Below are 115,343 nucleotides of genomic sequence, written 5' to 3' on the forward strand. Positions count from 1 at the left end.
CGGCAACATTGAAAGTCGATTTGAATTCCACCATCAATCCTTCACCATTTGAAATAATAGCATTCAGATCATATCGCATAATGCAGGATTTATTTACTATTATTACTTAGAAATTTTCATCAATGAGCATTTTTCATGACTCCATATTTTCACCATTCTTATCAAAATTAACACATTTTGAATGCAAAACAAACAATACAATATCTTTTTAATATAAAATTACGACACAACACAAACCCGAGTGGGAAAAGTTTTAAATACGATTAAAACTTTCAGTGAAATTCCACAAAGTTTTAAGTATACTTCAAACTTTTAAGCCGATCGCTGGCGTTTGATCAGGATGTTGTTCCAGATTTTCCAAAAATAGTTCCAGTCCGTCAAAAAAGAGTGTTGCAAATAGGCTTCCAAATAACGGCGTTCGCTGGCCTCTATCTCTTCCAAATTTTTAGGCATATCCGCGTAAAAAGGAGGCAAAAGTCCCGGCTTGGTACGGATACGCAATTGCTGCAACTCCGGGGAGTAAAGACTGTAATAATGCTGGCTCAACGGACGTACCCCGATCAGCTTCATGTCGCCTTTCAAAATATTGATCAGCATCGGCAATTCATCCAACCAACATTTACGCATGAACCGGCCGAAAACGGAAATCCGGTAATCATCCGCAAATTTTCCGCCTTCCTGTAAACGGTTATGCTGGTAGATATAAGGTTGGAGGTATTCGGCATAGGCATGCATAGTCCGGAATTTGTATACCCCGATCAATTTTCCGTCTTTTCCTACCCGTTTCAACCGTACCAAAGGCCCGTAGCTGGGTGAAGGATCATCGAAAGGCGGTTTGGTTTTGACCGCAATCACGTAAAGCAGACCGTGAATATACTCTTCCTGTTTTACCTCGAAACCGCAACAATACAATCGTCCTAATATCTCCGGACGGGGAAATACCCGATAACGACCTCCCGTGAGAGCAAAATAGATTTTTTTAAGACAAGGTAGTTTCGGACAAATCCGGTTCCAAACATAATCCGTCGTATAGATCAAATAGTTTAATCCCCAGGGATAGATACCTAATATTTGAGATTTGCGTATTTCACTCGTCTGACAACAGCAAACAAAAACATCTCCTACATTCAGTAATTTATTTACATGAATAAAAAACTTATTCACCCGACGAATCTTATTCACCCGGGACAGGTTCACGAACATATCGAAACAGCCGCGGGAGTAACCCTCCAACTCCTCCCGCTCTTTAATGGCCATTAATTTCGTCTCCCGGGCAAAACGAGCCTCGTAAGTATTCCTCCATCTCACGGGATTACTCATGGGATGACACCGGAGCAATTCCAACAATTTTTTTAAATCGGGACTTTGTTCTCCCGTCAACATCCGGGCCGCATATTTTGCCGACAACCGATGATAACGTTTTATTGCCTCATCTTCCTGTTGGAAAGGAATTTTGCGCATGACCAACAGCCGGACGACAAGATAAAAACAACACTCCAACACAATCAATATCCCGACAGCAACGATATAGTTCCAACCGAAACAAAGGGTCAGATCCACTAACTCATAAAGTGCATAGATTATAAAGGCAGATAATACATCCACTAATCCGATCGTAATAAAAGCATAACGGATCCGTTGAAATTTCGTGAAATTAAGTTTTTGCGAAATCAATCCTAACAAAACCCAGAGGCACGCGGCACTTCCCGATATCCACCATCCGGGAAGCTTCCCCACCCAACCGGAAGCGCCAAAAGCCAAGGTAACCAGTAAAAGATCGAAAAGGGTTAATATTCCCCAACGCCGGGTCGTTTTCATGCTAATATTCAGAGATAAATAAACCGTAAATTTTTCTTCTATACCTGTTCTTACAAACTCCAGTATTTCAACGAATGTATTTTCTCTCGCAAAATTCCTTTAATATCTACTAAAAGAGCGTTCTCATAAGTCAACGACTTAAAATAGGTCTCGTCTAACATTTCGTATTCTTTATGGGAGACAGCCACTACGACCGCATCGTAATTATCGCGGGGTTTTTCCACCAATTTAAAACCATATTCCTCCTGCACGGCTTCCGAATCGGCATGAGGGTCGACAACATCCACATCCACGCCGAAATCTCGTAACTCCCGAATGATATCGGCCACTTTCGAATTCCGAATATCCGAAACATCCTCTTTGAAGGTTACTCCCATAACCAAAACCCGGGCTCCCAATACACTTTTACCCATGGCAATCAATTTCTTTACCATCTTCTTGGCGATATAGGCCCCCATCGAGTCGTTGATAAAACGCCCCGCGTTTATGATCTGGGGATGGTATTTCAGCTCTTTCGCCTTATGTACCAAGTAATAGGGATCGACACCTATACAATGTCCCCCGACTAATCCGGGATAAAACTTCAGAAAATTCCACTTTGTCCCGGCTGCTTCCAACACATCGAAGGTATTGATGCCGATCCGGGAAAAGATAATAGACAGTTCATTCATCAAAGCGATGTTGACATCCCGCTGGGTATTTTCGATTATCTTCGCCGCTTCCGCCACCTTAATACAGGGAGCGGGATGAACACCCGGTTCCACCACCAATTCATATACCTTGGCAATCGTCTCCAATGCCTCGGCATCGCACCCCGAAACGATTTTTATCGTATTACTCAGTATATGTTTCGAATCCCCCGGATTAATCCGCTCGGGAGAGTAACCGATTTTAAAGTCCCGACCTACTTTCAGACCGGAAATCTCCTCCAACAAAGGCAGACAGTCCTCCTCCGTGCATCCGGGGTAAACGGTGGATTCGAAAACCACGTAATCACCCTTTTTCAATACTTTCGCCACCGTCCGTGTAGCCGCCAACAAGGGCTTTAAATCCGGCTGATTGTACTCGTCTATGGGAGTTGGAACCGCCACAATAAAAAAAGAGGCAGCCCGTAATTGATCCACGGAAGAGGTAAATTCGATATCGCTATGGTCGAACGCCTCAGGCGACAACTCTTCGGAAGGATCGATTCTATTCCGCATTTTCTCCAGACGATCCTCTTTAATATCAAAACCGACCACGGAGATCTTTTTGGCAAACGCCAAGGCAATGGGCAACCCCACATACCCCAAACCCACCAAGGCTAACTTCGCCTTCTTAGAAACCAATCGAGTATACATAAGCGTATTATTTATTAAAATTACCAACCAAAGGGATGTTCTACCAATGCCAATTCAGCCAAAGGGTGATAATCCCCGCAAAGTCCGATAGGTTTCGCGTGACGGATATCGTGCACGATTTGAATGGAGGTACGGGCGTCTTCCAAACCGTATCCTTCGCCGGCAAGAATATGCCGGTAACTCTCCGTGTGCAAATCGGTAAAACCGTCGCTAAACTCCACTTCCTCTCCCTCTATGCGAAACGAACGAAATGTTCTTTTTCCCGCTTCCTTTACTTCCGGCGGAAGAGTATCGTAATTGATGCTTAAAAAGTAACGGACATGAGCCCTGTCAAAACGCAATAACCCGGCCACCCGGTCGTGGCTGCTCACGTACACGATATTATCCCGGACGGGACCGAATACCCAAGAGAGCATATCGTAAAAATGAACCCCGATATTGGTGGCTACCCCACCGCTTTTTCGGCTATCACCTTTCCAACTCGTATAATACCAATTGCCCCGGGAGGTTATATAGGTAAGATCGACATCGTATATCTTCTCTCTCGGTCCCTCTTCTATTTTTTTCTTTAAAGCCAGAATCGCCGGATGATGCCTCAATTGCAAGATCGTGAATACCCGGTGTCCCGTTTCCTCTTCCACTTTTTGCAGGGCATCGATATTCCAGGGATTCAATACCAACGGTTTCTCGCAGATAACATCCACCCCCAAGCGTAAAGCGTAACGCACGTGGGCGTCATGCAGATAATTCGGCGTACAAACGGATATCATATCCACCTCCTTGTCCGTTCCTTTATTTTTCGAAAGGTGACGGTCGAAAAGCTCGAATTCCGTAAAAAACGATGCTTGCGGGAAGAAACTATCCATGATTCCCACGCTATCGAACACATCGTAAGCGGCTACCAACCGATTTCCGGTCTCTTTTATGGCACGCAAATGCCGAGGGGCGATATAGCCTGCAGCCCCGATCAATGCAAAATTTTTCATTATACTTTATAATAAATCTTAGTTTATTTTTTCTATATAGGACCCCGGTATATAAGACGTCGCGATAGAAACTACCCCTTCCAACCGGACCACCACCCGCTTATGCCCCTTTACCCGGACCAACTCTCCCTCTAAACCGACAAATGGGCCCTTGATCACACGCACCTTATCCCCCCGCCGTAACTCCTTGTTCACGACCTCTATCACTTCATCCGAAAAATCGAGTAGAAACATAAAATCTTTCATCTGCTTATCGGGAATAATCAACGAACGACGAGTCTCCCGATCCCTGATATAAACAATGTTAAGAGAGTAATCATTCAGCAACACAAAACTCGTACGCCGATCCGTCCGTAGAAAAATCAACCCTCGGACAAGAAGCTCACGAACCTTTTTCCGTCCCTCCGGTTCCTGTCGTACGACCTCCTGAAGGGGCAGATAGTTCTCTACATTCAAGGCATCCAATCTCTTTTTTATACTCATCTCCTGATTCACCCTCGTGTAAGCCGCATACCAGTATTTTTCGTCGTCCCGTATTACCATATTAACCATAACGATGTTACTCCTTACCCATCTATTTTCACGAACCCACCGGACACGCTTCGCGCACAAACCCTGTTCCGGCTTATTCTGTCGTTAACCACGCATCAATATTTCAGTTTCTTAAACAGAAACCAAATACCGAACTTTATACTTTCTTATCTGCACTTCAAATACGGTACGTGAATACCGTCTTATCCTTTAAAAAACGCTTCGATCCTCGATATCACCCGATCCTGTTGTTCCCACGTAAGCTCCGTGTGCATCGGCAACGAAAGAACGGAATTCGCTAATTTTTCCGACACCTCCAATGTCCCCGAAATTTTCGCTATCCCCGTGAAAGCCTTTTGCCGCTGCAAGGGAAGCGGGTAATAAACCATGGAAGGGATCTCCCCTTCTGCCAAAAACGCTTTCAGGCGATCCCGCTGCCCATCCTTCACTTTCAACGTGTATTGATGATAAACATGAGTGGAATAAGGCATCTCGCGCGGCGGTACAATTCCCTCCACTTCTTTTAAACGAGAAGTGTAGTACCGGGCTGCTTCCCGCCTGGCCCGGTTATATTCATCTATATGTTTTAACTTCACTTTCAATATCGCGGCTTGAATCGTATCCAAGCGAGAATTACATCCCAACATTTCGTGGTGGTATTTCACCATCTGACCGTGATTTGCAATACAACGAGCCCGCTCGGCCAATTCCTTATCCCGAATCATTAAGGCTCCTCCATCCCCGTAACAGCCTAAATTTTTGGAAGGGAAAAAAGAGGTACACCCGATATCTCCCATGGTTCCCGTCTTGAAAGAGTTTCCGGAGGAAAAAGTATAGACAGCTCCGATCGCCTGTGCATTATCCTCTACTACATACAAGTCGTGCTCCCGGGCAAATGTCAGAATAGACTCCATATCACAACTCTGCCCGAAAAGATGTACCGGCACGATCGCTTTCGTTCGGGGAGAGAAGGCTCGTTCCAATTCTTTTACCTCTATATTGAATGAAACAGGGTCGACATCGACCATAACCGGAATAAACCCTAATAAACCTATGACTTCCGCTGTTGCCACATACGTAAAAGCCGGCACGATCACCTCGTCTCCCTTTTCTAATTCCAAAGACATCAAAGCGACCTGTAACGCATCCGTACCGTTGGCACAAGGGACCACATACTCCGTTCCGATATAACGGGCAAGCTCTTCACTAAACTCCGTAACCTCCCGCCCGTTTATAAAAGCCGCACGATCCAATACCCCTCGTATCCCGGCATCTATCTCGTTTTTAATCTTGTTGTATTGACCCTTTAGGTCGACCATTTGCAACTTCATACGACATTCATTTTCCACGCCGATCAATTAAAACCCTGATATCCGCACGCAAAGTAATAGTATCAGAAAATGATCGTTTTTTAGTACATCCAACATTAAAATATTATTATAATTTAACATTTTTAAACTACACGAAAATATCTGATAATGACCACTTATTTTATTGGTTAAATTTTATTGTTATTATTTATTTAGTTATATTTGCACTCGAATTAAACGATCATTTATTGATCGTTTTTTTATATGATCTTTCACTTTTCCCATGACTTCATTTTATAAATAACCCTTCACGAAATACCCATATANGATCGTTTTTTTATATGATCTTTCACTTTTCCCATGACTTCATTTTATAAATAACCCTTCACGAAATACCCATATAACACATTGATTATATATGTATTATATAATAAATAAACAAATTCGCCAGACTCAAAACCCATCCACGCTATCCATTCGCATCGGTAATCACAAAACCAAGAATTATCCGGAAACATCCCACTATATGCATAGTTAAATTTAACCTTTCAATTAACATATTTTATATCAACAAATATATACATACAACAAGAAAATATATTTTATTTTAAATACAATAGAACTATCTATTTCATTATTGTACAAAACACGTAATATAAAACTATCCGAATGAAAAATGTTAATGAGCCGAATATAACCCTGCTAATTGTAAGATTTAGGGATTAGAGGATTAAGAGATTCTGCGATTAAGGGATTAAAGAGATTAAGGGATTAAAGAGATTTACGATTTCGGATTTTTGATTGCCGATTTTAGATTTAAAGATGGCAAGATCAGAATTGAATCATAAATCGTAAATCTTAAACCAAAAATTAATTTACAATCTACAATTTAAAATTTACAATTGATTAAAGGGAGAAGGGAGAAAAACGGAGGGGCATAAATAGAGAACGGCGAGCGTCGTGTTCGATTTACGGAACGGCCACCCGACGGTTTGTTTGAACGAAGTGAGTCCCGGAGGTTAGTGAACGAAAAGCGTTTACACGACCGACGGGAACGTCTCGGCCCCGGAGGAGTTATCCCTTCCAATTGTAAATTTACGATTTCGGATTTTAGATTTATGATTTAAAAAACCAAGGGATTCTGGGATTAAAGGATTCAGGGATTGGGGGATTAAGAGATTCTGCGATTAGGAGATTAAAAGATTCTGTGATTAGGGGATTAAAAGATTCTGTGATTAGGGGATTAAAGAGATTGACGATTGTAGATTGTAAATTACAAAAACAGCTTCTTGATTTAAAATTTACAATAAAAAAATCGTTTGCTTTCGGAAGCAAACGATTCTTTTTATCCGGTAGATGAATGTTATTTTTTATACATCCCCATATCTTTCAGTTCGAAATCATTGATAAAAGCTGCATATCCGGCAACTTTAGCCTGTCCGTACTTCACGAATACTTCCGTAGATTTATAGAAGCGTGCGTCTCTCTGCGAATCCAACAACAACAAGTATCCGATGATCACATACCCGGCCATCTCTACTAAACGGCGCGCATGAAAATCAACATATTCGGGATCTCCTACTGCCGTCACGTTCGTCACAGCAGCCTCAAAAGCAGCCGTCATACCCTTCAATATCTCACGAATATACTCCTGCTCCGGACATATAGGCGCTTTCTCATACTCCTCGCGAATATACTTGGCATATTGTCCGGTAGTCACCCCGCGTATAGCCGCCACAACCTGCAACTGAGATGTTCCTTCGTATATATTGGTAATACGGGCATCACGAACCAAGCGTTGAATAGGGTAATCCTTCATATAACCCGATCCCCCGTGAATCTGCAAAGCATCGTAAGCGATCTCGTTGGCGTATTCACTCGAAAACAATTTCAACATGGGAGTATAGATATCGGCCAATTTCTGGTATTTCTTCATCTCTTCCCGTTCGGCTTTATCCAAGGTACGTTCATTGGAAATATGGGTATAAGCCTTATACATATCCACGAAACGGCTGGTCTCGTACAGGATGGCACGGGCACCCTGAAGTTTGGCTTCCATATTGGTCAACATTTCGTACACCGCGGGAAAATCAATAATGGCTTTACCGAACTGACGTCTCTCCCGAGCATACTTCAACCCCTCGCGATAAGCAGCTTCCGCTATACCTACCGATTGAGCGCCTACTCCCAAACGAGCGCCGTTCATCAGCGACATAACGTACTTAATCAATCCCAATTTGCGTTCTCCGACCAATTCCGCCGGGGCATCTTTAAATACCAATTCACAAGTAGGAGAACCTTTGATACCCAACTTATTTTCGATACGGCGAACGGTCATACCTCCATTGGCCTTATCATATATAAACATGGAAAGCCCGCGGCCATCATGCGTTCCCTCTTCCGAGCGAGCCAACACCAGAGCAATTTGAGCATCCCCGTTCGTGATAAAACGCTTCACCCCGTTCAGATACCACTTCCCGCTCTTTTCGCAATAAGTAGCCTTTAACTGTACCGCCTGCAAATCCGATCCGGCATCCGGCTCCGTCAAATCCATCGCGTAAGTTTCCCCTTTAGCCCCGCGCGGCAGGTAATGTTTCTTCTGTTCCTCGCTTGCAAACTCATGAATCGTTTCGGCGCAATCCTGCAAGCCCCAGATATTTCCGAAACCGGCATCTGCACGAGAAACCAACTCTGCCGCCATCACATAGGGAACAATCGGGAAATTCAACCCGTCATACTCTCTCGGTAAAGACATATTATACAAACCCGCTTGAGTCAACACATCGTGATTCTGTTGAGTTCCAGCCGCGTATTTTACTCTCCCGTCAATCACCTCCGGTCCTTCGGCGTCTACCCCTTCTGCATTTTCAGCTAACACGTCGCCGCAAATTTCCCCCAAAATCTCCAACACTTTATCGTAATTGTCCAACGCATCTTCAAAATCTCTCGGAGCAGTATCACATTTTCCGGCATCCGCAAAATTACGCTCTTTCAACGCAACAATTTTTTTCATGAGAGGATGTTCCAGATGGAACTTCAAATCCTCGTTATCTATATAGAAATTCGCCATAATACTTTTAAAATTTTAAATTTTAGATTGTAAATTGAAAATTACTGATTGCAAATTCAGGTGAAAACATTCAATTCGCAATTTACAATTACCTATTTGCTGTTCTTCTTGTAATACTGAATCATCTTCGGAATTACAACGTTCAGGTCTCCCGTGATCACATAGTCCGCAAATTTATTGATCGGAGCATTCGAATCCGTATTAATGGCAATAACCATGGAGGACTCTTCCATTCCGGCCGTATGCTGTATCTGTCCGGAAATACCACAAGCTATATACAACTTAGGACGAACAGTCGTTCCGGTTTGACCGATCTGACGTTCATGTTCGCAAAAGCCCGCATCCACGGCCGCACGAGAAGCGCCTACTTCTCCTCCCAGCACGGAAGCCAGTTCATACAACAAATTAAAATTCTCTTTCGAACCTACTCCATAACCTCCGGCCACGATAATCGGAGCTCCCTTAATATTGACTTTGGATTTCTCCATCTGACGTTCAATCACTTTCACTACCAAATCCGTGTCATCGAGGAATTCATCCGCGTTCAACTTCTTAACCTCTCCTTTATAGGCGGCATCGACGACCTCCTTTTTCATCACGCCCTCGCGGACGGTAGCCATTTGCGGGCGACATTCCGGGTTGACGATCGTTGCAACAATATTACCACCAAAAGCCGGCCGAATCTGATACAACAGGTTCTCGTATTTTTTGCCGCTCTTGGCATCCGAGTACTCCCCTATCTCCAAGCTGGTACAGTCAGCCGTCAATCCGCTATGCAGGAAAGAAGAGACACGAGGTCCCAAATCGCGCCCCACGCTGGTAGCTCCCATCAAAGCGATCTGCGGTTTTTCCTGCTCGAACAAACGTACCAACATCTTCGTGTGAGGCAACGTCGTGTAAGGAGCCAAACGAGCATCATCGCCAACCCATACCACATCTGCTCCATAAGGAAATATCTGTTTCTCTATATCTTTTAACCCGTGTCCTAAAGCAATAGCTTCCAGCTTTACACCTAATTTATTGGCAAGAGTCCGTCCCTTCGTCAGCAACTCCAAGCTGACATCGGCAACCGTACTCTCCTCTATCTCGCAATATACAAATACACTATTCATATCTTAGATTTTAGATTTTCAATCTCTTCACTTATCCGATTGTATGGTTGGTAATCAATTCCTTCATCATCTCATCGATTTCTGCATCGCTTCCGGCCAGTACCTTAGCTTCTTTTGCCTGGAACACAACATTTTCGATAGTCTTTACTTTCGTCGGAGATCCGCTCAATCCCAAATCCTCCGCGTTACTGGTAATATCATTAACGCTCCATTCCGTTAACTTCAAGTAAGGACGTTCGTTAACCAACGTGATATAATCCTCTCCGGCCTCCTGGGCCTCCTGAGTAGCTTTCGCGTATTTATATTTCATCACGAATCGAGCATTTCTCGGACGGCAAGGGGCAGCAGAACCGTTCACCGTAACCACGCAAGGCAGCGGACACTCGACCACCTCTATACCTCTTTCCAAACGACGTTTGATTGTCAATTTCCTGCCATCGCATTTTTGAATTTCCTCCGCGTAAGTCACCTGCGGCAACTCTAATTTTTCCGCAACCTGAGGGCCAACCTGAGCCGTATCTCCATCGATAGCCTGACGACCGCAAATAATCAGATCGTACTCCAAATTGTGCAGAGCACAAGACAGAGCATAAGAAGTAGCCAGCGTATCCGAACCGGCAAAAGCCCGATCCGATAACAAATATCCACCATCAGCACCCCTGTACATCGCCTCGCGAATGATCTCCGCGGCACGTCCCGGTCCCATGGTCAATACATGAACAGTAGTCCCCTCAATTGTATCTTTTAAACGTAAAGCCTGCTCCAAAGCATTCAAATCCTCCGGATTGAAGATGGCAGGTAAAGCTGCCCTGTTTACAGTTCCGTCTGCTTTCATCGCATCTTTTCCCACATTTCTCGTGTCGGGAACCTGCTTAGCAAGAACAACAATTTTTAGTCCTTTCATATAAATCCAATTTTATGTTTAAAGCGACATGAAATATCCTAATCATCTTTTTACCAATAAATTCATACCAATACTATTGATAGAATACTCCATATACAGTTGTATTAACACTATTTCTTTCAAGTGCGTAAAGATAGTATTTCAAGTTATAAATACAAAATTTTAACTCGTTCGCCTCCTGTCCCCGTTACCAAAGAATAAAAACAAAGACAAGAGCGCCGGACACCTCGACCGAAACTCATTTTCCCTTTCCGCGTTCATCTATTTTTTTGCATTTTTCAGAAAACGAAGTCGTTTATTTTCCGATTTTAAACTATTCCTCTAAATTTGTAGCGCAAATGATTGCGTCAAAAATTATTTACACTATAAACAAACTAAAATATGAAATACGACTTACTCGTAATAGGCAGCGGTCCCGGAGGATACGTGGCTGCCATTCGCGCTTCCCAACTCGGGATGAAAGTGGCCGTTGTCGAACGTGCCGAATTAGGTGGAATCTGTTTGAATTGGGGATGTATCCCGACCAAATCCCTATTGAAATCGGCACAAGTATTGGAATACGCTCGCCATGCCGCCGATTACGGTATAAAGATCGAACAGGCCGAACCGGATTTTGAAGCCATCATCGCCAGAAGCCGGGGAGTTGCCGACAAAATGAGTAAAGGAATCCAATACCTATTCAAAAAGAATAACATTACCGTTATCGAGGGACACGGTAAACTGACTCCGGATAAAAAGGTGGAAGTAACTCCCCGCGAAGGAGAAAAAAGTATCGTGGAGGCAAACCACATCCTGTTAGCAACAGGAGCCCGCTCCCGTCAGCTTCCCAACATTCCGCAAGACGGCAAACGTATCATCGGTTACCGTCAAGCTTTGACTCTCGACCACAAACCGGCATCGATGATCGTCGTGGGATCCGGAGCGATCGGTTCCGAATTAGCCTTCTTCTACAACGCCATGGGAACCAAAGTAACGTTAGTAGAATTTTTACCTAACATTCTCCCGTTAGAAGATGAAGAGGTATCCAAACAAGTAGGACGTTCGTTTAAAAAAGCAGGTATTGAAGTTATGGTAAAATCTTCAGTAGAAAGCGTCGACACAACCGGCGAACTTTTAAAAGCGAACATCAAAAATAAAAAAGGCGAGATAGAGGTACACGAAGCAGAGATCGTACTTTCGGCTGTCGGCATCTCCCCCAACGTGGAAAATATCGGTTTGGAAGAACTCGGTATCGAAATGGATCGGGGAAAAATAAAAGTAGACGAATATTACCGCACGAATGTCGAAGGGATCTACGCCATCGGCGATATCGTACCGGGACCCGCCTTGGCTCACGTATCTTCAGCCGAAGCCATTTGCTGTGTCGAACACATAGCGGGAGTCCATACCGAACCCATCGATTATTCCAATATTCCCGGCTGTACCTACACGACACCGGAAGTTGCCTCGGTAGGATTGAACGAAGCCAAAGCCGTTGAAGCGGGGTATGAAATCAAAATCGGGAAATTCCCATTCAGTGCTTCAGGCAAGGCAAGTGCCGCCGGAGCCAATGAAGGATTCATCAAATTAATATTCAACGCTGCCGACAACACCTTGTTAGGAGCTCATATGGTAGGAATGAACGTAACCGAGATGATTGCCGAAATGGTACTGGCCCGGAAACTAAAAGCCTCCGGACACGATATCATCAAAACGATCCACCCGCATCCGACGATGAGCGAGGCCGTTATGGAAGCTGCTGCTGCTGCTTATGATGAGGTGATACATATCTAAAGGATTGTAGATTAGGCGATTAAGAGATTGGGTGATTAGATGATTAAAAAGATTTATGATTTCGGATTTTTGATTAACGATTTAGAGAGGACAAGATCAGAACCCTAATTATAAATCATAAATCAAAAATTACTTTCAGACTTTATGGACCTGATGACTTTATGGACTTTATTAAATTATTAGTTGGATGAAAATAACACTATTAACAGGAATTTTATTGATGGTCGGGGCCTCATTGTGTGCCCAAACGATCACGGAGAAAGAACTTAAAGAGATTCAAGGAAGTTTCAAAAAAGATCCTTCCACGAAGGCGATTCAAAATATCTTGACAAACGACAAGAATATCCGGGATAATGCCCTTAACCGGGAACTTCAGGGCAAAATAGACCACTATTTCAAGTATCGGGTAGCTGTCAAAGGGATCACCGATCAACACAGTTCAGGACGTTGCTGGATGTTTACCTCCATGAATGTATTACGTCCCGACATCATCAAGAAATACCACTTAAATGATTTTGACTTCTCTCATAACTACCTCTATTTCTGGGATATGTTTGAGAAATCCAACCTTTTTTTAGAGAATATCATTGCCACGGCAGGCAAACCGATGGACGACCGGGAAGTGACCTTCTTTTTCTCGGCACCCGTTAACGATGGTGGCGTATGGAACCTGTATTACAATTTAGGAGAAAAATACGGGGTCGTGCCCAAGTCCGTCATGCCGGAGACGGCTCATTCCGATAATACGGCAGCCATGGGGTCTCTTATCAATGAAAGACTTCGCAAAGGGGGCTATACCTTACGGGAAATGGCCGCTCAAGGCAAAAAAGCAAAAGCCCTGGAAACAGAGAAAATCTCTATCTTAAAAGATATATATCGTATTCTGGCCCTTTGTCTCGGGGAACCTCCTACCCAATTTACCTGGCGGTACACGGATAAAGACGGGAACATCAAAGAACTGGCCAATTACACGCCGAAGCAGTTCTACGAGGAGATCACCCCGGAAGATTACGATCCGAAAAATTACATTATGATCATGAATGATCCGACTCGGGAATATTACAAACTTTACGAGATTAAAAACTACCGGAACACCGTCGAAGGAATCAACTGGGTATACCTGAATCTCCCGAACGAGGAGATTAAAAAAGCAGCCGTTGCTTCCATTAAAAACAATGAAGCCATGTACTCTTCCTGTGATGTGGGCAAGTTTCTCAACCGGGAAACAGGAATCATGGACCCGGATATGTATGACTACAACTCGTTGATGGGTGTTGACTTCAAAATGGACAAAAAAGCACGGATTCTTACCCGCCAAAGCGGTTCTTCTCACGCAATGACTTTAGTGGGAGTTGATACGGATGCCAACGACCAACCGTTAAAATGGGAATTTGAAAATAGCTGGGGGCCCTCTACAGGACACAACGGTTACTTGACATTCACGGACAAATGGTTCGACGAGTATATTTTCCGTATTGTTATCCATAAAAAATACTTAAGTGCCAAAGCAATCAATAGCTTAGACCAGAAACCCGCGCAATTGCCGGTTTGGGATTATATGTTCTGATAACAGTCCGATAAAGAAGACACAAATGCAGCCTGGTCTTATATTTTCCAGGCTGCATTTTTCTTTTTGTCGCTTATTTCAATCGATTTTTGAAATTACAATATCAAAAAACAACCATCTTTCGGCAGAGAGATTTATATTTTTATAAATTTGTATTTTGGTAAAGACAAACAAGCATGGATACAATTGCAACTGTGTACGAAGCGTTCAGTAAAGGCGGACGAATAGTTACCGACTCCCGGGAAGTGAAGGAAGGAGATATTTTTATCGCGTTAAAAGGAGAAAATCATAATGGCAATGCCTTTGCAGCAACGGCGATCAGGCAAGGAGCCGCTTTCGCGGTAACGGATGAAGCAAAGTACGCCACCGACGAGAAATGTTTATCGGTTCCCGACACGCTTCTGTTTCTTCAGGAATTGGCCCGGCACCACCGCCGGAAACTGCATGTACCGATTCTCGGTATTACCGGTACCAACGGAAAAACGACCACGAAGGAACTTTGTTATGCCGTCCTTTCTAAAAAATTTAAGACGGTGGCCACACGAGGTAATTTCAACAATCACATCGGAGTTCCGTTAACCTTGTTAAGCATGGACACATCCACGGAATTGGGAATTGTCGAAATGGGCGCCAACCACCCGGGAGAGATCAAAACCTTATGCGACATTGCAGAACCGGATTACGGTATCATTACCAATATCGGATACGCACATTTGGAAGGCTTCGGATCATACGAGAATATCATACGCACGAAAAACGAATTATACGAGGCGATCGGAGCCCGAAAAGGGACTCTCTTCGTGAATGGCTCCGACAAGCTGCTGATGGGATTGGCCGCTAACCAATCGAAAATCACTTACGGCACGTCCGATTGTTTTGCCAACGGAGAGATTTTACAAACCATCCCTTACTTAGTCTACTCCCTAAAGACCCGAAAGGGGCATCTCTACGTGAAAACCAAGTTGATCGGCGGATACAATTTCGACAATGCCATGGCAGCCTCCGCCGTCGGCCTCTATTTCGATATCGATCCGCTACGGATCAAAGAAGCCATTGAAAACTATTCACCATCCAACATGCGCTCTCAGCTCGTAAAAACTAAAGACAATACGCTTATCCTCGATGCTTACAACGCCAACCCCAGCAGCATGAAGGTCTCTGTTTCCAATTTCGCGGAAATGACAGGAGAACATAAACTGGTAATTATCGGACAAATGAGAGAGTTAGGAGACATGTCGGACGGAGCTCACGAAGAAGTTCTCGATTTATTGGCGGCAAAACAGCTTCATCATGCATTTATAGTCGGCGAAAATTTTGAACCGTTCATAAATAAATATACTTTTATGAATTATTTCCCCAACACGGAAACATTAATAGAATATCTCAAAAAGAATAAAGTCACCGCTTCATTCATTTTAATTAAGGGCTCCCGAGGAAATAAATTAGAGAAAATTGTCGAATACCTGTAAAAAGCAACACATGAACGACAGACTTGTCATCATACCCACCTATAACGAAAAAGAGAATATTGAAAATATCCTCCGTTATGTATTTAAACTCGAACCTTCGTTCGATGTCCTGGTGATCGAGGATAACTCTCCGGATGGAACCGCCCTGATTATCAAAAATCTGCAAAAAGAATTTCCTCAACTTTTCATGATCGAAAGAAAAGGGAAATTAGGTCTGGGTACCGCTTACATTACAGGTTTCAAATGGGCATTGGAACACAACTACAACTATATCTTCGAAATGGATGCCGATTTTTCTCATAATCCCGATGACCTGATTAAACTTTACAAAGCCTGTCAAAGCGGAGAAGGGGATATGGCCATCGGTTCCCGTTACGTTACCGGAGTAAACGTGGTCAACTGGCCCATGGGACGAGTTTTAATGTCCTATTTCGCTTCCAAATACGTGAAATTCATTACCGGCATGAGAATAAACGATGCCACGGCCGGTTTCGTATGTTACACTCGTAAAGTATTGGAATCCATCGATCTGGACAATATCCGTTTCAAAGGATACGCCTTTCAGATTGAAATGAAATTCACCGCCTGGACCATGGGGTTCAAACTGAAAGAGGTTCCTATTATATTTACCGACCGTACAGAGGGAACATCCAAGATGAACGGTGGAATTTTTAACGAAGCCTTTTGGGGGGTCATCACCATGAAACTCCGCAGTTTAGGAAAAAAGAAAAACGCCAATCGAAACGAAGCACACTAAAATTCCGTAACTTCATAATCTATGAAAACACTTATTCAAAACGGAACATTGGTCAATGAAGGAAGAGTATTCCGGGCCGATATCCTCATCGACAACGATACCATTGAAACCATCGAGGAAGAAGGGATCGCGTCCCTTTCCGATGAGGTTCAAATCATAGATGCAGAAGGGAAATACGTCATTCCGGGAGTTATCGACGATCAGGTGCATTTTCGCGAACCGGGACTTACCCGGAAAGGAGACATCGGTGAAGGAAGCCGGGCTGCCGCCGCGGGAGGAGTCACCTCCTTCATGGACATGCCCAATGTTATTCCACCCACGACGACAAACGAGTTACTGAAGGAGAAACAACATATTGCCCGTCAAAATTCATTAGTTAACTACTCTTTTTACATAGGAGCGACCTTAGATAACATAGAAGAGATTAAAAAAGTCGATCCGAAAACAACCTGCGGAATAAAAATATTCATGGGTTCCTCTACCGGCAACATGCTCGTGGACAACATAGAAATTCTCGAGAAAATTTTTGCAGAATCTCCCCTTCTAATTGCCACACACTGCGAAGATACCCCCACGATCAACCGGAACCTGGAACTCTATAAGCAACGTTACGGGGAAGATATTCCTCCGGCCTGCCATCCGCTGATCAGAAGTCGGGAATGTTGCTACATCAGCTCTTCCTTAGCCGCGCGTTTGGCCCGGAAACACCATAGCAGACTGCATATCCTTCACTTAAGCACGAAAGAAGAATTGGAGCTGTTAGATCAAGGCTCACGAAAAGAAAAACGTGTCACGGGAGAAGTTTGCATCCATCATCTCTGGTTCAACGACGAAGCCTATTCGAGCAAGGGGAACCGGGTAAAATGGAACCCCGCCATCAAGACAGAAGCGGATAGACAGGCTTTGTTACGGGCTCTTAATTCCAATCGGTTAGACATCATTGCTACCGACCACGCACCTCACCTTCCGGAAGAAAAAAACAGAGTATATACGAAAGCCGCCAGCGGAGGCCCGATGGTTCAGCACTCTTTGCCCGTTATGTTACAACTGATGGAAAACGGAGAAATAACCATAGAAAATATCGTGGATAAAATGTGCCACGCACCAGCGGATATTTTTCGTATACAACAACGCGGATACCTTCGCGAAGGATACAAAGCCGATATCGTGATCGTAGAAAAAAATCCATGGACCGTGACGAAAGAGAACCTATTGTATAAATGCGGATGGTCGCCTCTCGAGGGAACGACACTCTCTTACCGGGTAAACACGACCATCGTCAACGGGCATACGGTCTACCAAGAAGGAAAATTCGACGAAACCCATCGGGGAGAACTATTAACCTTCGAGGGTTAACCGAAAATCAACCATCCACAGGCAACCAGCAGCAGAAGGAATAGCATATTTCCCGCCCACTTGGTACGATGAGAAATAAAGTATTGTGAAAACAAATAGACTAAAGGGATTGCCAATATATACATTCCCCCGTAACATGAACAGGGAATAATAAACATGGAACCTCCCAAAAAGAAAAGCATGGACAACATGGACAACAACCCTCGCCGCTGAGCCACGATTACCGTGGGATAATTGATCAACACGTTACCGAAAGAAGCAAAAATCAATATGCCTATAATAATAAACACGATCGGTTTTGCCAATACGATCTGCACAAAAGAATCTCCTTCCCATATTTTATCCCAAAAACGGGTGAATAATCCATCCGAATCCCCGGACAAGAAATAATACCCCCAAACTAAAAAAAACATAGTTCCAAATCCCAACAAGAGGGCAACCATATCTTTCAATGTAGCCCTCCCCGAAAAAGGCAATACGACCACGGCCCACGGGACGAGAGCGAACAAATCGGGACAAAGCAATACAGACAGGGCAATAAAAAAACCGAAATTGAATACCGGAGCATTCGTCTTAAAATGCACGATAGCCGATTGCAGGTAGGCCACGGCCAAAGCAACAAAAAATGCCGCAAATAAATAGGCATTTACCCCGTAATGACATAAAACGCCAACGGTCAATAAAGAGTAGAGAAAAGAAGGCAGGACGGAAACATGGGATAAAAATTTATAACGGTCGGCAATGAAAAAGAGCAAAAAAGCAAGAGATAAAAGCAATAACAAACCGACCTTATCAAGCCAGAAACTCTCCTCGTACGCTTCCAAAAAAGATAACGATATCAACCCGTCGATGCCACACGGCGTATACTCTCCTCCCAACCAATAACGAAAAAATGCTATACCTATCACTAAAAACGGTAACAGGTACAGCATATATATACTTTTCGACTTTATTATGGCATTCAGTCTCATGCTTTATGGTTTACTGTTTAAAGATCCGCCCCTATGTCCCGTCTGAAACTTTTTCCCGCGAAACGAATCTTTTCAACATTCTTATAGGACAATGCCAATGCCTCCTTTTTCGTATGACCGAAAGAGCTGACAGCAATTACCCGCCCTCCGTTCGTCACGATGTTTCCTTCCGACACTTTCGTCCCGGCATGAAAAACCAGACTATCATCCGCGGTCTCTATTCCGGTAATTACCTCACCTTTTTTATAAGCTCCCGGATAACCTTCGGAGACTAACATCACCGCGGTACAAAACCGGGGATCCAATTCTAAAGCGATGTCCCGTATTCCTCCCTTGGCCGTAGCTTCAAACAGAGTCAATACATCCGTTTTTACCCGGGGCATAACCACTTCCGTTTCAGGATCTCCCATACGTACATTATACTCTATCACGTGGGGCTCACCCCCGACATTCATCAGCCCGAAAAAGATAAACCCGCGATAATCGATTCCGTCCGCCTGCAAACCCTCCACCGTCGGACGAATTATTCTTTCCTCCACTTTACGGTTAAAAGCATCGTCGGCAAAAGGCACCGGAGAGACAGCTCCCATTCCACCCGTGTTCAAACCGGTATCACCCTCTCCTATTCTCTTGTAATCCTTAGCGGATCCCAATATTTTATAATCCTTTCCGTCAGTCAAAACGAAAACCGAAAGCTCGATACCCTTCAAAAACTCCTCGATAACCACCCGGTTTCCCGCTTTCCCAAATTTCCCGCCTAATATCAAATTCAACTCCCGCACAGCTTCATCCAAATCTTCCAGGATCAATACCCCCTTACCGGCAGCCAGTCCGTCCGCTTTTAAAACATAAGGAGACCTCATCCCTTTCAAGAAAGCAATCCCCTCCTGAAGATTATCCCGAGTCACCGTAAAATAAGCTGCCGTAGGAATGGCGTGCTTTATCATAAATTCCTTCGCAAAATCTTTACTTCCCTCCAGTACCGCCCCGGCTTTACCCGGTCCGACAAGCATCAAACCGGCAAAACGTCCGTCTGCTTCAAAATAGTCCCGAATTCCTTCCACCAAAGGATCTTCCGGCCCTACAACAATCATTTCTATCTCTTTCTCCAATACGAATTCGGCCAACGCGGGAAAATCCGTCACTTGAATATCGACATTTTTAGCCAACTTATCCGTCCCCGCGTTCCCAGGGGCTACATATAATTCGGTCAATCTCGGACTTTGATTTATTTTCCAGGCCAATGCATGTTCACGACCTCCGCTACCTAATAGTAATACCTTCATCTTTTGTCTTATTTAACGGTTTATCCTTTAATAGAAAGCTGTTAAACACATAAACTATTTTAAATTAGCACAAAGATAGTTCTTAATCAGAAACCGTTAAGCATAAATCATAAATAAATTTGGTTTATTACGGCATTTCCCTACCTTTGTTAAAAATCAACGGCCATGACCAGATACACCACCGATGGTAATGAAAGCGAAATTCTGCAAAATTTGCTTGGTCTTACCGATCAAGAGACCATTCACAATGCTGAATTTGAAGGTTTTCTAATGGCTGAAATCATTTTCACGGAACAACTCTCACCCCAGACTCGCTTTACCGTAAAATACATACAAAGTATCCATCGTATGGCATTAAAGCACCTCTACCAGTTTGCCGGAAAATTTCGCAGCGTCAACATGTCCAAGGGAGGCTTTGTCTTCCCGGCTGCCCGCTTTATTGCCGAGAACATGGTCCGTTTCGAACAAGAGGTCTTGTCCGGACTTCCGGATCGCTACCCGAACAAAAAGAGACTGATTAAAGATATAGCCATCGTACACGGGGAGTTGCTTTTTATTCATCCTTTCCGAGAAGGCAATGGCCGTACGGCCCGAATATTGGCCAATCTTATGGCTCGCAAACAAGGCTATCCGGGTTTGGATTTCAATCGCGTCGACTTCGAGCAATACATAATCGCCGTTCAGCAGGTAGCCAAACGGGATTACACTCGGATGGAACAAATTATTTCTTCTGCATTATGAGTTTCAGATCTACCTGTTCCAATATTGTATAGGCTGTTTTTTCCTGAATTTTTATTCCTTCCAAACGAAAGGATGCAATCATGCCTTGTAATATCTCTTCTCTCACGGCAGTTAATGTTTTAACAGGCATCTCTTCTAATCCTTTTTCCATGTAACAAATATACGAATTTTTCTGCTAACGACCAAAGATTTAAACAAAAAAAAATCATCAAAATCCTCATTATCGGCATATTATATAGACACGTACGATTCTGACACGAAGGTCGCTCCGAGACACGTAAACCGACTAATATACCTGGGGAGTATAACCGCCCTGCATGGACTCGTCTACGGTATAATTCAAGAACCGATTGAAGGGCAGAAGTAGCTTTAAACGTTCCGCACACCTTTTCACGAGTCGATCCTCCTCCCAGAATCCGTCGGAAATACGGTTCGTTACCGTGTAGGTTTTGTATTTCAATAATTCGGCTTCCGGAAAATCTTTAGGAAAAGGGACAGGCACTTTCTTTAATTTTTCCCCGTCCATATAATAATACTTCTCGAATTCCGGATTACGGATAATAGCAAGGAATTCTTCCACATTATCATACACATCCCGCCTTAACGCTTTCAGCATCGCCGGCGAAGGACACCAAATTCCTCCCGCAAACAGGGATCCTCCCGGCTCAATATGCACATAATAACCTCCCCTCGGATTCATTTTTCCCCCTTTCACCATAAAAGCACCTATATGCGTCTTATAAGGAGTTTTATCCGTGGCGAAACGCGTATCCCGGTATATTCGAAAAATACAATCCCTTGCCGGCAATCCATCGATCTCCGGATCAAATTCGGCTATCTCCTGTATCAACTCTCGAATAAACTCTTCATGAAAAGCTTTTATTTTCAAGTAACGGGATTTATTCGCCTGAAACCATTCCCGATTATTGTTCTCTTTCAAATCACTCAAAAAACTCAATACCTCTTTCATCGCTTTTCTTATTTTGTCGGCTCCCATTTCATCTCATCGACACGAAGATCGTGTGCCAATTTTCTCGATAAAACAAAAAGATAATCCGATAAACGGTTCATGTAGCGCGTAATCACTTCATCCACCTCTATCGTCTCACTCATATCTAATATCCGACGCTCCACCCGTCGACAAACAGTTCGGGCAATATGACAGGCCGACACCGCCGGATCTCCCCCGGGTAGCACGAAGAATCTCATGGGAGGCAAAACCTCGTCCATCCGGTCTATTGCCTTTTCCAAAAACTCTATATCCTCCGATGTGCAAGGAAGTTGCTGCTGCAAGTCCGAAACCGTCGTATCTGTTGCCAAATTGGCACCCACGACAAACAATACATTCTGAACGCGAACGATCTCCTCTATACTCTCTTCCGGAATAGAATAAGAACGAATCATTCCCAAATGAGCGTTCAGTTCATCCACACCCCCATACGCCTCCAATCTCACGTTATTCTTAGGAACCCTCGTGCCTCCGATCAAAGAAGTGGTTCCCCCGTCCCCGGTTTTCGTGTATACTTTCATCTTATATTAAATTTTAGATTCATAACTCCAGACTAACCCCTACCCGGCATGCAGTCCCCCTTTAAATTATCATATTGTATCTCCCTCTTTGCAACCGTTTATCGAAGAACAACATCCCGTACCACATCATATCAATCGAAACCGTACACTCTTTCCTCCATTGTCTCCACAATTGAGCATTCAACGGTTTCTTGTAAATATCCGTGATAATAACACAAAGCGGTCCTTCCTTTCGTTCTTTCAACAGAGACTCGCATGCCGAACTCCAAACCCCGTCGAGCTCTCGTCCTAAAAACATCATGTCCAACGGAACTTCGCCGATAAAGGCCGGTTCTGCTTTTTCATACCTCTCTCCCTTAAACTCCTTCCCCTTATAAAAAAGACGCATATCCCTGGAAACAGCTTCTAAATAAGAGATCACAAACGGATTCTCCAACCCCAATAACAAAACATTCCGATAAGAGAGATAATCCGACAAGCGGAAAAGCAAACGGCACAATTTCTTTTCGCTGCTTCGTAACTTAGCCCTTGTTTCTATTCGCTCGAAATCATAGTAGAGGTTTCTCTCTTTAATCACATTCGTAATCAAATCGAATACGAAAGGAGAGTGGACACCGAATCCTCTTTTATGCCTGAAGCGTATGGCATGTTTCACTCGTTGTTTCAAATAATTATACATCTCAATTTTTCCTCATAGTCATCGAATACGACCTTGTCGCTCTTGCATTCAAAACTCCGAACAACGAAATTAAAATTTATTCCCGACTTGCTCAACAAAGTCATCTATTTTTTTTATTTTCGTTCGACAAATAAAGTATAAACACATCTTTTCTGTTTTGGAAATAGCCGGATTAAACATTAAATTTTTACCTGGAGTGGGTCCTAAACGGGCCTCTTTACTCGAACAAGAATTAAATATCTGCAGCTACGAGGATATGCTTTATCATATCCCTTACAAATACATCGATCGTACCCGGTTATACACGATAAGAGAGTTGAACGCTCAACTACCCTACATCCAGATTAAAGCAAAAATATCCCGATTAACCGCCGTCGGAATGGGGAAACAAAAACGAATGGTGGCGACGGCAAGCGACGGTACGGGAGAACTGGAGCTCGTCTGGTTTAAAGGATACAAATACTTGGATAGTCAAATTTTACCCGATAAAGAATACCTGATATTCGGGAAGCCGAGTGTATTCAACCAACAGCTAAATATCGTTCATCCGGAAATAGATCTCTATGAAGCGAATGCCAAACAATTGGTAGGATTTCAAGCTGTTTATCCTACCACGGAAAAAATGAAAAAAAGTTTCCTCACGTCGAGAGTCATCAGCAAAATTCAGGCAGGCATATTCAAAAACCTGAACGGACGCATCGCGGAAACTTTACCGGCTTGGTTTATCAAAAAATACAATTTGATCTATCTTCACGATGCCCTTTTCAACATACATTTTCCCGAAAATCCGGAATTACTTCGAAAAGCACAATACCGGTTAAAATTCGAAGAATTATTCTATATCCAACTGAATATTCTTAAACTGAAATTCAACCGCAAGGTTTCATTCAGGGGACATCCGTTCCATGTCGTCGGAGATTACTTCAATAACTTCTACCATAACCTCCTCCCGTTCCCCCTGACGGGCGCCCAAAAGCGAGTGATCAAAGAGATCCGGCAGGATTGCGGCTCTGGCAAGCAGATGAATCGCCTCCTGCAAGGAGACGTGGGAAGCGGCAAAACACTGGTAGCCGTCATGTGCATGTTGATCGCCTTGGATAACGGCTATCAAGCCTGTATCATGGCTCCGACCGAAATCTTAGCCGCACAGCATTACGAAACCATCACACAAATGTTGAAAGACACCCCTATTAGCGTAGCCTTGTTAACAGGCTCCACCAAAAAGAAAGAACGGGACATTATACATGAAGCATTAGCCGACGGTCGTTTGCAGATTCTCGTCGGTACGCACGCCCTTTTGGAGGATGTCGTATGCTTCAACAACGTAGGACTGGTCGTTATCGACGAACAACACCGTTTCGGTGTAGCGCAACGGGCCAAATTATGGCAAAAAAACAATACCCCCCCCCATATGTTAGTGATGACGGCAACCCCCATTCCCCGCACCTTGGCCATGACCCTCTACGGGGACCTGGATGTTTCCGTCATCGATCAACTTCCCCCGGGAAGAAAACCTATTACTACCTACCATACGTTCGAGAGTAAACGAAACGACGTTTACAAATTCATTCTAAAAGAATTAGAAGCCGGCAGACAAGCTTATATCGTGTATCCGCTGATTTCCGAATCCGAAAAAATGGACTATAGAAACTTAGAAGAGGGATACGAACAGGTTCATCAATTTTTCACACCTCGCGGATACCAATCCGTTATCGTTCACGGGAAACTCAAGTCGGCAGAAAAAGAGGCCCAAATGCATTATTTCGTTTCCGGGAAAGCTCAAATACTCGTTGCAACTACCGTAATCGAAGTAGGGGTAAATGTCCCCAATGCTTCCATCATGGTTATCGAAAGTGCAGAACGTTTCGGACTCTCCCAACTACACCAACTCCGGGGACGTGTCGGTAGAGGAGCCGATCAATCCTATTGCATACTGATGACCTCCTATAAACTCTCCAACGACTCTCGAAAACGCATCGAAACCATGACTTCCACGAACGATGGCTTTGAAATAGCCGAAGCAGACTTAAAACTCCGGGGACCGGGAGACATCGAAGGAACCCAACAAAGCGGGCTGAGCTGCAACCTCAGGGTAGCCAATCTCGGAAAAGACGGCATGATACTCCATGAAGCCGCCCAAGCCGCCAATGCCCTCCTCGAAGCCGACCCCAATCTTTTAAAAGAGGAAAACCTGATTTTCGCTTCCCAAGTCAAACGACTTTTCAAAACCAAAATCAATTGGAGATACATAAGTTGATTGTAGATTAAAAAATTTAGGGGATTGAAAGATTAGGAGATTAGATGATTAGGGGATTGGGAGATTCAGGGATTAGGAGATTGGGAGATTTAGGGATTAGGAGATTGGGAGATTTAGGGATTAAATTTGAATTACATAATCATGGAATTCCTCTAATTTACAATTTAACATGACAAAACCGCCGTCTGAAAAATCAGACGGCGGTTTTGTATGATAGAAATTAAAATTTAGTCTGCCTGTTCTACTACTTTGAACATTTTTTTCGCAGATTTCATCACTTTCACTTTATTTTGACCATCCATCAAATACCAAGCTTTTTCTTCCGGGAAATATTGGAATTCAGCTTTGGCATCCGTATTTTGGCTGGCAACAGACATCTTATTCAAAGATTTAGTTACGGTATAAGAATTTCCGGCATACATAACCTGACTCTCCTCTACCTCTCCCTCATTCATTGCCAACGGATCTTCACCACCCCAGAATTCAATGGAATTAAAGATCAAAACGTCACCCAAACAAGCCAATTCGTAAGCCGGCAAGATGCACAATCCCAAAAATACCAACTCATTCACGAACTTCTTTTGAGACACTTGTTTATTCCAACTATGCAATTTTGTTGTCAAACCAAATGATCCGAAACATCCCGTAAAGGCAACTGAAGACACTCCAATCATCAGAATAGCCACCATTCTTGTAAAATTCTTCTTCATAACTTTTTGTTTAAATTTAGACTGTGTTAAAGTATTATATAAAAAAATGTAACAATTATTTCCCTATTACTTCTTCTTATAGAATTTTTTCGGTTTAATCATCAGCTCCGGACGCAACAAATTATCCAGCTCCTCTTTCGTCAACAATCCCTCTTCCAAAACCAGATCGTAAACACTTCTTCTCTCTTGTAAAGCGCGTTTGGCAATGCGGGAAGAATTCTCATAACCCAACGTAGGATTCAAGGCGGTAACGATTCCTATACTATTCATAACCAACTCTTTGCAGTGTTCTGGATTGGCAGTAATACCGTTAACGCACAAAACTCTCAAACGTTCCATAACCTTGGTCAACATCTGAATAGAGTTAAACAAAGAGAACACGATAATCGGCTCCATAACGTTCAACTGCAACTGACCAGCCTCTGCCGCCATCATTACTGTCGTATCGCTACCGACCACGTTAAAACAAACCTGATTTACCACCTCAGGAATAACCGGGTTGACTTTACCGGGCATAATGGAAGAGCCGGGTTGCATAGGCGGTAAGTTGATTTCGCCCAAACCGCATCTCGGACCGCTTGACAACAAACGCAAGTCATTACAAATCTTTGACAATTGAACGGCCAAACGTTTCAATTCGGAAGAATAACTTACACAAGCACCGGTATCCGGAGTAGCAGCAATTAAATTGGGGGCTAAAACAAACTCCTCGCCGCTAATAATACGTAATTCGCGCGTACAAATTTCAGAATATTCCGGCTCTGAATTGATTCCGGTACCGATAGCCGTGGCACCCATATTTTGTTCCAGGAACAATCTGGAAGCATCGTTCAACCTCTCGATATTCTCTTCCAATGTAACGGCGAAAGCTTCGAACTCCTGTCCCAATGTCATAGGTACCGCATCTTGCAACTGAGTACGTCCCATTTTCAATACATCGACAAACTCCCTGCCTTTGGCGCGGAAAGCTTCCACCATCAATTTCAACTCAGCTACCAGCTCTTTATTCATCAGAATAATAGCCAAATGGAATGACGTAGGATAAGCATCATTGGTCGATTGAGACAGATTGACATGATTGTTCGGATGGCAATATTGATATTCACCCTTTTGATGTCCTAACAATTCCAAAGCCCGGTTAGCAACCACTTCATTAATATTCATGTTCGTGGAAGTTCCGGCACCGCCTTGTACCATATCAACCGGGAATTGATCATGCAATTTGCCATCAATGATCTCTTCACAAGCCGCGGTAATCACATTTGCAATCTCCTTCGGGATCAAATCCAACTCCAGATTAGCCTTGGCTGCAGCCCATTTTACCATGGCCAAAGCCTTCACGTAATTCGGAAAATCACCGATATGACGTCCACTGATTCCCGCAAAGTTTTCAATAGCTCTCAAAGTCTGTACCCCATAATAAGCATCCATGGGCACCTCTTTGTTTCCTAACAAATCATGTTCAATTCTTGTTTTCATAATCCTGTTATAATTAATTATTTCCAATACGTTTATTACTTACTTTAGTTTCATTATGAATGGGGACTCTTTTATTATAGAATCGTATTCCCGATTTTCCATTAAAACGAACCGTAAAAAATTAATCCGGCAAAGGTACAAAAGAGAAACGACAAAACGAATTTTTTTGTAGAAATTATCAAAAGAATGTAACTATTGAAGCATCTATATGTCAACAAAATAGACTCAATTTTAACAAAAAAAAGTCCTATGAAGGACTTTTTTGTATCATCGATATAAAGATGGGAATCATTCGAACGAACCGGATTCGGATGCTAAATCATCCAGAGGCTTAAAATGATCGGGAACGGCCTGCCCTTCATCATTCGAAAAATAGGGAAACACATCCATAAAAGTCGTATCCGCAAGAGACGCAATTTCAAAGGGAACCACATAAGTGGACAAGCTCTTTTCCAAATTTTCCAATGCCCGGTCAATGTTCGCTCCCGCTACCAAAAAATACTGGAAAGCTCTCTTTTCCTTACCGGTGAGCTGATCGGCATCGATAATCGCGATCTTTGCCTTATACCACTTGTCGTCGTTCCCATCGTTCGACTCCACCAATTCCGTAATATTTGATTTTTTCAATCCGGCAATATAGAAATCTCCCTGAATCATAGAGGCTAACGCTTCCGTGATACGACTCTCCGCTTCCGTATAAGAGACTGCATCCAAAAGATACATTTCTGAAACTTTCTTCTCTTTTCCGTCTTCCGTTACCTTCGTATACTTAATCTTACATTCAAACCAATTTGCTGTCATATATTCTACTTTTATTTACACAATAATCGACATCAAAGATAACACGAAAAAAAACGAGGAAACCGAAATTTCCTCGTTTTTTTTTATGATTGAATCAATCAATATCTTCTTTCTGATCTCTCGGAATTATATCCTCCGCGACGTTCGCGATTAAATCCCCCGCGATTTCCACCGCGGTTTCCGAAATTCGGTTTATCCGTTCTCGGTTTAGCCACGTTCACGTTGATTACCTTTCCATCATATTCAGCCTGATTCAATTCGTCGATGGCTTTCTGACCTAACGTATCGTCAGCAAGTTCAACAAATCCGAAACCTCTGGATCTTCCGCTTTCGCGATCCATAATTACTTTTGCAGAAACGATTTCGCCATAATCTGCAAACAACTCTCTTAAATCAGCATCATCGATACTGTAACTTAAATTTGAAATGTAAATGTTCATTAAGTAAAACTTTAATAATAAATATTCATTCAATTGAGTGCTTTGGATTGATAAAAAGTCTACTTAACGATACATAATACATGAAAGGCAAGTACTTTAAAAACAACGAACTCAACTCAATCTTGCGACAAAGATACGTCTATATTCCAATAAAACAATGCTTCTCCTAAAATTATTTCCTTAAACAACATTAATTATGATCGACAACCTCTCGACAGGTTACTTGAGGTCATTAAAATAAGTAACAAATTTTTCATGAGGAACCGACACGCATACACGGGAATACGCACTCGCGTACGTTTGCCGCGTCTTGGTAAAGAAATCAAGGGATACGGCTCCTATATAATGACGCAATAACTCCTCTTCACTCCGATTTACAATCACAAAAATTCCCTTGGGAACCGTTCCCCGATAAAATTCATCAGCCAATAGTTTCCTTTGTTTCAGGTAATCGATATTCAACGCGATATCCCGCGTTGTCTTTGCCTTAAAATCCGATACGGCCCTCTTCCCCTCCGGAGTCGTTAATAAACGAAGCACCAACTCCTGCGCAAAACCGTTGATCCCATTGGTATTATACATGACCCGAACTTCCAACTCGTCATGCAACTCTTTATTTTTGGTATAAATAAAACCCAATCGCTGCCCGCTCAATCCCACGGATTTACTAAAACTCTCGGTGATAATCACATTCTCCATATCCATCAATCTCACGTAATAATCATCTCGTCTATCCATAAAAAGACGACGGTAGGGACAATCGTAATACACAACGACACCCGCATCATTCAACTGCCGGATGATGTCAAGTTGTTGTTCATCATCATGCTTATCTCCTAACGGGTTACTCGGATCACTGATCAAAACGGCATTACCCTTCAACTCTTCAAGCATCTCGAGGAGATCGGCCTGGCTATTGTATTCGGCATTTTTCACATTCCGGATCGTCAACATCTTATAGTAACATCCCCAATAATAGGCAGGCAAATACAATTTCCCGATACAAACCGTTTGGGCGACCAGATCCAACGCGTGCATTCCCCCTGCCGTAATCAAAATACGATCGGAAGAGGATTCCCCCATAAAAAATTCTTCATTTATCGCCGCCCTCAACTCCGGGCGACCCGCACCGTGCGGATAGACCTGGATCTCCGGGGAGTTAAAATCGATCCCTTTTACAACTTCCGTCAAATCGATCGGGACAACCTGATTTACCCCCCGGTTCAGGGGTAAATACTCTTTTCCGTTTACCCGCGTTAATTCTTTCAGGTTCTCTCCTATTTGTACAATTTTAGAAAGAACGGCTCCACTTCTATTTATCTTCATAACTAATACTTATTCGTTTCAGCACTCTTTCAACCGCGCATTGATCAAATCCCGATATTCAAAATACAGCTCTTCCAGTAATGGCATCTTCTCGACAAAGAAAGCATATATCTTTTCCCAATCCCCCGCGTTATACAAACTCACTCCCGGCAGCTCGAAAAAAATCGCGCTCACCCGGCGGTCTTTTTCAACCCCTTCATACTCCTCCTCCCACATCAATTCCGAACCGCATATCCCGGCGAACAATTTCCGATAAGCAAGAAAACATTCATAAATTTCAAAACGGCGTAAATCATTTTTATGATCTATTTGAAACATAACCAACGCTTTTCGGTCATCAGCAAAAAATTTCAATTGCACTGATTTTATCTTTACCCCGGTCAACACCCAACGCCGATCGATACGTTTTCTCCGGCAATAGGATTTAAAGCCTTGCCAAAAACTGATTCTTATCGCTTTCGCCTCCTCTTTTGTATACATAACACATTCTACTTTCGGACCGACAAATATACAGGGTTCTCATGAAATACCCAAAGCCTGTTTCATATGCTCGACATCCGTCCCGTGCAACATGTCGATCAATTGATCGAATATCATATGGAATCCGAATTCCCCGTCGACCATCGCATTCACGGCATCTTCCTTGCTGATTCCTAAAAAAAGAATCTGATACATGGCACAAACGGCTCCCGTTCGGTCGGAACCGTGCCAACAATGAATCAAAATCGGTCCTTCCCGGTCCCGAAGGATACGCATGGCTTCCAGAAGATCATCCTGATTCATTTTGGAAGCTTTCATTCTCAAACGATGCAATTTGATGTCGGTTCCTCTCGCTTCATCCTTATCGTTATGACGGTTGCGTAAATTCAGGACCTCCTTGATACCGAATTGCTCAAGAGCCCGGAAATCACGATAAGAAGGTTGGTCCGATCGGTAGACATCCTTATCAATCCGATAACAATTTTTCAGCCGACTCCCGGGAACCGTTATTTTTTCTACCATAACCTTATTTTTATCGAATACAAATTTATGCATTTCCTTATAGCCGAAAAAGAAATATCCTATTAAAGAACAACATTTTTTTATATATTTGCTGGAGATTCAACCACGCGCATATGTTGACATTAAAATATTATTCCGATAAAATTGAAGCCGGTTGCGATGAAGCCGGACGAGGATGCCTGGCGGGGCCCGTTTTCGCTGCTGCCGTAATACTCCCGGACAATTTTTCCAACGAAATGTTGAATGACTCGAAACAGCTTTCCGAAAAAAAAAGAGACGAACTGCGTTTGATTATAGAACGGGAAGCTTTAGCCTGGGCCGTTGCCAGTATAGACAATGAAGAAATCGATAAAATCAACATCTTAAACGCTTCTATCACGGCAATGCAAAAAGCATTAGGAATGCTCTCCATCCGACCGGAACATATCCTTATCGACGGAAATCGTTTTAAACCGTACGAGGAGATCGAATATCACTGTATCGTAAAAGGTGACGGGAAATACATGTCTATCGCGGCGGCATCGATTTTAGCCAAGACCCACCGGGACGAATACATGAAAAACCTACACAAAGAGTATCCGGTTTACGATTGGCAACGTAATAAAGGTTATCCGACCAAAGAGCACAGGGCTCAAATCCGGATACACGGGATCACCCCTTTCCATCGGAAAACATTCAATTTAACAGACCAGCAATTAGAATTGAATTTTAATGATTGAGAGATAAAAATATCGTATCAATTTCCTTTTAACTATAAGCATTATGGCTCTCATTAATTCAATCATATCCCTATTTTCATCCAAACGATTATCGCAAATCGATTATTTCAAGGCAAATCCCATACAAGTCCAGGAAGAAACCTTGCAAAATCTTTTACAAACGGCAAAAGATACGGAATACGGGAAAAAATACGATTTTGCCTCCATTTGGACCTCGGAACAATACCGGGAAAGGCTTCCGATCATTCACTATGAAGAAATCGCACCCTATTCCGAACGCTTAATGAATGGAGAGCAAAACTTGCTATGGCCGGAACCTATTACCTGGTTCGCTAAATCTTCAGGTACCACAGCCGCCAAAAGCAAGTTCATTCCTGTCAGTAAAGAAGCTTTAGAAAACTGTCACTTTCGCGGAGGCAAGGATGTCATCTCGCTTTTTAACCGGAATTATCCAGACGCCCAGGCTTTCGGGGGCAAGACGTTGGCTTTGGGGGGAAGCAGCGAGGTTTCTAACGTAAACTCCAATTGCCAATACGGAGATCTTTCCGCCATCCTGATTTCAAACACCCCGTTCTGGGCTAATCTAATGAAAACCCCCGATCAATCCATCATGCTGATGAGCGAGTGGGAAGAGAAAATCGAAAAGATCTGCGATGTAACCATAAAAGAGGACGTAAGATGTTTAGCCGGTGTTCCCAGTTGGTTTTTAACCCTGATCAACCGCATTCTGGAACGCACAGGTAAAAATAATCTCCACGAGGTATGGCCGAACTTAGAGTTGTTTATCCACGGAGGAGTCAGTTTCTCCCCTTACCGGGAACAATACAAACGGCTTCTCCCCAACCCGAAAATGAAATACATGGAGACCTACAATGCCTCCGAAGGATTTTTCGGGATCCAGGACAATCCGAACGATTCATCCATGTTATTGATGCTCGACTACGGGATATATTACGAATTCATGCCTACTGCCGAGTTAGGAAAAACCAACCCACGGAGTCTTTCGCTGAAAGAGGTAGAAACAGACGTAAACTATGCCCTGATTATTTCGACGAACGGAGGACTGTGGCGTTATATGATCGGAGACACCATCCAGTTTACTTCCCTGAAACCCTACAAATTCCGGATCACGGGACGTACCAAGCTATTTATTAACGCCTTCGGGGAAGAACTAATCATCGACAATGCAACCCAGGCCATAGATGAAGCTTGTCGTCGAATGCAATGCAATATCATCGATTTCACTGCTGCCCCGGTTTTCATGGAGGAAGGAAAAAAAGGAGCGCACGAATGGATTGTCGAATTCGAAACTCCTCCCGGCGACCCGGAAGCTTTTGCCGAGGTATTGGATAACGAACTAAAAAAACTCAATTCCGATTACGAGGCAAAGAGATATAAAAACATCTCCCTTCAACGATTGATCCTTCACGTCGCCCGGCCCAATCTATTTAAAGATTGGCTCAAAGAAAAAGGCAAATTAGGAGGCCAGAATAAAGTTCCCCGGTTGTGGAATGACAGAACTCATATAGACGAACTTTTAAAATTAAATTACGAAAAATTAGGCAGGAATAGTATTTCCTTAGAACAATTATAAACTTTTTGTCTATCATTTTTAACGGAGACACCGTTAATAAGCATAACCTTGTAAAAAAAATTTTAACAATGAGAAAAACAACTATTTTAATGACTATCGCAACAGTACTCGCACTGTTTAGCTGCAAGAGCAACACGGGAAATATGGCTCAGCTGACTGCCAACGAGTGGCAACTGAAAGAGATGAGTGTAGATAATAAAAAGGTGAATTTGTCCGCAAGCGTACCTTTTGTAACCTTTACCGACTCCAGTGCCATGTACGGATTCTCCGGATGTAATCGTTTCTTCGGTAAATACACCACCGAAGGAAATACCATTAAAATCGAACCGGGAGGAAGCACCATGATGGCTTGTCCTGATTTAGAATTCGAAAATCAATTTATGAAAGTATTTGCCCAAATGACCTCCTATTCCATCACGGATAAAGAATTAAAATTAACGGACAAAGCGAAAAAACAGATTTTAATCTTTGTTCCGCGAAAAGAGGAACAACGGATAGGAGTGGCGAACGACGAACACGGATGTAACGCTGCAGCCGGGTATACTTGGTCGGAAGTATCCCAAGAGTGCATCCGTCTATTCGAGTCTGGTATCCGTATGCTTTCCAAACAAAATCCGGAAGCCTCGAGTGCCGCTTTTATCGTTTTCGCACCGGACTCCTCTAAAGTAGAACTATTTTTACCCGGAGAGGAGACTCATCCGATCTTAGACAAAAGAACACTTCCCAAGGGAGGAAGTGCCTGGAACATAGAAGATGACGACACCTACAATGTCAGAAGAACCGACGGCAAATGGATCATCGAGAAGCGGACAGAAACCCTGTTCGTTCAAGACCCGAACGGACCTGTCACCATTACCTACGTGGGTGGTAACGGCAAAAATAAAATGTTGTACCAAATCACGGTAACCTATTTTCCCGATCAGGAAAAAGCAAAGGTTCAATACGATGACCAGACCTTCGAGTTAACCCAGCAAGTCTCAGCTTCCGGAGTCCATTACAAAAACGATCAAGTGGATTTGATCGGTAAAGGCAAAGAGATACAATTCACACTTCCCGACGGAATGATTCTGAAAATGAACGAAAAATAATAAACGAATCCTCCCTTTAAAAAGGGAGGATTCGTTTATAACACTAACGGGAAAACAACAACTCCCGGTACTTAGGCAGAGGCCATATCTCGTCATCTACCAGCAACTCCAATTTATCAATATGATAGCGGATCTTCTCCAAATAAGGACGTACTTCCGCCGTATATACCTCAGCCCGTTTCACCTCATCCGACAGGGCATTAGCTTGTTTCCTGGCTTCGGTCATATCAGAGACCATCGTTTGTATTTCCCTGATATGCAAAGAGATCGTCCGAATCATTTCCAGTTGGATTTCAGCTACCCTTTCATCCGCAAATGCAGCCTTTAAACCGTTCACGTTATCCAAAAGCGTATTTTGGTATTTTATGGCGATCGGGATAATATGATTCAAAGCCAGGTCCCCCAATACTCTCGATTCGATTTGCAGCTTTTTAAGATAAATCTCATTCTTTATCTCGAAACGGGCCTTCAGCTCCCGTTCACTCAACACTCCCGAATTCACAAACAAGCGACGGGCTTTGTCCGACAGATAGGCTTTCAAGGCGGGTATGCAATCCGTATCGGTAGACAAACCTCTCCGGGCAGCCTCCTCTCTCCATTCCTGTCCATAGCCATTTCCCTCGAAACGAATGGATTGCGATTCTATGATGTACTTGCGTAATACCTGAAAAATCGCCTCGTCTTTCTTCACTCCCTTATCGATCAAAGCATCCGTCTCTCTTTTAAACAACACCAACTGTTCCGCCACGGCCGTATTCAAAACAATCATGGGGCCACCACAATTCGCGGAAGAACCGACAGCCCGAAATTCGAACCGATTCCCGGTAAATGCAAAAGGAGACGTCCTGTTCCGGTCCGTATTATCCAACATGATCTCCGGAATTTTTCCCACATTTAACTTTAACTCGGTTTTTTCATCCGGACTCATTTTTTTAGAACTTACTTTCTCTACCAACTCATTCAACATTCCGGACAAATAAGCTCCCAAGAATACGGACATAATCACGGGAGGAGCCTCTTCCCCCCCTAAACGAGCCTCATTTCCCTGCGACACGATACAGGCCTTAAACAAGTCCGAATATTCGTGTACCGCCTTTATGGTCGAAACCAAAAAAATCAAGAATTGCATATTGGACTTCGGATTACGGCCGGGCGACAATAAGTTCACCCCCGTATTGGTCATCAACGACCAATTATTATGTTTTCCGGAACCGTTCACCCCCTTATAGGGCTTTTCATGTAAAAGAACCCGAAAATCATGTCGCCTCGCCACCTTTTTCATGGTAGACATCAACAACTGGTTATGATCAACCGCCAGATTCGCCTCTTCAAATATCGGAGCACATTCGAATTGATTCGGAGCCACCTCATTGTGTCTGGTTTTAATGGGGATTCCCAAACGATGACACTCGTATTCCAGCTCTTCCATAAATGAAGTCACCCTTGCCGGAATAGCGCCGAAATACTGATCCTCCAACTGCTGATCTTTTGCCGATGAATGTCCCATCAACGTCCGCCCGCACAGCTTCAGGTCGGGACGAGCATTATACAAAGCTTCATCCACCAAAAAATATTCCTGCTCCCATCCTAACGTCGCAATCACTCGAGTCACGTCTTTATCAAAATACTGGCAGATATCCACGGCGGCCTTATCAATCAAGGCCAAAGCTTTCAACATCGGAGTCTTAAAATCCAAAGCCTCTCCGGTATAAGCCACAAACACGGTCGGGATACACAAAGTCCGATTATTAATAAAAGCCGGAGAACCCGGATCCCATGCCGTATACCCCCGAGCCTCAAACGTGTTTCGAATCCCCCCGTTCGGAAAACTCGAGGCATCCGGTTCTTGCTGCACCAGAACCCGACCGTCAAAGGACTCGATCACGTTACCGTCAGGCAGTACATCCACGAAAGAGTCATGCTTTTCGGCCGTTGCCCCATTCAACGGATGAAACCAATGCGTGTAATGGGTAACACCGCGCTCTACCGCCCATGCCTTCATCGCAGCAGCCACCTGATCCGCTAACCCGCGGTCGATACTGGTTCCATCAAGCATGATTCGTTCCAATTTTTTAAACGCTTCGATAGAAAGATAATGCCTCATTTTTTCCGAAGAAAAAACATCTTCCCCGAAGATCTCCGAACACCTGGGCCAAGATGTTCCCGTTGCCGGCTTCCGCTCCGCCAATTTTCCCAAAGCCATAAATCTGATTTTTGCCATAATTTATTTTATTTAGATACCACCCCATATTTTCAGGGGTCAAATATATAAAAAAGCATCTATTTCAAATCACACCCCCTAATTTTTTATTACTCTTCCGACAAAAAAAATAATTTTAAGCACAACACCCCCCATTAACAAGTCTATCTTCTTAAAAATATTTTTATAAATTTCAAAAGTACATGCCTGAATATTCCTCTTTTCACGTAACTTTGTTCTTTAAAATTTCAAACATGAAAAAAATTGCGGCCATACACGATTTATCCGGTTACGGAAGAGCCTCCCTGACGGTAGCCATACCTATACTTTCTCACATGGGGTATCAGGTATGTCCACTTCCGACAGCCATATTATCGGCACATAGCGAATACCCGAACTTTCGTTCTCTCGATCTGACCGACTTCATGGAGGAGTACATCGCCCACTGGAAAACATTAAACCTGCATTTCGATGCGATTTATTCCGGTTACCTCGCCTCCGTAAAACAGATGGAAATCGTATCCGATTTTTTCAACCACTTCAAAAACGAACAAAACTTTATATTGGTGGACCCCGTACTCGGGGATCACGGCTCCCTTTATCCGAACATGAATCAAGCCATGATAGAAGGGATGAAACACCTGTGTACCCAAGCTAAAGTGATCACCCCTAACCTGACGGAAGCTGCATTTCTACTCGGGGAAAACAGTATCAAAGGGATCTCGGCGGAACAAACGTTAGCCTGGTGTAAAGCCTTATCACAATTCGGGCCGGAACACGTAATCATCACTTCGGCTCCCGGCAATAACCCGCAAGACATCGTAACCATAGCCTACAACCGAACGGATAATCGCTACTGGGAAGTGGTTTGCGACCATATCCCCGCCTCTTATCCGGGCACGGGAGATGCCTTCGCCAGCGTTATCACCGGTTGCCTATTAAACGGAGACAGTCTTCCCGAGGCCGTAGACCGTGCCGTTCATTTTATCAACATGGGTATCAAAGCCACATTCGGTTACACGCATAATCCTCTCGACGGTATGAATCAGGAGAAAGTGTTGCACTATCTGAACGAACCCCTACCTTATTACAGGTATCAACTGATAGAAGAACCGAAAACGACCGACCGGACATGATAAAAGCTATTATTATTGACTTTGACGGTACAACCCTACCCCGCCAATGGCATTCCGTGAGTAAAGAAAACCGGGAGGCTTTGGAAAAAGCGGGTAAGAAAGGCATCATCCGGATTTTGGCAACCGGACGTTCCTTTTTCTCTTTCAATCACGTTCTTCCCGAAGGATTACCCATAGATTATATGGTATTTTCCTCCGGCGCCGGAATCATGCAATGGGACAACCGTCGAATCATGCAATCCCGGGAATTAACGGTAGAAGAGACCCGGGAGATAGCCTCCTATCTATGGAAATACAATGTCAACTTTACGATCCAGAAACGCATTCCGAACAACCACTTTTTTCTTTACAGACATATCGCCCGACAACATGAAGACTTCAGACGCCGAATAGAAAATTATCCCGGCTTGGGAACCCCTATGCCCCTACCGGAGGATCTGAGCGAAGGAGCGACCCAATTCCTGACCATTTTAGGAGCGGATCAAACCGATCTGCACGAAGAGATACAACAGCAACTCTCTTCCTATTCCGTGATCCGGGCAACCTCTCCCATCGACAACCGCGCCATATGGACCGAAATATTCGCCAAAGACGTGAATAAAGGAAGCAGTTGCGAACTGCTCTTGAATCAACTCGGGATCTCTTTTCCCGAATGCGCGGGGTTAGGAAACGACTACAACGACTTGGATTTTTTGGAACGGTGCGGCATATCCTTCGTCGTGGCCAACGCTCCGGCTCCCCTTGCCAAGCGATTCGAAAAGGTCCCCGCCGACACAGACAACGGTCTCGCCGCCTTTATCCGCCAAACCCTCGATCTGTAACAAATCATTCACCCTTGTATTTCCATTTCACTGCATCGGCAACGATTAAAGCCGGAATCCCCGTCATAATCAGAGAGGAATCTTTAGCTACCCGGTCGTCTAATATCACACTGGATTCTCCTCTCTCCATTTGAAACTTTCCGAGCGAAACCCACCCGAACATACCTTCCCGATAGGTCAAGGCGACCTCCGTCTCTTCTCTCGCGTGCCGAATCGTATAAAAATAGGTCGTACCGGGCTTACGCTGCTTACGAATAACACTCATGCCACCCCTATCAGAAACATACACGAATACCTCATACCTACCGGGCTTATCAATAGACACACGCCATTCCACCCCCTTACCTCCACCGCCCGCCGTTTTACAATACGCACTTCGTATGGAATCACCATAAAAACATTTATCGAGAACCGGGGTCCATCGTTTTGTCACTTCCGCTAATACATATCGATATTTACCTTTAAAATTTCCCCCGCGCAATCCCGATAAACGCCACTTCTTTTGGGGATGAACTACGTGAAAATTCGTATCCAAATCATCCACGATCATCTCGTCGGAAGCCGAGAAAAAATCAGAAATTTCACAGCTGTCTTCCTTCTCCGCAACGCCTTCCTCCTCCTTTGGCAAAGAGAAGGTCAAAGGCAAATTGCGAGAAAGACGAGTTGTAAAATTCTGAAAAGAACGCCCACCCACGGCAGTACATCGAATCGTTTTACACTCCCCGGGTTTTAACAAAAAACTTCGTATCGTTTGTTTAGCCGTATACCTATTTTGAATCCCCCCTGCCGCAACAGAAATAACTCCTTCCGTCCGGCTATCGTTAAAAACGTTAAAACTCAAAAGGCGATCACCTCGTTCCCACTCTTCACGCGGCAAACTCTCCCATTCCACCCCCCTCACTTTAAACAGCGGTAGCCCCTTCCGAGAATATATTTTGGAAATAATAGCCTCGAAGTCTACCATATACCTCTCTTTATACTCTTTACAAAGCAATTCAAAATCAACGGTTTCGAAAGGATGTCGGCGTAAAAAATCTTCCAGAAAAGAATAGAAGGTATCTTCTCCCGTGCAAGCCGCCAGATAAGCCTCCAAATAACCCGCACTCAGATAGAGAATACAATCGATCTCTTCTACCGAAAGTGTTCGATCCCGACAGGCCTCTTCCAAACTCCTCGTGGAGAGATAATCGACACTCAATTCGATCAAAGTCCCCGAAAAGGATTTACACAGAAAAGGACTTTCCATCTGAGCATATTTTAAAAGTATATCCAAAGCGGGATAACGCCTGTCCGAAATAAATCCGGTAAAATCCTGAAAAAGAGAAGCTAAATTATTTATTTCCCCTTGAAACAGACTCTCAACATATCCTTTCACCCGCATGCATAAATCATCGTCCTCCTGAATCTTCTCTGCATTCAAAAACGTCATTAGATCGTTCACCTTAGACATTATCGCAAAACGTTCCGGTAAAAATACCAATCCCGGTTGATTGCTGTTGTTATTGTTATTCCACTTGCGTTGATGCGCAGCAAAGGTAACGGGCACCTCCACCACCTTAAACTCTTTAAAAAGATAAGGCTTTTGATAGCAACGTTCATAAAAATTCAAGCTACTCTCCAAGATCTCTTTTTTCTTTTCGAAAGAGAGCGGTAGTTCCCAATCTCCCCAATTCCTGCCCCGAAAGTAATACCACTCCAACTCCAACGAGTCGATCTCTATGCGCTGCCGTTCAAAATTACCGATACACAAAACAATGCCCGGTAAATTATCTCTGCTTTTAAAAATACTCCACCCATTCTCTTCCTCTCTTTTTCCTTGCGAAACAACCAACCGCCCTTCTTTATTTTCCACGCTCAACGAGTAACGGGAATAATCGAATTGCCTGCTTAAAGGATTATCCGGGTTTTCAGGGGATACGACCACCGGATACCAAAGACACTCGGGGTAAAGCAAAGTGAATCGATCCGATAGAAAAGAGTAAAGATTGCCGTAACGAAAACCGACACCGAACATTTCAACACGAGTATCCAATTCCCGATGATCGTATTCTGTATCCCCCAACTCCAAATAACAAAACGCATCATCGATCTTTCCGGCATAGCTTATCTCCAAAGAGAGAGAGTCTCCCGGCACAAGCATTCGTTTTATCCGAATCACCTGTTTTTCCCGGGAGAATTCGATATCGGTCCCTTTCTCTTTCAGAGAGATAACCGATAAATAAGGATTCAAATACAAGACGAAGCCCGAAACCGCCTCGTCCGTCCGGTTTTGCAACACCACACGACTACTCCCGTATAAACTGTCACGGACCTGCCGACAGGCGATATCATTAGACAACATTCTCACCACAGCGGGAGTAGCGTATTTTCTATATACCTCACGGTATTCCGCCCGCCTCGCATCCCGCACCTGAAATTCCCGGTCATAAAAATTTCCTACCGCAAGAGCACAAACACATAATAAACCTCCTGCCAGCAATAAACAAACAGGCCCCTTTCTGCTATTCGACTTTCTTTTACTACAAACGATGCCTAATACACCCGACCCGGCACCCGCCAACAAATAAGCAAACCGATGCTGTAGATAGCGACACAGAAAAGGATGACCCGTAATATCCGAAAAAAGATTAGGAATCTCTCGTCCCCCGTAATCAAATAACCCATGTCGCACCCCGGGCAGATAAAAACAGGAGACTCCCCAGATCGAAAGCAACACGAGCAACGTTACTCCCCTGCCCTTGCACAGGCTACCTGCAAGCATCGATAACCCCAACCAGAAACAAAGGGTGGGAAATGTCAACGTCATCAGGTAAAAAAGATAGATCCAGCAGCAAAATGGATTTTCACTCCCGAACAAATGCAAAAACATTCCCAGCGACAACACGATCGCATTTAACGTCACCGTCACCACGATCACCCCGAATGCCTTCCCGCCAAAATACACAAAATTGCTCACCGGACGGACATAAATCACATCCAACGTGGTGAATCTCCATTTACCTTTTAACAGATCGTAAGCTACCAAGAGAATAAATAAAGGCTGCACGCTATTAAAAAGAAAAGAGAGCAAAAACGGGTCAGCCGAAGGGAGTCCCTCCGGAGTAAAAAGTAAATAAATCTTACCGAAATAAAAAAACACCGGAATCAGCAACGAAACAAACAGGAATAACCTCACCGACCATTCCCGCCAGAGTAATTTTATCTGATATCTCAAAACAGTTGACATATAGTAAAATACGAGTTATTCGAATTTAATTATTTCCTTTTCATTATTAGGATAAGTCACTTCTCCTGTCATTTCTAACGTTCTTGAATTTATTTTTATCTCCATGTAAGTAGGTCCAGGCCTCAAACTACAAGATCCAGTATAAAATCTTCCAAAATAATATATATCAATTTTAAAATATCCGAAATAAAGAGCTTGTGAAAAAGTTATTTTTTTTACTCCATACAATTCTCCATTATATGAAGTAGTACCATTTACCAACCTGCCATATTCAAGAAGTGAACTCGGATCAATTCTTGAATACAATTCATAAATAACTTTCACTCCAACATGAGCAATAGGGTTACCTATTTCATCTCCTGCAAATAAATGTAAATAAACAGGAAATGTTAAAGACGAACGATAAGCATTCCGCATTGGAATTCCATTGTACTCTGCCTTCTTCTGTGCAAAACCGACATGACAAAAACACAGCATTAAAGTCATACCTAACAAAACTCGGATAATTGATTTTCTTTCCATAACACTAAGTTTTTAGATTTGATAAATCCCCATTTTTAATCCATAAAAGCACAATATACACATATCTTTGATACAAACATAACAATAAAGAATATACCATACACCACGATAATTCATCTTTAACATAATCAAACCCGATCAACACTTTTTTAAGTACAAAAAAAGTCGTCCAAAATTTCGGACGACCTCTATTCGTTCTATTCAATACGTTTTTCAGATAATTCCTCTTCTTTCCAAAAGGTCTTTCATTTGCTGTTCCAATTTAATGGCTTCAACCCGAGCCCGCACGGCAAAATTTTCCGTGTTATCGGCAAAGATAATCCCGCGGGAAGAGTTGACGATCAACCCGCAATGCTCATTCATTCCGTATTTAGCCACCTCTTCCAAACTACCGCCTTGCGCTCCTACACCCGGAACCAATAAAAAATGATTCGGCACGATTTTTCGAATCCCTTCCAACATCTCGGCTTTGGTGGCACCGACCACGTACATCATATTCCGATCGTTTCCCCACTCTTGAGATTTACGTAACACCTTCTCGTATAACTTTTCCCCATTTTCCTCGAAAAACTGAAAATCATAGGCACCCTTATTCGAAGTCAAAGCCAACAAGATCACCCATTTCCCCTCGTATTTTAAAAACGGAGTTACAGAATCCTCTCCCATATACGGAGCCACTGTTATAGAATCGAAATCCATCCTCTCCAAGAAAGCACGCGCATACATTTCCGAGGTATTCCCGATATCTCCTCTTTTAGCATCGGCTATGGTCAGCACCTCCGGATAATTCGTTTTTATATATTCGATCGTCTTTCCCAAGCTCTCCCAACCCTCTACTCCGCGACTCTCGTAAAAGGCTATATTCGGCTTATAAGCAATCGTTATATCCGCCGTAGCATCTATTATTGCTTTATTAAACTCGTATACAGGATCTTCTGCATCCAATAAATGCACCGGGATTTTCTTTATATCGGAATCCAACCCCACGCAAAGGAAGGATTTCTTCCTCTTTATTTGTTCGAACAGTTCTTGATACAACATATTTATTGATTTAGAGATTCTGTGATTTAGAGATTCTGTGATTTAGAGATTCTGTGATTTAGAGATTCAAATCACTTAATCTCCTAATCCTTTAATCCCCTAATCATCGAATCTCACAATCGCTCAATCCATTAGTTTCTTAATTTACAATTAAAACCCGCTTTCCTTCAACTTTTCCGTATTTTCCTCAATTTGCAACTTCTCGATAATCTCGTGTAAATCTCCGTCCATGATAGCGGCCAAATTATACAATGTCAAATTAATCCGATGATCCGTCACCCGTCCCTGAGGATAATTATAGGTACGAATCTTTGCCGAACGGTCCCCGGTAGAAACCATCGTTTTCCGCTTGGAAGCGATCTCGTCCATGTATTTTTGGTGCTCGATGGCATAAATCCGGGAACGTAACTCTTTCATAGCTTTCGCCAGATTTTTAATCTGAGACTTTTCATCCTGACAGGTCACCACGATTCCCGTGGGGATATGCGTCAAACGAATAGCCGAATAAGTGGTATTCACCGATTGCCCTCCGGGACCGGACGAACAATAAGTATCCTTGCGGATATCCGCCGGGTTCAACTCTACATCCACCTCTTCGGCCTCAGGCAAAACAGCTACGGTTGCGGCAGAAGTATGCACCCGTCCCTGTGTTTCGGTAGCCGGCACGCGTTGTACCCGATGTACTCCGGACTCGTATTTCATAATACCGTATACCCCTTCGCCCGAAATATTGGCCACAATCTCTTTATATCCTCCCGAAGTTCCTTCACTTACATTAGTCACCTCCATTTTCCAACGTTTGGTCTCGCAAAATTTCGTGTACATACGGAATAAATCTCCCGCAAAAATGCAGGCTTCGTCTCCCCCCGTTCCCGCGCGTATTTCCAAAATAACGTTCTTGGAATCTTCCGGATCTGCCGGGATCAACAACATCTTCACCCGGTTTTCCATCTCCGGAATTCTTTCCAATAGCTCGTCCAGTTCCAATTGGGCCATTTCCCGTAACTCCTTATCGCTCTCGTGTTCCAGTATCTCCTCTGCCTCTTCACGTAACTTCACTGCATTTTTCAACTCGTTAGCCGCCTCCACAATCTGCTCTAAATCCCGATACTCTTTATTCAACTTTACGAACCGATTGATATCCTGGATCACTTCGGGATCCGTAATCAATTGTCCGATCTCATGGAAACGAATATAAAATGTCTCTAACTTCTCTAAAAGGGCATTATCACTCATATACATTTAATTATAATTCCCGCAAAATTAATAAAAACAAAACAGTTTTCAATCCATTTGATTATAATTCCCCCGTTTATTCCCTGATCCGCAAAACAAAGAAGGCCCCGGAGACGGTTCGAACCACCTCCACACTTTCCGTTATCTTAATAAAATAATAGAAATATCAATAGATCGAACATACATCTATTCTCCCGACGGCTCCTCCAGACTTTTCCCAACCAAGTCACTCAACTCGATTTCCAAAGCACTACAAATCAAACAAAGCGTTTTCACGGTGACATTACTTTTTCCAGCTTCAATCCGGCTCATATTCGAACGCTCGATGTCACATTTATAAGCAAGTTCTTGTATCGTAAGATTTTTACTCATTCTTATTCGTTTGATATTCAATGCTATTCGATGTATTTCCTCGTCGTAATCCATTTTATTACGTATCATATTTGATACGCAAATTTTTTACTTTATATTTGCAACATGCGTATCATAAATGATACGAAGTGATTTATATCAATAACGTTATAGCATGAAAAAAGTTATTCTACTCATTATTACGATCGTGGCTGTATTTATGATTACTCCCATTCGCAGCTCTTCACAAAATATAAAGGATTTTTTCTTTCAGGAAAAACAAATATATACGCTCACGGATGGAAAAAATCAGACAGAAACCTACCAGATACAACGTTACGATAAAAATACGGTTTATCTGGTTTATACCTTGTCGATAAAACACCAGACAATTCGAACAATTTCAATCAAACTCCAATTTCAAAAGAATTGTATTACCTCCGAATTCATTCGAATGACGGGAATCAGCGGAAGTATAAATCAAAAAACCAAAACAACCGTTTTAGCGTTGCCGGGAAAAAAGGGGGACAACTGTTGGACCAACCGAACATCTAAAAAACGTACAGAATACACCTGCAAATACGTCGAATTAACCTTAAACGGACAATATTCGTATAAAGCTTTACAGGTAAACCGGAAGAGTTTCGACCTATCGAGTAATAAAACGGTTGCGCCTGACGAAATCTCATTTTACGTGAAAGAGATGGGACTGATATTAAAAACAGACGGAAAAAATATTTTAAGCTATTCGACCGCATTAAATTATATACCCAATCAAATGGAGGCAAAATGACCACGCGTATACAAAAATGGATGCCTGTTATCCCGGCTTGTACACTATTAATCGTATGTGTTACCTTATTGATTTTACTTCACGCGTATCGTGCCGATACAGCTTCTTACTCCTTTCCTGTTAAAGAGGAAAACAGACCCATCACCCCATCTCAAGACTCTCTGCCTGCAGATTCAGCGACCGAACTAATCTTTAAAGAATGTTGCGGTATCTTCTAAAGAATGGAAACAAAAATCAGGTAATACGCTTAACAATTTAGCACTCGAAAAACAGACCCGATGCTGAGAGGAACGTGCTGTTTCCCGGGTAAAAGCGGGTTTAGTTCCCTGCAATAAAGCAAAAAATGCCATCATCCGCCACAATGCAGAGGTCATCCAAGGATACAAAGCCACCCGAGGAGGCCTCTTTCCCGCAACGCGGGCAATTGTTGAAAACAAATGTTTATAAGAGTAATTTCCACCGCATAATACAAAACGTTCGGAACGAACCGCCGGACGATTTGCCAAAGCAATCATCGCCACGCATACGTCACGAACATCGACATAGCCATTTACCCCGAAGGTATAGACGGGCATTCCCCGTAACGCTCGTTCCATAAGCAGAGCGCTGCTCCTTCCCTTCAGCCCTCCTCCCAATATAATAGCCGGATTTACAATGACGGCATTCAACCCTTTATGAATAAAATTCCATACCGTCTTTTCCGCCCTTCCCTTACTTTCCGAATACAAAGAATGCACGGAACCGGGAATAACCGGCGTCTTCTCATCTATACACTCCCCCTCCTCGGCATCTCCCAACGCCGCAACAGAACTGACAAAACACAAACGCACGCCAAAACGAAGACATAAACGGCAAATGATCTCCGTCCCTTTGATATTTGTTTCCAGCAACTTGTTCCTATCGCTCCCGTGAAAAGAGACTACAGCGGCACAATGATACACGATAGCAGCTTCTTTCACGTAAACAGCCAACGACTCTTCATCCAAAATATCGCCCGTAACCCATCTTACCCGCTTCCCGGCAGATTCGGGCAGATCGGAATAACGAGAAAAGAGAGCCATCGTCTCGTCTGTTCGACTCTCTCTCCTTTTTAAAGCTATAATATCTTCTTCAGCTTTCGCCAGATGACATAACAAATGACTTCCCAGCAGGCCTGTAGCCCCAGTTACAAAAACCATGGTCGAAACCTACTCCGCCCAATCAAAAACAAAGTTCTGTTTTACGTCCGGGTGCAAACTCAGATGCACGGGACAAGTATGAGCAACCCGCTCCAATACCGTTTTATCTTTTTTAGAAAACGCACGAGCCGGCATATGAAAGATAACATCAATCCCGGCTATACGACGCGGTTCAGCCGCCATTGTTTTCGTGATCTCTATTTCCGCCCCCGATAAATCGATTCCATTGTTTTTCGCGTATATTCCCATGATCGTCATAGCGCAAGCCGCCAAGGAGGTTGCACACAAATCCGTAGGAGAAAAAGCCTCTCCCTTACCGTTATTATCCGTCGGAGCATCTGTAATGATCGTTGTTCCGCTCTGTAAATGAGTACATTCCAATCGAAGATCTCCTAAATATTTTGCTTTTACCGTTGTCATAACCTCTATCTTTAATTTTAATTTTCAAAGATAACAAATTATTTATATCCTATACAAATATCATTTGTTTGATTTTTTTACTTCCATAGACAGTTTTAGCATAGTTTTTGATATTTATGAGTATCCCTTTTGACACTTTAGAATGCCGGGGAACTGACTTATCCTTTACATCACACACACTAAAAAACAGAAGATACCCGGCATTCTACTCTTCCTGTTCCGACTAAAACAAATCTATGGCATCGGGAATATGTTCTATTTTCATCTCCCTGCCGATCACTAATATCAGATCAAAACGAATTTCCCGTCGAATATTATTACACGTGAGATAAGCAGCTCCGGCAGCTAATAAATTCTTTTTCTTCTTTAACGACAACAACTCTTCCGGATAAGATTCCGGCATCATCCGGGATTTTACTTCTACCACCACGAGTACGTCACCGTCGAGTGCAACGAAATCCAACTCTCTGCGCCCGATACGCCAGTTCCTTTCTAACACGACATACCCCTGTTCGAGAAGAAAGCGATAAACCTCCTCCTCCCCGACCTTGCCATAATCGTTGTGCCGTGCCATATTGAAAAAATTCAATAAACCGAACCGTCGTTTCCATCCCCTCGAATCATCGGCCTATATATGGATATAAAAGCAATCGTCCCATCTAATGCCCGTATTCTCAGATAAATACATACCACTCCCAATTTACAGGCTAAAAAGAGTTTTGCAATGATATATAAAACCATTGAAAACACAAAATTTTTACTACTAATTTATAATATATCTCTAATTCAAGAGGTTGATTTAAAGGATTGATTGTTTATTTGTTTTGGAATCTCGCCCTAAATCATTATCTTTGTATGATTTTTGGGAAAAGTAGTAGTTATGGCTAAAAAAAGAGTTTTATTTATCTCCCAAGAGATAGTTCCGTATCTTCCGGAATCGGAAATGGCAAATATCGGCAGGTATCTACCTCAAGGGATTCAAGACAAAGGAAAAGAGATCAGAACATTTATGCCTCGTTACGGTTGCATAAACGAACGACGCAATCAACTGCATGAAGTGATTAGACTTTCCGGTATGAATTTGATCATTAATGACACGGATCACCCCCTCATCATCAAAGTTGCCTCCATACAAGCAGCAAGAATGCAAGTTTATTTTATCGATAACGATGATTATTTCCAAAGAAAACACGTGATTACTGATAGTGAAGGGAATTTTTTTGACGATAATGACGAAAGGGCCATATTTTTCGCACGCGGGGTATTCGAAACCGTCCGAAAATTGAGGTGGGCTCCGGATTTAATCTATTGCCAAGGCTGGTTGACATCACTTGTACCTCTCTATTTAAAGAAAGAATACCATGATGATCCGGTATTCTCAAAAGCAAAAGTAGTATTCTCGACGTATAATGATAAATTCGAAGGAAGTTTAAATCATAAATTTGCAGAAAAAGCGATCACGGAAGGTGTATTCCCTAAAGATTTGACACTTGTGAAGGAGCCGACTCACACGAATATCAATAAATTAGCATTTCAATATTCCGACGGAATCATTTTCAATCAACCCGATATCGAAGACGAATTGAAGAGATTCGCGGAGGCATCCGGGAAACCGATTTTAGAGTACCCCGGAGAGGAGTCGTACGTCGACCAATATTCCGATTTCTTCGACAAAATTATAGGATAATGTTATATGCAAACGTCACTTTCGTTTGTCTAAAAAAAATAAATATATGTGTGGTATCGTAGGTTATATTGGGTCGAGAGAGGCCTATCCAATCTTAATTAACGGCTTAAAACGATTAGAGTACAGAGGATATGATTCTGCCGGCATAGCCTTAATGAACGACGAACAGATCAACATTTACAAATGCAAGGGACGGGTTATCGATCTGGAAAACCATATCGCGGGTCAACTGCCAAAAGCGACCATCGGAATGGGACATACCCGTTGGGCCACCCATGGCGAACCGAATGACGCGAATGCACACCCGCAAACATCCATGAATCGTATTTTCTCTGTCATCCATAACGGAATCATTGAAAACCACGCTTTATTGAAAGAAAAATTAATAGCAAGGGGATATGCTTTTACCAGCGAGACCGACACGGAGATATTAGCCAATCTGATCGAATACATCTACCTGAAAGGGAAAGTTTCGGCAGAAATAGCAGTACGCCTCGCTTTAACGAAAGTCATCGGAGCCTACGGTTTAGTCGTCATGTGTAAAAACGAAAAAGACAAACTTATCGTAGCAAGAAAAGGCAGTCCGCTTGTAATAGGAGTTGGCCAAAATGAATATTTCGTGGCTTCCGATGCGACACCCATCGTCGAATATACCAAAAACGTGATTTATCTGAATGACGATGATATCGCGGTATTGAAAAAGGACGAGATGCTCCTAAAAAATTTACAGAACAATCTTCTGACACCCAATATCCAACAAATCGACATCGATATCGAAAAGATCGAAAAAGGAGGTTTCCCTCATTTCATGTTGAAAGAGATTTACGAACAGGTAAATTCTATTTACGACACCATCCGGGGACGGGTTAACGTGGAGGCCTCCGAGATTTACTTAGGAGGTATTTCCGAAATTATCCCGCAGATGATTCGGGCTCAACGTATCATCATCATCGGATGCGGAACTTCCTGGCATGCCGGATTAGTCGGAGAATATCTATTGGAAGAGTTTGCCCGGATTCCCGTGGAGGTAGAATATGCCTCTGAATTCCGTTACCGGAACCCGGTAGTCACCCCGGACGACATCGTGATCGCCATCTCCCAAAGCGGGGAAACAGCAGACACGCTGGCAGCCATTAAATTCGCCAAACAAAAGGGAGCCACCGTTATGGGCATATGCAACGTGGTCGGTTCCAGTATAGCCAGAGAAACTCATGCCGGAGTATATACGCATGCCGGCCCCGAAATCGGAGTTGCCTCGACAAAAGCATTCACGGCTCAAATCTCCGTTTTAACGATGATGGCCCTGCAAATCGGCTACCGGAAAGGAACGTTGCCCATTGAAAGTTATCACAAATACATTCACGAACTATATAATCTGCCCGATAAGGTAAAAGAAATTCTGCTCCAAAACGAACAAATCAAAAAAATTGCAGAAGCCTATAAAGACTCTACAAATGCCATCTATTTAGGAAGAGGCTGTCAGTTCCCCGTTGCCCTGGAAGGAGCCCTGAAACTGAAAGAGATCTCGTACATTCATGCAGAAGGTTATCCCGCGGCGGAAATGAAGCATGGTCCTATCGCTCTTATTGACGAAAACATGCCGGTATTTGCCATCGCAACAAAAGACAACTTTTATGAAAAGATCGTATCAAATATAAAAGAAGTACAATCCCGTAAAGGGCACGTGATCGCATTAGTCAACAACAACGATGTACAAGTTAAGAATATGGCGGAACACGTGATCGAAATCCCGGAGACCTTAGAATACCTCTCTCCTCTTTTAAACGTAATCCCGTTACAATTGATCTCCTACCATATCGCCGTGATGCGGGGATGCAACGTGGATATGCCACGCAATTTAGCAAAATCCGTAACGGTAGAATAACGAATATAAATTTATTCAGTGATTGGGAGATTCAATGATTCAGCGATTTGAAGTTCGAATCTCCGAATCACAGAATCTCTTTAATTGTAAATTGTAGATTGTAAATTAATTTTTGATTTAAGATTTACGATTTAAAGAGGGTAAGATCAGAATCTTAATCATAAATTGTAAATCTTTTTAATCTCTCAATCCCCTAATCTTATAATCTCTTAATCCTTTAATCTTATAATCTCTCAATCCTTTAATCTTGTAATCTCTTAATCCTTTAATCTTATAATCTCTTAATCCTTTAATCCCAGAATCTTTTGATTCTTCAAATCGTCAATCTAAAATCCAAAATCGTAAATCTCTTTAATCTCTTAGTCTCTCTATATTCATAGAAATAATTCTGGTTCCCGTCTCTTCGTTAATCCCTCTTCCAACTCCTGTTTATGGTAAAGATAACCGGCATCCTCATAATATTTGGCACCCATCGGGCATCTTTTTATACAAGCCCCGCATTTAATGCAGATTCCCGTATACTCCCGCACATCATCATAAGAAATTGATCCCATCGGACAAATTTCTACACAGAGTTTACAATCATTGCATCTATCGCTCGTGACAGGCATCACCTTACGAATGTCAACGGCATTTCCTTCGCGATCCCGGGGAGTATAATAACCGCGATAAGGATAAGGGGTTCCTTTTACCTCTACCGTGATCTTTCTATCGTCACTCTCCTTATATTTTTCCGCAACCCGGGCAGCAAACGCGTTAACGGCTTCCGCATCCCTTTCATCCGGTCGTCCCTTGGCCAACACCCGCGAAAAGGAGTGCTCTCCTATAAACGCAGCCGCGGCTATCGCGTGGAAACCCGCTCTTTCCATGATATCCCTGAGTTCTATCAAAGCATCGTCATAATCCCGGTTACCGAACAAAACAACCGGAACTCCAATCGCCTCGTTTCCTTGTAAGGTTGCCAGATACTTCAACAAAACATTAGGTACCCGTCCGGCATATACCGGAGTACCCAACACCACCATATCCGTTCTTTTAAAAGCAAGAACCGTCGATCTGGCCGAAGGTAATGTGAAGTCGTAACTTTCAACCGTCACTTCCAAGATCCGGGCCATATCCGCGGCTATAGCAGACACCGTCCTCCGGGTCGTACCTGTCGGACTGAAATAAACAGCAACAACTCGATCTATCATTCCGATTACTTTTCCAAGCTCTTTTGCCATTTCCAGGCGTTCGCCATCGTCTCTTCGATCGGAGTCCCGGCTTTCCAGCCCAACTCTTTATTCGCTAAAGCGGTATCGGCCCATACCTTCTCCACATCGCCGGCACGGCGTCCTACAATTTTATAATTAACTTTCACCCCCGTAGTACTCTCGAAAGCATGTATGACTTCCAGCACGGAAAGAGCCTTTCCCGTACCGATATTAAAATACTCGTAATTCTCTCGATTCTTTTTTTCCAATAATCGCCGGATGGCCACGACATGTGCCCCGGCCAAATCGACAACGTCAATATAATCCCTCAAGGGAGAACCGTCAGGAGTATTATAATCATCACCGAAAACACTCAATTCTTTCCGTATCCCGATTGCTGTTTGCGTCAAATAAGGGATCAGATTATTAGGGACACCATTGGGCAACTCTCCGATAAATGCCGTCGGATGAGCCCCGATCGGATTGAAATAACGCAGGGACAATGCACTCATGGAAGGTTCTACCCGCATAAAATCCCGAATGATATCTTCGCTCATTACTTTCGTATTTCCATAAGGAGATTCCGCCTCCTTTCGAGGTGTATGCTCCGTCACGGGCAATACATCAGCCTGTCCGTACACGGTACACGAGGAAGAAAACACGAAGTATTTCACCCCGAACTCCCGCATACAAAACAAAACATTCATCAAAGAGTTCAAATTATTATAATAATATTCCAAAGGCTTATTCACCGACTCTCCCACCGCCTTTAAAGCGGCAAAGTGGATAACGGCCTCGATATCCCTGTGACGGGCAAAGAAATCGCGCGTTTCGGCCAGATTTGTCAACTCGATCTGTTCGAACTCCGGTCGAATACCTGTGATTTTCTGGATACCCTCCAACACCTGAAGAGTAGAATTGACCAGGTTATCCGCAATGACAACCTCATATCCCTTTTGTTGAAGCTCAACAACCGTATGCGACCCGATATATCCCGTTCCGCCCGTTACAAAAACCTTCATAACACATTATTTTTTTTCAATTTATAACTTTCTGAGCCTCTGCTTCAGACATTACAAAGTAAATAATAATAATTCAAAATGCCCAAAAATACCTTGTGTTCGTATTCTTTTTTCTTACCTTTGCCGTATGTACAAATGCATTGAACACATAGAAGACCTCCTCTATCTACATGATTGCGTGATAGTTCCCGGATTCGGCGGTTTTATCGGTAATTACACCGAGGCCACCATTCATCCGAAAACAGGAATTTTAACGCCCCCTTCCAAAAAGGTGGTATTCAACAAGCATTTAAAACAAAATGACGGACTATTAATCCATTGGATCGCCCGGAAAGAAAAAATCGATTACGAAAAAGCAGAACGTCGTCTATCGCTTTTTTGCGAAGAGCTAAAAGTTCGATTAAACCAAAATCAAAAAATAATATTCGGTTCTATCGGTACTTTCTACATGGATCGTCGTTTTAATATCGTATTCGAACCCGGAAAGCAAAATTTCTTAGCCGATACGATCGGCATGCACGACATAGAGGTATTCCCTTCCGGTAAAAAAAGCATCCCCGCGGAATACATTAACACGGACTCCGGAAATATAGTTACTCGCCTATTCAAATACGGACTTTCAGCCGCCATGATCACGGGTATCATAATCATTTCGCAACAAGATATATTCAAAGCGGACCATCGGGCTGAGACGAGCAACCTGCAACCGACGACAATCCAGACGCAGACAAAATCCGTTCATGTCCCCGTCATTATTTCACCCGATTGCGATTTTGTAGAATTCGATCCACTCTCTACTTTGTAGTCCATCCGGCCCAATAACCGACCAGAGAAAAAAGGATATAAAGAGGTATCAGAAAAGTTAAAAAGCCGATCTGAAACAAGATTGCCAAGAGTATGGCCGTACCGAAATAAAGATAACGCACCCGGTTGGACTTCCATGAAAAATCGGTTATTTTCAGAGAGAACATAGGCAATTCAACGACCAGCAATACGGACAAAACGACAACACACCCGAAAAGTACCCAAACATTTCCCCACAGATAAGGGAAAAGCTCATTGTTCCAATAATAAGACAGTACCAGACAAACCCAGAACAAAGCATTTGCAGGGGTCGGCATTCCGATAAACGAGTAGGTCTGACGAGCATCCAAATTAAATTTAGCTAAACGAAAAGCAGAAAAAGCAGGGATAAGCAAAGGAGAATACATCAAAACGTATTCAACCCACGAATAGGAGGAGTCCGGAGAATATTGAGCACCGGACAACAAGGACAGTTTGATCAACAAATGAGCCATAACAGCCGGCACCACGCCGAAACTTACCATATCGGCCATCGAATCCAACTCCTTTCCCATCTCCGACCTCACATGTAATAATCTTGCGGCAAATCCATCAAAAAAATCAAAAACCATAGCCAACAAAACCAATAAAGCAGCCACCAACAAATTATCGTACATCGCCATAAAAACGGCCATCGTTCCGGAAATAACATTCATGCAGGTGATCAGGTTCGGAATTTGTTTTCTCATAAGCTCAAGGTATTTAATACGAGTACGAAAGTAGTGCTTTTTACCCTAAATAAATCACATTTTTATTACTTTTGTCATAAAATTATCGGGCATGACTAAATTTCTTATCGTTAGATTCAGCTCCATCGGAGACATCATTCAATGCATGGATATCATCCATGGCATTAAAAATCATTTCCCTGATTCAGAAATACATTGGATTGCGCGAAAAGACATGGCCTCTTTTCTTCATATGGACAAAAGAATCGATAAGGTTTGGGAATTCGATAAGAAAAGCGGCTTAAAAGGGCTTTTAAAGATTGCCCGGCAACTCAAAGCCGAACAATTCGACTACCTCTACGATGCACACAGTAATATCCGGTCAAATTTATTGAAGATGATTTTATTGCCCCCCGGCCGGAAATTACTACGCCGGAAACCCAATTACGTGCTAAGAAAAAAAGAACGCTGGAAACGATTTTTATTATTTAAGTTAGGGATCAATACATTCGACAAGCCTTTCAAAGGAATTATCTCTTACCGGAAGCCCTTGGCCCGATGGGGGATTACCCGTTTCGACTCAAACTATTCCGACTGGTATTTCCCGACCGATTTCGAAAAACGCTTCTCTCCTTTAATCAACAAGCAAACCGTCACCCTCGTTCCTTCGGCCAACTGGGAGATGAAACGCTGGCCCATCGGCTATTGGCAACAAATCATACAACTCCTTCCGGAACACAACTTCCTTATTCTCGCCGGACCGTCAGATTCTTTCTGCGAAACTATTCGGGCAATCGCCCCGGAACGAGTTAACAACATGGCAGGAAAGACCTCCTTGTTGGAATCTTGTTACTTAGTTAAGCAATCCAATCTGGTTATCAGTGGAGATACCGGATTTTTGCACGCGGCAGATCTTTTTCATACACCGGGTATCGCCCTAATGGGGCCCACTGCTTTCGGATTCCCGACGGGAAAAGAGATCAAAGTAATGGAAGTTCCCCTTCCCTGTCGCCCTTGCACAAAAGACGGACGCGGCAGATGCAAACAATCGGTTTGGCAAAAATGCATGGTCGACATTACCCCCGATAGGGTAGCACAACAAGTAGAACGAATGCTTAAATAAATTTATATCTTCTCACTTTTCAGGCTGACCCGGAACACGGTTCCCACCCCCTCTTCACTCTCGAAAGTAATGGATCCTCCCATGCTCTCTATGATCTTATAAGACATGGCCAATCCCAACCCCATACCTCCGGATTTCGTGGTAAAATTCGGTTCTGATATGTGATTCCGTATACCTTCAGGTATTCCCGCACCATTATCCCTCACCGCCAGCACGACCCCCTGCTCTTCACGAGTCAAAGTAACCGTGATCAATCCCTCCCGGCCTTCCGGAATACTTTGTGTTGCATTTTTTAACAGATTTACAATCACCCGATTGACCTGATCCTTGTCTCCATATACTAAAATATCAGGCTCTATCTCGCAAATCACCCGATCCACATTATTTTCGAACAAAGTGGTACATCCTTGAACCAGTTCGCTTAAATTAAACCACTCGCTGTTAGCTACCGGCATTTTAGCAAAATCAGAAAAAGCAGAAGCGATGGATGCCATATGATCGATTTGTTCCACTAAAATAGAAGATATATCTTTAAAACGTTGCCTTACCTCTTCCACATTACCTCCCTGCAAAGTTCGCTGTAAAAACTGGATATTCAATTTCATCGGAGTCAACGGATTTTTAATCTCATGGGCTATCTGGCGAGCCATCTCACGCCAGGCCGTCTCCCGTTCCGATTTGGCCAGTTTTTTTACACTATCTTCCAGTTTATCCACCATCCCGTTATATTCCTTCACCAACATTCCGACTTCATCCCGCTGGTTATAAACAATCTTCTCATTCTTCCCCCCTACCCGCATCAGACGTAACTTTTCATTTACCATTTGTAAAGGTTTGGTCACCCGCTCCGCAACAATTCCCGAAAAAATGAACGCCAATACCATCACGATCATGGCAATATTTATGGCAATGATCACGAATAACATGATATCCACGTTCAACTCGTCACTCTTGGTGAAATAAGGGATGTTCAACACGTAAGCTTCGCCATTCTCCAACATCATAGGGACATAGGCCGCCATATAATCCAGCTCTCCAATCTTTTCCTCTTGAACGAAACTCGTTGCCTTTTCTATCACCAATTTCCGGTAAGCGATAGGGTTCAGTAAGGTTCCCCTGAATCCCTTTTCAAAGATAACGGGTTGAGAAGTAGCCACCAACGTCCCCGTCTGATCGTATATATTAATATCTACCCATAACATACTGGCAATCTTGTATAAAATATCTTGAATCTGAGGACAGACCCGTACATCGATACAATCATATTTTTCCAATTCTTTACTGATGTATTTGGATATCTGAACTACCTTCATACTCTGTTTTCTTTCCACACTATCCGTGTTCACAGCGATACTCATCACCGTCATAATAATGAAGAGGGCGCTTATCAATGAAATGATATTGTTCTTAATCCGTCTCTTCAAGGTCTCCCGCCTGAAATTAATCCATTCTTGTCCCTCGAAACGGAAAAACAAACCATATGAAGAGAACAACACGCACACGAAAATAGCATAAAGCACATTCAGGTAGTAAAGGGCAAAAACATCGTCTCCTAAACTGATCACGAAAACCCCGCTCTTACCGACCGGAATAATCATATGCGAATAGTGATCTTTTGTCAGAATCTCCACGTGTTCGAAATCAGTCTCCCCGAATTGTTCCAGCCGTTTATAATAATTGAACTCTCCATTGGAAGTTAATAAAACCCCATCTTTATATTTTGCATACGAATAAGGATAAACAACTTTCCTGTCCTCCGACGCCTCTTTCGACAATACCTGTGAATAACCGATAGCCTCCCCCTCATCTTTTGAATCGAATCGCAGGTACAATTTATCGGGTCCCGCGGAGGTATTAAAATCAAAAAGTCCCACATAAGAGATCACGCCATCGAAGTCATCGATATTATAAAAGGAGGTATTCTGTATTCGTACTCCCGTACTATCGATCAATGTACGGAAATAGGAGTTACAATCTTCTATCGTAAAACCGGGTTCCACCAACAAACTATCCTTGTCGATACATAAAAATACCCTGCAATCGAAATAGAAACCGGAAAGATCGGTTAACTCATCCAAGATTTTACGGGTAATCCCTTCTTCGTCCCGAAGATCAACCAAAGAATCCAACTCTCTCGAATTTTTGATCACCTGATCTATCTCCATCAACTTCTTTTCGAACTGCGAATCCCGTTCTCCAATAATTTCCGTCGCATACCTAGCCCTGATCGTTATCTCCCGGTGCACCTCACTACTTTTAGATAAAAAGATAACATATACAGAAACAACGACTAACGCTATCATAAAAATACTCTTTTGAGCGTCAGGTTTTACAAGGTACACGTTTAAAATAAACAGTATATATAAAGATAATGTGAACAGACATTCTAAAGGAGTAAGAGAAAAATCAAAAAAATAACACAAAACCGCACAGAACGCTAACACGAGAACGACTCCGAGAGTGACCTCTCTCAAAGAAAAAATATGGTAAAAATAACGTACTGATCCGTTGATCAATACAAATAATCCCATCCCTCCAAGAATCAGGGTGATAAAAGCCACCACCGAAGAAAAATCGATATTTAAAAAACGAGCGATATTTAAACTGACCTGCGTATTCTCGATCAAAGAGTTAATAGAGAAATGCAAAAAATTCGTATACAAAAAAGCAGAGAAAACAAATCCCAACAAAAAAAGATACCTGTATCGTATTAACCGGGGCTCCTGATACTTTATCCGCAATTTATTGAGCGTTATATACAGAAAATGGGTCAGACAAAACATCGTTAAAAACAGGTCCCCCACCGGCAAAACCAGGTTCCACTCGGAATTATCCGCCTGAAAAATGGCAAAATGGTACAAGGTGTAAGGAATCTGATACTGCACCATCAATATCCGAAGTACAACCAGACACACGAAGAAACTGAAAACCGCAATCAACTGAACACGAAAAAACCGGACTCGATCCAACACTACCTCGTAAGCATAAAACAATAAATACAAAAAACCGAGGTAGAGAATCAACACAAAATAATTGGGCAGGAAATTTTCATAAGCGACGTGACGTTCTACTTGAAACAATCTTTCCCCCTCCCGATTATACACGGTAGGTTCGTTCTGTACCTGAGGGATATGAAGGATCACGCTTTCAGCATCTTCCACGTTGACGCCAAAAACGGAATTAAAATTATTCTTAATATAATTGTTCGTGTAGGGATAATCATCTTTTAAAAAAATCAAAGCGAAAAAATCGATATCCCCTATCGAGTGCCGTCTTATGTCATAGTAAATATTATTGATCTTAACCAGATTGCCAGCTTTTTTCAACTTGTTATACAGATCTGGTTCTCCGACCTGCTCGCTACTCCAATACCTTAATTCTCCACGTTCAAAGGCGACTAAAATAACATTCTCATCCTTCCATTCTATATTACTGATATCCTTTGAGATAACAATTTTTCTCAACTGTTCGTCGACATGACGTTCTTCCCGATGCAACCGCTTTTCAAAAATAGCCAACTGCTCCTCTTCGGTTTGTGTCCTGATGATGTATTCCCAAGACAAAGCCGAAAAAAGGCACACAAACATCAATAATATAACGATCCAAAATTTCTTCATTTCATTCTCCTTTAGCCATGCCATTCGGTATTTTATTATTCATGATGATAAGGTTCACCCCTTTGTATCGTCATAGCCCGATATAACTGCTCCACAAAGATCATTCTCACCATCTGATGAGAATAGGTCATTCTGGATAGCGAAATCTTCGCGTAAGCCTCCTTGTATACCTGTTCCGAAAATCCATAAGGCCCCCCGATAACAAAAACCAAACGCTTTGTACCTACCAGCATCTTTTGTGCCAAAAATTCGGAAAACCCTTTTGAAGTGTACTCATGCCCTTTTTCATCCAATAAAACAACGACATCCGAGGACTCCAACTGCCCCAAGATGAGCTCACCCTCCTTCTCCTTCTGCTGATTCTCCGTTAAATTCCTCGCATTTTTTATATCCGGAATCACCTTCATCTCGTAAGGAATATAAAACTTCAAGCGCCTCTCGTACTCCTCAATTCCCGCCTTCAAATAAGTCGTATCCGTTTTACCGATAACTAATAGACATACTTTCATAAATCATGTATTATTAAACACCTCTCCGGCTCGATTTATAACTTTCACCCACCCGATTCACCCTCCATTTGGACTCCATATCAATGTATTTCTATCCTGTCTCCCACGTGCACCCGAGCGAAAGTAATATTTTTTTCGGTTTCCCCTTGCAAAAACCCAAAAATTATCCCTATATTTGCAGCCGTTAACAAGATGCCAGAGTTAACACACGCAAGTGTAGGTCCTATAGCTCAGCTGGTTAGAGCACCTGACTCATAATCAGGGGGTCCTTGGTTCAAGCCCAAGTGGGACCACTTTTCAGAAGAGCTAATTGGTTAAAAATCAACTAATTAGCTCTTTCGCTTTTAGTAATTGTGAAACATTTATGAAACATGAAACAAAAAAGCGGCTTTTTTAGAGCCGCTTATATGCACAATAAAGGTAAATGATCAGTTTTCGGAGGATGTATTCACCAAAGTCACCAGTCCTCTACCTCATAACAAAATACTTTAATGCTTTTTCTTTTGTTTGTATTAACTTCAATGTTAATTCGTACAAATTCCGAATACAAATAGGGTGTTGTTCTTGCCTATATTTTTCTATAACCTCTAATTTTATCTTAAATTGTGGCTGAAAACTTTCCTGCTTCTGGGTTAAATCTGCAATTTCTCTTTGTAATTCTTTTAAATCTTTCTCATCCTTTTCTTTTTGATCGTTCATTGAATTTTTAATCATTTCTTTTAAATCACGTTCCTGCTCTCGATATAAACGTAATATTTCAACATTACTCTTATGATTTTTGCAAAACGATATTAAATCCAATTGTTGATCTAAAAACTGCGATAAATTGGCGATAATACACTGCCAACAATTATAATATAGTTTTTCCTCTTTGTTTACATCACCTGAATCAACCATAGATATTGTCCTAAATGCAATATCACAAGAATATATCTCCTGCTTTTTTTTAGTAATAATTTCTATTTTTTCATCAAGTGCATCAAATGATACATTTGAAATACCATTCAATATTTCTACTGTATTAAACAGCTTCAAATTATCCAATAAAGAATTTTTATATTCCACAAATTTTTTTTCTTCCCACTGTCGTAATATAACAAGTTTAGTAGCTTTATTACTTAAGAAAAATGCCGCAAGAGTTGCAATTCCCCCCAAATAACCACCCCAAAAACTAAGCCAAGAATTACTCGACAAAGAAGAGGGAATTAATTCAAAATAGAAAATCATATTGAGAAGACAAGGAATCGCAATACCTAACAGAAACCATAACCACTTTTTATTCATTAGCAATTTTTTTATATAATATATAATTCAAAAATACCTTATTCAGGAAAAATCTCAAAATACTTTGACATAAAATCCAAGAAACGAAAAATAAGCGGCTTTTTAGAGCCGCTTATACACACAATAAAGGTAAATGATCAGTTTTCGGAGGACGTATTTGTGGATTTTTTGCTCTCCTCCTCTAATTTTTTTTTACGTTTCTGGATATGGGAAATCCCCAGGGAAAGAATCGTGAGAATAATGTCCCAAAGTGTCTTTTTCCAATTCATTGCCATAATTACCTCCTTTCTTACAGGGCCATGCCTGAGTTTAATTAACCGGCAGATGCCCCGGTTATGTTAGAAACAAAAATCTGTCGTGCCGAAGCATAACCACTGATAGCATTAATGGCATAAATCTGCACCTGTACCTTTTCACCAACTACCGGTACACCAAATTGTGCGGTGTATTTTTCGGTGATAGTTGCTTCGGCGGCTCCTCCTGCAACAGTTCCAACCTGTCTAAGTCCGTTGATGTTAGTACTCTGCCCTACCGATAACGGAGTAATGCGAATAAGCAACACATCATTTTCACTCACGTTTCCGTCAAATGAAATTTTCAGGGCTGAATCTGCCAGTGTCAAGGAAGCGAAGCCAGGCAATGGACTGGTCAGATCGTCTGCGGGTTGGGTCAATGGCGTGGTGATACCAATGAGTTCGAGGTTCATATTGCAACGGACATACAAGTTAAACCCACTGATTTTTCCGGATATCCCGTAATAAGAACCGGAAGCTGAAACGGTTTTTGACTTTTCAGCCCAGAGTGCCCGTTGTATATCCGTTAAATCCTGCCAGTTCTTTGCAAAGCGGCTGAAATTGTGACGTAAAACCCGCTGATACTCTGTATCCGTATAGGTTGGAATAACTTTGTTGCGTACAACCAAATGACCGGCAGAATGGGCAGCGGTAATGTTACCAGTTGAGCCGGTGAAATCTTCAAATAATTCGTTTGTTTTTGCTTTCATGACTGTAATTTTTATGTGATGGATCGGTGATTTATCACAATATATGCTTATTTGCAGATCATTATATATTCAAATGAAGGCTTTAACACGAGTGATGGAATAACGTGTATTTTAATTTTTGTATGACGTATGCCGGCAGTATGCCGAAGATATGCCGTTAATAATCGGTGTATTTTTTAGGGGATTACTGGCGCCGCAGATGACGATGGCAAATGTGATGATGTTTCTGTCGGCGCTTTGCAGGACGACGGGGAAAGCGGTGGGAAGGGCGTGTTTGCGGGTGTGAGGTGGCGGCGGTGCCTAGTGATTAATGGAGGGAGGCGAAGCACGGGACAATAGAACGGACCGGAAGTGTGAGAGGATGCGGGGGAACCGGTCTGTTCTATTGTCAGAAGGGGGAGGAATCACCAGGCACAAGCACGGGACGGACGGGAACGGATTGCGGGGTGTGGTGCATGGGACGCATAGATGGGAGCTTTTGAAAAGCGGGATGTGGGTTCAAAGGCTCCCATTTTTGCGGACGGGTGGATGGAGTGCAGCGATGGAGCGAAATGGGGTGAAGGGGGATTTTTTGTGACTGTTTTTGGTCGTGGGAGGGTTGTGGGAATAGTCACAATAAATAGAGGGTTAGAGTACGTGGCCGTGGGTGATACGCCCGTGAGAAAAGGATGGGAAGAATGGTTTGTTTGCTGTCGGGCGTGAATCAGGACAATGGCAAAAGAGGTGCGGCGGGGAGAGAGGGACGGTGACGGCTTCGTCCGTCAGAGACATGGAAGCCGTAGCCGCAGGCTCAGCGGGGGGCGGGGAGTGCCCGTGAGAGGACAGTGGAAAAAGAGACCGGGTTGCTGTCGGGCATTTCCGGAGAGACTGGCAGAAGCGGCAGAGGGCGTGTTGTGATGGAGGCGGGGTATCAGGGGTGTGTATAGGACGGTGTGGCAGATGGGTATGGCAAGGGTGGCGGAGTGGGATATCAGGGGTTTGTGGGTTTGGCTGGGATGGCGAGGAGCTTTTATTTAACATAATCCGGATTGTGGGACGGCTTCGGTCGTGGGGTGATCCGTGGGGCTGTTCCATAATCCCGATGGGATTATGTTACTTAAAAGCGGGAGGAATGGTGAGTAAAGGGTAGTGATTTTTGACAGGGTCCAGTCTCCTTCTTTTGACGGAATGCCGGATGCAGGGAGGCGACCCGACTGCGGGACATTTTGCGGCAGATGGCGTGATGGGGTCCCGCACAGCGACGAGCGGAACGGGAGGAGCGGCAAAGGGGCAGAGCCAGACGGGCGGACAGGTGCAAAAAAAGAGCCGGTCTGGGCAGGCGGCTCTATGAGGTGTTATTTGTTTTTTACTATCGGGGTGAAGTTTGACCAGTCTTCGATTTTGAAAGCCCGGATGTCTCTCACGGATTGTACGAACCAGTCTATTTTTTTCAAAGCTTCCATCGCCAGGAATACAGAACCGAGTCCGATGTCATTCTGTTGTGTATTGGTGTACACGTAAACACTACCCTGAATCCATGAGAAGCCGTATGTTTTGAGCACGTTTTTTATTTCAACGTAGGCGTTGGGCGGTTGTTTGTCGTAATGTTCTTTGAGATCGTTTATTCTCAGGTCAAAAGTTATAGCGTACATGGCATGTCAGTTAAGTTAAGAAAAATCAGGCACACGGTTTGAAAAATTCCTGCACGTCGAAGAATTGTCCTTCTTTAGTTTCAACAGTAATGACGACACCACGTATGGGGTTCATTTCTATATCAATGATAACGCCCTCAATCCATTCGGAAAGTCCGGTGACATTTGGCGAAACTAGTACTTTATCTCCTTTTTTCATATAGATGATGTTGAGTGTTATATGTACAAAGATAGGGACTATTTCTTATATAATCAATCCTGTTTTGCAATTTTGCTACCGTAAGGTATTGGGATGATAGAATAAAGTTGTATATTTGGAGTGACTGACATACACAAAGGCCGGGAAACCTGCCTTATCTTCGGCGGGCTTTTTTATGCCCGCTGACCTGATACACGGCTCTGTACCCCCGTGAGGAGCATTAATGTGCCCTCGGCCTTTGTGGTGTCAGTCAACGGGAAAGGTGGAGCCGTCTTTTAATTTCCGCCCTCACTCTTAATATTATGAGTTATGAGGACCGTTGATCTGACACCCAAGAAAAAAACAAATGAAGTTGACACCCGGAGAATCAGGTGTCTAAATTCACCAAGGTCTACCTACGAGCGAAAGTTACCTTCCATTTCCCTGACTGGGGTGTGGTTGAAAGAAGCGGGGTTTGAAGTCGGGGATTTTGCCAAAATTATCGTATCGGATGGATTGCTGGTGATTCGTTGTGAGAAGATTCCGGAAAACCTGAACAGGGCAGATTCGTGATGTTGGGATGTAAATGGTCGGGCAAAGTGTAATGAAGTGTTGTTTTACAAAATTTTTACTATATTTGTACAGTAGAAATACAAAGAAATAAAGACATATTGACGTTTTAGTTTAACGCTAAAGTCTCCGTTCTAAAATAACAGCGACATTTTTGACCGATGGAGAACTTTGCGGAGGGCTCGACGTATGCAGATACGTGAGCCTCCGTTTTGTTCCATCGGTGGGGTTCGTCGCTGTTCCCTTAGAGCGGGCAATTCGGGGTGCTCACTCTTTCTTTTTGTAGTTGTGTCCCCACAAAACACAGATTATATGGATGGACCAGATTACACGAAGGACTTACCGAAAGAATTAAAGGGATTTTGTTATGTATGTATGAAGATCATGACCGAGCGGAATGGAAAGGTCCGGATGGGAATTGAAGCGACAAAGTTTTCGGTGATGTGGGGAGACGGAACGGATGACAGCAGGCGTCACCATGTTTATCAAAATGAGGGGATGTATGAAGTGGTGTTGATTGGGAGGAATTTGCGGAGGTTGGATATATCGGCATGCGGTGTGACGGATGCGGATTTCGGAAGGTGCGGAAAATTAAGGGAGCTACGGTGCGGATATAATTTTTTGGAAGTTCTGGATTTATCAGAGGTTCCGGAACTGGAAGTTTTGATTTGTAATTCGAATGATTTGGTGAGACTGGATGTTGAAGGATGTACGGGATTGAAATACGTGGATTGCAGGAGTAACCGGTTGAGCTGGCTGAATTTGAGGGAGCGTAAAGAATTGTATGAACTGGAATGCAGTAAGAATGTTCTGGAAGGAGTGGAAGTGGAAGGGTGCGGGAATCTTAAATTTTTATCCTGTTCCACGAATAAACTGGGGATGAAAAGGTTTTCAGAATTATTGGATTGTCTGCCCGAACGTTCAACACCTTACGGTTGCTTTTATGGAAATAAGAATCCGGGGTTCAGGTTAAAATACAGGCAAATGATGATAGCTAAAGGATGGAGGTATGAACGTCACCGGAATTGGATGTAATGATAGCTCTTATATAGTAAGAATTGAAGTTTCATTACCCCTGAAACAAAACTAAGCCTATTAATATTCAAAGCAATTTTCAAAGAGGTTAAAATCAATATCTATATCACGCATAGTATATAAATTACGACGAAAGAGATTATAATACTGTTGAAATTTTTCTTCTCCTATTTTTCTGAATAAAGATTCAGACATACAATGAAACTCGCACCTGTAAACAATAAGATCACTTATTGCTTTAAGTTGAGTAGCCTGATTTCCTGATTTCAATTTATTAATGAACTTGTTTGCCCATGTATTGGGAAAGCCTTTAATAGAACCTATTATTACCATCGTTTTATTTTGATATGGGAATATATTAATTACATTCATTTCAGGCAGATCAGCTCTTGCAATATCTTCATTAGGAATTTCTGAATATGAATTTGATATAGGAGATGAAATACATACTTCTAATTTGAAAGGCAGTTCAATGGTTGTAAATTCAAATTTCTCAAAACTTTTATTTATTATACCATGCTCAAGATGTTCTTTATAAGTTTGAAAATCTGAAAGCCCTAACTTCTCCCCCATAAGTTTTTTTCTATATATCTGATAAAGAGCAGTATTTTCTTTAAAAGATTTTACAAATTCAGGATCAACGTCACGATTGAAAACTTTTATATAATCAGTTTCTATTCCCTTATTGAGAGATATTACAAATTCGGAATTAATTTCCACGGCAATTTGTTTTATAGCAAATTCTCTGCATATTGATTTATAACCAAGCAAATACTGGGACTTCGTATCAAACCAGTTAGGTTCCTCTTTTTCAATAGATGCAAAAAGATCATTATCATGCTTTTGGCAAAGTCCTTTAAAAGTAAAAGCCTTATTTACACCTTTTGATCTGTATATACATTCACCATCATTTTTATAATCAAATATCATTAAATGCCCATTGCTAACAAGTTGATTTAAAATTTTATTTTTTTGAAAAACGTGAGAGTAGCTAATAGCTTCGCAAGAGCACCCCGGAAACATACACTTACTTTTCTTTTTTATAGCATTATCTTTTAATTGTATAAAAACACTTTTTGCGTTCATCATGATTGATTTTGCTACAAAAATAACCATTTTCCAAAGCTCTATCTTATGTGATTTGGTTTTTTTGTAATTCATGAATAAAGTTCCATAGGACCGAAAATGAATAAAATGAAAATATACAATATTCTGGAAGAATTAGTCTATAAGTTCCAGTTCGAACATATAACTGTCCTCCAAATTTTGTGGCTTTTCTTTGGAGGCGGCGGATGTTTTGAGGGGTGAGTTTTTTAAACATGGTTTTCAGGGTGGTTATGTCAGTTGTTATCGGGTGATGTACAGAAAAATTTCCCGGTGAGCGGTGTGGAGTTGCCAAGCGAGGGTTTCAAGCTGTTGGAGTGCCGTACGGGATTCCGTCAGGCGTCCGGAACGGAAGTCGCAGCCCACGAGGATACACCCGGTGGTGTCGGGGGGAGTGTTACCGGCATGGATCAGGATGCCGGAACGGTGGGGAACATCCGAGAGATAGATTTTTGACGGGCCAAAACGGGGGCTGTCGTGAAATTTCAGGCGGTAAAGCCCCAATGGTACAGCCGTATGACGGGCATTATGACGGGTGTGACCGGGAGGATAGTACGGTGGTTCAAGGGTGCGGACATAGAGAGTGTTCCGGAAAAGGATGGAACCGAGGGTACGATCGGAGTAAAATTCTTCACGAATGAGAATTAAAGTGTTGAGATTGGTTTGCATGGGATTAATTTTTCAGGTTTTTGGGACGATAGTGTTTACAAGCCTTTTGTTTTGCCAGGACGGTCGTTTGTCTGAGGCCATAACATTTTCCTTTTTCCCGATCGGGTTGGTTGGGATCGATAAGGAAATAATGACAGCGGCCATAGTAATAGGTTTGTGGATTAAGTGAGTTGTAACATGTGGATTCCGATTTCTTTGAGGCGTTCGTAAATGCAGCGGAGTATGGCTGAACACCGGGAGCGGATAATTTCGGAGAAGGAGACGGGGATGAAGGTACAGTAGTCGTGCCGGATTATCCGGCCGGCAAATTCAGTACACAGGGTGGTAAGATCGTCGAAAAGGAAGTGATCAACGACAGCGGTCACGTTTTTAAGTGCGCTCAGGGTCTGGGATAATCCCCAGAGTTTTCCGTGTACCAGGAGATGCGGGGGAATTGTATCATAGGAGGTGTATTCAGAGAGCAGGTTTTTGCAAAGGTATTTACACAGGTAACGGACAAGATCACGGACCCGGCGGACGCTGTGTATATCGGTACTGTTGGGGTTCCGCCAACGGGTTGCCATCCCGTGGATGTAACGCTGCCGGAGTATGTCGGTGTTGGCCTGTCCGATAAAGGTATTGTAATAATCGGCAAAAGAGTGAATTTGTGCGTTCATCCGGTTGGCGTAGGCATCAACGTAACCGAGTTTGTTCTGGATGCGGTTCCACTTTTCCCGGAGCTTGGCGGCATGAATGAACACGTTGGTGACCAGGTGAAAGTGGATGTTTCCATTTTCCTGTTTTTCGGCTCTCCAAACGTAATGGATCATGCTGTTTTGTTCCCGGAGTTCGGTGAGAAGCTGATTGAACAGGCGGGATTTGATGACCTGGTCGGAATGGCGTTGGGGACCGCTCAGGGTAAGCGTGACGAGAGATACCCGGAATCTTACCCAACGATGGGTTTCCCGGTTGTACGCCTTTTTGGTTTTGGAAAAGAAAAGCAGCCATTTGAGGGCTGACTGGATACGGCGGGCAGCCTTCGCCGAGATGATGCCTTCGGGGGAGTTCCGGCGTGGCGGTTGCCAGCGGTAAGATCGTGGAAAGTCGTCTTCCCGGCGGTGAAAAGCCGTGGTGTATTGTTCATATATGGCAATTCCGTAAGGTTTGATGGAGATAGAAGGTATTTTTATCATGATTTTTTGAGATGTGGGAGTATTAGATAAACCAATATGCGAGTGAGTGATGAAGGGGAGGTACTCTCCCCCCGTCAATCAGGTTACGATGTCAAAAGAATTGGGGCGGATGCCCTGCCAGAACGAGATCGGCGATGTCGATACCTGCCTGATGCTGTTCGGGGGTTGCCACACGTTCGACGCAATCGGATACATAGAGCTGACAGCGCACGAGGCGGGTGATGGCTTTTGCCTTAACTGCCCAGAAACGATAGCTCCCCGCATCCGGAATAGCGTTTATGATCCGCCCGGCTAACGGGATGAAGCGGTCAGGGGTGAAGTTGTATTTACCCCCGGTGGCCAACCACAGGAGTTTGGGATAGGTAAGGGCACAAACGAGGGCTGTTTTTTCACTTTCCACTATTCCAACGGGTTTGAGGGGATGTGACGGAAGGAGGTGTTCACCAAACAGGCATTGCCGGAGTTGAAAATCAGTGGGAAGTTTGCCCTGGGAAACGAGGGTACGGTGGAGCCAGTTAAAGGAGCCGGGACGGTCCTTTATGCGATGGCCGTTTGTTGGGTTGTAAGCCATGATTTTAGCTGTCCGGAAGTTTCCGCTGGCGTCGATTTGTGGGAAAACGATGCGGCCGTATGAAGCGGATTGCAGGCGGTAGGTGTCAACGAGTCGTTTGAGCTGAGCGGAGGTGAGATGAAGGTGTGAAACAAGAAATTTCAGGAGGGCGGGTTGTTCGGGTTGTGACGCGAGAGCGGAACCGCTGACCAGTTCCGGGGGGATGACTGAAAAGGTGTCGGATTTGATAACCGGGGCTGATTGCCCGGGGGAGGACGGCGGATCGATTCCCAGGCGGCGGAGGTCACGGAAATATTCCCGTGGGGTGTAATGATAAGCGCAGGATTCAGAGCGTTCGCAACGGCCAACCTTTTCATTCACGAACTGCCCTGTGACGGTGTCGATGTAACGGACAAATTTATGTACTGCTCCGCATGCCGGGCAGGTGAAGCGGGAAGCCATGCCATCGTACGGCTGAAGTTTGTAACGATAGGTTTTCATGGCTCATGATTGTTGGAGACGTTTGTATTTGGGACTGGCGGCGTTGTCAACCTCGGAGAGGTCGAACAGGGTGCGGCGACCGATTTTAACAGCCCGGATTTTTCCGGAGTTTATCCAGGCGTGGACGGTCGAGAGGGAAACGTGGAATTTTTCGGCGACTTCTTTACGGGTGAGGTACTTTTTTTCTTCGGGGATAAAACGGTCAAGCGAACCGGTGAAAGCACGGGTGACAGCCTCGGAAACGATTTGTTTTAAATCATCCAGGGAAACGGGGATAATGATTGATTGTTCCATAACTCAGATTTTTTAAAGTTGTGGAACAAAAGAATACAAGAAAGAAAGGGAAACGAATGGCAATCCATTGCAACGAGGGATGCAATATGTTGCAATGGATTGCAATGTCATTTGAGTTCCCGCCTGATGTGGTCTATGATGCGGAGGGTTTCGGAACTGCGGTTCGAAAGGTAATTATATTGTTTGCCACGGAGGGAGTTGTAATTGAATTTGTGACGTCGCTTATCACGGAATGAATCGTGAGCGGTGCGCCATTTGTTGCGCTGATCGGGTATTCCGAAGAACATGTCTACAAAGTACGAGAGATCAGCGACAGTTTCTAACCAGGTGACGGGTTGCCAGGAAGAAGGTGAACCGATACCGTAAAATATATAGGCGGTTGTTTCGGGTTGGGTGTTGGAAGGGATGAGTTGATGACGGATAAGCAGCGTGTGGAGCCGTCCGGGTTCATCGGTTTTTATGGCGTACCGGTTGAAGTGAGGTTTTGAAGGCGGGATATCGGGGAGGTTGTCAGGAACTCCGGCGAAAAGACGAAGACGGGTGGTGGTTTCGAGTACGTTGTCGCAGGTGGCTGACAGGGTGTTGATGGCTCCATCGAGCCGGGTGTATTGTTCGGGCGGGAAGTAGTGCCTGAAATCGTAACGGTTCCACTGGCGTTGTATGTTCCCGATCTGGGAGGCGGTGTGTTTGACCTGGCTGTCAAAAAGTTTAAAGAAAAGTGTGATTTGTGTGGTTGACAGGCACAGTTCTATAATTTCCGCTGAAATCAGGTCAGCAGAACACATCCGGAGACGATAAAGAAATTGTTCCAGGGTAAATGTGCTGAACCGATATTCAAACGCAATGATCACGTCGCGGGGAGAGTCAACGAGTTCGTTGAGTTTGTCGGAAAGTAAAGCAACCAATTTAATGAAGCAAAGGGATTTGTGCAGGATTTTCATGATTGTTCAGGATTGAGAGGTGGTAATACAATAATGCAGGATTACCAGGCACGATCAGCACCCGGGAAAGGAGTGTAAAAATAATGCACACCTGAAAGAGGGGTGTGCAGAAATGAGTGTGAAATTTTTCATTGCACGTTATTAATATGTAAAGCTATGAAGAAGTTTACAAACCAGAGTTATCGCTTTTTAGTTTTTTCCACAGATTCATCAAAAAATTTCATTTTGCTCAAACGAATTGCATTTTCTTCGGCGGTTACCCGAATATATTTCATAAATTCTGATTCTGTTTGATGGCCCGTGAATTTCATCAAAGAATATAAATCCATTCCATCTAAATAAAGAAGTGTTGTACCGGTACGACGTGCAGTATGAGTTGTAACGAGAGTATATTTCGGAACTATTTCGGTAATTCTCTTTGCCCCTTTTATTAATGTATGCTCGATCTTATGAGTGATTTTTGCCCGCAAACAAATGAGTTTTATGTTATCATTGACCATCTGACTATAAGTGCGTGGCAAGGTATCATTATATTTTGCCAATATTTCTGTAAGCCGGGCATTACAGGGAATGACAACTTTCGCATTTGTTTTTTGCTGCCGGAGGCTAATAGCTTTTTTCTTGTTGGCTAAGGTGATCACATTTTCTTTACTGATACGGTGATAGTCAGAATATCTTTGAAGGGTATATACTCCTACCAGAAAGACATCACGACAAATGTCCAATTCTGCGTCTTTAGGTGTGCTCAGGTCAAGGTTTTCAAGGGATTCAATTTCTTTACGGGTAAGGTAAATTGTATCAGATTCACAACTCATGATTTTAAAAGCCCTCTGTAAGGTTTCAATATTGGCGTGTAAGCCTTCACCACGAGCGGCTGTCATGATTTTTTTCAACGATTTGATGTGTTTCCCGGTTGTGTTTGGGGAATATTCCTTATTGTTGAAGTACCCGACGAAATCATGGTAGAAATCCATGTTTATGTCATTGAAATCATATTTTTTTCTCTTTAACTCCTGAAAGTTATTAAATTCTGTCTGGAAAGAAATTATGTTTTTGATCGTTCCTTTGGAATACTCTATCTCGTATTGACCGAATTTTGTCTTTTTAGTGGCTTTACGTTTCCCCGTTTCCATTTCCCGGATAAAACGGGCTATATATTTGTTGAGGGTTTCAGACTTGGATTGCCTGGCTTTGGGTTTGGCCTGTTCTTCAATGTATTGATCTATTATATCTTGTAACCATTTACGGGGAAAATCACGGTTGTTTTCATTAAATTTAGCAAATACACGCCGTTCAATTTCATTTAAGTTATCAACAATTTTCTGCGCAGTCTGAAAAGAAAAAGTATTGTCATATTTAGCCTTTTGACCAATGGTTCCCTTGCTGGCATCCCACGATTTTACTGGAACGACATAAGGTGTCAGACCATTACGCTTAACCCCTCTCCGTGCAGAAAAATATGCACGAATGGATGCGTGTTCGCTATCCTCTAATACATCGATAAAATACTTCAATGTGGGCATAAGAGAAATTGTTTGGTCCTTCTACAAAGTTAAGAAATTGTGAAACAATTGTGAAACATTTTTCGCATTTTGTGAAACTTTAGTCTATCAACAAAGACAAATTCACAGATTAAATATCTGATTTTCAGAATATAAATAAACTAAATAAATTTTATAGAATCGTGAATTTGAGGTACAAGTGGGACCACTTTTCAAAAGAGTTAATTAATTGCTTTTAATTAATTAGCTCTTTTTTCTTTTTGTAATTGTGAAACACTTATGAACTATGAAACGAAAAAAGCGGCTCTAAAAAAGCCGCTTGTGGCATCTACATACCAGATTACACCCAATCATTTTTACAAAATAAAACCGGTTGAATTCAACCGGTTTTTCTTTAGTTAATCTTCATAGTAAATTTCATATACCCATTTCCATTCGTCTGCATCCATAATAATTTTGGTTATATAATCACCTTTTACCTCATATTTAAATGAAACTGAATATTCCTCATCTTCATCATCGATTCTACTCGCTTTCATTTCTTCTGGTAAATAAATAGAACGTTTTCCTGTTATCCCATAAATAAAAAGGTTTTCAACATTTTCAAAATGATCTGCAATAATTATTCCAAACAAATCTAAATTCAAGTTATTAAACTGTTGTCCGTATGTAAATTCAAGCAAAGTGTATATATCATCTTGTTCATCATCAATCCATTTATATTGAATCAATTTGCCTTCAACAAAAGTAAAGTTTTCTGTGGAGGGATATTCACATTCACTAATACCTTTCACTTGATTTAAATAATCCCCAGCATAAATAAAAGTAGATTCATCAAAAATATCATCATCAGGATAAGTACTCTTGTAATTTGTTACCTTGCCGTTTTCTAAAGTATATATTTCGGTTTGATTATCACTTCCAATTTCTTTAATAACCAACTGGTTAGATGAATAAGCATAAATACATTTCCAAGGTTCTATTTCTCCATCTTCAGTAACATTTAAAGATGAAAGTTTTCCTTCACTATCATAAAAATACTCATAAATATTTTTACCTGTTTCACCTTCCCCTTCAAAAGATTCAACTACTTTCTTAATTCTTTTCGGTAAAATTTCAATATCGCTACTTTCTCCTGATTGTTCTTCAAAAGTCATTTCACCAAGTTCATATTCTTTACCATTTTCTTTCAATAACACGGATTGATTTCCATATACTTCAGGAGTTGTAAAAGTTATTCCAGCTGAATTAACCTCAGTAACAATAGCTTTAACATCTCCCGCATTTTCTGCTCGTGTTACAATTGATCGAAACCAGATCTCACTTGCTTCGGTAAAACCTTCTCCCCTAATTGTAATAGATTCTCCTGTTTTTACAGGGTTTTCAAACTTAGGAATTTCGAGTCCTCTAATTGGTAACTCGTTGTCTTTGTCATCATCACTACAAGCCACAACAAAAGCTAATATAGTGAATAAAAATAGCATTTTTCTCATAATCAATAATAATTAGTTATCTATTCTCTTTGTACATGAACTATTCGCTAATAAAAAGACCTGTAATCTGCTCATTCCCTAACCATACTACAACAATCACAAGAAGAGCTGCGGTCGTCAAAACCCCATTATTAGCCCACACCAATTTTCTACAAAACAGCCCCCACTCGCTATTACGATAACGATCCCGGCGAGAAACCATCATAGATTCACTCAATTTATACCCGATAATAAACACCCCGGAACTCAAAAGAATAATACCTCCCAACAACCATTGTTTAAGACATATTCCAACCATAAAAGCAATTAAAACATATAAACTTAAATTCAAGCTATACACTATCTTCTTAAGAAGTTCCATAATTATTCCATTGATTTTATTCTTAATTTCAGTTTAAGTTCTTTTATTTTCATCTGAAAATATTTCCGGTAGTCATCCAGTTGCTCAGTAGATGAAAAGATAATACCCCCCAATACAGCCAAAACCAATACACCAATTCCAATCATTAGGATTGAAATAATTATCTCCAACAACGAATTGAGGAAAAAAATAGCAAGTAAAACAGCTACAACTACAATTCCAAGTCTTAATAACATAAGCAATATGATTAATTTTCTATGTATTTTCTAACGATCAAAAATTCCGTAACTCCTGCCAATATCCCTATACATCCCAAATAAATGTGGAAACCATCGTCACTCCGATACATATCCCAAGACCAATTAGTCAATGAAGTCCAAGTACTTTGGAATATATTGCGGTCTTCTATCGACACAAGCAACAATGTAAATATCAAAGCAATGACAGGAAACAGCAATACCCATTTTCCATATTTCCTCACTTCTCCCCAAAGTCTGACCATTTGAAAGAGAATAAATACAGGCAAAAAGATTTTAAATATGGATAGGATCAACTGAACCGTTCCGAAAACATTCCCTCCACCAAAAAGAAAAAAAGCCAATATATACCCCATGATCAACCATACGCCTTTCGTTGAACGCATATACGGGGGCAATAAGCCGAAAAAAAGCAAGGCACTCCAAATGGTATTTTGCTTCCAATTGGCACTCTCTAACAAAGCGGGATCGATCAAACTGATTCCAGTTAAAGTAATAACGCCAATCGCTACTAAATAACAAGGAAAAAATAAAGGAATTAATTTTTCATTATCATTCGCCATTATATCTTTCAATTTCAATGACTTCGTGTATTCCAATTCGTGAACTATAACATCCGGCTCTTCTTGTAGAATCTTATTCTCGCATTCTTCCGCTGCGCCTATCTCTGTTTTTTCATTCATTTTATTTGATTCAAATTATAAGCGGTATCAACCTATCTTTTCGACGATCCAATTACCCGAAGAAGCATAACTTAATGTAGTCCTATCCGTAAATCCTAAGGTTTTCAAAATATTTCTTATTTCCTCTGGTGCAGGATTGGAAGAACAGCGTGAAACTAATTGTAATACATAACCTTTTGTAATTTTTCCCATGTTACGCGAAGCTATCAATTTGTAAGTCGGCATAATTTTAAAAACTTAGGAATTAAACATTAAATCGATGCATATCTATTAAACTATATCAGTCTTGTTTTATGTGACACGTCTCCAAGATTGATAAAAACTCATCCGTTGAAATATGCAATTCTTTTGCGATTTCCTCTAAATATATCTTCTCGGCAGGATGAATAAAACCATCTGCCAAGGCAATAGAGAGTAAACCGGTCATTAAATTTACCCCATAAAACTTTTCTTTCCTGAAAAGTGTATAATCGATAGAATACAGTTTCGAAGGACTGTTTTCAATGTCCCTGTAGAACACATCCTTTTTACTATTCGGAACGCTTGAATTTTTTATTATCTCAAGTATCAATTTCTTCTCTTCGTTACAAAAATACATATCTACTATCCCCATATTGATTAGAAGCTTTATCCGTTCCTCTTCCATCCTGACGAAACTCTCACATTCTATAGTCGTTTTTAAAAAGGTTTGTTTTGCCACTTTAGCTATAGCATGCGTCATCAACACATCCACGGATGTCCCGACAATTCCGCTAAGGATTGGAACGACCTTAATCCCTCCTTTTATTGTTATTTGAGAAGTAAACTGCGGAATAAGCTTTTTCATAATGCTCTTGGAACCTTCTTTCATAACGCCGAGCGCTCCAACTCCTATAATCTTTTCAAGAAAAAAGTCCTCTGCTCTTTTACCCAATAAAAGAACAAAAGCAAGGGTACGAACATTTTCACTGTTTAAATCGTAACCGCCCAAGTAAGCAAGAGAGTTAATCAACCGTAATTGCAACATCCAGGAAATACCCATACTCACAGGAATACCCACAGGGTTAAATAACGTTCCCAATGAAATGAGAAGTCCTGTTCCTCCGATCTTCAATAACTGGTCTTTTATTAATTTATCGCTTGCTTCCATGATAGAAGAATAATTCATACGATACTCATCAGCCAATTCCAATGCATTACATAATCCGCAAGGCATATCCGTCCGTAAGGTTTGGTCATACGCCCAATTCAATCCATTTTCAATGTTCCAAACCTCTTTCGAAGAAAGTGTGAACAAACTTGAAATAGCTCCAATCGACTTCATTATAATACAACTTTGTTCTATATATCCTTAATATTCTCGTCTTTAACAGATTTTTTTTCATTAAATGTTTCCCACAACTTTTCGATTGCGAATGTCATGCCTTGAAACAAAATTTTCACAATTTCACAAATGACTTTACAAACAGTTTTCAGTATCTTCACTATAATATCAATCTGCTCATCTTTCATTTCAAATCATTGATTCTAAAAAATTTATATCCTTATTAATTATCCATTTCCTACCCTTTTGTAAGTATTCCATAGCCGGATAATCATCAATAGATAATACATCTTGTTTCCAATCCATAATTCGGTTAGGATCATACAATTCTATACTAATAGCTTTCAGTAAATTTTTGATACTCTTCATTATAACGTCGTTCTCATCCTTCTTATCTGTCAAAAATGTACAATGACAAGGAATTAAGGCATAATTCCAAAGTAAAGAAAAGAAAAGCGGATTATCCGTTTTACCCCAAATATGAGCGATATTATAATTTACAACAGAACTCATGTTTCCCCAACTAACACGGTGTCCTGTATATTTCAAAATTTCTTTTTTCGGATAATAATTACCATCTGGATCAAAACCAACTCGAATCTTCGTATCCTTGTGAAAAATAGCATTAGCAGGATCTTTCGTAAACAAAACAGCTTCTTTTTTATTTCGAAAACGAGGAGTTGTCATTTTTACTTCATGCTGCCGAAAAAAAGCTTTATTCGAATTATAACGAACCGGAATAGCTTCTCCCATTCGAATAGCCTGCCTATACTCTCTAGCTTGCTGAAATACAATATCTTTTTTAAAGAAAAGAGTATTTCGGATCACGTAATCAACTAATTCACCATCAGTCAAGAATAGTTGCCTAAAACAATTCAAACCGTCCATTTTACTTCTATTTTTTCGCAAATATAATACACATACATATATGTGCAAAGTGTTTTGTCATTTTGTTAATCTTGAAGTTTAAACCATAACAAAATGAAGACTCCTATTGAGCAATACGTAATCGATAAAGTCAGAGAAAAAAGATTGGCGCAGAAAATGTCCCAAGCTACTTTGGCATATTGCCTCGGAGTTTCCCGGGGATTTATCGGGGATGTTGAAAATCCAAATCAACGAGCAAAATACAATCTTAATCATATCAACGAATTATCTATCATTTTTAATTGTCCTTTTTCTGACTTTTTCCCTTCTACCCCTTTCCCTTCTTCAAAAGAACTTTAAACATTGACAAAATAACAGGGTAACTTTATCATTTCAAAAGTTCAAATTGGTTCAAAGCAATTCAATTCGTTTCATTTGCGAACAATACCTCTTTTTATAGTATTTTTGGGCAAAATTCAATATATCTATGGACACTTTGAAAGATATAGAAAAACTGAAGCAGGCAATCGAAAAAAAGGCAGGACGAACCATGAGATCTCCCGTCGATTTCGATCGGTTATCCTATTTGATTCACGAAAACATCCGCGAACAAATCAGTCCTTCCACCCTAAAACGACTTTGGGGATACGTATCCTCTTCCCACATGCCCCGATATTCGTCTCTATCCACCTTGGCTCGTTATATCGGTTATCCAGATTGGGACGCCTTTTGCCAATCTTCACCTATTATAACCGAATCTTACTTTTTTACAAGCGAAACGATCCATTCCGCAAATCTTCAACCGGGAAAAAGATTGAAAATAGAATGGAACCCAGACCGCCAATGTATGATAGAATATCAAGGGAATTCAACATTCTCTGTCATTGAGTCTTTTAACACACAAATAAATAAAGGAGACACTTTCCAAGTTGAACATTTTTATTTACACCAACCTTTGATCCTAACAAATTTATGCAGAAGAATTACACCTACTTCTTTCTCCGAACCGATAAGTTACGCTATCGGTTATCAAACCGGCTTAACATCTATTCAACTCCTGGAATAATAACAATATGACCTTACTAAATTCAAATTCAGGTATCATTACCGATATAAAACCGGAAACTACCTCATATTTTACCAACATCACGCTACGGTATGAATCCAACAACGGCTATTGTTGTCTATATAAAGCACAAAAATTAGGAAAATACCACATACTGAAAACACTGAAACCTATATATAAAGACAATCCCCTTTATCAAGAATTATTACAAAAAGAATTTCAGATCTCATACCCGTTGTCCCATCCCCATATCATACAAACTATCGGATTCGAAGAAATCCCCGGTATCGGAGCAAGTATTGTCATGGAATATATCGATGGAATCAATTTACGTGAATATTTGAATTCTAAAAATTATAACAACCATACAATTCTAAAAATACTGGACGAACTCTGCCAAGCTTTAAGCTATATCCATTCCTTACAAATCATCCACCGTGATTTAAAACCGGAAAATATTCTTATCACGCGTAATGGTTCCAATGTCAAATTAATTGATTTTGGCTTATCAGATACAGACTCCTATTCCATTTTAAAACATCCCGCAGGTACCTTAAAATATGCCTCCCCAGAACAGCAAGTTCCCCAAACTGCTATAGATAATAAAGCAGATATATATTCTATTGGGGTAATCTTAGAAGAAATTATACAAACAACTCGTGTAAAGCTCCCATACATCCACAAGATTATCAAACGTTGTACCTCTGAACATCCTACCCAACGTTATACAAGCATAGATGAAATCAATCATTTACTCCATTCAAAAAATAAATATTTACCCTATTTATCCGTTCTTTTGATTACAATTCTAACCACGGGTGGTTTACTATTCGGATATCACTGGGGATCAAAGCAAAATAGCAAACATCATTCTCAATCCATCAATATCTATAATCAAATTACTCAACAAACCCAGAATATAACGGAACAGCATTGTCAAAAATTATACGATTGGTATGACTCCATTACAACTCAAGATTCATTATCACTTTGGTTTAATGAATATAATAACTTGGTTCGAGAAGTCAATCTGCAAGTAGATTCCATCCTGAAACAAAGCATTTCGTCCAATGCCCCGGAATATAATCTATACAAGACAACCTTAAACAAACTTGTCGAAAATATTTGGATAGATTATTATTACAAAAATCAAAACAAGTTCCAGACTCCTCCACCTGCCTTAAAAATATATAGCAAGTAAAGAATATAAATTATCGACATTCCTTATATAAAAACAACTACCTTTGATGTTGCCAACAATATCGACTTCCTGTTTGAGCATTTCTCTTACATTGAGTTCCTTTCCTGGTCGTGGCTTGACACCTACCACTATATACGGATTCAGATATAGTATTTACTTTTTTGGATTGGCTCTTTGGCGTAGACGGAGAAGTTGTTTTTGTCACCGAACGAATGGGAAGTTGTTTTATTATACCGGTTCTATTCAATACACTATCCAATTTCGTATAAAAACAAACCATACCATTTTTTAGACTCTCAATCTCTATTTTCAAAAGATGGTTCTCATTTTTAATTTGATCATACTCACCACGCAATTTTAAATTTTCTTGTTCCAAAGAAGCAAATTTCGATTGCAAATCCAATATTTTACTACTAATTTCCTTATTTGCTCCACAAGAAGTAAAAATAAACACAAATAGACCTGCATATAAAAACAATCTCATCATATTTAATTATTAAGTTATTAATTTTAAAATTTCGATTCGTAAAATTACAAATATTAATTTAATTTTCAATAAAGAATATGATTGTTGTTTCAAATAGTTTCAATTCTTTCATTTTAATACTTTTGTATAGATTTTTTCTTTTTATTCAACAAACTACCGCATTATAATTTAGACATTAACATCCATTTTAAAGATTAAAAAAAACACTTCCAAACCGGAATAACATAATTACCAAACTCCTCAAAAGTAAAACTTCGAGGTATAACCTGATATTTCGGTACCTCTACCTGATTATCCATAATGACTGATTTTAAAATATTTTTGTCCATTCGCTATATTTGTCTTGTCGATAGGACAAATATAAGTCATTTTTGTCTCATAAATAAGACAATTCGAATTCGTATAAAATAAATTAAAAAACTATAATAACATCAGAGAAATACCGCATTTATCTCGTTTACAAGTCTACTTAAATACTAAAGAAAAACCAAGCTTTCATCAGAATTAACCAGTTTTTACAATTTGATCAAGGTTTAATAATCATCACTTTAACAGCTTTACTTTGTTTAAAAATTCTATTACGATCACGGCTATATGAACCGGAAATTTCCACATCAAGCGTATCGGTACCAACCTTTTTACCAACTACACTATACGTATACGCTATCTCTTTATTGTTTTTGATAGAATCGCTTTTTGAAAAAATAAGATTGCTCGAATCACGACAAGTAAGTTTAACTTTTAAATCCGCAAATTCGCCATAAATTTTATAGACCGTCACCTTGATAAAATTTTCACTACCAGGGGCCATCGTTAGTTTGAGTGGACTAACAAGCCACGCCACATCTACATTCGCGGGAGCCGGAGCAAATGACGTCAGAACCCAAAATGTCATGCTTAAAAGAAATAAAAGATTTTTCATAATTTTATTGTTTAAGGTTTATAAATGAATGGAGGCCAATACCCATAACTCACTCGTTCTTATCGCCAAGATATCTCCACTTGACGGCATCCGCCCAAATAAGTTGCCCGAATATCCCTTTATCCAGAAGAGATACCCGAATCATCCCGGGCGTACAATAAAATCTTCCTATTGATACCCAACCCGGTTGACCGGAAATCTCGATACTGGATTCTTTTAACTTGCCGTTACGCTCGATCGTGTAATATTGCGAGAACGACGCCCCGGCAGTATTAGCGCTTTTCACGTGAGAACCCGTATATTTTATTAAACCCGGCGGAAAGTAGACTGAAACTTCATAATACCCTTCCCGATCGATTTTCGCACTCCAGCTTACTTTATCACCTGAATTAGTCACCTGGCGGGCTATCGCCGTGCGCGCGGGAGTACCGTAAGCGGTTTCATTGATCCTTATTTGCCAGTCGAAATTCAATTTATCAAAAAAGACTATATCCTTCTCTGCCGCAACTTGTTCCTGCCGCTTCCTTTTCCATCGCTTGATAAACGATAACTCAGGCATATTATAAGAGAACCCGGGATCGGTATTATCGACGACTATCTCTTCAGGAGAAAATACATCCTCTTTATAGACCTTTTCATCGTGACTTGTCGTGTCTATCAAAGAGGAAGGTACGAGAAATTCTTCAAGAGGAAACTCGGAAGGGTAATTTTGAGAAAGTCCCAATTTCAATACAGGATCAAAACAACGACCGTGAACCGTACGAACAATCTTTTTACCCTCCCTTGCCGGGATACGATAAACATAATCTCGAAAAGTGCCGGTAACCAATTGCGGATTATAAGACAATGTAACAATCCCGTCCGTGTCACTGTCATTATAAATCGTGAAAATAAACTGTGTTATATAGTTTTTAAAATCATATATATTCTCTGTCGTGCAAGTTCTTCTTGTTTCTATATCTTTAATAACAAACACCGGTAATCGATTTTGATAATACCAGCCAGGCAAGATATCCATAAAATCAGTCCCCAGGGTTCCCTTCATGTCAAGATTCAATTCCTTCAAATCAATCCGGCAAAAGTTTTTTCTCGAGGTATATTCCCGGAGGAACTTTGTCAGTTCGTTCGCCGAGACTCCCTGAAGGTTAAAAAGTGAAAACAACTCGTCCGTTTTGAGTATTACAAGCCTACGCATTAACGCCGAGCCTATCCCCGGGGACAGGAATGCCTCTTCCAGGCTACGGGTATTCAAGAAACGAATCCCCTTGCGGTAATTACCTACTGTGTATGAATAAGTGCCTCCAGGTTTAAAAGAACTTCTTGCCAGGCTATTGAGTATTGTTTCCATGACCGGGTAATCGAGCGAGTGAAAATAATAAACGTAATCAGTGTAAAGAGAGCCGATAGAGAAAAGATTGTTACCGCTTTTTGACTCCAGGGGACAAAACGTCAAGCGCCCCAGCCCGGATCTTAAAGAAGAATGACGCATCACACGACTTTCAGCACGAAGGTAATTTAGAACTATAAAACCGATTTCATAAAGCTTCATCCCCTTTTCCCCGCCCAAAAAATTCCCCGCCTGTTCCTTGCTTTCCCTGTTCAATGTCCACCGGTCTTTCCACGATAATGAAAAGCGTTCAGGAAAATAAACGATCTCGGGCTGCACGTATTCGCTAGCGCCCCGTTGATTCCGGTAATAAGTCGCGAAAGTGCCGGGAGTCTCGATAAGCAATAATCGCTTGAAGGGATATTTTTTACCAAAATCGTATTCTAAACTTGTTTCCAACTCGTCAGAAATATATCCAGGTAGGGCATCCAAAACATCCTCGTAACCTTCCACGAAGATCCCGTGCCCCCTGAATAAAAAAAGTTCATAATCAATTGAACCGACACGAAGGTAACGCCTCTCGTAATCCCCTATACACAAGCTAATCCCGGGAAGGGGATAATTATTATGAAAAACGACACTTTCCCCGAGGCAATGACGTTCTCCCTGAGAGATAACCGTACGGTCTTTTACGCCATGAACGATTAACTTATAGTCTGTGAAATTTTTTTCAACGATATACGGGGAAGCAGGATTCACCGGGGGAACTGTCACGGGATACCACAAGCCTTCAGGATTTAACAGTACCTGGCTATCTTCCAGATAAGCGTAACGTTTTCCCGGGGGACAAAGGCATAAGTCCCGCAGGTGACTCCAGGTATCCTTTAGCTCTTTCTCTTGCACGTCAAGATAGAAAACCTCCTCGTCGATACCGCCCTCGTACTCTATCTCCACCCGAATCGTATCGCCTGCCGACACCGATCTTTCAACAACTATGACTTGATTATCCCGACGAAAAGATGTATTAATACCACTTACCTTTAATGATTTAACCTCTAACCCCGGGTTAAGGTAAAGTAAAAAATCGGACAACGTGTCCTCCCCGTCGTTCAGGAGCCTCATCCGGCTCAAGCCCTTTAACCGACAGCCATCGGGCGTGACATCCAACTCCTGGCTCAGGAGGTATAACTTATCGTGATTCACGTGACGATTATATACTTCAGCGAAACGAGTCCGTCGTGCATACTTTTGAGTGTAAATCCCCTGAACCGCTACCAAGCAACTCACACCTAACAGCAGTATAACACAAGCCCTTCTTCCAATAACTCTTCGTTCTCCAGACCTGTTCTCCAATCGTTTACAAAAAAGAATCGAGAAAAAAAACAATCCCACTCCCACGAGTAACCATCCCAGTCGTTGCGAAAGATAGGGAACGACAGCCGCAAAACCCGTTATCTCAGAATACTCGTTGGGTAAGGTGAGTCCCGAGAAATTAAGGATTCCTCCCAAAGACTCCCCCGACAATGATACCGTAGCCCAGGCACTGGCGAACAAGATTATAATAGAAACAAACGCACGCCGCATAGCCGACAACACAAAAAAAGAAAGCCCGAGCATAAAAACTGTGGACGGGAACACCAAGGTTACCAAGTAATAGGGATAGAGCCACGGGTTAAGGGGCGCACTACTAGCAAAAACATGAACAAGCATGACCAGGAGAAAAAGCAATATTGCCCACATCATGAAGACCCGGATAAAACCGACAGCACTCCCCGTGTAGAAACCGAAATTACTGGTGGGACGGGCATAAATAGAATCAAGCGTGTCGATTTTTTTTCTGGAAAAAAAACGGCGGAAAGAAAAATCAAGACCGGGTACTGCAATAAAGTGAACAAGAAAGCGACCGTGTAAGGAAAAAGGGAAGCCATGTAGAGCTCTCCTGACTGCCTTGCGGGGTTTAGCGCACTCAAATTAAAACTCATATAAAAAAGAATACATACCGAGACTGTCAAAAAAAAGAACCGCCCCAAGCCGGACCGAAGCAATAATTTTGCTTGTATTCGAGTTATCAACATGTAACCACAACTTTTCATGCTAATCGAGGACTTTAGTTTAATCAAAAAACAAGGTGTAAGTTATAAAAAATATCTATATACTCACATTTGCATATACTATTTCGTAAAATTTATAAAATTAACATGATACATATCGCAATACTTTTCCTGAATTATCACGTATTCCATTCACACAAAAAAAACATACGAACCTCGTTAATGAAGGTCCGTATGTTTTACACTCTTTAAGCGGCCGACGGATACTTATTTACGTTCTCCCAATTTCGCGTCCATAAAGAATAATCCTGCCTCTCCGGCTTTCTTTATCTTATCGACAATGGATTGAGCCGTTGCCTCTTCTTCCACCTGTTCACGGACAAATCCCCACAAGAAATCCTGGGTTGCATTGTCTTTCTCGGCGGAAGCGACCCGGACCAAATTATCAATCAACTCGGAAACGTGACATTCATGTTTATAGACGTGCTCGAACACCTCCAGCGGGCTGCCCCAACCTTGAGGTACCACGTCGATTTTGTCTACTTTCGGAACTCCTCCGCGCTTGATCATATAATCTGCCATCATGCAAGCATGTTCGGTCTCCTCTCCCGATTGCTTTTTCATCCAATGTGCAAAACCGTCAAAACCCTCTTTCTGCAAATAGAAAGACATGGAAAGATACAAATTAGCAGACCACATCTCTGCCGTAATTTGTTCGTTTATTGCCCGTTGCAATTTTTCTGTCATCATAACTTTTACTTTTAATTATCAGTATCTATTTTAATCACATTGTCTATTTTACATTTCACATACACTCTTACATAAAAAAAGCCAAAAATAAACCATTAATACATCACATCAGAATTATTAATTTATTTTATACAATTCCATTATTAAAATAACACAATCGACAAATAAAGATAAATGACAACACACAGACAATCAAACATATAAAAAAAAATCACACAACCTATTCTTTACAAACTTTCAGCGAAAACCTATTTACTGGAACTCTTCCGTTACACCTGTCATTTTGACATTCTGTATACAAGGAAAACCTTTTTATTTCAGTTTTCGTTAAATGATCACAAGAGATTAGTAACAAACATTTAAACTCCGATAAGATGAATAAAATACTTACCTGGTTTATGATGGCTATCTTATTAGCAAGCGTAACCCCACTGACGGCACAGGAGAGAACAACAGCCAAAGAAAAAAGAAAAATGACGCGGGAAGAACGTAAGCTCGCCCGGCAAAAAGAAGATGAAAAATTATTTCAAACAGCTATCGATGCACTGAAGAAACAGGATTTCGTTCTCGAGGCCCAAACATTAACCTTTAAAAAAGGACGAACAATAAGCGTAACCCCTTCCACTAACTTCATCTCTATGTCGGGAGACCGAGCTACCGTACAGGTCAGTTTCGTTACCGGACGTCCGCTTCAAAACGGCTTGGGAGGAGTAACCGTGGAAGGAAAAGTTTCCGATATAAAAATGAGCACGGATAAAAAAGGAAGGGTTTCATACAGTTTTTACGTGCAGGGATTAGGCATATCGGCTTACGTGAACATCTCCCTCGTCGGCAACAACAAAGCTTCTGCCACCATACTGCCCTCCTTCCATTCCAACACCCTTATCTTAAACGGCAATCTCGTACCATCGGAAAAATCCAATACTTTTGAAGGAAGAAAATTATAAGGCTATATATCATTCAAAATGACCTGATCCCGGAAATCGAATTTGTAATTTCCGGGATTGTTTTTAACCGTTAAAACCCCGTCCAAATCTTAGATTATTTAAAAATACGAAACGACAATTCTCACGAAATAAACGTTGAAATTCGGAAGAAAAGGTACAAACCCGATTTCGATCCGACGAAATGGTACGGCATAGAAACAACCTTCTTTTAAACATCAAAAATCGAATTAAATTTTACATATTATTTGTAATATAATATATAAATTATAACTTTGTAAAATCGAGGAGAGGAGGGGTATTGTGTAAACTAAAAATACGCCCCATGAAAAAATCACACCTCTTCTTTTGTCTAAGTGTCATTTTTCTTCTTTCCTGTCAAGACAATAAATGGGAAAACGAGATCACGAAGAAAAATTTACTTATCTATAACGGGCCTAATAAAGTCGGGAAATATCTCGTCAAAAAATTGGAAAAACAATCCAATATCAAAACAGAATCAGAAATGACCATTAATCATCAAGAAAAGGTTCTGTTTGATTACACGGAAATCGGGGTAGGCAGTATGTATGGATTGCATTATATCATTCCCGTGATAAACGAAACCACGGGATATATCAACAAGGCCATTATCTAAATGAAACAATATCACTCTAAAACAATCAAAAACTACAGATATGAAAAGCATATTATTTTTAATCGCCTTACTAATAGGATTTTCTGGTGAAACAACATCACTAAAAAATAAAGTGGACAAAACCGAGATAACTTCACTACCTTTTGAATTGACGACTTTATCAAGACGTTCACTACCGGGATTCGCCGTTAATTCCGAACTTAATTCGAAACTATCTTTCCATGTTTATACAGATTTAGGGCTAAAAAAACAGATCCTATATGATGATGTGACTTGTTCCATTTTTAAACGTTTTGAAACGGGAAATAAAAATTTCATCTTATTAGATTTATGGATTGATATGGGAGAAAATTATCGCCATTTACTTATGACATTAAACGATAATTATCAAATCATAGACACATTAGACGTAGCCGTTGGAGGCTCATTTGACAGTTTCACATTCACAAAACAATACCGTTTGGACAGCGACTTCAAGGTAACCGTGTATTGGTTAAAACCACTCTCGGAAACACCCGTGTATTTTCGTCCGGATACCCCTCCTTTCAAGGCTCAACGGATAGATTGCCACTACCATATTGATGACAACGGCAAGTTTATACAAGACGAGGAGATTCTCTACAAACCGCAAATTTACAAGCCACAAGAAATTTCGGTCGACGGAAAAAACATTTGGGGTGGGAAAGAAGAAAAAATTAATCGATAATCAAAAACTGTATTCTAACGCATAAAACAAAAACATTCAACCTTCAACAAGAAGTTTATCCAAAATGACAAGACTTCTTTTACAATAAACGCAGCATACGTATCATTTCGGAAAATTACGAATTTCCTTCGGGGGAACCGGGAGTCAGGTTATCCAAATGAAATTCCAACGCTTTTACCGAGATCAGTATTTCCCGTACCGATATGCTTAGGGAGATAACCAACAGCAGCAAGGCTATTCCGAACACGTATACCGCTGTCAGTTGAAGACCTATATAAATAAAAAAAGTGCACAACACGCAAAGGAGAAGACTGATTACCCCGTAAATCTGCATGGAACGAGACATATAAAGTCGCTTTTTCAAGTTATCCAGTTGTCGCCGCGTCATTGGAGTAGGATGTTTCTCATGCTCCACCTTCAGATTTCGTATCACCTGGGCGTAAGCCAGAAAACGGTTGGTATAAGCCAACATAATCAACGATATCGCCGAAAACAGGATGGAGGGAGTCGTCAACGTTAATTCTTCCATATCTATCGCGTACACTTTTTCTGGTTTACAATAGGTTCCAGAGAGGAGACATTCCATTTCTCTCTCAAATCCGGGCCGTTTTCTCCCGCGGCATAATACAACATATCTTCGTTCCGGTGTTTTTCCCAATAGTTCACGATAGGATCGATAAACCGCCAGCTGGCTTCGAGAGCATCATTCCGGGTATACAACATGGAGTCACCCGACATCGCATCCAACAGCAGGCGTTCGTAAGCTCCCGGGATATACTCCTTGCAAAGAGAAGCATAACTAAAATCCATAGCCACCTGCTCGACCTCAAATCCGGCACCCGGAATCTTCAATCCGAATTTCATCCTGATTCCCTCATCGGGGCTAATACGTAAAACCAATTGATTGCAGGAGTCTCCGGGACACTCACCCTTAAAAAGTTTATGCGGGGCAGATTTGAAATGGATAACGACTTCCGATTTTTTCTCTTTTAATCGCTTTCCCGTGAAAAAATAGAACGGGACATCACTCCATCGTCTGTTATCTATAAAAAATTTGATACCGACAAAGGTTTCCGTATCCGAATCGGCAGCCACGTTTTTTTCTTCCCGATAGCCCGCAACCGCTTCCCCCCGCGCTGTCCCGGCCGTATATTGAGCCCGGACAACATTTTCCGCCACCTCGTTATCCGTCATCGGACGAAGAGCCCGGATCACCTTTTCCGTTTCGTCGCGTATAGCTTCCGCATCGATCGCGGCAGGAGGTTCCATAGCCACAAAAGCCAACAACTGCATCAAATGATTCTGGATCATATCCCGTAAAGCCCCGATCCCCTCGTAAGATTTGCCCCGTCCCTCGATACCGATGGTTTCGAGAGCTGAAATCTCCACGTGATCGATATAATTACGATTCCACAGGGCTTCGAAGGTCTCATTCGCAAAACGTAAAACCAATATATTTTGGACGGTCTCTTTTCCCAGAAAATGGTCGATCCGGTAAATCTCATTTTCAGAAAAAACGGAATTAACACAACGATTCAACTCTCGGGCCGAAGGCAAACTAACCCCGAAAGGTTTCTCTACCACAATACGCCGCCATCCGTTCCTCGAACGCATCAATCGACTTTCGCGCAGATAGCGGGTAATCGAATCATAGGAAGAGGGAGGGGTTGCCAAATAATAGATGGTATGCTCCGGTATATCGTATTGTTGACGTAATTTCATGACCCGTTCGCTCAATTCGTCCGTATTGCCCTCCGGATCAAAAACCTGATAAAACAACAGGGGTAAAAAATCATCTATCTTCTCTTTCTCCTTTACGAATTCCCTTAACTTTTCTTTTATATGCGCACGGAAACTCCCGTCCGTGAAAGAGGAACGGGCTGTCCCCAATATCAGAAACCGTTCCGGTAATAACCCGCGAACGAAAAGTTCGAACAAAGAGGGCAATAGCATACGCTTGGTCAGGTCGCCCGACGCCCCGAATATGATTAAAATTTGATTCTCTATTTTTTTCATCATGATTACTATGCATTATAAGTTCCGGAAGCCGTTTCCCCTCCTCCTCCCGTCCAATCCGTGTGGAAAAAACGTCCCCGTTCGGTATCCGTACGCTCGTAGGTATGAGCCCCGAAATAATCCCGTTGAGCCTGAATCAGGTTGGCCGGAGAACGGAGTGTTCTCAATCCGTCGAAATAGCTCAAGGCAGAAGAGAAACAAGGCAAGGCGATTCCGTTAAACACGCCGTCCGCCACGACCCCCCTCAAGGCAGGAAGGGTCAATTGAATCTTATCCTGAAAAAAAGTATCGAACAACAGATTTCCCAAGGTAGAATCGCGATGATAAGCCCGGGTAATCCGTTCTAAAAAAGCAGAACGGATGATACATCCTTTACGCCATATTTTAGCTATCGTCCCAAAATCCAAATCCCAACCATAACGCTCGGAAGCCTGCTTCATCAAAGAAAAACCCTGCGAATAGGAGACCAATTTAGCCGCGTAAAGAGCCTCTTTTACCGCCTCGATCCCGGAATCATTGATCGTTGCGGAAGTCACCAGATCGCCGGTCTCTTCCGTGGGATAAAGCATTGAAGCTTTTTCCCGCTCCTCGAGCCTCATGGACATGAAGCGGGTGAAAACAGCCTCTGCCACGGATGTCAGGGGATTCGCCTCATCCAAAGCCGACATAACGCTCCATTTCCCGGTTCCCTTTTGTCCGGCCACATCCAATATCGAATCCAATAAATATTGACCGTTCGCATCCCGGAAATGCAGTATATTGGCTGTAATCTCTATCAGATAACTGTTCAGTTCACCCCGGTTCCATTCTTCGAAAATTTGACCTATCTCATCGTTATTTTTATCGGTCCGTCTTCTTAAGATCGAGTAGGTTTCCGCTATCAGTTGCATATCGGCATACTCGATACCGTTATGTACCATTTTCACGAAATGCCCTGCTCCTCCGCTTCCGATCCACTCGCAACAGGGAGAACCGTCGTCTAATTTAGCCGCAATCGCCTGAAGGATATCCTTCACCAAAGGCCAGGCCGTTTCCGATCCGCCCGGCATAATAGAAGGTCCGTTCAAAGCACCCTCTTCTCCCCCGGAGATACCGCAACCCACGAAATACAACCCTTTTTCCTCCAACATTTTAACCCGCCTTGCCGTATCTTTAAAATCAGAGTTTCCTCCGTCGATAATGACATCCCCGGGACTCAGATAGGGCACTAATTGTCCGATCAGTTCATCCACGGGTTCTCCGGCTTTTACCATTAACATAATCTTCCGGGGTAATCTTAACGACTCCACCAATTGTTGAATCGTATAAGCCCCCACGAAACGTTTCTCTTTTCCTCGCCCCTCCAAGAAACGGGAAACAGCACTTTTTTGTCCGGGATGAATCCGGTTATACACGGAAACGGTATACCCTTTATGTTCTAAATTTAGCGCCAGATTCTCCCCCATGACTGCTAAACCGATCAACCCGATATCTGAAATTTGTGTCATCCTATAAATTTTAATTAAATAACCTTCTATATTACGTGGATTATTCATTTTTGTTCGACTGCCCATACACAGCATCCGTATCGATAAAAAAATAAAACTGCCGGGTAGTGACTCGACCTACCCGGCAGCACAGGGGGTAGCTGTTTTTCTCGTGAGAAACCCCCTCTTTACAATTAACCTTTTGGCTTATTTATCTTTCCCCGAATCAGGATCAATCAGGCACAGCACTCGGAAGGATGAGAATTTCTTCCATAAAACCTTCATGATCAAAACCCGGCGAACGACGAACATCAATAATTTTTATAATATAGATCCACCACCTTCCCATCAACTGCAGTATTATAAATTACTTTATCTTCTTCCGTTCCGCTCACCAACACTTCGTCTTCCACGTTCAACAAGTAGAACTCCCCGTTATCCAGACCGATTCCGACATGGGTATTGTTACTATAATTAGATTCCATGGCAACAATCTTACGTCCGCTAAATGTTTTAAACGGTGCATGCCTATTGGTTTTCAAATCATAGTAATAAAGCGTGGAAGGATCCGTTTCCGAAACAAAAAACATATAGGGACGTTCTCTCAATGCATGGAATTTGGTGTTTTTTCCCATCAATGCGGCAGAAGCGGCAAGGATTTCCGTGTAAGCAATATTTTTCACAATTACATTGGAATTCGACGATGAATACTCAAACGTATAGAGATACAGGTTCCCATTCGTTTGATGTCTCAAAATAGCGCAAATATCCTGATTATAAGAAGAAGCATTTTTCATTTGACAATATACCATCTCATAATTGCTTAAGTTATCGGGAGAAGGCCCCCTTGTTCCGTCCCAATCTTCCGGAGCTTTCAATTTATACAATCTTCCCGCATCGTAGAAAGAAGCTCCATAAAGCATAAAGAAAGCATGGAATGTTTCGTCATACAGCATAAGATTATAAGTCGAAGTTCCTTGAGAAGCTCGTAACAGAAAAGGCACGTTCAATTTCTGCTTATTCAATTGAAGCGGAACATTTGCAAATAAGGCATACGCATAAGGCGTTCCCGACCAACTATCGAAAGTCTTCGTGAACACCTCCCCGTTTTCTCCCTGTATGGCAGCTACATTTCCTCCTGATACCGCCATAGATTTCGGAGCAAAACCATCCGGGTATTTTCCTCCCACAAACTCATCGGCAATCGTCCCGATCTTTTGATAATTAGTTCCCTCCAAAATAATATTTCCCTCCGTTCCTTTCTGCAAAACCCGCACCTCGTTTCTTCCGGAACGATTTCCGATCAACCCTACCGGTTGTGTTCCCAACTCCTTATCATGGATTACCCGATAAATATCCTTATCCGTGTACCATTGCTCATTTTGTATCCGCACCAAATTTAACTTGCTCTTTCCTCCATCGTCGGATAAAATGATCCAACCGACCGTATAGCGGCTTTTATAAACAAACGAAATATTTTGAGTATAAATAGCCCCCGTCAGCGTATCCTCAGCCATTACGATCCCCTCGTAACTCTTGTTTACCTCCGCATCCTCAAAAACCATATTCATATTCCGCTCGGTACACACACATCCGAGATAATCAAAATGATAAGACCATTTGTACATATTGGTATCTCCGGATTCTTTCTGTTCCTTGTTAGCAAACGACAACGTCGGAGTGAAAACGACCGGTTCCCCCTGATACACCGTAATTCCGTACGTCGGATAACGGATGGTTATTTTATGTATTTCCAAATCCTTATAGTCATAATTACCGTCATCTTCAAAACAGGAAAAGAGTAACAGAATACTGACCATGAGCATGCAAAATATTTTTATGTTCTTCATATTCATTCTATTTTAAATTAAATCCTTACAGGTACAGTCATCGGATCTCCGTTTTCATCCGGGATAGGATTCGCATCCAGCCAATTTTTAAATTCAAGAGCCCAGGAGCGAATCCAATCTTCGCTCGCATCGGAAAGATCCGGCTGAACAACTTCCACTAATTTCCTGAACTTCGTGTCGGAATACGTTCCCAGATAATAGTTCACCACCCGATTGTTCCACCAATCCGGCCGTGCCACATTATCATTCACTTTTAAATAAATACGACGATAATCCCGATCTCCCAATTTAAACACGGCATTCTCTTTTAGTTCCAAACAGAGATAAGCATTCGTGGTTGCCAGTTCCGGGTAGTTGGTCAATTTCACGTAAAAAGTATCCAATTTACTCATCGGCTGAAAGGTCGTTACCGTCGGCAGGCTATAATAGCCGCTTTTCAAGGTTGTTTTTTCATTGACCACAGAAAGCGTAAATCCCTGCTCCTCCTCCTTAGGAATACCGGTATGCCTTATCTCTATCGGCCACTCGCATTCACTTAAATTTCCTAACATAAAGAAGGAAACGATTACCGTATCTTTTTCCTTATTGGTAAAAGAGATGTAATTCTCCGAATGATATACTCCTATATCATCCCTATCACAACTCGCCACACCAACAAAAATCAATAGTAGATATACATATTTTCTCATAACATTACTATTTAATTAATAAAAATTCTGACTATCGGGCACCTTGAATGTCATTCGTTCTTCGGAAGCCGTAATCTCTCCGTTCTCGACCAGAATATTCCGATTCAGACGTTTGTACATAAAGAAAAGCTGCCCCTCTCCAACAAATTCCCGACGGGCATCGTTAATCAAAATATCATATAAATTTCCGATATCGCTAACAGAAGGGATCTGACGTTTACACCCTTTTTTCTCCCGAAACTCCTTCAACAAGCGCAAGCATTCCGTTTTGTTCCCCTTCAAAAAATTACATTCCATCAAAATGTAATACATCTCACTTAATCGTAACACGGGAATAGCCAATCCCTCTACATCATCTCGCTGGTAATTATTCACCTGACGATATTTATAAATATTACGGTCCTCATCGTTACTAATCAAATTGGAGCGATAATCATCCATGTCTTCGGCAAACACACCGTCATAATCAGCTAACTGTAAGGAACTCGGATAACTTCCCACGGCACAATAAGTCTCTACGGTTTGAAGTAAATTACCATTGTAGAAAGCAAACAGACACTCTTCCAAATATTTTTTTTGTTTATAGTTCAAAGAAGTCGTGTAATCGTATGACGAATTGAAGACAAACCATTTGTTCCCGTTATAAAAACGATCATAAAAATGTTTCGCATAATACAAGGCGTTATCGACATCTCCCCTGTAAAGATAAGCTCGGGCCAACAATCCCACGATAGCACAATAATTCAAACGATATCCCCTTTTGCTATAAAAGGAACCTCCTTTATTAGCGTATTGCCCCTGGAATCGAGCCGCCATTTTATAGGCCATACCCGTCTTGTTATAAACCGTATCATGATAAGCTACCAGATCCTTCGCCTTCAATAAATCTTCAATAACTTTATCTATTGCATCTTTGGTCTTTAAGGGTACCGTTATAATAGAAGGATAAGTGTCATGATAAGGAACTAAAGCTGCCTGATCGTTTTTGGCCGGAGCCGGAGCAAACAAACGAATCAAATCCAAATGACAAAATGCCCGCAAAGCATAGGTTTCTCCCATGATTAAATTTTTAGCCACCGTATCCAAGGTAAATGAAGAGGGAGAGGCAGAAGAGATCTCGTTCAACAACAAATTACAGTTAGCGATAGCATTATAGAGCCCGGACCAGATATTATCGATCACGGTCAATCCGTAAGAAGACTCGTATTCATATTCCCCCATGTAAGCGTCATTATTATCATAGATCAAGTCTAAATCGTAATTTTGTCCGATTACGCTTAAAGTTCCCCAACTCAAATTCTTTCCATACAAATTTGTCTCCGCACACTTCTGATAAATTCCGTTCAAGGCATTCTGGAATCCTGCTTCATCCGAAAAGAGTTTATCCTTACTGATTTGGTTCGCCGGCTCCAATTCCAGCCAGCTATTACAAGAACAGAATAAACCTATCTGTATGCATAATATTATAAAACCTTTTCTCATCGTATTCTATTTTATAGTTAGAAACTTACACCTAAGGTAAAATCAAAATTCCTGGCAAAAGGATAGCCGGTTCCCCGTTCCTGCTTTACGGTCGACCAATAAGCCACATCGTTCATCGTGAACTGCAACTTAAACTGACTCATCCTCAGTTTTTTCACGAATCCTTCCGTTACGGTCCAGGCGACACTCAACGAATTAAATTTCAACACATTATTATCCTGCACGAAACGAGAAGTCGGACGAGAGTAGTTCGTTCGGTCGGCAATATCTTTCAGCGGTGTAATATTTCCGATAGTTATCCACCGATCCGTGAGCACTCGCCTATCCGCGTTATAGTTATACAAATCCACACTTTCTATACGCTTCGGGATGGTCTCGTTATAAGCCTGTCCTCCGAATTCATACATAAAGCTGGCAAAAAGACTCAAGGTTTTCCATTGGAGATTTATCCCAAATGCTCCCTGTACATCCGGTAAATCATTGCCCAGTATTTGCTGTTCATTCGCTTCCCACTCGTAGGTAATGGTCCCGTCTTTTCTCACGAAAACCTCCTGACCACTGGAGGGATCAATTCCCAAAGACTTCATTCCGTAGATAGAATTCATCGATCCACCCTCCTCGTATTTGGTAAAAGATTTCGCGTATTTTTCATCATATCCCCTGTAATCGGAATAATAATCGTCCACCATGTCATTATAGCGTTTTAAAGAGTTGGCGATCTTCAAGATCTTATTCTCATTATGTGCCATATTTCCATATATACCCACGAACCAATCCCTCGTCCGAACGAGATTAGACTTAATATTCAATTCATAACCGATATTTTCCACCTTACCTACATTATCATAATAAGAGGTAAATCCGAAAGAGGAAGGTACAGACATTCTTGTAATCATGTCATTCGTAACGGTATTATAGTAACCCAATTGAGCATAAAACAACCCATTATAAAGATCAATTTCCAATTTCAGATCGTAACTATTTTTTTTCTCCCATTTCAGATTGGAATTTCCCAACGCCATCAACTTCACTCCCATCCCGGTAGCATACCAGTTATCAGAGAAAATTTCATAAATATCCTTTGCAGCATAAGGCTCGAAGTCCAATTTACCCGTTTGCCCGAAGGTTCCGGTCAATTTAAGCTGCGTCAACACCGGATTTCCCTTTAAAAATTTGTAGTTGTGGAGATTCACCCCGAAACCTGCCGAATAGAAGGGAGCAAATTTTTTGTCAGAACCGAACTCGGAAGATCCGTCAAAACGCAAAGAACCGTCAAACAAATAGATATCGTTATAAGAATAATTCAAACGAACAAAAGCTCCGGCCAATCGAGTATGATTATCCGATTCCGAAGGTTTACCCACGATCTCCTGAGCAAACATGATCGAGTTTAAACTTCCGGAAGGAAATCCCCTGTAATTGACACCGATAGAAGAGGAGTATTTTTCAGTCGTATTGACACCGATAGAACCGCTGATATGATTAACTCCGATAGAGCGGTTATAAAGCACCTGCAAATTGGTTGTCCAGTTGAAAGCTTTTCCTTCTGAAGTCGACAAGCTTCCTTTCGGCGTATTGTCTGAAGCGTTAAAATACTTACCGGAAGCCGGATCGGTAAAGTTTTTACCGGAAGTAGTCGTCCGTGTAAAACCGACTTGTGCCTTAATGTTCAAATGCTCGTTCAAATACCAGTCAACCAATAGGTTGTCGGAAAACTCTTCCGTGGTCGTTTTACTAAAGTTCTTGGTTTCGGCTCCCTCGTACATCGGATTAACATAGATCGAACCGGAATGCCACGTGTTAAAATTATACAGGTAATTTCCAAATTCATCATACAGTTCATTATACGGTAATTGGTTTACATAATCGGAAAAAGTCCCGTAAGGCGAGTTTTTGGCAAGTACCTTATTGAATGATATCCGATTAATAATGTTTAGGTTAGATAATCGATAGTCAATCCGTAATTCCGTTCCGAGCCGACGACGTAAGTCTTTTTTCATAACTCCTTTTTGCTGATCATAAAAAAGGTTGATCCCGTAACGGATATTATCGTTACCACCATCTATAGCCACACTGTGTTTATGATTGTATCCCACGCGTAAAGGCAGAGCCAGCCAGTCGGTATTCACCCCTTTTGCCAAAGCCATTTGTTTTTTAATCAGCTCCGAATAGACTTGACGAATCCCCTTGTTAGGCGGATTGATTTCATAATAGCCGGCTAATTTTTCTACTTCCAACTTTTCAGCCGCATCGAAATAATCGTAACTGGAAAGATCCGGAGCCGTAATGGTTCCTGTCAAATTATAGGTAATATTAAATTTACCGGCCTTCGGGGCAATAGTCTCAATAACAACTACTCCGTTAGAAGCACGCGATCCGTATACCGCCGTTGCCGCCGCATCTTTCAATATCGTGATACTATGAATTCGATTGGGATCCATATCGTAAATTTTTTCCACGCTTACATCCAACCCGTCCAATATAAAAATAGGCAGGTTCGGATTATTCTTCGTTCTGGTCTCACTGATATCCGAAAGATTCAAATTACCGATACCGGACTGGCCGCGGATATAGAACTCGGGAATAGCATTCGGATTGGACCCCATGACATTGTTTTCCATGATACGAAAAGAGGGATCGAAAACCTGAAGAGTCGAAATAATATTTCGATTGGCCACCTTCAGTAGCTCCTTGCCTTCAACCCGAATGGCAGTTCCCGTGTAGGACTCTTTCCGTACATTAACATATCCGGTAACCACCACGTCATCCAGACTTTCTACCGATTCAACCAAGGTCACCACGTAATCTTTCTTTCCGGCTAAAATCTCTTCATCCTTAATATCCTTCAATTTTACCTCTTTGGTTTCCATTCCGATAAAACGAAATACCAGCGTCATATCGGGTATATCCGGCAACACAAGCGAAAAACGACCGGCAGTATCGACCATCACCCCTCTCGTTGTCCCTTTTATAAGGACGGTCGCACCGACCATGGGAGCCCCTTTTTTATCGATGACCCTTCCTTTTATCTTCTTCCCTTCTTTCTGCTGGGGTTCCACTGTATTTTGCTTCACCAACACGATAACATTCTCTTCAAATAAGCACATCAGCCCGGACCCCTTGAACACGTCATCCAACAATTCTTTCAATTCCTTGTTTTTCGCTTTGACATCGAAACGAGACATTTTTTTCACGTATTCGCTCTTGTACATAAAACGAACTCCCGTCTGTTTTCTAATCTCTTTAAAAAACTCCTCCACGCTACAATTCTCCAAATCCAGATTGACACGCTGGTTTTGAGAAAAAATCTCTCCTTTCACTTGGAACATGAGCACAAACATCAGAAATAAAGTGATCTTCATAACTTTAAAGATTTTCTGATTGGGCCGTAAATTTTCTTTACGATCTTCATTTTTTTTCATAAATTTGTGATTTAGATTATTAATGAGCATTATCAACATTGATAATGTTACTACAAACGGAAGGATTGGCCGATCTTTCCGTTTTTTATTTATTTTCAACTATAATGGTTTTTCCTTCTATTGTAAATTTCACATCCATACTGCTCTCAAAGAAGTGGAGCAACTCTTCTATCTTACCGTATTTTTTCATATCTCCGGACAGACGCTCCTCTTTCAATGCCTGATTTTTGAAAAAGACATGACAATCATACCACAAAGAGAGTTTATCCATGATATCCTCCAACCGCTCTTCACTGAATATAAAGTCCCCGTTTTTCCAGGCGATATACTTCTCAACATTTACATCCTCCTTGTACATTTCATTTTTGGATAGATCGTATACCACCCGTTGAGAAGGCCTCAATTGTAATTCCATACTATCCTTTTTCACGTAAACTTCGCCTTTCACCAATACCGTTTCCACCGAGTTATGCCAATGGGTATTCACGTTGAACTCCGTCCCCGTTACTTTCACCTCCACACCATCGGCCAAAACTACGAACGGCTTTTGTGCGTCGGATTTAATCTGAAAATAAGCTTCTCCTTTTAGCTTAACCACCCTTTTATTCCCCAGGAAAACAACAGGATACTCTATCTCTGTGGCCGAGTTTACCCACGCGACAGAACCATCCGAGAAGGTTACTTTATATTCACACCCCCGTTCCACCGAGAGCGTATTGTACACCTCCTCTTGAAGAGTATCTTCTTTCGGTTGATAAACCAACTCCCCCGACTCATTGGTCAATACCCGCACCTGCGCCTGTTCTCTAATCTCGCTTTTCCCTTTCGCCAACACCACCTCCTGCCCGGAAGAGAGAAGCAGTTTCGCCTTAAAGGTTCCAGGAGTAATCATCTCTCCGGCATAGCCATTCATAACCGGAACTCTCTCCTCCCCGTCCCGCAGCATAAAGAAGCCCGCTAACAATAAAAGAGAAGCGGCCACAGAAGTAATATACATCAAATGCCTTCTTCTCGAACGGAACTTCAACGGTTCTTTACGGCAGATCAATTTACTCCGGAAAAACCAGCGTTGCCTCAGATAATCGATTTGTATCTGCTCAAAATAGGCTCGATTTTTATCGTTCTCGGCGATCCATAACTCGATCTTCCGCCTCTCTTTTTCATCAATTATCTCTCCGGTGATGTAATCCAATAATTTTATATCCCAATCCTCTTCTTTCATATCCTATTTTTATTATTTTATCAATAATAGACATGACTCTTTAAAACGGTTGACAACGAATTATATTTTTTATGAAAAAAATTATCATAAAATAAAAATAGCCTTGCTATTATTTAGCAAAGACCAATTGTCTTAAGACCGGTAAAAATTATTTTTTGATTATTTTCTGGAAACGACAGTGTATTTGCCCCTGTTAACCATGCAAACATAAAACAGTAATATACTTCCTTCTACAGATTGACGCAAAGATTTCACGCAACGAACCAATAACGTTTTAACCGTGGAAACGGAGACACCCATCTCTTCCGCTACCTCGGCGTATTTCATATTTTTCAGATGGACGCTCTCCAGTATCTCTCGGCTTCTGGGGGGGAGTTTTTGAATTTCATCCATAACACGTTTGATGAGTTCGTCATGCGTATGATCAACCTCCTCCCACACTCTCTCCACGAGTGCGATATCAGGTAAATTCTCTATCTTCTTTTTGTTTTGCAATTTTCGCAAAGCTAAATTCCGCACAGAAGTATACAGGTAAGACTTCAAATATTCCTGTTTTAAATGCTCGTATAACCTTTTCTCCCACAAACGAATAAAAAATTCCTGCACGACATCCTCCGCCAAACTCATATCTTTCACAATCGTATCCGCCCACAACACCAATGGCTCATAATAATCTCGATACAATTGTCTTATTTCTACCCGTTCCTGAATTTTTAACACACCCATTTTTAATCGTTTTGGATAAAGCATCTTTTAAGCAAAAATAGTTAATAATCCAAAGATCACAATTCAATTTCTATAATATTTCTTAAAACGGCATCATCACGAAAAAGAGGAACTACAAAACCGCTTCGTTCTTTAGACTACTCTACAAACGGATAACCTTGCCAAACAGATAATTTATTCTATCTTCGCACCGCAATTAAAAACAAGCGTTAAATAGAAAATTATTCGACGCTTAATCTGTTCAGGTATTTTTAACTTTAATGTATGATTTCAGTAGACGGATTGACGGTAGAATTTGGAGACAGAGCTTTATTCAAGGATATATCATTTGTCATTAACGAGAAAGATCGAATTGCCCTAATGGGAAAAAACGGGGCGGGCAAATCGACCCTGCTGAAAATTCTCGCGGGAGAACGGCAGCCCAACCGGGGCAATATTTCCATACCCAAAGACACGGTTATAGCTTATCTGCCTCAGCATCTGATGACCGAGAACAGCCGATCCGTATTCGAAGAAACGTCTCAGGCTTTCGCTCATCTTTTCGCCATGGAGAAACGAATAGAAGAGCTTAATCGACAACTAACCGAAAGAACTGACTATGACTCCCCGGAATATTACAAGTTAATAGAAGAGGTCTCCACGTTAAGTGAAAAATATTACAGTATCGATGCTACTCACTACGAAGCCGATGTTGAAAAGATCCTTCTCGGATTGGGCTTCCAGCGGGAAGATTTCGACCGCCCGACGGGTGATTTCAGCGGAGGATGGAGAATGCGCATCGAATTGGCGAAAATGCTACTGAAAAATCCGGACGTGCTTTTATTAGATGAACCTACCAACCACCTGGACATCGATTCCATCCAATGGTTAGAAGAGTTTCTTATCAATAACGGGAAAGCGGTCGTTGTCATTTCACACGACCGGACTTTTGTCGACAATATCACCACCCGAACCATAGAAGTCACCATGGGGCGGATATACGATTATAAGGTAAATTACTCGCAATATCTCACTCTGCGACAAGAGAGACGTATACAGCAACAAAAAGCTTATGACGAACAACAGAAAATGATTGCCGAAACAAAAGAGTTTATCGAGCGTTTTAAAGGAACTTATTCCAAAACATTACAGGTTCAGTCCAGGGTGAAGATGTTAGAAAAATTAGAGATTTTAGAAGTAGACGAGGAGGATACCTCAGCCTTAAGATTAAAATTTCCACCCGCACCCCGTTCCGGTAATTATCCGGTTATTGTTCAGGAATTGTCTAAAAGTTACGGAGATCACGCGGTATTCGAGGGGGCGCATTTCACCATCGAACGAGGGGAGAAAGTCGCTTTTGTAGGACGCAACGGAGAGGGTAAATCCACGCTGGTAAAATGTATTATGGGAGAAATTGACGACTACACGGGAAAGCTAAGCCTCGGACATAACGTACAAATCGGTTATTTCGCCCAAAATCAAGCCTCGTTATTGGATGAAAGCCTGACGGTCTATCAGACCGTAGACGACGTTACACCAAGCGAATTAAAAAGCAAGATCAAAGATTTATTGGGGGCTTTTATGTTTAGCGGCGACGACATCGATAAAAAGGTTAAAGTCCTATCAGGAGGAGAAAGAACCCGTTTAGCCATGATTAAACTCCTTCTATCCCCAGTGAATCTGTTGATTTTGGATGAGCCGACCAACCATTTGGATCTAAAAACCAAAGACATTTTAAAAAACGCCTTGATCGATTTTGACGGAACCCTGATTGTCGTATCACACGACCGGGATTTTTTAAGCGGGTTAGTGAAAAAAGTATACGAATTCGGAAATAAACGGGTCAAAGAACACTTAGAAGATATCCACGGCTTTTTACAAAAGAAAAAGATGGAAAACTTACGGGAAATAGAACGCAAAAAGTAACATACGATACAGATATGGATTTCCGAGTTTACCTTAAGAGGGTGATCCGTCATTCGAATATCCTTATATTTTGCACTCAAACGATACATTTATTTTGATTATTTATTCTTGTAAAGCAAGATTTCTTCCGAATAAATTCCATATCTTTGTTCCCGAAAAAAGTGGAAAGATTTGGCTGATTGCAACCACGGAAAAAAAGTGCTAAAATGCGGACCGATTCTGATTCAACCATCCATGTACTTTCCGTTGACGATTTAGAGATGAAAAGATTATGTGATTAAGAGATGAACCCTCTCGGAATCGCCGAATCACGAAATCTCTTGATAAAAATGGCTTAATCAAAAATTAACTTATAATTAGTATGGGATATTTATTTACTTCAGAATCCGTATCGGAAGGCCATCCGGATAAGGTGGCCGATCAGATTTCAGATGCGATTCTCGACAAGATCATCGCCTTCGACCCCAATGCGAAAGTAGCCTGCGAGACGTTAGTCACAACAGGACAAACCGTCATCGCCGGAGAGATAAAAACCAATACCTACGTAGACGTCCAACAAATTGCCCGCGATGTGATCAACCGTATCGGTTACACGAAAAGCGAATACATGTTTGACGGGAACAGTTGTGGCGTACTAAGTGCCATTCACGAACAATCGCCCGACATCAACCGGGGAGTAGCAAAAGAAGATCCGATGGAACAGGGGGCCGGAGATCAGGGCATGATGTTCGGGTATGCCTGCAATGAAACAGACAACTATATGCCTTTGTCTTTAGAATTATCACACCTTTTATTACACGAGTTGGCACGGATCCGGAAAGAAAAGGAGAAAATGACCTACCTTCGCCCCGATTCCAAATCGCAAGTAACCATCGAATACGGAGACAATAACAAACCGTTGCGGATTCACACAATCGTGATTTCCACCCAGCACGACGAATTTATTCATCCCGAAAAACAAACGCGAGAAGCGCAGTTAACCGCAGATACAGAAATGGTTAATCAAATCCGGCAGGATATCACTCACGTCCTTTTACCGAGAGTGAAAGCTCAATTGCCGGAGCGGGTACAAGCCCTTTTCGATGAAAATCTAATTTTACATGTCAATCCGACCGGAAAATTCGTAATCGGGGGCCCTCATGGAGATACCGGCGTTACCGGAAGAAAAATCATTGTAGACACCTACGGAGGTAAAGGCGCACACGGGGGAGGTGCTTTTTCGGGAAAAGATCCATCCAAGGTAGACCGTTCTGCAGCCTACGCGGCTCGCCATATCGCTAAAAATATGGTTGCCGCCGGAATTGCCGACGAAATTCTGATCCAGATCTCTTACGCCATCGGCATAGCCAAACCAGTCGGTATCTTCGTGAATACTTACGGAACAGCAAAAATAAATTTGAACGATTCCGCCATCGCCCGGAAAATAGAAGAGATTTTCGATCTGCGCCCGAAAGCCATAGAAGAGCGTTTGAAACTCCGTAACCCGATATACTTGGAAACCGCAAGCTACGGTCATATGGGACGTACACCCCGTATGGTAAAAAAAACATACTCTTCGAGCTATTGGCCGACGATCGAGAAAGAAGTAGAACTATTCACGTGGGAAAAATTAGATTACGTGGAGACGCTCCGTAAAGCGTTTCAATTGTAGATTAAATAAAATCGCCAATTTAGTGATTGAGAGATTGGGGGATTAAAAAAGATCGACGATTGTAGATTTTAAAATTCAAGATCAGGAATCCGATCGTAAGTCACAAATTACCTTTTAATGTCAAAGACCGGACGAGTTGAAGTCTTTAAATAATAAAGTCGGCTGATTTTAGCCGACTTTATTTATTTTAATCTCTACGTCCCAAATAAATCATGACGTAATAGAGTAAGGTAGCTAAAGAGGATAAAGCAGCTATCACATAGGTATAAGCAGCCCACTTCAATGCATCGAAAGCATATCCCTGAGTTTGGTTATCGGTAATTCCCGAGGAACGTAACCACACCAAAGCCCTGTGACTGGCATCGATCTCCACGGGTAAGGTAACAAAACTAAATAGAGTGATTGTGGCAAACAAACAGATACCAATCAACAACAAACCGGGAAAAGTATTTACCATCAATATACCGGCCAACAAAATCCATTGTACCCAATGAGAAGCAAAGCTGACAACAGGTACCAAAGAAGAACGCAATTTCAACATTTGATAAGCCTTCGCGTGCTGTAAAGCATGACCGCATTCATGCGCGGCAACGGCAGCGGCAGCAATATTGGCTCCATAGTAAACCTCCTTACTCAGGTTAATGGTTTTATCCGCGGGATTATAATGATCGGTCAGCTGTCCTTCAACACTCCCGATCTTCACCCCTTGTATCCCATTATCTCGTAACATTTTCTCAACTACATCTTTTCCCGTCATTCCATTCGCCGTGGGAATATTCGAATATTTTTTAAATCTGCTTTTCAATTGCTGGCTAATCAACCAGCTTAACAAAGTAAATCCAATAAATATTACCCAAATCCAAATATCGGGTCTCATCGCTGTTTCTGTCATATACATTTAAAATTTTGATTCTACTAATGGCATACAAAAAACACGCCAAATTATTTTTGTCATATTTTCCTGACAAAAATATAGCATTCCTCTCATATTACATACTATTTTCACCAAGAATGACATTAACTATTGTATTTTAATAAAAACTTTACTACTTTGTGATCGTTGAATCTTTATGAGATTATTTGTAATATAAATATTAACTTTAAAGGTATTACAATGAAAACCTATAAACCAAACGAAATTAAGAACATTGCCTTAGTGGGTAGCTCCGGTTCGGGCAAGACCACGTTGGCAGAAGCCATGATGTATGAAGGCGGGGTCATCCCGCGCAGAGGTAGCGTTAGTGCCAAAAACACCTCATCCGACTATCGTCCGGTAGAGCAAGAATACGGTTCATCCGTATTTCCTGCCGTGCTATACACGGAATGGAAAGAGCACAAGCTCAATTTCATAGATACTCCGGGTGCTGACGACTTTGTCGGTGGAGTTATCTCTGCGCTAAATGTTGTCGACGCCGGGGTAATGGTCATAAATGCCGTAAGAGGTGTCGAGGTCGGAACGGAAATCATTAGCCGTCATGCCAAAAAACTCAACAAACCATTGATTTTTGTTATCAATCAATTAGATCACGAAAAATCTAATTTCGAGCATACGGTCGAACAAGCCAAAGCCGCTTTCGGTTCTAAAGTCGTTCTGGTTCAATACCCGGTAAACCAAGGTACCGGTTTCAATAAAGTCATTGATGTGTTAAAGATGGAGATGTACCAATGGAAACCTGAAGGAGGAAAACCGGACGTACTTCCCATTCCCGCGGAAGAAGAAGAAAAAGCCAATGAATTACACAACGCACTGATCGAGGCCGCTGCAGAAAATGACGAAAACCTGATGGAATTATTTTTCGAGAAGGGCAGCCTGACAGAAGACGAGATGCGCTCAGGCATCCGGAAGGGCTTGGTAAACCGCGACATGTTCCCCGTATTCTGCGTATCTGCTGAAAAAGACATGTGTGTACGCCGATTCATGGAATTCCTTATCAACGTCGCTCCGAAAGCCGACGAAATGCCTCCGTCCGTTACGGTAGAGGGTGTCGCAGTTCCTTATGACGAGAAAGGTCCGACCTCTCTTTACATGTTTAACACCACCGTCGAGCCGCATTTGGGCGAAGTTATCTATTTCAAGGTAGCTTCCGGTACCATCCACGAAGGAGACGACCTTTACAATGTAAATACAGACACGAAAGAACGTATATCACAACTCTACGTCGTCGCCGGAAAGAACCGGACAAAGGTGACCGAACTAATGGCGGGCGACATCGGGGCAACCGTGAAATTGAAAAATACAGGAAACGGGGATACGTTAAACACAAAAGACTGCGATTACAAATTCGCCCAAATCGTTTACCCGAACCCGCGCTTCAGAACGGCAGTAAAAGCCGTCAATAGCAGTGACGATGAAAAACTGGCAGAGGTTTTACAACGGATTCACCAGGAAGACCCCACCTTCAACGTGGAGTATTCGAAAGAATTAAAACAGATGATTATCTCCGGACAGGGAGAATTCCATCTGAACACCATGAAATGGCGTATCGAACATAACGATAAAATCGAAATTGAATTCATCCCCCCAAAAATACCTTACCGGGAGACCATTACCAAATACTCGTATGCCGATTATCGGCATAAAAAACAATCCGGAGGAGCCGGACAATTCGGAGAGGTTCACCTGGTTATTGAACCCTATACCGAAGGAATGCCAGATCCGGTAACTTACAGAATCAATAATGTCGACACCAAAATGTCGATTAAAGACAAGGAAGAAGTAGATTTACCGTGGGGAGGAAAACTCGTATTTTACAACTGTATTGTCGGAGGTGTTATCGAGGCCCGCTTTATGCCTGCTATATTGAAAGGTATTATGGAAAAAATGGAAGAAGGTCCGCTAACCGGATCCTATGCCCGCGATATTCGGGTATGTGTATACGACGGAAAGATGCATCCCGTGGATTCCAATGAAATCTCGTTCAAATTAGCCGGACGTAACGCTTTCAGCATGGCCTTCAAACAGGCTAATCCCAAGATATTGGAACCGATCTATGATGTCGAAGTCCTCGTGCCGGATGATTGCATGGGCGATGTAATGGGAGATTTACAAACACGTCGGGCTATCATCATGGGAATGGAAGCCGATTCAGGATTTCAGAAGCTAATGGCAAAAGTACCCCTGAAAGAGATGCAACGCTATTCAACCGCTTTAAGCTCTATTACCGGTGGTCGTGCAACTTTCACGATGAGTTTCTCCGGTTATGAAAAAGTTCCGGGAGAGATCCAGGAAGAGCTGCTTAAGGCATATCACGAAGAGGAAACTGACGAATAGTGACGCACCCTTTTCAAACCATACGAAGAGCTATCCCCAAATGTCGGGATAGCTCTTTCCGATTTCAAATGCAAGACAAAAATTAAGAGATTAGGGGCTTGAGGGATTAAGAAATTGAGAGATTGGGAGGAGGATTTTAGATTTATGATTTAAAGAGGGAAAATTCAGAACTATAATCATAATCAAAAATTACTTTCGGACTTTACGCACCTTCGAATCAATTGTAAATTGATTCGGATTTTCTATTTTTGCGTCATCAATAAATATTCTAAAGTTATGCACCTGTTTTATACTCCGGATATTGATGGAGAAAAATACATTTTGTCGGAAGAGGAGTCCAAACATTGTATTAAAGTTCTCCGCCTGGAAACGGGCCATGAAGTACATCTGATTGACGGGCGAGGCGGTTTTTACCGATGCGAGATCATCCGAGCTGACATCAAACGTTGCGAGGTTCGTTGTATCGAGAAAAAAGAGAATTACGGGGAAAAAAAATTTCATCTTCACATTGCCATCGCTCCGACCAAAAACATAGAACGTATGGAATGGTTTTTAGAAAAATGCACGGAGATCGGGATTGATGAGATTACCCCTCTCCTATGCGAACGTTCCGAACGGAAAATAATCAAACCGGATCGTTTGGAAAAAGTCATCGTTTCCGCCATGAAACAATCTTTAAAAGCCTACCGCCCCGTATTGAATCCGTTGACAGAATTTCAAACTTTTATAGCAAAAGAGCGGAACGGGGTAAAATATATCGCCCACTGTGAAGAAGGAGACAAAAAAAGGTTAGACGAGGTATACTCCCCGGAAAGTAATGTCACGATATTAATCGGACCGGAAGGTGATTTCTCAAAAAAAGAAATTCTCTCGGCTTTTTCTCATCATTTCATCCCCATTACGTTAGGTGAAAGCCGATTACGAACAGAAACCGCCGGAATAGTAGCCTGTCATAGCATCAACTTCATAAACCGGATATGATATTACAGCCACTCGATACCCTCTATCTGCAACAATTTCATCTTCACCTCCAGACCTCCAGTGTAACCGGTCAGCTTTCCTCCGGCCCCGACCACCCGATGGCAGGGGATAAAAACAGGAAGCGGATTACGACCATTCGCCATCCCGACCGCACGACAAGCATTCTTATCTCCGGCCCTCTCGGCCAATTCGCCATAAGTGATCGTGCTCCCGTAAGGTATCGACCTTAAGAGTTCCCATATTTTCATTTGGAAGAGGGTCCCTTCCGGGGCTAAAGGTAAATCAAACACGTGAAGACGTTTAGCGAAATAAGCGTCTAACTGACTTTTAGCTTCTCGAATCAGGGGAGTCTCTTTTATTTCAATCTCAGCCGGAGCCAACGATATCCGGTCTCCTAACCATAACCGGACCAACCTCCCGTCCTTTTCAACAAGATAATATTTTCCGATCAAACCGTTATAAGCGTATTTTGCCTGCATAAATCAATTTTTACGTTTTAAAGATACTACTTTTATTTACAATCGGAATATTCATTCGCTCTTTTTCAACCTCATTCCTATTTCTGATTCCGTCAGTCCGAAAAGAAAAACAACAATTTTAAAAATATGGAACATATCTCTCCCGAATTAAAAAGGATTTTATATTTTTGTATCGGTAAAAAAGGAGTCCCATAACGATTTAAGGACTCTTTTCCAAAAGAAATTCGGAAGAAAATCTCTTCCCTGAAAAAAGTTATCGTGGATTTTACGAATGAGTTAAATGAGCGTCAAAAAGAAGCCGTGCTTAACACGGAAGGGCCGACACTTGTCATCGCAGGAGCGGGCTCGGGAAAAACCCGTGTCCTGACCTACCGGATAGCTCAACTCCTCAGTAAAGGAGTTCCGGCTTACCGTATTTTAGCTCTTACCTTCACGAACAAAGCCGCCAGAGAGATGCAACGTCGCATTGCAGCGCTTGTCGGGCAAGAGCAGGCAGCCAATTTATGGATGGGGACATTTCACTCCGTTTTTTCCAAAATATTGAGAACGGAAGCCTCACACCTCGGCTACAGTTCTAATTTTACCATATACGACTCGCAAGACTCCAAGAACCTGATCAAATCCATTATCAAAGATTTACGACTGGATGATAAGGTATATAAACCGAGCGACGTACTCGGCAGGATATCCATGGCTAAAAACAACCTGATCATAGCTCAGGCTTATGCTCAATCGGCCAAGATTACAGCTGCAGACCAGGCTGCCAAAAAGCCGATGGTCAGTGAAATATACAAATACTATCAGCTTCGCTGCAAGCAAAGCGATGTCATGGACTTTGACGATCTGCTGTTGCAAACCAATATTCTTTTCAGGGATTTTCCCGAGATTTTGGCCAAGTACCAGCAAAAATTCAATTACATTTTAGTGGATGAGTATCAGGACACGAACTACTCCCAATATCTCATCATCAAAAAACTGTCCGAGATACACAAAAATATATGTGTCGTGGGAGACGATGCCCAAAGCATCTATTCATTTCGGGGAGCCAGGATTGAGAATATCCTGAATTTCCGAAACGATTACCCGGAATATAAACTTTGTAAATTGGAGCAGAACTACCGTTCGACCACAACGATCGTGGAGGCAGCTAACAGTATTATCTGCAAAAACAAGGAACAGATACCCAAAACCATCTTTTCTCAAAACGAAGAGGGAGAGAAGATCCGCGTATTGAAAACGATGTCGGATAAAGAAGAGGGATTTCAAGTAGCGAACGAAATTTTCAAGTTAGCGCAAACCGAACAATCGGATTACAGCCATTTTGCCATACTCTATCGAACCAACGCCCAATCCAGAATCATGGAAGAGGCTCTTCGTAAAAGGAACATCCCGTATAAGATATATGGAGGGCTCTCCTTCTACCAGCGCAAGGAGATCAAAGACCTGTTAGCCTATTTACGGTTAACGGTAAACCAAAACGATGAAGAGGCGTTGAAACGAATCATCAACTATCCGCGACGGGGTATCGGAGATACGACGATCGACAAACTGAAAGAAGTTGCGACCAAATACAACGTCAGTATTTGGACCGTACTTTGCAATCTAAATAAAATTCCCGGCATCCTGTCTGCCGGCAGCGTCAGCAAACTGAATCATTTCCGAGAGATGATAACAGGTTTTTCCCGGTCGGCAGAAACAGAAAATGCTTATGAGGTAGTTTCTCTGATAGCAAAAGCCTCCGGAATAGTTGAAGACCTGGCAACGGATGATACTCCGGAGGGGGTATCCCGAAAAGAGAATATCCAGGAGTTATTGAATGCCGTTAAAGAATTCAGCGAAACGGCTTACAAAGAAGGAAAAGAAGATAAACTCCCGGCATTCTTAGAAGGTGTAGCCCTTCTGACCGATCAGGACAGTGAAAAACCGGAAGACCGGGAAAAAGTAACCCTGATGACGATTCACGCGGCAAAAGGCCTCGAGTTTCCCAACGTATTTATAGTCGGTGTAGAGGAAGATCTTTTCCCCGCTCAACAAAGTACATTCTCTCCATCTGCTTTGGAAGAAGAACGACGCCTTTTTTACGTGGCTCTCACGCGGGCCGAAAAGCGGGTTTTAATCAGTTTCACGACGACTCGCTATAAAAACGGAAACATCGTCTACCCGAAACCATCCCGGTTCATCGGTGAAATGAACCCGCTTTATCTGGATGGATACTTTGCCCCGGCCCGCCCGTCATCAGAACTACCTGTTTTCAAAACGCCGGCACACACCGAAAGATATGCCAGAACAAACCAAACTCCTTTAAGAAACGTAGAAGTACCTGTAATAGATACTTCCAAACTGAAAATACTATCGACAGATGCCGTCGTTCCGGACATGGTTATTTTTCACCCTAATTTCGGGGCGGGAAAAGTCATTTCCCTCGAAGGATTGGGAGTAAACAGAAAAGCAAAAGTGTATTTTTCCAAACACGGTCAGAAGATTTTATTGTTAAAATTTGCAAAACTATACGTGCAAGAAGATTAATATTAATGACTTATAAACAATTTATATTATATTTGTCCCATATTCTAAGACAATAACAGATAAAACTAAATTATTTCGGTAGAAATTTTCTTATTCCGAAGTTTCCAAAATCAATTTTAAAGATTAAACATCCTATACATGGCATATAATTATAATACCCAAAGAAAGAAATTGCTTCTTCCCGAGTATGGAAGAAATATTCAAAAAATGATAGATCATTTATCGACTATCGAGGACCGGGAAGAACGGACCCGTGCAGCCAAAACCGTAATCAGCGTCATGGGAAACCTTTATCCCCACCTTCGGGATGTTCCCGATTTCCGTCATAAACTTTGGGATCATCTGGCCATCATGTCTAATTTCAGTTTGGATATCGATACTCCCTATCCTCTTCCGTCTATAGAGAAATTACACGAGAAACCCGAAAAATTAGAATACAATAACCACCATATCAAATACAAACACTACGGTTTATTAACCGAAAAATTAATCCAAAAAATAAAAGAAACCGACGATCCCGAACTGAAGCGCGTCCTAACCGTATTGACGGCCAATCACATGAAAAAATCATTCCTGACCTGGAATAAAGATTCCGTCGAAGACGAGCAAATCTACAATGATATCAACACGTTATACGGAGGCAATATTGAGATGCCCGAAGGCATGACTCTCTCCCACTCTAAAGACCTCCTGCAAAAAAAAGGCAAACCAGCCAACAAACCCCAAACCAAAAACGGGAATACAAACGGAAACAACAATAAAAAAATTCATTATAAAAAACACAATTAACTCCCTGCCTAAAAAATAAAGCTTTGTCCGGAGGTAATAATCATATCCGGACACTCCGGTTGAAATTTATACAGATGAACGTACTAACCCAAAGCTCATAATGGAGGTAACTCTTATTTTCGGAAGTAATATGGGCGACCGAAAGGCTGTCATTCAAGAAGCCATGAGACTGATGGAAGAGATCGGGAAAATTCGCAGGATCTCCTCTTTATATGAAACGGCCCCGTGGGGATTCGAATCTCCCGATACGTTCTACAACCAGGCTGCCATATATTCAACCTGCTTATCAGCAGAAAATGTATTGAAAAAATGCATGGAAACCGAAAAAATACTCGGCAGAAAACGCACCGCCTCCCGATATTGTTCCCGTACCATAGACATCGACATTTTGTTTTACGATTCATGCATCATACATACTCCTGATTTGGTTATTCCCCATCCCCGGATAACAGAACGAAATTTTGTCCTGACCCCGTTACATGAGATCATACCGGATTTTATACATCCGTTAACCGGCAAAAAAATATCCGAACATTTTGCCGAATGTCCGGATTCCTTACTCGTGTTAAAGCGGGAAGGTTAAACTCTTCTGATCTCCGCCCCGATCGCGTTCAATTTTTCGTCAATGTTTTCATAACCGCGATCAATCTGATCGATATTATGAATTACGCTCGTTCCCTGGGCAGAAAGAGCGGCAATCAACAACGCGATTCCGGCACGAATATCCGGAGACGTCATCTTCGTTGCCCGCAACTGAGACTCATGGTTCTGCCCTATCACCGTAGCCCGGTGCGGATCACACAAAATAATTTTAGCTCCCATATCTATCAACTTATCGACAAAGAAAAGCCGACTTTCGAACATTTTTTGATGAATCAGCACACTACCTTTCGCCTGAGTGGCAACAACCAGGAACACACTCAGCAAGTCAGGAGTCAACCCCGGCCAAGGAGCATCCGCAACGGTTAATATGGAACCGTCAATAAAATCCTCAATCAAATAATGTTCCTGCCGGGGAATATACAGATCGTCGCCTCGTTCCTCCACCCGGATTCCTAAACGCCGAAAAGCCCCCGGAATAATACCCAATTGTTCGATACAAACATCTTTAATCGTAATTTCCGAACGGGTCAGCGCCGCCAACCCGATATAGCTCCCTACCTCGATCATGTCGGGCAAACAACGATGAGTGCATCCTCTTAAAGAGGCTACACCTTCAATCCTCAACAAATTGGAGGCGATACCTGAAATTTTAGCACCCATGGCATTCAACATCTTGCACAGTTGTTGGATATAAGGTTCGCAGGCAGCATTGTAAATAGTGGTTACCCCTTCCGCCAGAACAGCAGCCATCACGATATTGGCAGTACCTGTCACCGAAGCCTCATCCAACAGCATATAGGCCCCTTTCAATTTTTGCGCGGAAGCCTTAAAACACCCTTTCACGGCATCGTACTCAAAAGAAGCCCCCAAGTTCTCAAATCCTAAAAAATGGGTATCCAAACGACGACGTCCGATTTTGTCTCCTCCCGGTTTCGGCACCAATCCATAACCGTATATGGCCAAAAGCGGACCAAGAATCATGATAGATCCCCGCAAACTTGCCGCTTTATTATAAAAATCCTCGGTGTCCAAATAGCCGAAATCAATATCCGAGGCCTGAAAAGCATACTCTCCTTTACGAATCCTCTCTACGGACACGCCCATTCCTCGTAATAATTCTATCAACTTCAACACATCTAATATTTCCGGTACATTACTGATCGTCACCCTTTCTTTTGTCAACAAAGTTGCACATATCACCTGTAATGCCTCATTTTTTGCTCCCTGAGGAATAAGTTCTCCTTTTAAACGTTTTCCTCCGACAACTTCAAACTTGCTCATTCGTATACTTCATTTTAATTACAACGTATGCGTAAAACTATTAAAAAAACAAACGTGAACAAAATAAGCCTAACTTTAAATTTGCTGTAGCAAAATTATATGTATACATTTGTAAAAAACATATTGCTGCACCAATAAGATTAATCTTTAAAAAAAACAGTATGAAAAGCTTCTTAAAGTATACATTAGCAACAATCGTCGGTATCATCATCGTACACATTTTCTTCTTTTTTATACTTATCGGGATGATCGGTGCCATTGCCAGTATGTCGACCACGACCGTTACCATCAAAGACAACACGATATTGAAACTCTCCTTACAACATGCCATACCCGACAAAGCATCGGATAATCCGATTGAAAATTTCGATTTCAAATCGTTGACCCCCAGCAAACTGATGGGACTGAATAACATATTGAAAAGTATTTATCAAGCGGCCGGAGACAGCCGGATCGCCGGTATCTATATGGATCTTACCGAAATCAATTCGAACTTCGGTGGATTGGGAAGTATAGAAGAAATACGTAATGCCTTAATAGATTTCAAAAAAAGCGGAAAATTTATTTATAGCTATTCCAATCTGGGATATTCGCAAAAAAGTTATTACCTGGCATCCGTCGCCGATAGCCTTTTTGTCAACCCGGAAGCCCCGCTCTTACTGACCGGAATGAGCGCTGAAGTCGCATTTTATAAAGATCTGCTGAAAAAAATAGGAGTAAAACCGGAGGTCATCCGGGTGGGTAAGTTCAAAGCCGCCGTAGAACCGTTTATGGACGATCACATGAGTGAGGCTAACCGGGAACAAATACAAACCTATTTGAACTCGTTATGGAATACTCAAATACAAGGAATATCCGAAGCCCGGCATATTCCGGTGGAGAAAATCAATCGACTGACCGACAACTTTCGGGTATACACGACACAAGAGTTCGAACAAGAAGGCTTTTTCGACGGGACGATATACGAGGACGAGATGTTGAATAAACTGAAAAGGGCTTGCGGACAGGACCCCAACCAAAAAGTAGAGATAGCCTCATTACCGGATTATTTCAAAAGTTTAGCTCCTAACCTCAACTTCACGGCCGACAAAATTGCTGTCATTTATGCCCAAGGAGAGATCGGTTTCGAGCAAAACTCCAACACGATCGGGCCGGAGTTAGCCAAAACGATCCGAAATGCCAGAGAAGACCAAAGCATCAAAGCCATCGTTTTGAGAGTAAATTCCCCGGGAGGAAGTGCCTTAACTTCCGAAATCATCTGGAGGGAAGTCAAATTAGCCGCCAACGCCAAACCATTCATTGTTTCCATGGGCAACGTCGCAGCCTCCGGAGGCTATTACATCTCATGCGCCGCCGACACGATCGTTGCCGACCCGATGACATTAACCGGCTCCATCGGTATCTTCGG

At 42.0% G+C, this 115,343-nt stretch carries 105 protein-coding genes and 1 tRNA gene (2 of these 106 cut by a window edge); 37 read left to right on the top strand and 69 right to left on the bottom strand.

Features of this window, described 5'->3' with window-relative positions:
- The 9 genes from NVS78_RS00265 to NVS78_RS00305 form a co-directional block, all read right to left on the bottom strand.
- Positions 1–79, bottom strand: the 5' end (the start) of a protein-coding gene (locus NVS78_RS00265; RefSeq protein WP_286357413.1) for an RNA/DNA-binding domain-containing protein. The gene continues 1,319 nt to the left of window position 1, outside the view; only the first 79 of its 1,398 coding nucleotides appear in the window; it begins with the start codon at positions 77–79; its stop codon lies off the left edge, out of view.
- Positions 80–312: 233 nt separating this feature from the next.
- A complete protein-coding gene (locus tag NVS78_RS00270; RefSeq protein WP_286357414.1) occupies positions 313–1,818 on the bottom strand; it encodes a sugar transferase in 1,506 nt (501 codons plus the stop codon).
- 50 nt (positions 1,819–1,868) lie between these two features.
- Complete coding sequence (locus tag NVS78_RS00275) at positions 1,869–3,158, bottom strand: nucleotide sugar dehydrogenase (RefSeq protein WP_286357415.1); 1,290 nt, start codon at positions 3,156–3,158, stop codon at positions 1,869–1,871.
- A 20-nt stretch (positions 3,159–3,178) separates the two neighbouring features.
- Entirely contained in the window at positions 3,179–4,144 is a 966-nt protein-coding gene (locus NVS78_RS00280) for a Gfo/Idh/MocA family protein (RefSeq protein ID WP_286357416.1), read from the bottom strand.
- Positions 4,145–4,162: 18 nt separating this feature from the next.
- A complete protein-coding gene (locus NVS78_RS00285; RefSeq protein ID WP_353620704.1) occupies positions 4,163–4,696 on the bottom strand; it encodes a UpxY family transcription antiterminator in 534 nt (177 codons plus the stop codon).
- A gap of 182 nt (positions 4,697–4,878) precedes the next feature.
- Complete coding sequence (locus tag NVS78_RS00290) at positions 4,879–6,006, bottom strand: DegT/DnrJ/EryC1/StrS family aminotransferase (RefSeq protein WP_286357417.1); 1,128 nt, start codon at positions 6,004–6,006, stop codon at positions 4,879–4,881.
- Between the two features lie 1,342 nt (positions 6,007–7,348).
- Positions 7,349–9,055: an acyl-CoA dehydrogenase family protein gene (locus NVS78_RS00295; protein WP_286357418.1), complete on the bottom strand. Its 1,707-nt coding sequence runs from the start codon at positions 9,053–9,055 to the stop codon at positions 7,349–7,351.
- A 92-nt stretch (positions 9,056–9,147) separates the two neighbouring features.
- Positions 9,148–10,167 (bottom strand): electron transfer flavoprotein subunit alpha/FixB family protein, encoded by a 1,020-nt coding sequence (locus tag NVS78_RS00300; RefSeq protein WP_286357419.1) that lies wholly within the window; start codon positions 10,165–10,167, stop codon positions 9,148–9,150.
- A gap of 31 nt (positions 10,168–10,198) precedes the next feature.
- Positions 10,199–11,071 carry an electron transfer flavoprotein subunit beta/FixA family protein gene (locus NVS78_RS00305; RefSeq protein ID WP_041502898.1) on the bottom strand — a complete coding sequence of 291 codons (873 nt, stop codon included), beginning with the start codon at positions 11,069–11,071 and terminating at the stop codon, positions 10,199–10,201.
- Positions 11,072–11,452: 381 nt separating this feature from the next.
- On the opposite strand from NVS78_RS00305, the gene lpdA reads away from it, so the two are divergent.
- The 5 genes from lpdA (at position 11,453) to NVS78_RS00330 (ending at position 17,993) form a co-directional block, all read left to right on the top strand.
- Entirely contained in the window at positions 11,453–12,844 is a 1,392-nt protein-coding gene (gene lpdA, locus NVS78_RS00310; protein ID WP_286357420.1) for a dihydrolipoyl dehydrogenase, read from the top strand.
- A 187-nt stretch (positions 12,845–13,031) separates the two neighbouring features.
- A complete protein-coding gene (locus tag NVS78_RS00315) occupies positions 13,032–14,411 on the top strand; it encodes a C1 family peptidase (protein WP_286357421.1) in 1,380 nt (459 codons plus the stop codon).
- A 176-nt stretch (positions 14,412–14,587) separates the two neighbouring features.
- Positions 14,588–15,880, top strand: coding sequence for a UDP-N-acetylmuramoyl-tripeptide--D-alanyl-D-alanine ligase (locus NVS78_RS00320; protein ID WP_286357422.1), 1,293 nt, complete (start codon positions 14,588–14,590; stop codon positions 15,878–15,880).
- A 10-nt stretch (positions 15,881–15,890) separates the two neighbouring features.
- Positions 15,891–16,637 carry a polyprenol monophosphomannose synthase gene (locus tag NVS78_RS00325; RefSeq protein WP_041502894.1) on the top strand — a complete coding sequence of 249 codons (747 nt, stop codon included), beginning with the start codon at positions 15,891–15,893 and terminating at the stop codon, positions 16,635–16,637.
- Positions 16,638–16,658: 21 nt separating this feature from the next.
- The gene (locus NVS78_RS00330) at positions 16,659–17,993 is read left to right on the top strand and encodes a dihydroorotase (RefSeq protein ID WP_286357423.1); all 1,335 of its coding nucleotides are present in this window, start codon (positions 16,659–16,661) and stop codon (positions 17,991–17,993) included.
- Here the strand turns inward: NVS78_RS00330 and NVS78_RS00335 are convergent.
- A complete protein-coding gene (locus NVS78_RS00335; protein WP_286357424.1) occupies positions 17,990–18,964 on the bottom strand; it encodes a hypothetical protein in 975 nt (324 codons plus the stop codon). The genes NVS78_RS00330 and NVS78_RS00335 overlap by 4 nt on opposite strands.
- 17 nt (positions 18,965–18,981) lie before the next feature.
- A complete protein-coding gene (gene purD, locus NVS78_RS00340) occupies positions 18,982–20,250 on the bottom strand; it encodes a phosphoribosylamine--glycine ligase (RefSeq protein ID WP_286357425.1) in 1,269 nt (422 codons plus the stop codon).
- Positions 20,251–20,415: 165 nt separating this feature from the next.
- Here purD and NVS78_RS00345 point away from each other — a divergent pair, with 165 nt between their 5' ends.
- On the top strand, positions 20,416–20,991 hold the full coding sequence (locus NVS78_RS00345; RefSeq protein ID WP_286357426.1) for a Fic/DOC family protein: 576 nt from the start codon (positions 20,416–20,418) through the stop codon (positions 20,989–20,991).
- On the opposite strand, the gene NVS78_RS00350 is transcribed toward NVS78_RS00345, so the two are convergent.
- The 4 genes from NVS78_RS00350 to NVS78_RS00365 all read right to left on the bottom strand — a co-directional run bounded on the left by NVS78_RS00350 (position 20,972) and on the right by NVS78_RS00365 (position 23,200).
- The gene (locus NVS78_RS00350; protein ID WP_286357427.1) at positions 20,972–21,142 is read right to left on the bottom strand and encodes a hypothetical protein; all 171 of its coding nucleotides are present in this window, start codon (positions 21,140–21,142) and stop codon (positions 20,972–20,974) included. The two genes, NVS78_RS00345 and NVS78_RS00350, sit on opposite strands and share 20 nt — an antisense overlap.
- 135 nt (positions 21,143–21,277) lie before the next feature.
- On the bottom strand, positions 21,278–21,961 hold the full coding sequence (locus tag NVS78_RS00355) for a DUF2461 domain-containing protein (protein ID WP_286357428.1): 684 nt from the start codon (positions 21,959–21,961) through the stop codon (positions 21,278–21,280).
- Positions 21,962–21,969: 8 nt separating this feature from the next.
- Complete coding sequence (locus NVS78_RS00360) at positions 21,970–22,521, bottom strand: cob(I)yrinic acid a,c-diamide adenosyltransferase (protein WP_286357429.1); 552 nt, start codon at positions 22,519–22,521, stop codon at positions 21,970–21,972.
- A 61-nt stretch (positions 22,522–22,582) separates the two neighbouring features.
- Positions 22,583–23,200 (bottom strand): hypothetical protein, encoded by a 618-nt coding sequence (locus NVS78_RS00365; RefSeq protein WP_286357430.1) that lies wholly within the window; start codon positions 23,198–23,200, stop codon positions 22,583–22,585.
- Positions 23,201–23,357: 157 nt separating this feature from the next.
- Here NVS78_RS00365 and recG point away from each other — a divergent pair, with 157 nt between their 5' ends.
- Positions 23,358–25,457 carry an ATP-dependent DNA helicase RecG gene (recG, locus tag NVS78_RS00370; protein ID WP_286357431.1) on the top strand — a complete coding sequence of 700 codons (2,100 nt, stop codon included), beginning with the start codon at positions 23,358–23,360 and terminating at the stop codon, positions 25,455–25,457.
- 227 nt (positions 25,458–25,684) lie between these two features.
- Here recG and NVS78_RS00375 read toward each other — a convergent pair whose 3' ends face one another.
- From NVS78_RS00375 to NVS78_RS00405, 7 genes are all read right to left on the bottom strand, one after another.
- Entirely contained in the window at positions 25,685–26,167 is a 483-nt protein-coding gene (locus NVS78_RS00375; RefSeq protein ID WP_041502886.1) for a DUF3332 domain-containing protein, read from the bottom strand.
- 66 nt (positions 26,168–26,233) lie between these two features.
- Positions 26,234–27,646 carry an aspartate ammonia-lyase gene (gene aspA, locus NVS78_RS00380; protein WP_286357432.1) on the bottom strand — a complete coding sequence of 471 codons (1,413 nt, stop codon included), beginning with the start codon at positions 27,644–27,646 and terminating at the stop codon, positions 26,234–26,236.
- Between the two features lie 288 nt (positions 27,647–27,934).
- Complete coding sequence (locus NVS78_RS00385) at positions 27,935–28,447, bottom strand: DUF4494 domain-containing protein (protein ID WP_286357433.1); 513 nt, start codon at positions 28,445–28,447, stop codon at positions 27,935–27,937.
- A 98-nt stretch (positions 28,448–28,545) separates the two neighbouring features.
- Complete coding sequence (rbp, locus tag NVS78_RS00390; RefSeq protein ID WP_041502883.1) at positions 28,546–28,887, bottom strand: RNA-binding regulator; 342 nt, start codon at positions 28,885–28,887, stop codon at positions 28,546–28,548.
- 219 nt (positions 28,888–29,106) lie between these two features.
- The gene (locus NVS78_RS00395) at positions 29,107–30,213 is read right to left on the bottom strand and encodes a pyridoxal phosphate-dependent aminotransferase (RefSeq protein WP_286357434.1); all 1,107 of its coding nucleotides are present in this window, start codon (positions 30,211–30,213) and stop codon (positions 29,107–29,109) included.
- Between the two features lie 18 nt (positions 30,214–30,231).
- Positions 30,232–30,693, bottom strand: coding sequence for a DUF4268 domain-containing protein (locus tag NVS78_RS00400; RefSeq protein ID WP_286357435.1), 462 nt, complete (start codon positions 30,691–30,693; stop codon positions 30,232–30,234).
- Positions 30,694–30,732: 39 nt separating this feature from the next.
- Positions 30,733–31,215: a tyrosine-protein phosphatase gene (locus NVS78_RS00405; protein ID WP_286357436.1), complete on the bottom strand. Its 483-nt coding sequence runs from the start codon at positions 31,213–31,215 to the stop codon at positions 30,733–30,735.
- A gap of 113 nt (positions 31,216–31,328) precedes the next feature.
- On the opposite strand from NVS78_RS00405, the gene rnhB reads away from it, so the two are divergent.
- The 3 genes from rnhB (at position 31,329) to NVS78_RS00420 (ending at position 34,616) form a co-directional block, all read left to right on the top strand.
- Positions 31,329–31,934, top strand: coding sequence for a ribonuclease HII (gene rnhB, locus NVS78_RS00410; RefSeq protein WP_286357437.1), 606 nt, complete (start codon positions 31,329–31,331; stop codon positions 31,932–31,934).
- A 43-nt stretch (positions 31,935–31,977) separates the two neighbouring features.
- Positions 31,978–33,528 carry a GH3 auxin-responsive promoter family protein gene (locus tag NVS78_RS00415; protein WP_286357438.1) on the top strand — a complete coding sequence of 517 codons (1,551 nt, stop codon included), beginning with the start codon at positions 31,978–31,980 and terminating at the stop codon, positions 33,526–33,528.
- Positions 33,529–33,596: 68 nt separating this feature from the next.
- Entirely contained in the window at positions 33,597–34,616 is a 1,020-nt protein-coding gene (locus tag NVS78_RS00420) for an META domain-containing protein (RefSeq protein WP_286357439.1), read from the top strand.
- Positions 34,617–34,659: 43 nt separating this feature from the next.
- Here the strand turns inward: NVS78_RS00420 and NVS78_RS00425 are convergent, their stop codons facing one another.
- Positions 34,660–36,837: a glutamine synthetase III family protein gene (locus tag NVS78_RS00425; protein ID WP_286357440.1), complete on the bottom strand. Its 2,178-nt coding sequence runs from the start codon at positions 36,835–36,837 to the stop codon at positions 34,660–34,662.
- 233 nt (positions 36,838–37,070) lie between these two features.
- Between NVS78_RS00425 and NVS78_RS00430 the strand changes: the two genes are divergently transcribed.
- On the top strand, positions 37,071–37,952 hold the full coding sequence (locus NVS78_RS00430; RefSeq protein ID WP_286357441.1) for a pyridoxamine kinase: 882 nt from the start codon (positions 37,071–37,073) through the stop codon (positions 37,950–37,952).
- Entirely contained in the window at positions 37,949–38,773 is an 825-nt protein-coding gene (locus tag NVS78_RS00435; protein WP_286357442.1) for an HAD-IIB family hydrolase, read from the top strand. Before NVS78_RS00430 ends, NVS78_RS00435 begins: the two co-directional genes overlap by 4 nt.
- Positions 38,774–38,777: 4 nt before the next feature.
- On the opposite strand, the gene NVS78_RS00440 is transcribed toward NVS78_RS00435, so the two are convergent.
- The 5 genes from NVS78_RS00440 to NVS78_RS00460 form a co-directional block, all read right to left on the bottom strand.
- Complete coding sequence (locus NVS78_RS00440) at positions 38,778–41,987, bottom strand: golvesin C-terminal-like domain-containing protein (RefSeq protein WP_286357443.1); 3,210 nt, start codon at positions 41,985–41,987, stop codon at positions 38,778–38,780.
- A gap of 27 nt (positions 41,988–42,014) precedes the next feature.
- On the bottom strand, positions 42,015–42,521 hold the full coding sequence (locus tag NVS78_RS00445) for a hypothetical protein (protein WP_286357444.1): 507 nt from the start codon (positions 42,519–42,521) through the stop codon (positions 42,015–42,017).
- Between the two features lie 213 nt (positions 42,522–42,734).
- Positions 42,735–43,562 carry an orotidine-5'-phosphate decarboxylase gene (gene pyrF / locus NVS78_RS00450; RefSeq protein WP_286357445.1) on the bottom strand — a complete coding sequence of 276 codons (828 nt, stop codon included), beginning with the start codon at positions 43,560–43,562 and terminating at the stop codon, positions 42,735–42,737.
- 150 nt (positions 43,563–43,712) lie between these two features.
- Positions 43,713–44,798 (bottom strand): peptide chain release factor 1, encoded by a 1,086-nt coding sequence (prfA, locus tag NVS78_RS00455; RefSeq protein ID WP_286357446.1) that lies wholly within the window; start codon positions 44,796–44,798, stop codon positions 43,713–43,715.
- 186 nt (positions 44,799–44,984) lie between these two features.
- Complete coding sequence (locus NVS78_RS00460; protein ID WP_286357447.1) at positions 44,985–45,239, bottom strand: helix-turn-helix domain-containing protein; 255 nt, start codon at positions 45,237–45,239, stop codon at positions 44,985–44,987.
- Between the two features lie 85 nt (positions 45,240–45,324).
- Here NVS78_RS00460 and NVS78_RS00465 point away from each other — a divergent pair, with 85 nt between their 5' ends.
- Entirely contained in the window at positions 45,325–45,942 is a 618-nt protein-coding gene (locus tag NVS78_RS00465) for a hypothetical protein (RefSeq protein WP_286357448.1), read from the top strand.
- The gene (locus NVS78_RS00470) at positions 45,939–46,160 is read left to right on the top strand and encodes a hypothetical protein (RefSeq protein ID WP_286357449.1); all 222 of its coding nucleotides are present in this window, start codon (positions 45,939–45,941) and stop codon (positions 46,158–46,160) included. Before NVS78_RS00465 ends, NVS78_RS00470 begins: the two co-directional genes overlap by 4 nt.
- On the opposite strand, the gene NVS78_RS00475 is transcribed toward NVS78_RS00470, so the two are convergent.
- The 3 genes from NVS78_RS00475 to NVS78_RS00485 form a co-directional block, all read right to left on the bottom strand.
- Positions 46,128–47,120: an NAD-dependent epimerase/dehydratase family protein gene (locus tag NVS78_RS00475; RefSeq protein ID WP_286357450.1), complete on the bottom strand. Its 993-nt coding sequence runs from the start codon at positions 47,118–47,120 to the stop codon at positions 46,128–46,130. The genes NVS78_RS00470 and NVS78_RS00475 overlap by 33 nt on opposite strands.
- Positions 47,121–47,129: 9 nt before the next feature.
- Complete coding sequence (locus NVS78_RS00480; protein WP_286357451.1) at positions 47,130–47,540, bottom strand: OsmC family protein; 411 nt, start codon at positions 47,538–47,540, stop codon at positions 47,130–47,132.
- Positions 47,541–47,763: 223 nt separating this feature from the next.
- On the bottom strand, positions 47,764–48,114 hold the full coding sequence (locus tag NVS78_RS00485; RefSeq protein ID WP_286357452.1) for a YraN family protein: 351 nt from the start codon (positions 48,112–48,114) through the stop codon (positions 47,764–47,766).
- Positions 48,115–48,420: 306 nt separating this feature from the next.
- Between NVS78_RS00485 and NVS78_RS00490 the strand changes: the two genes are divergently transcribed.
- On the top strand, positions 48,421–49,227 hold the full coding sequence (locus NVS78_RS00490) for a glycogen/starch synthase (RefSeq protein ID WP_041502865.1): 807 nt from the start codon (positions 48,421–48,423) through the stop codon (positions 49,225–49,227).
- 46 nt (positions 49,228–49,273) lie between these two features.
- Positions 49,274–51,112: a glutamine--fructose-6-phosphate transaminase (isomerizing) gene (glmS, locus tag NVS78_RS00495; RefSeq protein WP_286357453.1), complete on the top strand. Its 1,839-nt coding sequence runs from the start codon at positions 49,274–49,276 to the stop codon at positions 51,110–51,112.
- A gap of 374 nt (positions 51,113–51,486) precedes the next feature.
- On the opposite strand, the gene NVS78_RS00500 is transcribed toward glmS, so the two are convergent.
- Both NVS78_RS00500 and galE read right to left on the bottom strand, forming a co-directional pair.
- Positions 51,487–52,335 carry an EFR1 family ferrodoxin gene (locus NVS78_RS00500; protein ID WP_286357454.1) on the bottom strand — a complete coding sequence of 283 codons (849 nt, stop codon included), beginning with the start codon at positions 52,333–52,335 and terminating at the stop codon, positions 51,487–51,489.
- On the bottom strand, positions 52,311–53,327 hold the full coding sequence (galE, locus tag NVS78_RS00505) for a UDP-glucose 4-epimerase GalE (RefSeq protein WP_286357455.1): 1,017 nt from the start codon (positions 53,325–53,327) through the stop codon (positions 52,311–52,313). Before galE ends, NVS78_RS00500 begins: the two co-directional genes overlap by 25 nt.
- Before the next feature lie 127 nt (positions 53,328–53,454).
- Here galE and NVS78_RS00510 point away from each other — a divergent pair, with 127 nt between their 5' ends.
- Positions 53,455–54,132 (top strand): HU domain-containing protein, encoded by a 678-nt coding sequence (locus NVS78_RS00510; RefSeq protein ID WP_041504686.1) that lies wholly within the window; start codon positions 53,455–53,457, stop codon positions 54,130–54,132.
- Here NVS78_RS00510 and NVS78_RS00515 read toward each other — a convergent pair.
- Positions 54,122–54,859, bottom strand: coding sequence for a CDP-alcohol phosphatidyltransferase family protein (locus tag NVS78_RS00515; RefSeq protein WP_286357456.1), 738 nt, complete (start codon positions 54,857–54,859; stop codon positions 54,122–54,124). The two genes, NVS78_RS00510 and NVS78_RS00515, sit on opposite strands and share 11 nt — an antisense overlap.
- 91 nt (positions 54,860–54,950) lie before the next feature.
- Here NVS78_RS00515 and NVS78_RS00520 point away from each other — a divergent pair, with 91 nt between their 5' ends.
- Positions 54,951–55,961: a glycosyltransferase family 9 protein gene (locus NVS78_RS00520; protein WP_286357457.1), complete on the top strand. Its 1,011-nt coding sequence runs from the start codon at positions 54,951–54,953 to the stop codon at positions 55,959–55,961.
- Positions 55,962–55,963: 2 nt separating this feature from the next.
- On the opposite strand, the gene NVS78_RS00525 is transcribed toward NVS78_RS00520, so the two are convergent.
- Together NVS78_RS00525 and rlmH are read right to left on the bottom strand one after the other, a co-directional pair.
- The gene (locus NVS78_RS00525) at positions 55,964–59,578 is read right to left on the bottom strand and encodes an ATP-binding protein (protein ID WP_286357458.1); all 3,615 of its coding nucleotides are present in this window, start codon (positions 59,576–59,578) and stop codon (positions 55,964–55,966) included.
- A gap of 35 nt (positions 59,579–59,613) precedes the next feature.
- Positions 59,614–60,087, bottom strand: a complete 474-nt coding sequence (gene rlmH / locus NVS78_RS00530) for a 23S rRNA (pseudouridine(1915)-N(3))-methyltransferase RlmH (RefSeq protein ID WP_286357459.1) — start codon at positions 60,085–60,087, stop codon at positions 59,614–59,616.
- A 219-nt stretch (positions 60,088–60,306) separates the two neighbouring features.
- Here rlmH and NVS78_RS00535 point away from each other — a divergent pair.
- Positions 60,307–60,380: transfer RNA gene (locus tag NVS78_RS00535), tRNA-Ile, on the top strand.
- 175 nt (positions 60,381–60,555) lie between these two features.
- On the opposite strand, the gene NVS78_RS00540 is transcribed toward NVS78_RS00535, so the two are convergent.
- Together NVS78_RS00540 and NVS78_RS00545 are read right to left on the bottom strand one after the other, a co-directional pair.
- Positions 60,556–61,371 (bottom strand): hypothetical protein, encoded by an 816-nt coding sequence (locus tag NVS78_RS00540; protein ID WP_286357460.1) that lies wholly within the window; start codon positions 61,369–61,371, stop codon positions 60,556–60,558.
- Positions 61,372–61,684: 313 nt separating this feature from the next.
- Positions 61,685–62,374, bottom strand: coding sequence for a hypothetical protein (locus NVS78_RS00545; protein WP_286357461.1), 690 nt, complete (start codon positions 62,372–62,374; stop codon positions 61,685–61,687).
- Positions 62,375–62,842: 468 nt separating this feature from the next.
- On the opposite strand from NVS78_RS00545, the gene NVS78_RS00550 reads away from it, so the two are divergent.
- Together NVS78_RS00550 and NVS78_RS00555 are read left to right on the top strand one after the other, a co-directional pair.
- Positions 62,843–63,076, top strand: a complete 234-nt coding sequence (locus tag NVS78_RS00550) for a hypothetical protein (RefSeq protein WP_286357462.1) — start codon at positions 62,843–62,845, stop codon at positions 63,074–63,076.
- Positions 63,077–63,509: 433 nt separating this feature from the next.
- Entirely contained in the window at positions 63,510–63,704 is a 195-nt protein-coding gene (locus NVS78_RS00555) for a hypothetical protein (RefSeq protein WP_286357463.1), read from the top strand.
- A gap of 4 nt (positions 63,705–63,708) precedes the next feature.
- Here NVS78_RS00555 and NVS78_RS00560 read toward each other — a convergent pair whose 3' ends face one another.
- The gene (locus NVS78_RS00560) at positions 63,709–64,005 is read right to left on the bottom strand and encodes a virulence protein (protein WP_286357464.1); all 297 of its coding nucleotides are present in this window, start codon (positions 64,003–64,005) and stop codon (positions 63,709–63,711) included.
- 25 nt (positions 64,006–64,030) lie between these two features.
- Positions 64,031–64,204 (bottom strand): transcriptional regulator, encoded by a 174-nt coding sequence (locus NVS78_RS00565; RefSeq protein ID WP_286357465.1) that lies wholly within the window; start codon positions 64,202–64,204, stop codon positions 64,031–64,033.
- 309 nt (positions 64,205–64,513) lie between these two features.
- Between NVS78_RS00565 and NVS78_RS00570 the strand changes: the two genes are divergently transcribed.
- The gene (locus tag NVS78_RS00570; protein WP_286357466.1) at positions 64,514–64,756 is read left to right on the top strand and encodes a SymE family type I addiction module toxin; all 243 of its coding nucleotides are present in this window, start codon (positions 64,514–64,516) and stop codon (positions 64,754–64,756) included.
- A gap of 309 nt (positions 64,757–65,065) precedes the next feature.
- A complete protein-coding gene (locus NVS78_RS00575) occupies positions 65,066–65,788 on the top strand; it encodes a leucine-rich repeat domain-containing protein (protein WP_286357467.1) in 723 nt (240 codons plus the stop codon).
- 60 nt (positions 65,789–65,848) lie between these two features.
- On the opposite strand, the gene NVS78_RS00580 is transcribed toward NVS78_RS00575, so the two are convergent.
- The 13 genes from NVS78_RS00580 to NVS78_RS00645 form a co-directional block, all read right to left on the bottom strand.
- The gene (locus tag NVS78_RS00580; protein ID WP_286357468.1) at positions 65,849–66,949 is read right to left on the bottom strand and encodes a hypothetical protein; all 1,101 of its coding nucleotides are present in this window, start codon (positions 66,947–66,949) and stop codon (positions 65,849–65,851) included.
- 186 nt (positions 66,950–67,135) lie between these two features.
- The gene (locus NVS78_RS14160) at positions 67,136–67,561 is read right to left on the bottom strand and encodes a DUF5675 family protein (RefSeq protein ID WP_353620705.1); all 426 of its coding nucleotides are present in this window, start codon (positions 67,559–67,561) and stop codon (positions 67,136–67,138) included.
- 161 nt (positions 67,562–67,722) lie between these two features.
- Positions 67,723–68,733 carry a rolling circle replication-associated protein gene (locus NVS78_RS00595; protein WP_286357471.1) on the bottom strand — a complete coding sequence of 337 codons (1,011 nt, stop codon included), beginning with the start codon at positions 68,731–68,733 and terminating at the stop codon, positions 67,723–67,725.
- Positions 68,734–68,824: 91 nt separating this feature from the next.
- Positions 68,825–69,784 (bottom strand): DUF6371 domain-containing protein, encoded by a 960-nt coding sequence (locus NVS78_RS00600; protein ID WP_286357472.1) that lies wholly within the window; start codon positions 69,782–69,784, stop codon positions 68,825–68,827.
- Between the two features lie 3 nt (positions 69,785–69,787).
- Positions 69,788–70,078, bottom strand: coding sequence for a helix-turn-helix domain-containing protein (locus NVS78_RS00605; RefSeq protein ID WP_286357473.1), 291 nt, complete (start codon positions 70,076–70,078; stop codon positions 69,788–69,790).
- Positions 70,079–70,185: 107 nt separating this feature from the next.
- Complete coding sequence (locus NVS78_RS00610; protein ID WP_286357474.1) at positions 70,186–71,019, bottom strand: hypothetical protein; 834 nt, start codon at positions 71,017–71,019, stop codon at positions 70,186–70,188.
- Positions 71,020–71,198: 179 nt separating this feature from the next.
- Positions 71,199–72,542 (bottom strand): phage integrase SAM-like domain-containing protein, encoded by a 1,344-nt coding sequence (locus NVS78_RS00615; RefSeq protein WP_286357475.1) that lies wholly within the window; start codon positions 72,540–72,542, stop codon positions 71,199–71,201.
- Between the two features lie 377 nt (positions 72,543–72,919).
- A complete protein-coding gene (locus NVS78_RS00620) occupies positions 72,920–74,014 on the bottom strand; it encodes an IPT/TIG domain-containing protein (RefSeq protein ID WP_286357476.1) in 1,095 nt (364 codons plus the stop codon).
- A gap of 40 nt (positions 74,015–74,054) precedes the next feature.
- A complete protein-coding gene (locus NVS78_RS00625) occupies positions 74,055–74,312 on the bottom strand; it encodes a hypothetical protein (protein WP_286357477.1) in 258 nt (85 codons plus the stop codon).
- 65 nt (positions 74,313–74,377) lie between these two features.
- Complete coding sequence (locus tag NVS78_RS00630; RefSeq protein ID WP_286357478.1) at positions 74,378–74,611, bottom strand: hypothetical protein; 234 nt, start codon at positions 74,609–74,611, stop codon at positions 74,378–74,380.
- Positions 74,612–74,622: 11 nt separating this feature from the next.
- Complete coding sequence (locus tag NVS78_RS00635; protein ID WP_286357479.1) at positions 74,623–75,315, bottom strand: hypothetical protein; 693 nt, start codon at positions 75,313–75,315, stop codon at positions 74,623–74,625.
- A 280-nt stretch (positions 75,316–75,595) separates the two neighbouring features.
- Positions 75,596–76,618 (bottom strand): TerB family tellurite resistance protein, encoded by a 1,023-nt coding sequence (locus NVS78_RS00640; RefSeq protein WP_286357480.1) that lies wholly within the window; start codon positions 76,616–76,618, stop codon positions 75,596–75,598.
- A 189-nt stretch (positions 76,619–76,807) separates the two neighbouring features.
- Entirely contained in the window at positions 76,808–77,506 is a 699-nt protein-coding gene (locus NVS78_RS00645; protein ID WP_286357481.1) for a hypothetical protein, read from the bottom strand.
- 93 nt (positions 77,507–77,599) lie between these two features.
- Between NVS78_RS00645 and NVS78_RS00650 the strand changes: the two genes are divergently transcribed.
- The 3 genes from NVS78_RS00650 (at position 77,600) to NVS78_RS00660 (ending at position 79,752) form a co-directional block, all read left to right on the top strand.
- Entirely contained in the window at positions 77,600–77,845 is a 246-nt protein-coding gene (locus NVS78_RS00650) for a helix-turn-helix transcriptional regulator (RefSeq protein WP_022160579.1), read from the top strand.
- 127 nt (positions 77,846–77,972) lie between these two features.
- Entirely contained in the window at positions 77,973–78,551 is a 579-nt protein-coding gene (locus NVS78_RS00655; RefSeq protein WP_286357482.1) for a hypothetical protein, read from the top strand.
- Between the two features lie 7 nt (positions 78,552–78,558).
- A complete protein-coding gene (locus NVS78_RS00660) occupies positions 78,559–79,752 on the top strand; it encodes a serine/threonine-protein kinase (protein ID WP_286357483.1) in 1,194 nt (397 codons plus the stop codon).
- Positions 79,753–79,789: 37 nt separating this feature from the next.
- On the opposite strand, the gene NVS78_RS00665 is transcribed toward NVS78_RS00660, so the two are convergent.
- From NVS78_RS00665 to NVS78_RS00680, 4 genes are all read right to left on the bottom strand, one after another.
- Positions 79,790–80,239, bottom strand: a complete 450-nt coding sequence (locus NVS78_RS00665) for a hypothetical protein (RefSeq protein ID WP_286357484.1) — start codon at positions 80,237–80,239, stop codon at positions 79,790–79,792.
- 526 nt (positions 80,240–80,765) lie between these two features.
- Complete coding sequence (locus tag NVS78_RS00670; protein WP_286357485.1) at positions 80,766–81,161, bottom strand: hypothetical protein; 396 nt, start codon at positions 81,159–81,161, stop codon at positions 80,766–80,768.
- A 49-nt stretch (positions 81,162–81,210) separates the two neighbouring features.
- Positions 81,211–84,231, bottom strand: coding sequence for a hypothetical protein (locus NVS78_RS00675; RefSeq protein WP_286357486.1), 3,021 nt, complete (start codon positions 84,229–84,231; stop codon positions 81,211–81,213).
- A 575-nt stretch (positions 84,232–84,806) separates the two neighbouring features.
- Complete coding sequence (locus tag NVS78_RS00680; protein ID WP_286357487.1) at positions 84,807–85,289, bottom strand: ferritin; 483 nt, start codon at positions 85,287–85,289, stop codon at positions 84,807–84,809.
- A 374-nt stretch (positions 85,290–85,663) separates the two neighbouring features.
- Between NVS78_RS00680 and NVS78_RS00685 the strand changes: the two genes are divergently transcribed.
- The 3 genes from NVS78_RS00685 (at position 85,664) to NVS78_RS00695 (ending at position 87,576) form a co-directional block, all read left to right on the top strand.
- Positions 85,664–86,236: a DUF4251 domain-containing protein gene (locus NVS78_RS00685; protein ID WP_041502847.1), complete on the top strand. Its 573-nt coding sequence runs from the start codon at positions 85,664–85,666 to the stop codon at positions 86,234–86,236.
- A gap of 322 nt (positions 86,237–86,558) precedes the next feature.
- A complete protein-coding gene (locus tag NVS78_RS00690; RefSeq protein WP_286357488.1) occupies positions 86,559–86,870 on the top strand; it encodes a hypothetical protein in 312 nt (103 codons plus the stop codon).
- Positions 86,871–86,910: 40 nt separating this feature from the next.
- The gene (locus NVS78_RS00695; protein ID WP_286357489.1) at positions 86,911–87,576 is read left to right on the top strand and encodes a hypothetical protein; all 666 of its coding nucleotides are present in this window, start codon (positions 86,911–86,913) and stop codon (positions 87,574–87,576) included.
- A gap of 115 nt (positions 87,577–87,691) precedes the next feature.
- Here the strand turns inward: NVS78_RS00695 and NVS78_RS00700 are convergent, their stop codons facing one another.
- The 9 genes from NVS78_RS00700 to NVS78_RS00740 all read right to left on the bottom strand — a co-directional run bounded on the left by NVS78_RS00700 (position 87,692) and on the right by NVS78_RS00740 (position 100,449).
- A complete protein-coding gene (locus NVS78_RS00700; RefSeq protein WP_286357490.1) occupies positions 87,692–88,105 on the bottom strand; it encodes a DUF2721 domain-containing protein in 414 nt (137 codons plus the stop codon).
- Between the two features lie 2 nt (positions 88,106–88,107).
- Complete coding sequence (zwf, locus tag NVS78_RS00705) at positions 88,108–89,592, bottom strand: glucose-6-phosphate dehydrogenase (protein ID WP_286358441.1); 1,485 nt, start codon at positions 89,590–89,592, stop codon at positions 88,108–88,110.
- Between the two features lie 8 nt (positions 89,593–89,600).
- A complete protein-coding gene (gene gnd, locus NVS78_RS00710; RefSeq protein ID WP_286357491.1) occupies positions 89,601–91,079 on the bottom strand; it encodes a decarboxylating NADP(+)-dependent phosphogluconate dehydrogenase in 1,479 nt (492 codons plus the stop codon).
- A gap of 290 nt (positions 91,080–91,369) precedes the next feature.
- Positions 91,370–92,908 carry a PKD-like family lipoprotein gene (locus NVS78_RS00715; RefSeq protein ID WP_286357492.1) on the bottom strand — a complete coding sequence of 513 codons (1,539 nt, stop codon included), beginning with the start codon at positions 92,906–92,908 and terminating at the stop codon, positions 91,370–91,372.
- 17 nt (positions 92,909–92,925) lie between these two features.
- Positions 92,926–93,597: a DUF4843 domain-containing protein gene (locus NVS78_RS00720; protein ID WP_286357493.1), complete on the bottom strand. Its 672-nt coding sequence runs from the start codon at positions 93,595–93,597 to the stop codon at positions 92,926–92,928.
- 15 nt (positions 93,598–93,612) lie between these two features.
- Positions 93,613–95,079, bottom strand: a complete 1,467-nt coding sequence (locus NVS78_RS00725; RefSeq protein WP_286357494.1) for a RagB/SusD family nutrient uptake outer membrane protein — start codon at positions 95,077–95,079, stop codon at positions 93,613–93,615.
- Between the two features lie 17 nt (positions 95,080–95,096).
- Positions 95,097–98,501 carry a SusC/RagA family TonB-linked outer membrane protein gene (locus tag NVS78_RS00730; RefSeq protein WP_286357495.1) on the bottom strand — a complete coding sequence of 1,135 codons (3,405 nt, stop codon included), beginning with the start codon at positions 98,499–98,501 and terminating at the stop codon, positions 95,097–95,099.
- A gap of 85 nt (positions 98,502–98,586) precedes the next feature.
- Positions 98,587–99,723: a FecR family protein gene (locus NVS78_RS00735; RefSeq protein WP_286357496.1), complete on the bottom strand. Its 1,137-nt coding sequence runs from the start codon at positions 99,721–99,723 to the stop codon at positions 98,587–98,589.
- Between the two features lie 159 nt (positions 99,724–99,882).
- Complete coding sequence (locus NVS78_RS00740; RefSeq protein ID WP_286357497.1) at positions 99,883–100,449, bottom strand: sigma-70 family RNA polymerase sigma factor; 567 nt, start codon at positions 100,447–100,449, stop codon at positions 99,883–99,885.
- Between the two features lie 264 nt (positions 100,450–100,713).
- On the opposite strand from NVS78_RS00740, the gene NVS78_RS00745 reads away from it, so the two are divergent.
- Together NVS78_RS00745 and metK are read left to right on the top strand one after the other, a co-directional pair.
- Complete coding sequence (locus NVS78_RS00745) at positions 100,714–102,354, top strand: ABC-F family ATP-binding cassette domain-containing protein (protein WP_286357498.1); 1,641 nt, start codon at positions 100,714–100,716, stop codon at positions 102,352–102,354.
- Positions 102,355–102,715: 361 nt separating this feature from the next.
- Positions 102,716–104,005, top strand: coding sequence for a methionine adenosyltransferase (metK, locus tag NVS78_RS00750; RefSeq protein WP_286357499.1), 1,290 nt, complete (start codon positions 102,716–102,718; stop codon positions 104,003–104,005).
- A 187-nt stretch (positions 104,006–104,192) separates the two neighbouring features.
- On the opposite strand, the gene NVS78_RS00755 is transcribed toward metK, so the two are convergent.
- Positions 104,193–104,897 carry a zinc metallopeptidase gene (locus NVS78_RS00755; protein ID WP_286357500.1) on the bottom strand — a complete coding sequence of 235 codons (705 nt, stop codon included), beginning with the start codon at positions 104,895–104,897 and terminating at the stop codon, positions 104,193–104,195.
- 222 nt (positions 104,898–105,119) lie between these two features.
- Between NVS78_RS00755 and fusA2 the strand changes: the two genes are divergently transcribed.
- Together fusA2 and NVS78_RS00765 are read left to right on the top strand one after the other, a co-directional pair.
- Complete coding sequence (fusA2, locus tag NVS78_RS00760) at positions 105,120–107,276, top strand: elongation factor G2 (protein ID WP_286357501.1); 2,157 nt, start codon at positions 105,120–105,122, stop codon at positions 107,274–107,276.
- Between the two features lie 276 nt (positions 107,277–107,552).
- Positions 107,553–108,257 carry a 16S rRNA (uracil(1498)-N(3))-methyltransferase gene (locus tag NVS78_RS00765; RefSeq protein ID WP_286357502.1) on the top strand — a complete coding sequence of 235 codons (705 nt, stop codon included), beginning with the start codon at positions 107,553–107,555 and terminating at the stop codon, positions 108,255–108,257.
- Between the two features lie 2 nt (positions 108,258–108,259).
- Here NVS78_RS00765 and NVS78_RS00770 read toward each other — a convergent pair whose 3' ends face one another.
- Complete coding sequence (locus NVS78_RS00770; RefSeq protein WP_286357503.1) at positions 108,260–108,736, bottom strand: methylated-DNA--[protein]-cysteine S-methyltransferase; 477 nt, start codon at positions 108,734–108,736, stop codon at positions 108,260–108,262.
- Positions 108,737–108,994: 258 nt separating this feature from the next.
- Between NVS78_RS00770 and NVS78_RS00775 the strand changes: the two genes are divergently transcribed.
- From NVS78_RS00775 to folK, 3 genes are all read left to right on the top strand, one after another.
- The gene (locus NVS78_RS00775) at positions 108,995–111,262 is read left to right on the top strand and encodes an ATP-dependent helicase (protein ID WP_286357504.1); all 2,268 of its coding nucleotides are present in this window, start codon (positions 108,995–108,997) and stop codon (positions 111,260–111,262) included.
- 138 nt (positions 111,263–111,400) lie between these two features.
- On the top strand, positions 111,401–112,051 hold the full coding sequence (locus NVS78_RS00780) for a DUF4290 domain-containing protein (protein WP_286357505.1): 651 nt from the start codon (positions 111,401–111,403) through the stop codon (positions 112,049–112,051).
- Between the two features lie 100 nt (positions 112,052–112,151).
- Positions 112,152–112,634, top strand: coding sequence for a 2-amino-4-hydroxy-6-hydroxymethyldihydropteridine diphosphokinase (gene folK, locus NVS78_RS00785; protein ID WP_286357506.1), 483 nt, complete (start codon positions 112,152–112,154; stop codon positions 112,632–112,634).
- Here the strand turns inward: folK and murA are convergent.
- Positions 112,631–113,935 carry a UDP-N-acetylglucosamine 1-carboxyvinyltransferase gene (gene murA, locus NVS78_RS00790; RefSeq protein WP_286357507.1) on the bottom strand — a complete coding sequence of 435 codons (1,305 nt, stop codon included), beginning with the start codon at positions 113,933–113,935 and terminating at the stop codon, positions 112,631–112,633. The genes folK and murA overlap by 4 nt on opposite strands.
- Positions 113,936–114,096: 161 nt before the next feature.
- On the opposite strand from murA, the gene sppA reads away from it, so the two are divergent.
- On the top strand, positions 114,097–115,343 hold the 5' portion of the coding sequence (gene sppA, locus NVS78_RS00795) for a signal peptide peptidase SppA (RefSeq protein WP_286357508.1). The gene runs 547 nt beyond the window's last position; only the first 1,247 of its 1,794 coding nucleotides appear in the window; its start codon is at positions 114,097–114,099; its stop codon lies beyond the right edge, outside the window.

The organism is Gabonibacter chumensis (assembly GCF_024741215.1).
Taxonomy (GTDB): Bacteria; Bacteroidota; Bacteroidia; order Bacteroidales; family Marinifilaceae; genus Gabonibacter; species Gabonibacter massiliensis.

Excerpts from the sequence above, each read along its gene's own strand:
- NVS78_RS00270 (WP_286357414.1), bottom strand. The coding sequence starts at position 1,818 with ATGAAAACGACCCGGCGTTGGGGAATATTAACCCTTTTCGATCTTTTA.
- NVS78_RS00275 (WP_286357415.1), bottom strand. The coding sequence starts at position 3,158 with ATGTATACTCGATTGGTTTCTAAGAAGGCGAAGTTAGCCTTGGTGGGT.
- NVS78_RS00280 (WP_286357416.1), bottom strand. The coding sequence starts at position 4,144 with ATGAAAAATTTTGCATTGATCGGGGCTGCAGGCTATATCGCCCCTCGG.
- NVS78_RS00285 (WP_353620704.1), bottom strand. The coding sequence starts at position 4,696 with ATGGTTAATATGGTAATACGGGACGACGAAAAATACTGGTATGCGGCT.
- NVS78_RS00290 (WP_286357417.1), bottom strand. The coding sequence starts at position 6,006 with ATGAAGTTGCAAATGGTCGACCTAAAGGGTCAATACAACAAGATTAAA.
- NVS78_RS00295 (WP_286357418.1), bottom strand. The coding sequence starts at position 9,055 with ATGGCGAATTTCTATATAGATAACGAGGATTTGAAGTTCCATCTGGAA.
- NVS78_RS00300 (WP_286357419.1), bottom strand. The coding sequence starts at position 10,167 with ATGAATAGTGTATTTGTATATTGCGAGATAGAGGAGAGTACGGTTGCC.
- NVS78_RS00305 (WP_041502898.1), bottom strand. The coding sequence starts at position 11,071 with ATGAAAGGACTAAAAATTGTTGTTCTTGCTAAGCAGGTTCCCGACACG.
- lpdA (WP_286357420.1), top strand. The coding sequence starts at position 11,453 with ATGAAATACGACTTACTCGTAATAGGCAGCGGTCCCGGAGGATACGTG.
- NVS78_RS00315 (WP_286357421.1), top strand. The coding sequence starts at position 13,032 with ATGAAAATAACACTATTAACAGGAATTTTATTGATGGTCGGGGCCTCA.
- NVS78_RS00320 (WP_286357422.1), top strand. The coding sequence starts at position 14,588 with ATGGATACAATTGCAACTGTGTACGAAGCGTTCAGTAAAGGCGGACGA.
- NVS78_RS00325 (WP_041502894.1), top strand. The coding sequence starts at position 15,891 with ATGAACGACAGACTTGTCATCATACCCACCTATAACGAAAAAGAGAAT.
- NVS78_RS00330 (WP_286357423.1), top strand. The coding sequence starts at position 16,659 with ATGAAAACACTTATTCAAAACGGAACATTGGTCAATGAAGGAAGAGTA.
- NVS78_RS00335 (WP_286357424.1), bottom strand. The coding sequence starts at position 18,964 with ATGAGACTGAATGCCATAATAAAGTCGAAAAGTATATATATGCTGTAC.
- purD (WP_286357425.1), bottom strand. The coding sequence starts at position 20,250 with ATGAAGGTATTACTATTAGGTAGCGGAGGTCGTGAACATGCATTGGCC.
- NVS78_RS00345 (WP_286357426.1), top strand. The coding sequence starts at position 20,416 with ATGACCAGATACACCACCGATGGTAATGAAAGCGAAATTCTGCAAAAT.
- NVS78_RS00350 (WP_286357427.1), bottom strand. The coding sequence starts at position 21,142 with ATGGAAAAAGGATTAGAAGAGATGCCTGTTAAAACATTAACTGCCGTG.
- NVS78_RS00355 (WP_286357428.1), bottom strand. The coding sequence starts at position 21,961 with ATGAAAGAGGTATTGAGTTTTTTGAGTGATTTGAAAGAGAACAATAAT.
- NVS78_RS00360 (WP_286357429.1), bottom strand. The coding sequence starts at position 22,521 with ATGAAAGTATACACGAAAACCGGGGACGGGGGAACCACTTCTTTGATC.
- NVS78_RS00365 (WP_286357430.1), bottom strand. The coding sequence starts at position 23,200 with ATGTATAATTATTTGAAACAACGAGTGAAACATGCCATACGCTTCAGG.
- NVS78_RS00375 (WP_041502886.1), bottom strand. The coding sequence starts at position 26,167 with ATGAAGAAGAATTTTACAAGAATGGTGGCTATTCTGATGATTGGAGTG.
- aspA (WP_286357432.1), bottom strand. The coding sequence starts at position 27,646 with ATGAAAACAAGAATTGAACATGATTTGTTAGGAAACAAAGAGGTGCCC.
- NVS78_RS00385 (WP_286357433.1), bottom strand. The coding sequence starts at position 28,447 with ATGACAGCAAATTGGTTTGAATGTAAGATTAAGTATACGAAGGTAACG.
- rbp (WP_041502883.1), bottom strand. The coding sequence starts at position 28,887 with ATGAACATTTACATTTCAAATTTAAGTTACAGTATCGATGATGCTGAT.
- NVS78_RS00395 (WP_286357434.1), bottom strand. The coding sequence starts at position 30,213 with ATGAAGATAAATAGAAGTGGAGCCGTTCTTTCTAAAATTGTACAAATA.
- NVS78_RS00400 (WP_286357435.1), bottom strand. The coding sequence starts at position 30,693 with ATGTATACAAAAGAGGAGGCGAAAGCGATAAGAATCAGTTTTTGGCAA.
- NVS78_RS00405 (WP_286357436.1), bottom strand. The coding sequence starts at position 31,215 with ATGGTAGAAAAAATAACGGTTCCCGGGAGTCGGCTGAAAAATTGTTAT.
- rnhB (WP_286357437.1), top strand. The coding sequence starts at position 31,329 with ATGTTGACATTAAAATATTATTCCGATAAAATTGAAGCCGGTTGCGAT.
- NVS78_RS00415 (WP_286357438.1), top strand. The coding sequence starts at position 31,978 with ATGGCTCTCATTAATTCAATCATATCCCTATTTTCATCCAAACGATTA.
- NVS78_RS00420 (WP_286357439.1), top strand. The coding sequence starts at position 33,597 with ATGAGAAAAACAACTATTTTAATGACTATCGCAACAGTACTCGCACTG.
- NVS78_RS00425 (WP_286357440.1), bottom strand. The coding sequence starts at position 36,837 with ATGGCAAAAATCAGATTTATGGCTTTGGGAAAATTGGCGGAGCGGAAG.
- NVS78_RS00430 (WP_286357441.1), top strand. The coding sequence starts at position 37,071 with ATGAAAAAAATTGCGGCCATACACGATTTATCCGGTTACGGAAGAGCC.
- NVS78_RS00435 (WP_286357442.1), top strand. The coding sequence starts at position 37,949 with ATGATAAAAGCTATTATTATTGACTTTGACGGTACAACCCTACCCCGC.
- NVS78_RS00445 (WP_286357444.1), bottom strand. The coding sequence starts at position 42,521 with ATGGAAAGAAAATCAATTATCCGAGTTTTGTTAGGTATGACTTTAATG.
- pyrF (WP_286357445.1), bottom strand. The coding sequence starts at position 43,562 with ATGTTGTATCAAGAACTGTTCGAACAAATAAAGAGGAAGAAATCCTTC.
- prfA (WP_286357446.1), bottom strand. The coding sequence starts at position 44,798 with ATGAGTGATAATGCCCTTTTAGAGAAGTTAGAGACATTTTATATTCGT.
- NVS78_RS00460 (WP_286357447.1), bottom strand. The coding sequence starts at position 45,239 with ATGATACGTAATAAAATGGATTACGACGAGGAAATACATCGAATAGCA.
- NVS78_RS00465 (WP_286357448.1), top strand. The coding sequence starts at position 45,325 with ATGAAAAAAGTTATTCTACTCATTATTACGATCGTGGCTGTATTTATG.
- NVS78_RS00470 (WP_286357449.1), top strand. The coding sequence starts at position 45,939 with ATGACCACGCGTATACAAAAATGGATGCCTGTTATCCCGGCTTGTACA.
- NVS78_RS00475 (WP_286357450.1), bottom strand. The coding sequence starts at position 47,120 with ATGGTTTTTGTAACTGGGGCTACAGGCCTGCTGGGAAGTCATTTGTTA.
- NVS78_RS00480 (WP_286357451.1), bottom strand. The coding sequence starts at position 47,540 with ATGACAACGGTAAAAGCAAAATATTTAGGAGATCTTCGATTGGAATGT.
- NVS78_RS00485 (WP_286357452.1), bottom strand. The coding sequence starts at position 48,114 with ATGGCACGGCACAACGATTATGGCAAGGTCGGGGAGGAGGAGGTTTAT.
- NVS78_RS00490 (WP_041502865.1), top strand. The coding sequence starts at position 48,421 with ATGGCTAAAAAAAGAGTTTTATTTATCTCCCAAGAGATAGTTCCGTAT.
- glmS (WP_286357453.1), top strand. The coding sequence starts at position 49,274 with ATGTGTGGTATCGTAGGTTATATTGGGTCGAGAGAGGCCTATCCAATC.
- NVS78_RS00500 (WP_286357454.1), bottom strand. The coding sequence starts at position 52,335 with ATGGCAAAAGAGCTTGGAAAAGTAATCGGAATGATAGATCGAGTTGTT.
- galE (WP_286357455.1), bottom strand. The coding sequence starts at position 53,327 with ATGAAGGTTTTTGTAACGGGCGGAACGGGATATATCGGGTCGCATACG.
- NVS78_RS00510 (WP_041504686.1), top strand. The coding sequence starts at position 53,455 with ATGTACAAATGCATTGAACACATAGAAGACCTCCTCTATCTACATGAT.
- NVS78_RS00515 (WP_286357456.1), bottom strand. The coding sequence starts at position 54,859 with ATGAGAAAACAAATTCCGAACCTGATCACCTGCATGAATGTTATTTCC.
- NVS78_RS00520 (WP_286357457.1), top strand. The coding sequence starts at position 54,951 with ATGACTAAATTTCTTATCGTTAGATTCAGCTCCATCGGAGACATCATT.
- NVS78_RS00525 (WP_286357458.1), bottom strand. The coding sequence starts at position 59,578 with ATGAAGAAATTTTGGATCGTTATATTATTGATGTTTGTGTGCCTTTTT.
- rlmH (WP_286357459.1), bottom strand. The coding sequence starts at position 60,087 with ATGAAAGTATGTCTATTAGTTATCGGTAAAACGGATACGACTTATTTG.
- NVS78_RS00540 (WP_286357460.1), bottom strand. The coding sequence starts at position 61,371 with ATGAATAAAAAGTGGTTATGGTTTCTGTTAGGTATTGCGATTCCTTGT.
- NVS78_RS00545 (WP_286357461.1), bottom strand. The coding sequence starts at position 62,374 with ATGAAAGCAAAAACAAACGAATTATTTGAAGATTTCACCGGCTCAACT.
- NVS78_RS00550 (WP_286357462.1), top strand. The coding sequence starts at position 62,843 with ATGGGAGCTTTTGAAAAGCGGGATGTGGGTTCAAAGGCTCCCATTTTT.
- NVS78_RS00560 (WP_286357464.1), bottom strand. The coding sequence starts at position 64,005 with ATGTACGCTATAACTTTTGACCTGAGAATAAACGATCTCAAAGAACAT.
- NVS78_RS00565 (WP_286357465.1), bottom strand. The coding sequence starts at position 64,204 with ATGAAAAAAGGAGATAAAGTACTAGTTTCGCCAAATGTCACCGGACTT.
- NVS78_RS00570 (WP_286357466.1), top strand. The coding sequence starts at position 64,514 with ATGAGGACCGTTGATCTGACACCCAAGAAAAAAACAAATGAAGTTGAC.
- NVS78_RS00575 (WP_286357467.1), top strand. The coding sequence starts at position 65,066 with ATGGATGGACCAGATTACACGAAGGACTTACCGAAAGAATTAAAGGGA.
- NVS78_RS00580 (WP_286357468.1), bottom strand. The coding sequence starts at position 66,949 with ATGAATTACAAAAAAACCAAATCACATAAGATAGAGCTTTGGAAAATG.
- NVS78_RS14160 (WP_353620705.1), bottom strand. The coding sequence starts at position 67,561 with ATGCAAACCAATCTCAACACTTTAATTCTCATTCGTGAAGAATTTTAC.
- NVS78_RS00595 (WP_286357471.1), bottom strand. The coding sequence starts at position 68,733 with ATGATAAAAATACCTTCTATCTCCATCAAACCTTACGGAATTGCCATA.
- NVS78_RS00600 (WP_286357472.1), bottom strand. The coding sequence starts at position 69,784 with ATGAAAACCTATCGTTACAAACTTCAGCCGTACGATGGCATGGCTTCC.
- NVS78_RS00605 (WP_286357473.1), bottom strand. The coding sequence starts at position 70,078 with ATGGAACAATCAATCATTATCCCCGTTTCCCTGGATGATTTAAAACAA.
- NVS78_RS00610 (WP_286357474.1), bottom strand. The coding sequence starts at position 71,019 with ATGAAAATCCTGCACAAATCCCTTTGCTTCATTAAATTGGTTGCTTTA.
- NVS78_RS00615 (WP_286357475.1), bottom strand. The coding sequence starts at position 72,542 with ATGCCCACATTGAAGTATTTTATCGATGTATTAGAGGATAGCGAACAC.
- NVS78_RS00620 (WP_286357476.1), bottom strand. The coding sequence starts at position 74,014 with ATGAGAAAAATGCTATTTTTATTCACTATATTAGCTTTTGTTGTGGCT.
- NVS78_RS00625 (WP_286357477.1), bottom strand. The coding sequence starts at position 74,312 with ATGGTTGGAATATGTCTTAAACAATGGTTGTTGGGAGGTATTATTCTT.
- NVS78_RS00630 (WP_286357478.1), bottom strand. The coding sequence starts at position 74,611 with ATGTTATTAAGACTTGGAATTGTAGTTGTAGCTGTTTTACTTGCTATT.
- NVS78_RS00635 (WP_286357479.1), bottom strand. The coding sequence starts at position 75,315 with ATGAATGAAAAAACAGAGATAGGCGCAGCGGAAGAATGCGAGAATAAG.
- NVS78_RS00640 (WP_286357480.1), bottom strand. The coding sequence starts at position 76,618 with ATGAAGTCGATTGGAGCTATTTCAAGTTTGTTCACACTTTCTTCGAAA.
- NVS78_RS00645 (WP_286357481.1), bottom strand. The coding sequence starts at position 77,506 with ATGGACGGTTTGAATTGTTTTAGGCAACTATTCTTGACTGATGGTGAA.
- NVS78_RS00650 (WP_022160579.1), top strand. The coding sequence starts at position 77,600 with ATGAAGACTCCTATTGAGCAATACGTAATCGATAAAGTCAGAGAAAAA.
- NVS78_RS00655 (WP_286357482.1), top strand. The coding sequence starts at position 77,973 with ATGGACACTTTGAAAGATATAGAAAAACTGAAGCAGGCAATCGAAAAA.
- NVS78_RS00660 (WP_286357483.1), top strand. The coding sequence starts at position 78,559 with ATGACCTTACTAAATTCAAATTCAGGTATCATTACCGATATAAAACCG.
- NVS78_RS00665 (WP_286357484.1), bottom strand. The coding sequence starts at position 80,239 with ATGATGAGATTGTTTTTATATGCAGGTCTATTTGTGTTTATTTTTACT.
- NVS78_RS00670 (WP_286357485.1), bottom strand. The coding sequence starts at position 81,161 with ATGAAAAATCTTTTATTTCTTTTAAGCATGACATTTTGGGTTCTGACG.
- NVS78_RS00675 (WP_286357486.1), bottom strand. The coding sequence starts at position 84,231 with ATGATGTGGGCAATATTGCTTTTTCTCCTGGTCATGCTTGTTCATGTT.
- NVS78_RS00680 (WP_286357487.1), bottom strand. The coding sequence starts at position 85,289 with ATGATGACAGAAAAATTGCAACGGGCAATAAACGAACAAATTACGGCA.
- NVS78_RS00685 (WP_041502847.1), top strand. The coding sequence starts at position 85,664 with ATGAATAAAATACTTACCTGGTTTATGATGGCTATCTTATTAGCAAGC.
- NVS78_RS00690 (WP_286357488.1), top strand. The coding sequence starts at position 86,559 with ATGAAAAAATCACACCTCTTCTTTTGTCTAAGTGTCATTTTTCTTCTT.
- NVS78_RS00695 (WP_286357489.1), top strand. The coding sequence starts at position 86,911 with ATGAAAAGCATATTATTTTTAATCGCCTTACTAATAGGATTTTCTGGT.
- NVS78_RS00700 (WP_286357490.1), bottom strand. The coding sequence starts at position 88,105 with ATGGAAGAATTAACGTTGACGACTCCCTCCATCCTGTTTTCGGCGATA.
- zwf (WP_286358441.1), bottom strand. The coding sequence starts at position 89,592 with ATGAAAAAAATAGAGAATCAAATTTTAATCATATTCGGGGCGTCGGGC.
- gnd (WP_286357491.1), bottom strand. The coding sequence starts at position 91,079 with ATGACACAAATTTCAGATATCGGGTTGATCGGTTTAGCAGTCATGGGG.
- NVS78_RS00715 (WP_286357492.1), bottom strand. The coding sequence starts at position 92,908 with ATGAAGAACATAAAAATATTTTGCATGCTCATGGTCAGTATTCTGTTA.
- NVS78_RS00720 (WP_286357493.1), bottom strand. The coding sequence starts at position 93,597 with ATGAGAAAATATGTATATCTACTATTGATTTTTGTTGGTGTGGCGAGT.
- NVS78_RS00725 (WP_286357494.1), bottom strand. The coding sequence starts at position 95,079 with ATGAGAAAAGGTTTTATAATATTATGCATACAGATAGGTTTATTCTGT.
- NVS78_RS00730 (WP_286357495.1), bottom strand. The coding sequence starts at position 98,501 with ATGAAAAAAAATGAAGATCGTAAAGAAAATTTACGGCCCAATCAGAAA.
- NVS78_RS00735 (WP_286357496.1), bottom strand. The coding sequence starts at position 99,723 with ATGAAAGAAGAGGATTGGGATATAAAATTATTGGATTACATCACCGGA.
- NVS78_RS00740 (WP_286357497.1), bottom strand. The coding sequence starts at position 100,449 with ATGGGTGTGTTAAAAATTCAGGAACGGGTAGAAATAAGACAATTGTAT.
- NVS78_RS00745 (WP_286357498.1), top strand. The coding sequence starts at position 100,714 with ATGATTTCAGTAGACGGATTGACGGTAGAATTTGGAGACAGAGCTTTA.
- metK (WP_286357499.1), top strand. The coding sequence starts at position 102,716 with ATGGGATATTTATTTACTTCAGAATCCGTATCGGAAGGCCATCCGGAT.
- NVS78_RS00755 (WP_286357500.1), bottom strand. The coding sequence starts at position 104,897 with ATGACAGAAACAGCGATGAGACCCGATATTTGGATTTGGGTAATATTT.
- fusA2 (WP_286357501.1), top strand. The coding sequence starts at position 105,120 with ATGAAAACCTATAAACCAAACGAAATTAAGAACATTGCCTTAGTGGGT.
- NVS78_RS00765 (WP_286357502.1), top strand. The coding sequence starts at position 107,553 with ATGCACCTGTTTTATACTCCGGATATTGATGGAGAAAAATACATTTTG.
- NVS78_RS00770 (WP_286357503.1), bottom strand. The coding sequence starts at position 108,736 with ATGCAGGCAAAATACGCTTATAACGGTTTGATCGGAAAATATTATCTT.
- NVS78_RS00780 (WP_286357505.1), top strand. The coding sequence starts at position 111,401 with ATGGCATATAATTATAATACCCAAAGAAAGAAATTGCTTCTTCCCGAG.
- folK (WP_286357506.1), top strand. The coding sequence starts at position 112,152 with ATGGAGGTAACTCTTATTTTCGGAAGTAATATGGGCGACCGAAAGGCT.
- murA (WP_286357507.1), bottom strand. The coding sequence starts at position 113,935 with ATGAGCAAGTTTGAAGTTGTCGGAGGAAAACGTTTAAAAGGAGAACTT.